This is a genomic window from Sporocytophaga myxococcoides, from assembly GCF_000775915.1.
Lineage (GTDB): Bacteria > Bacteroidota > Bacteroidia > Cytophagales > Cytophagaceae > Sporocytophaga > Sporocytophaga myxococcoides_A.
The window spans coordinates 230,686-316,794 of record NZ_BBLT01000007.1; the positions used below are offsets into that span (position 1 = coordinate 230,686).

Genomic DNA, 86,109 nt, shown 5'->3' on the forward strand with positions numbered 1-86,109 from the left:
ATTTATTATCTGCTGCATTATAGTTCAGTTCCGCGCTCACCGACTTAGCAAAAATATGGTTACCCACCGAAAACAATGATTTCATAACAGACATATGATTTATCAACAAATAAATATCCTTATGGAAGATTCAAAACTACCGTGTACAATCGTGCACCCAGCTTTCCATCGTCAGCAAGGAGTCGCATTGTAAGAGCATTGTTATTTATACTTTCGAATGCAATGCTTTCGATCCGCTTATAAGCAAATGCTGGTGCTAGATCAGGTAAAGGGAATATCTTATCGGCCTTCCATTGCAGATCGTTTATCTTAGAATCAAAATCACTGATCCACCCGATAAAAGATTCCGTCTCCAGTCCTGATACCTTTCTTATGGCAGTAAATAATAACAATTTCTTTTGCGGTACATAAGTAAACCCGGTAATAGCAAGCGCATCTGTACCCTCGTATAAAGGAAACTTTCGGATGCGTATATCTGAGATATTCGGCCCTAGCAGGTCCTGCTGTTTATAAAAATCAACCCCAGTAAGAATAATGTAATTGTCCTTGTGAGCCCCATAAGCGGGAGCATTGGCGAGTACCAGTATCTTGCCTGCCGAAGTGGCAGCCTGAATATTCAGCTTCCGGAACTGCCCCTTGCTGTTGCGGAGTACCTTCTTGAAAAATTTCCTGGTGCTGATAATTTCCTTTCCTTTGGTAAGATCATCAAGATCTCTTACAATAGCCTTGCGATGTGAACCACTTTTTCCCGAGCCAAGCAGAATAATCTTTCTCCCCCCGTTCATTCCCTCGATTCTAGCTGTCGCCGAAGCAGTAATGTTAAATTTTCTTTTGGTATCCAGCTTATATACATTCCATCCGTTAGGCTCCTCTTTGCCGAGTATGGCCGGTTTGTCGAATACTACATAAGCAGTATTGGTTGATACCTCCACCGTATAAGGATATAAACTGCGGTGGCCAATTCGGGTGTCATTTTTAATTTGTAGCGTCTGCGCTGAAGCCTTCGTCAGCAATAAATTAAAAGCCAGAAAAAGTGATTTGTACATATAAGCAAAGTGTTAAAAGGTACTTGTTTTATTTTTCCTTTTTGTCATCCGTTTAGAAGCAATAAAGTGTCCTGAGGGTTACTGTAGCTAACGTTCAGTGTATGAACCGTATGGTTTATGACATATTGTTACCCTGCGTTATTATTAATGACACTATTGAAAAAACACTTTCTTAACCGAAATACCAGTACTTGTCGCTACCCTTACAAAGTACAATCCTTTAGCTTCTATACTAAAATGGATAGAAGTATTTGTACCATCAACATCTTTTGTTTTAATTATTTGTCCATTAACATTTGTTATTACTACATTTTCTATATTTTTTCCTTCAATAGTAAGCATACCATTTGTTGAAATTAAATTCCACTCCGGTTGTAACACTTTTTTATGTGTTTCAGTGATTATGCCTGAATATTCAAACGCACCCAAGTCGGGTGCATTCCCGGCAAAGGGCAACCCGATATCCTCCCCTTTGTCAATTGCGCGGCTCGCTGCCGTCAGCTTCAAAAAATCTACATCGGGCAAACTGCCGTCAGCCATACGCGGGCCTAACGCCCCCGCTATCATCGAGAGGTCTACACCCGTAATAGTCATGCTCGGGTCATCGACACTCAAGAAATCCGATTCAGTCAAATCCAAATTCAAGTTCCAGGTATTGTTTTCGCCACTGGCGTTTTCGCCACCGATACGAGAAAGCTTGTTCGGGTAGGCAATGTTGTTTTTCAACACATGGACATTGTCGCCCGTCAACACGGCGACTGGGGCTGTTTCTCTACCCTGAGAATCATAGGTTGTAGACGCCATATTAAAGGAACGATCTCCATTATTGTAGGAGGTATTGTTTAACCATTTGCTACCAACGCTGGTATAGTTTGCATAAAAACCTGAGGCCGTATTTTTCCAAGCGACGCAATACTTGATGGCATGGCGCCCCTTGCCTGTCTTGCTTTCCCCCATCTTAAAGCCGTAGCCGTTTCCGCTTGGCGGCGTTTGGGTTCCATAATCGCTGTAGCCATTTCCCATGGCATAACTGTTCTCCACAACTACGGGAAATTCCTGGTTAATAAAATCAAAACCATCATCGCTGTTCCACCAGGCACGACATCCATAGAACTTGGTGGTATCACCACTCTCTTGGTAATGCACGCCAAAACCGTCGGCATTTTCACCATCGCCCTGGCGACCATAAGGGTCATAGTTGTCATGGGCGTCGCAGTTCAAAAAGTAATGACCGCCGCCGTTAGCACGTCCGTCGTTGACGAAGAATCCTGGACCACTGTTGTGGTGACTATCAATTTGTTCCAGGAAGATATGCTTGCTATAAAGAATATAAATACCAGAATTTGAATTATGCTTCATGGGAACGCCCCGAACCTCGAACCCTTTCAGGTGCAGGTATTTTGCTTCGACCACGATTGGCGAGGTGTACTGTACACTTTCGATTGTACCATCGTAATGGTCGTAACCCTCCCCAACCAAGAGGTTTGTTCCGTCAAAAATCGGCCGTTCTCCAGGATACGCAAGGTAATGGATGCGCTTGTCATCGCTTTCGCCACTCGCAGTCAAGTGAATGCCCGCCGATATGTTGTAAGTCTTGACATAAATCGTATCGCGGAGGTTATAGACGCCGCCACGAATCCATACGGTATCGCCCGCATTCACGGCAGCGTTTGCCTTATTGAGTGTCGCGAAGGGCTTTTCCTTTGAGCCCACATTGCCGTCATTGCCGTTAACATCCACATAATAGACATTGGTTTGTGCAAACAATCCAGCCGTTCCAACCAACAATGCACTTAATACGGAATAAAATATCTTCATCTAATTTAAAATTACAGTTTATACTATTTCTACTTTAACAGATTTATTGTTTTGCAGGGTAACGATATGGGTATAAGCAGGCGGGTGTTTGCCTCACAGTTTCGTATTCGCCGTGTTTTAAGTTTGCTTATTGAGTTACTTTTTCTACTCCTACCATCCGCCCGCTTGCTTATACCTAATGTTATAGGTAGTATCATGTTATTCTATTTCGAACGGAATATTCTCACTGTTGATAAATTCTTTTACTTCCTTTTTAGTCATTCCTTCAATTATGCTTTTTGGTATGACCACCCCCATTGGATGTCCAAAATTTAAATATTCTACTTTATAAATTCTTCCTAATTTATCAATTACAATATCTCCTGAATCCCATTCATATCCAGTAAGATCACTGTCTCCTAATAATCTATTTGCATTTTCAATTAACAAATAACCAGAAGGAAGTTTTGGATTAATGATAAGTATAGGAAAAACTGGAGCTGGAGTTTTTATTGTTATTCGCCAACTTTCCAAGTACTTATTATGAGTCTTTACTAATTTATTAAAATCCCTCTTGCTGTAAATACCTAAAAGATCCTCAAACAATTCTAATTGTATTTCTTCGTATTTACTTAAATCTTGTTCTTTTAGATCAATAGAAATCTTTTCTAATCCAGTGATAGGAGACTTTAAAATATCGAAAGGAACTTTTCTTTTAATAATACCTTCTTTTAGTTCAATCCACCAATAGGCAACTCTTTTTAACCTTTGAACTAAGTAATAATTTTCTAACTGCCCAGAAAGGAAGCTTTGCAACCAATTTCTTTCATAAGTAATTGGTTGCCGTACATTAACCGCATTATTTGAAATCTGTAGTACCAAGTTTTTCAATATTACCTATAACTTGTTTATATCCGCACTCAGGGACGTATATCATTCCAAATTAATAGGATATACGCACCTTTCCAAAAAGGGTAAATAAAAGATCAATTGCTAGGTTCCGGGATTTATAAAAAACAGAGCCGTTAACCCTAATGGCTAACTGCTCTGATCTTTTTATTCAGTAGGTTGAATGATGAGCAGATTCGGCAAGGATATTACCGTGACTCTTGATCCCAGTTCAAAACCGAGGCTCTGTAACCAGCCACCACACAGTTTGATTTCCGGAACGTCTTTCTGATTGTACTTGTTAAATCTTGTCTTTGGTAGGATTTTCAGGCTACGCACATTGGGCTTCCTGAGTGTTTTTCGTTTGTCGTTTCGAATGACTTATTTGTTTTAAAAAGTTGTCTGGCGGTGCTGCGAAACGACAAACAAGGTTTGTAGATACGGGACTTGCACCCGTTCTTGGTATTCCTTTATAAACCGATTACAGAAAATATTTTGGTTAAGCTGTGATTGAAAGATTCCGTCCTGAGGAGACATAGGCCGGGGTGCAGATATGAAAGTTTTGAGGAGTATTATCAAAATGTAAGTTCCATATTTAACGAACCGCTATATATATGATCTGGTATGAGAGGCGCACCTCACCTGAGAAGTCAGGCGAGGCCGTCTACTCGATTAGCAGCAGTGCGTACCTATTTATATTTTTTTGTTTCCATAACAAGTTTTAATAAAAACCTTATTGGCATAGCAGGATTTGCCATTTGGTTAAGGTCGCCGACAAAATGCAGATCTTTGTGCGGATAAAAAAAAGCAAATGAACCTGTAGAACCAGAGTGTCCAAGCAATTCGCCTTTGCCTATAAACATTGTCATAAGTCCACCTACGTTGAATTTCATATAACCACCACCGTATGAAATTGGACCTTTTGAGAATTGTAGTTTATGATAAATGGAAAGCTCATTAAAAAGTTTTTTGTCAAATAATTTTCCACTCCAAAATGATTTGCTAAAAATCATTAAGTCTTTCGGTGTCGTGATGCAACCACCACTTGCACCACACGATGAAATTAATTTTGGTCGTTCTATTTTTTGGTTTTTATAATAAATATGTGGTACAAAATCATTTTCATTTGTTGGTAAATAAGTATTATTCATTTTCAATTGTCCAAAAACAAATTGCTTGTAAACTTCTGCCAAAGGTAGCTCTGTGACCTTTTCTATGATTTTTCCCAATAAATCAAAGTTAATATTCGAGTAGTATGCCTTTCTTCCATTGGGTGCAAAATGAGGCTTTAACTTCTTTGTGTTTGTAACTATTTCATCAAAAGTTAATTCTATATCTTTTTCTAAAAATGTTTTCAATGTTTTCGAATTGTTAGAACTCTCAAACTCGTCAGGCAAACCACTTGTTTGAAAAAGTAAATTGGATATTGTCAAGTCAGATGAATAATCACGACCTTTGAAAATGTGAAGTTTGTTTAATATTTCTTTGTCAAAATAATTGCTGATTTTATCACTTAACGACAATTTTCCTAGTTCATAAAGTTTCAAAATGCAAGCGGTAGTAAACATTTTTGTTATACTTGCTGCTATCATAGGCGAATTAATATCTCTGCCACCATAACCATAATTTTCGGAAAAATCCCCCAGCGAGTTTTCTATATACAAAACCGCTTCGTGTATTTTGGGTGATGAAATCGTTTTATTAAATACTTTTTCCATTTTATATTATATCGTATTTTTTGTCGGGTTTGTGCTACTACTTACCAGGTGTGTATATCATTCCAAATTAATTGGATATACCAACCTTTCCAAAAAGGTATTAAAAATATAAGATCAATTATCAAATGGCTGTTCTTATGGATTACTAACAAATTTGGATAAACTCCCCTGATTATATGGGGTTTATTGATGCCTCGCTCTAAGCGAAGGCATCAATCTCCAGGTTCCGGGATTTATAAAAGATCTGAGCCGTTAACCTAATGGCTAACGGCTCAGATCTTTTTATTCGGTAGGCTTTATGATGAGCAGATTCGGCAATCCTTTACCGACTCAATTGGGCGAAGTCTTCATTATGTCATTATAGAATCTTATGACTTCATTTAACATTTCTATTTTAAATTTATATAAATTTTTTAGTTTCTGATCCTTTGTGTTGTTCCAAAAATAATATTGAGCAAAGTCTTTTTTAATGGCTTCTTCATCATATTTAAATTGTGGGTCATCTTGAGGATCCAATCCCATAAATATTCGCCTGCCATTTCTTGGTTTATTTATTACAGTAGAAATTCTATTAAGATAAGCTTTTATTGCATATGCTTTTCCATTCCTAGTTCCATCATTAGAAATCAAAAGCTTATATAATTCATCACCTGTCTTTTCCTGGATTTCAGCCTCCAATTCAGAAATAACTTGTAATAAAAACTGCTTATATTTTATCACTTCTTTAATTGAATCTCCATTAATTCCAGCATTTAAGATTTGATTTTCAATTTGGGTCTGGCCTTCCAAGGAATCAGCAGTACTTTTCAAAGTGAGTATTTCCATATCTTCTTCAGTCTTTTTTAAACTGCAAGAAACAAGGATTGATAAAAAAAGGATAAATAGGTATTTTAGGTTCATAATAAGATTTCGTACAACTTGTTTTATGCGAACTAAGGGAGGTATATCATTTCAAATTAGTAAGATATATGCCCCTTCCCCAAAAAGGTAAAATAAAGGATCAATTCCCGAATGATAGAGCTTTTTATGGATTTCTAACAGATCTAGATAAACTTCCCTGTCCCAGAATTTAATTGATGCCTTCGCTCCAAGCGAAGGCATCAATCGCTAGGTTCCGTGATGTATCTTATTATCTGGAAGGGGTTAGTGGAAGTATAAGTGTGGCCTATCAGGGGGGCACGGACGAGTGTTTTTTTACTCTTCCTTACCCACTTGAAAATTTATTATGCTTCCTTCTTGAAGTTGTTCTCTTCCTTTTAGTACCTGTCCATTTGAGCTTATTGATATAACAATAGGAAAATTATTTATAATCGTGTCAATTTTGCCAATGAGGAATCCAGCATTTTTAATAATTTGAATTCCATCTTTTGCTGGTTGGTCAATTACATTGGGTATAGAAATTAACCTGGAAGTTTTTCTATTATAGGTAATCGATATAGTTCTATTAGGTTTTACTTCCGAACTTGGCATAGGAAATTGACTCACTATAATCCCTCTTTGTAAATTTTTATCATAAATAGAATCAGTAATTTTAAAGTTCAATTGTTCTATGTGGGGAATTTTATCAACCGGTATTCCAATGAGGTTTGGAACTACTATATGTTCATTTCTTAAAGTATATAAATTCAAAAATTTAAATGTGCCAATGAATACTATAATTGCTGTAAGAGTAATAATTAATAAATTGGGGACAATTAATTTCATGTTTTTATGTTTTACACAACTTGATTATATACGACTTAGATGCTTTACTTAATAAATTGGGCGAAGTCTTCATTATGTCATTATAGAATCTTATGACTTCATTTAACATTTCTATTTTAAATTTATATAAATTTTTTAGTTTCTGATCCTTTGTGTTGTTCCAAAAATAATATTGAGCAAAGTCTTTTTTAATGGCTTCTTCATCATATTTAAATTGTGGGTCATCTTGAGGATCCAATCCCATAAATATTCGCCTGCCATTTCTTGGTTTATTTATTACAGTAGAAATTCTATTAAGATAAGCTTTTATTGCATATGCTTTTCCATTCCTAGTTCCATCATTAGAAATCAAAAGCTTATATAATTCATCACCTGTCTTTTCCTGGATTTCAGCCTCCAATTCAGAAATAACTTGTAATAAAAACTGCTTATATTTTATCACTTCTTTAATTGAATCTCCATTAATTCCGGCATTTAAGATTTGATTTTCAATTTTGGTCTGGACTATTTCCAAGGAATCAGCAGTACTTTTCAAAGTGAGTATTTCCATATCTTCTTCAGTCTTTTTTAAACTGCAAGAAACAAGGATTGATAAAAATAGGATAAATAGGTATTTTAGGTTCATAATAAGATTTCGTACAACTTGTTTTATGCGCACTAAGGGAGGTATATCATTTCAAATTAGTAAGATATACGCACCTTCCCCAAAAAGGTAAAATAAAGGATCAATTCCCGAATGATAGAGCTTTTTATGGATTTCTAACAGATCTAGATAAACTTCCCTGTCCCAGAATTTAATTGATGCCTTCGCTCCAAGCGAAGGCAATCAATTGCCAGGGCAATGGAGCAGACTGGTGGTGCCTCTTAATTCATTTCATATTCACAATCGCCCAATAAACACCTTTTACCACTTCGGCCATTTTATCATAGTCTAATGTTTCAGGAGTATCCGTTGGTTCATGATAGTTCTTATTTCTATAAAAGGAAGTATTGGTAATCATTAAGGCAGGAAGATTATTATTCCAATAATTCAAATGATCAGAAAAATCAATTCCCACCATTGACTTGGGGGCATTTATGGATTCTACATTTATGGAGGAACCTTCAATCATTGACTTTTTTACATTCTTAACCAGGCTTTTTCTCCAATCCTTCCTACCACTGCAATAAAATTTCCTGTAGATGGATAAATAGTTTTTAAAATCCCAACAGGATATTCTTGCGATTTAGGTTTCTCAGAAAAATATCCGATCATCTCAAGGCAGATCATTGCTTTGAAAGGAATGTTGTTCTCAATGATATACTTAGAATGGATAGCACTTCCCATATTTGCTGTTCTGAAATATGGTGGTTCTTCCAATGTGTAAGCAACAAGATCAACTCTGTATTTTAATGTCGGTTTCAAAGAATCCAGAAGCCTCCCGATTTCTAAAAGACCTGCAACACCACTTGCATTATCATCTGCCCCTGCATGATCCAAGCATACATCGTAATGAGCACCAATAATCATTCTCGGTGCATCTAAAGGCCCGTAAGTGCTAATGATATTTTTATATTCATTGCCATCTGCTGTATATTTTTGTTCTTGAGGATTTAATCCATTTTTCCGGAACTCATTAAAAATATAAGCGGCAGCTTCATTTAAAGCATTAATATTTTTATAGTTTCTGGGCTTGCTAGTAGTACATAATACCTTCACATCATTTTTTAATCTTTCAGAAGAAACAGGAATAGGTACTATACCTGGTTTAGCAAATCCCAATAGTGGAGTGGTTAAAAAATAGAATAAAGCACTAATAAGAAAAATAATGCTTCCTAAGAATAAAAGTGTTTTCATTTTAAATTTATTTATTTAATTCATTTTTATAACATGTTAGCGCACGTTCATATATTTCTATTTAAGTATTATTGCATATCCGACAAATATAAAAAGCCCCGAAAATTCGGGGCTTTAACTATATAATTCAATAAACTATTACTTTTGAATCACTTGTATAATCTTTACTGGACATAGCTCAGCCGCCTTTTTATTCGCATCCAGTTCTACTTCCGAAACGTCTACAGCGTGAAAACCTTTTTTATCTTTTGATCCGATGAGTACACTCTTGCCATCTTTCTTAGACATCGCCCAGCGATCAGGGGCCACTTCAACACAATAATTGCAGCCGATGCACTTTTCTCTCTGCTGAATGATCTTAATCATTGGCCGGAACTACTTTATAGATTTTATCGCTGCTACGAATCGTTTCTTCAAGAGGTATGGAAAATGAAATACCCTTTCCAACTTCCTCTACCTGTTTGTCATCCACTCTGATTTCAGTGATGGTGGTTTCTACAACCCCTGTTGTAGGCCCGATGATCAGCACCTCGTCTCCAATCTTAAGTTTATGCGTTTCCAGAATAAATTCTGCCACTTTTACTTTAGGGAAGTAGCGTACTCCTTTACCAAGGAATATCTTACGGGTAGTAGCGGAAGAACCATGTTTGTTAGTCCATTCACCAAGTTTTTGTCCCAGATAATAGCCGCTCCAGAAGCCTCTGTTATAAACAGTTTCAAGTCTGTTCATCCAGTCCTGAAGTTTTTCATCTGTAAAGGTATCATCCAGATAAGCGTCAACAGCTTCTCTGTAGCATTTGGTAACTGTTTTTACATATTCCGGTGCACGGCCTCTGCCTTCCAGTTTTAATACTGTCACACCGCTTGCTATGACTTCATCAAGGAAGTTGATCGTACATAAATCTTTAGGAGACATGATGTATTCATTGTCTATCTCCAGTTCATGTCCATCTTCAAGATCTATTACTTTGTAAGTACGTCTGCAGTTCTGCTGACAAGCACCGCGATTAGCCGAAGAGTTGGCAGTGTGCAGGCTCAGATAACATTTACCAGATACCGCCATACACAGTGCACCGTGAGCGAAAATTTCAATACGAACCAGTTCGCCTTTCGGACCTCTTACATCTTCTCGTCTGATACCATCAGTAATGTCTTTGATTTGCTTTAAGCTTAATTCTCTTGAAAGCACAATGACATCAGAGAACATTGCATAAAACTTAACAGTCTCAAGGTTGGTAACATTCACCTGAGTAGAAAGATGTACTTCCACACCTTTGGTAAAAGCGTATTGAATGGCTGCGTGGTCAGCAGCTATAATGGCAGTAAGTCCGTTTTCTTTTATAGAGTCGATGATACGCTTCATGATGCTCATATCATGATCGTAAAGGATAGTATTGAGCGTTACATAAGTTTTTACATTATGTTCTCTTGCAATACGGCCTATTTCGGGTAAATCCTCCAAAAGGAAGTTATTGGCAGCACGAGCTCTCATGTTCAACTGATCTACTCCAAAATATATCGAGTCAGCTCCACCCTGAATTGCGGCCATGAAGGCTTCAAAAGAGCCTGCCGGTGCCATTACTTCAATCTTATCTCTCATTGTTGTGTATTCCGTCTAAAAGAAGTTACAAAATTACGTTAAAATGCCTGAATATTTGCTTTTATATCGAAGTTTTTGAATGAATGCCTGATCCGCTTTTTGATTTTCAGTGAATTAAGAAACCTAGTTGATTTCTATGACATCGTTCAGATCTGGCAGAGAGACACTTATTCCGAATTTTGCTTTTATTTTTTCTGCTAAAGCCTGGCTTGCATCTTTTTCTCCGTGGATGAGAATGATTTCTTTTGGCTTGAATCTGAAACCGGCAATCCAATTAAGGAGTTCCTCCTGATCCGCATGGCCTGATATATTTTCAAGGCGAGCTATTTCTGCTTTTACCTGATAAAATTTCCCCATTATTTTAATTTCCGCTTCTCCGTCCAGCAGTGCCCTTCCTCTGGTACCTTCTGCCTGATAGCCAGGTAGTATTACGAGATTGTTCACGTCTTCAATTTCTGCTTTCAGATAATGTAGAATTCTTCCGCCAGTGATCATGCCACTTCCCGCAATGACTATCTTTGTTTTTTTGCGGTCAATAATGCTAAAGGTTTCCTCGATCGCTCTTACAAAATAGACTTCCTTATTCAGATCGATAAGGGCGGTTTTGTTAAGTTTATGCCAATCAGGAAATCTGGAGGTAACCTCAATTGCCTCAGTACCCATTGGAGAATCAAAAACAACAGGAATAGGAGGGATTTTATTTTCTTTTTTCAAAGCATCAATGAGCAACATTATTTCAAGTGCTCTTCCGACAGCAAAACAAGGAATTAATACATCGCCACCTCTTTGGATGGTTTTATTTATAAGATCTTCTAACTGATCCTTGGGAGATGTTTCAGGATGTATCCTGTTGCCATAGGTGGATTCAAGTAACAGGATATCTGCTTGTTCAGGAATTGAAGGGGAAGGCAGGTAAAGTGATTCGGGTCTCCCGACATCACCGGAAAAAATCATTTTTTTATCAGAGATATCAATTTCCAGATAGGAAGAACCAAGAATGTGCCCATTTCTTTTAAACCTGAATTTTATGTCTTTAGCAAGTGAAATCCATTCATTTTCCTCACAGTCAAGAATGTAATTCAATGTTTGTTCAACATCATCTAAAGTATACAGGGGCAAGGCTGGTTGATGTTTGGAATAGTTACCGCGGTTGGCAGCATCTGCTTCCTCCATTTGAATTTTTGCACTGTCTCTCAGTATTATTTCAGTAAGAGCCTGGGTGGGGGCAGTCATAAATACAGGTCCTTTATAACCGTTTTTTACAAGTGCTGGTAAATACCCTGTGTGATCCAGGTGAGCATGTGTTATCAGAACAGCCGAAAGTTTGCTGTAGTCCAGGGGAAGAGGTATTCTGTTCAGCAGTCTTAAAGACTTTTTCCCTTGAAAAAGACCGCAATCGATAAGGATTTGATGCTTTGCAGTTTCCAATAAAAATTTAGAACCAGTAACTGTTCCTGTCCCTCCCCAAAAATGAATTTTTGCTTTCATAGATTCTTTATTCAAACAATAGATCGATTGTAAAGGTAATATGAATACTAATCTCCTGGAATTTTCATGAAAAGAATCACCGCTTTATTTGCAACAGACTTTTCTTCGAGTGCAGAAAATGCATTGAATTATTTTATCAATTTTGCAAGACCATTTGAGGTAAAGCTCTTTGTGCTGCATGTTGTTGAGGTGCCATTAATACCTACAGAAGTGCCTTATGAAAGGATGTTTGAGAAACAGGTTTCAGACAAAATAGAGCTTGGTGTAAAGCTGATGAAAACAACTACTCGCATATTGGAGCTTTGCAATAATATTGAGGTAAATCATATCCTTGCAGAAGGGGACCCACAAGAAGAAATTAACAAAGCTTCTGATAAATATAATGTAGACCTGATTATCATGGGAAATAAGAAAGGTGGATTTTTTACAAGAATTTTTAGTGGAGATACTGTAGCCGGAATGATTGAAAATGGTAGCCGTAAAATTTTGGCGATATCTGAAGATGTTCATTTCAGGCCTTTAAAAACAATAGTTTATGCATGTGCCATTTCAGTCAGAGATCATAATAATATTAATGAATTAAGTGAATATGCAAAAGAATTTGATGCTGAAATTATTATCCTGAATGTTAGGGATAAACTGGAGCAGGAATATCCTGAGATTGCCGCTGTGATGCTTGATGAAATTATGGATCATGTTCATTATAAAAATATTAAACTGATTACCAAAACCGGGACAAACGTATCGGCAATTATAAAGAAGTTTATAGATGAGATTGACACTGATTTAGTTGTAATGGCTACCCATCATAGAAACTTTTTGGAAGCTATATTATCTGGTAGCACCACTGAAAAAGTATTAAATATATCAAGCCATCCTATGCTTATATTTCACCTTCAAGGTAATACAAAAGGGTGGTAATAAAATATTTTTTTTCTGCTTAGTATGTTAGTAAAAAAAAATCCCTGCAAATAAGCAGGGATTTTTTTTTCTATAATAAGTTTCAGGAAGGTTAATAATTAATACCATTCATCTTCTTCACTTTCAGATGAAGTTCTTTCACGTTTTTTCTTTTTAAAGATATTCTTAAACCAGTTAAGAGGTTCTTTGGATTCCTGACGACGATGCGATCTTTGGTTTTCAGATGGTCTTCTTAATTCATCCCCTTCGAATGCTTCATCGGTACCACTATTATTTACAGGATACCCATCCGGAGCTTTCTCTGAAAACGGAATACAGTCCATATTTTCAAATATTTCTTCCCTGAGTTCAGGCCATTGCTGGTAGACATATTTTTTTAACTTTTTATCTTTACCAAGCTTTCCCATAAATTTACCGAATATAGGCATTGCCATATGTGCACCCTGACCAAGATCTATAGACCTAAAATGTACCCTTCTGTCTTCAGCACCAACCCAGCATCCTGCAACTAGGGCAGGGGTATAGCCGATAAACCATCCGTCTGCATGCGATTGAGTTGTCCCTGTTTTTCCTGCAATCTGAGCATCAGGACCTACATAATTTGCCATACCAGCAGCTGTACCTTCCTGCACTACTTTTCGAAGCATATAGGTTATCATTTCAGCAGTTGAAGCACTGACGGTCTGCCGGAAATCCGGAGGATTGCTCTTGTAGATTGTTTTGCCAGCTTTGTCTTTAATCTTTAATAGGTAATTTGGACTTACACTTTTTCCACCATTTGCAAATGCACTGTATGCAGAAACCATTTCCATCAAAGAAACATCTGCAGTGCCAAGAGCCAGAGATGGTACTGGGTCCAGAGGGGAACTAATGCCAAGTTTTTCGGCAAAGTTTACAACTTTATTAACTCCTGCTTTCATGATCAGGCTTGCCGAAACAGTATTTACTGATTTGGTAAGAGCGCCTATCATGGAATAATATCCTCCATAGTTTCCATCAGCGTTTTTGGGTGACCAGTTATCATATTCCTCAATCACCTGCCTTTGGTTAGGGAAGTATTCGCAAGGACTGATTCCTGATTCTAAAGCAGCTGCATAAACGATAGGTTTGAAAGTTGAACCAACCTGTCTTTTGGAAGTAACATGATCATATTTGAAATATTTATGGTTGATACCGCCTACCCAGACTTTAACCTGACCGGTAAAAGGATCCATTGCAAAAAATCCAGCCTGAAGGAAATATAAGTAGTGCTTTATGGAATCCAGGGTTGAGAAATTCTTTTCTTTTTCTCCATCCCAGGTAAATACCTTCATTTCTGTTTTTTTATTGAGCTCCTTTTTGAAATTTGCCTCATCCAGGTCAAGGCTTTTTAAATATTGATATCTGTCAGACCTTTTGCATGCATCGGTCAATACCTGAGGAGATTTTTTCCAGGGAGTTGAGTTTTTCCAGTGGGAATAAAAACTAACCTGTAATTTAGACATGTGCTCAGTCATCGCTTTTTCAGCATGACGTTGCATTTTTGAATCAATGGAGGTGTATATTTTTAAACCATCAGTATACAGATTATAAGGAGTTCCATCCGGCTTATAATGAGTATTGCACCATTCATCCAATTCTTGTCTGAGGTATTCTCTGAAATATGTGGCTAATCCTGTATTATGTGAAAGGTAGTTGTATCTGATTTTTAGATCTTTTTTCTGGAATTTCTCGGCTTCTTCTTGCGTAATAAACTGATATTTTGCCATTTGTTGCAAAACAACGTTTCTTCGTTCCTTTGCTTTTTCAGGATTCTTTGCCGGATTATAAGACGTTGTAGCTTTAAGCATTCCAACCAAAGTCGCGGCTTGTTGAATATTCAGAGAATCTACTGCTGTATTAAAATACCTTCTGGCACCAGCAGCTATTCCATATGCATTTTCTCCATATGGCACAGTATTAAAGTATAGTGTTAGAATTTCATTTTTATTAAAAGTTTCATTTAATCTTGTAGCTACTATTGCTTCTCTTGTTTTATTGATTAGCATTGAGAAGAACCTGTATTTTTTTCTGGGAAAAAGGTTTTTAGCCAATTGCTGTTCAACAGTACTGCCACCACCAGAGCTTTCATCCTGCATTATTATAGATTTAAACAGCACTCTGAGCATTCCTCTCCGGTCAAATCCATTGTGCTTATAAAAGCGGATATCTTCCGTAGCCAGCAATGCATTGATTAAATGTTTGGGTAGTTTTTCAAAATTTATATCAGTACGATCCTGAATAAAATATTTTCCTATGAGAATACCATCTGAAGAATAAATTTCAGAAGCTGTAGCATTTCTGATGTTTTTCAGATCATCTCCATTGGGCAGTTTTTTGTAGACTTGATAGGTTATGTAAATAAAGATTGAAGCAAATAAAACCGCCAGGAATATCATTCCCGGTTTAATCCACTTTTTCCAGTTAAAATCTTTTAAGGAAAATCCCTGTTCCTGATTACTCATTTATGTCAACCTTTTATAATCTGTGAATACAAATAAAATAAAGTTCCGGTTCAATTTTAACAATTGGCATGATTACAAATAACTTTTGAAGGAAATTTTAATATAATTTCTTGAGACTCACATAAGAAACCTTTCTTTATATATTTATTTTTTTTCTTTCCTGAGTCTGACAATCTTATATGTTTTTTCACTTTCTGTCAGTTTCTTAAATTTTTCAAATGTAAAACAAATGAAATAGGAGATAGTTAAAATCAGTGAACAACCAAAAGGAATAGCTACAATGAAAAAAACTTTATTTTATCTGAATGGAATCATTCTTTCTTCACTGATGATTTTATCATGCAGCAAAAAGGAATCTGCGTTTTTTACAAACCATTATTCAACGGGATATACCAGTTTGAAAAAGGAAAATAAAGAGAGTGTTAAACCTGAAATTCAAACTCATATCGCCAGTGCCAATAAGGAGATTGTTACGGCTTTAGGTGAGCAGGTGATTTTTAAACCGGAGATAGGTGTTTCAAAAAATAATCCGGATGAAATTAAGGCGATTTTATCTGACGAGCCGCAAGCTAAAGGAAAGGAGGCCGCTGTACCTTCTAAAAAGGAAATTAAGAAAACTGTTAAAAAAGCAGTAAAAGAAAGCAAATCAAATGATAGTACTATTAGTAAATTATTGCTTGTGATTATCGCTATTATACTTCCTCCATTGGCAGTTGCTTTAGTTGATGGATTGAGCGGACCGTTCTGGTTAAGTATCTTGCTTACGATTCTGTTCTACCTTCCCGGACTTATATATGCTATTTACAGGATTTATAAAAATGATTAAGTTTTATAAATTCTGTAAAATAAAAAGTCCCTCGAAATTTGAGGGACTTTTTTATTATTCTGGAGAGTGAGCAGAAAATGTTCCGTCATCATAAAATATGACGATTTTTTGTACTTTTTTAGGTTTCTGAACTGCTTTTTTCTCTGCGGTAGGCTGAAATGGTGCTTCCTGAGTATTAAGTGTCAGATTTGAATTTGCTGAGTTTTCCACTTCTCTCATCGTTTCTGTGATCATAACAATCTCTTTGGCTTCTGTAATAGGTTGATTAATTGTTTGTTCTATATTTGGTTGTTCCGGCTGAATTTCCTTATTCTCCGGGGTTTGTACTTCTGCTAATAAGACTTCTTCTTCAGGTTCTTGGGGTGGAACTACTGGCGATTCCTTTTCCTGAATTTTTGTTATTTCATTTGTTGCCTCTGTGAATCCTAAATCACCTGTCCTTTCTGATTCGATAATTGCTTCATCCTCAGGGGATATTGTAATTTCTTCTGTTGTCAATTCTGTTTCAGAGTCAATTTCAGACTTAGAGGTTGACAACGTTTCGGGGTATTCTTCTTTCTCCGTTTCGGCAGATTTTTCTTCGATGTCTGTTTCTGACATTTCTTCGCTGATCGTTTTTATTTCAGAAATTTCTATAATTTCTTCGTGCTGTTCTTTGAAGAAATTGGGATTTTCGAAAATACTGTCGAAGTATGCATCAACAGAAGGCTCCGATTCAGGAGTGTAAAATGATTCTGTTTGGTTAGGAGAGGTGTTTTCAGAAAACAGTAAACCTGAAACGATTTCTGCAGAGACTTCTGCTTTCGCCAGAATTTCTTCTTTTTTTTCTAATTCTTTGCGTATTAATTTCTTCTCTTCTTCCGGGTCTGCTTTCTGCGGTTCTCCAAATAAGTTGAGCTGTTTCATAGGGCCTTTTCCAGTTAAGAGCCAATCTGATTGTATGTCCGGAAATGTAATAAGAATTTTATGAATCACATCCAGACTGGGTTTGTTTCTACCAGAGAGGATGTGTGACATGCTTGACCTTTGGATACCTATTGTATCAGCAAAGGACGAAGGAGTCAATTCTTTGTATTCCAGTATTGCCAGTATTCTTTCTGTTATTAAATTCATTTTTGTGAATATAACTTTACAAATGTACACAACCGCAAGTTTACATGGTTGTATTTTGTAAACTAGTTTTGCACATTCCTAAAAAAACTCGGAGTTTACATTTGTAATTTACAAATGTGTATCACACTTAGTCAGGATATGAAAAAATGAAAAAAAGAAACCATGAAGGAAATTTTTCTCGTTTTATTATAGATTAAGGCAAAAATAAAACTAAATTAGCGCCATATTTCTGAAATTTTATAATATACATTACTATGCAAACACTTGGAGTTATATTAATGGTCGTAGGATTTATCATGGGAGTTTTCGGTGGAATGTTCCTTGCAATACCTGCGGTTGTAACAGATGAAAAAGGCGGTTTGAGCCAGGAAAAAATGATCAAAGTTTCTGTATTAATTTTTGTCGGTTCTGTAATGATTCTAATTGGACAATATTTGTTTGCAGGATTAAACCACTAAAAAAGTAAGATTTTAAAGATACGTTAAATCCGTTTTTCTCTTAATAGAAGGGAAAAACGGATTTTTTTTGTTTTTTTTTGAGAGTTTTTTTGAAAAAAGAGTGAATAGGTCTGATGATAGAACTTCTGAAGATATTTATTCCAAAGAAGTAAAAAAACTATTCCCAACCATTCAGTGGATGAATTATTGAATTAAAAGTGTTTGTAGTGCGATACTTAATAATTTATAAGTTTTTATTAAGTTGCACTTGGCTTTGAACAGAGTTTTATTTTTATCGCCAAAATTTTTCATACTAAAATAAAGAGGCTGAACTTTAAAATTAATCCTAAGCTTTTGATTGTATAGAGTAAGAAAAATGGCGGCAAAATTTAGTAATAACCGACCTTTTAAATTTCGAAACCCCGGAAAGTCGTCTGAGTTGGAAGACAAGGGTCGAAGATTTGTAAAAGAGGATGAAGTCTATTATTTCTGGAATACATCTTTCAATTATGAATCTAATAAGATTAATAATTTACCTGAATCTAAAAGTAAAAAGGAAGCTTGACTTTGGAAACTAAAAAGGCGCTTGAAATAGTCTTTTAAATGTCTTTAATAATTATTTGTCAAGGTCCAAAGAAAATGTTCAAAGAGCCTCATTATAAATGACAAAAGGAACTGATTGGGTCAGCTCCTTTTTGTCTGATAAAACAACTCTAAACTAAACTAAATTTTATTTCTTATTATTCTTTTTAACTGTCATTAATTCAGTTACATCTTTGGAAAAACATGCCACTGCGAAGATTTCTCCGGCATCGTTACGTAATGGTGCATAGTTGGATGCGTAGTAGGAGATTTTACTTTCCTGGGGATATTCAGTTATGATTTCAAAGTTTTCACCTTTAAATGCTCTTTGGTAAACTTCGATCTGGTTTTGTTTTGCTTTTTCATCCTGAAATAGATTCATTAAGTCAAAACCTTTAAGATCTGTGATACCTGCAGCTTCAAGACCTTCTGCAAATGATTTATTCCAATCAATTATACAATAATTTTTATCTACTGTAAATATGCTGTCTTTGGGAACATTTATCAGTTCTTTTAAATATTGCTCTTTTCGCCGAACGTCCTCTAGGATACGTTGCATTTCTTCCTGGGTTGCAGAAAGCTCCTCCATATTTTGACGAAGTTCTTCTTCCTGAGCTAAAAGTTCCTTGGATTTAAGTTCACTTTCTCCCAGTAATTTTTCTGACTGTTTCTGTGCTGCTATTAATTTCGTAATGTCTTTCCCAAAGCTTGCTACTGCAAAAATTTTGTTGTTTTTATCATGCAATGGGGCAAGGTTTGTTGTGATGTAGATCACCCCACCATTATTATCATCGTATTCATTCGTAATTTCAAAGTTTTCCCCGTTAAAAGCTCTTTCATATAAAGCAATTTGTTTCTGCTTTTCAGCTTCTGATGGGAATAAATCAAGGAATGGAAAGCCTTTTAGATCTACATTACCAGTAAATGCTTCAAGGGCCATTGAAAAAGATTTATTATAGCTAAGTACTCTATAGTCTCTGTCTACCGTGAATATTGTATCCTTTGGCACATTAATCAGTTCAGTAAGGTAACTTTCTTTTTCTCTTACCTCATTCAGAATTCTCTCCATTTCTTCCTGAGTGGTTGAAAGCTCTTCCATATTTTGACGAAGCTCTTCTTCCTGTGCCAAAAGTTCCTCTGATTTCTGACGTGATTCGCTTAGCAACTGTTCAGTCTGCTTTTGAGCACTCATAAGGGCTGTCACATCTTTCCCAAAGCATGCCACAGCTATGATTTCTCCTTCTTTACTATAAATAGGAGCTAGGTTCATGGTATAATAGGATTTCACTCCATTGGCATCATATTCATTGGTCTCTTCAAAATTCTCGCCTGCGAATGCTCTTTCAAACAGAGTTTTTTGCTTCAGCTTCTCATTCTGATCAGGAAATAATGAAAGGTAATCAAAACCTTTAAAATCCATCTTTCCTGTCATAGCTTCTAAACCTGCCGAAAAAGCTCTGTTGTAACTAATAATTTTAAAATTCTTATCAACTGTAATGATGCTATCCTTAGGTACATTGATTAATTCATTCAAATAACTTTCTTTTTCCTGAGCTTGATTTAGAACTCGCTTCATTTCTTCCTGAGTTGCAGAAAGTTCTTCCATGTTTTGTCTCACTTCCTCTTCCTGCTCCCTTAGTTGCTGTGTTTGTGCTTGTGTATCCTGAAGGAGCTTATTGGTGCGTTGATTGATTTTAACAGCTTTCACAGTTGAAGCAATACTTTCTCCAAGCCTTTCAACAAACTCAATCTGATATTTTTTAAATATGGAAAATGAGGCGATTTCAAGCACGCCAAGTACCTGATCGTCTAATTTTAATGGAACAATCAAAAGATTTCTCGCAGAACCTTCTCCTAATCCAGAGGTAATTCTCAAATAACTGTCAGGTATTTCTGTCATGTAAATAGTTTCCTTTTCCATCACAGCCTGTCCCGCAAGACCTTCACCTATATTTATTCTTTGATTAATGTACTTTTTTCTTTCAAAGGCATAACAAGCTTTTATTTCTAAATAAATGTCCTGAGCATCATTGTCGTCGATAATATATAATGCACCCTGATTGGCTCCCAGATATTTAATCAGATTTCTGATTATATCATCTGTTAGCTCGTTCATGTCATTGTTTTTAGACCTCAGGATGTCAATGAACCTTGCCAGCCCTTCTGTAACCCAGTTTCTTTCCTTTTCTTCAACAGCATAGTTCTTTAACTGATTTCTGAGACTTATAAGCGAAGCACTCAGAGCGTTGCCTGTGTCTGATTCTTCATTGTACTTATAATCGACATTAAGATTTCCTTTTTCTATTTCTTTTACAAATTCTGAAGCTGCTATAATTTGTGCTTCTAGTGTAGTTACTCTCTCTTCGAGTTCTTTTGTTTTAGAATTGCTGGTTTTACTGAAAACTGGAATATTCATCTGGTGATAAAATAAATATTAATAATTTAAAGAAAAAGTACCTTCTTAATACATTCTTGATTTGAATCAAATTGCATTGAAGAAGTTTGTATTTAATTGTAAACCTTTATACGCTAAATCTGAAAATTGTTTTCTGGTTGTATAGAATATTACATTAACCGCCAATTTTTAATATTAAGTACTGGAATTTCAAAATGGACATTTATACCTCATATTATGGTGTTTTTTGTATTTTTTTATTCATTTTATTTATACTTTTACACTAATATTATCGTATATTACCAATGATATTGAACCTTGTTAGTGAATAAAAGGTTAAATATTCCGATAACATGTATTTCAAAAGATTTATAAATATTGTTCTTGTATTTGCACTTCTTATCTCTGTGATAGGCGTGACGACAACCAGTGCGATCTGTAAATACAGAACCGGAAATAATGTAGTGTGCAAAAGTGCCGAAAAGAATTGTTGCAAGCATACTAAAGAAAGTAACAATTGTTGTGAGGTAAAATCAGAACTTAAAAAGCTTGATGCAGATCTTTTAAGACAAGGGAATTTTGATTATATTCCAGATATAATTTTGTTTGCTGCAGCTTACTTTTATATAGCATTTGAATTTTTGCAGGTAAAGGACTCTCATGTCCGATTATATAATTACAGTCCACCTCTTATTTCTTTGGATCTATCGGTCCTTCATCAGGTATTTAGAATTTAGGAATTGAGTTTTTATGAAGTACGCATAATTAAGTATTGCTTATTGCTACTTAATGAATAGGATATCTTCTGATACTGGTTAGGTATTGTTCAGATTTTATTTACAATGCGGATTTTTGCTTTACAAGCAACTTTTAATAAAAAAATCAATTAAATACTTTAAATTTAAAATCAAGATGAAAAATCATATTTTAATTGCACTTATAGGTTTCTTCCTTTCTTTTGCCAATCAATCATTAGCAAGCACTCTCACTGATGATAAACCTGAATGTTGTAAAAAGAAAATGGAATGTTGCAAGAAAGAAAAGGAATGCTGCAAAAAGGCAGAAAGTAAGGCTTGCTGCGCAACTGCAGAAGCCTGCAAAGACGGATCTTGCTGTAAAGACGGGGTTTGTACTAAGGGTGATGTAAAATGCTGCAAAGAAAAATCTGAAGCTTGCTGCAAACATGAAGGCAAAAAAAAGAAAAAAGATAAGTGTTGTAAGTAAATGATTATAAAGCCCCCGACATGTCGGGGGCTTTTTTTTACCTCTTAATAAAAACTCAATTAGGAATTCCTTTAACTTTGATTTTATATAGTTTAAAATTGAAGTTTTAGAATGTCAATAAAAAATCACAAAAATGAGAATCTGTTCCTGGTTGGCTTAGTTATTAGTATGTTTTGCTGGGGGGTAAGCTGGACATCGGGAAAGATTATGGTCAGTTATGGAAATGCACTGAATATAACGCTTTACCGGTTCTTTGTAACATTTATTTCATTATTTATAATAGTTGGGTTTACCGGAGAGAAGCTTAGAATTCTCAAAAAGGGTTTGCCAGATCTTATTTGTGCTGCCTTATTAATAGCTCTTTATACATACTTGTTTTTTAAAGGTCTTTCTCTTGGAAAGGCAGGAGCAGGGGGAGTATTGGTTACTACATTAAACCCGATCATTTCATATGGTATAATGCTTGTTTATGCCAAAAGGAAACCTGGGAAATATGAAGTAATCGGACTTGCAATTGGTCTGGTTGCAGGAGCTTTCTTGCTTCAGGTTTGGAATAACTGGCATAAAATCTGGAATGCCGGGAATAGTTATTTTGTTATGGCTACTTTTACATGGGCCTTCTTAAGCCTATTTACAGCAAGATCAGGACGTTATGGTTCGCCGATAGCTTTTAGTCTTTGGATGTATGGTATATGCACTGTTATCATAGCTTTGATTTCTGACTATCAGGAAAGTATTGAAGTGTTTAACAGGATTGATCTTGTTTTCTGGATAAATCTTTTTTTCAGTGCTACTATCACAACTGCTCTGGCTACAACGTTTTTCTTTGTTGCTACTTCTAGATTAGGTGCAGGCAAAGCCAGCACATTTATTTTCCTGGTTCCGTTTTCTGCCGCTTTAGGATCCTGGATTTTTTTAAAGGAAGTTCCGGAAATTCATACCATCATTGGGGGACTTCTTGGAATATTTGCTGTCTATATGATAAACAGAAAATAGAAATGATTCATTTAAAAAAGGATTAACAAAGATGTAAAAATAAAAAAGCTCCCAACAAAAGGAGCTTTTCTATTAAGTATTAATAATACTGGTAAATTACCTCATCAATATTTTCACTCAGAGGGTAGTAGATTTTAAAAGCATTTGAACTGGAGTTTTTTACCCTTTTAGGAGTGGGGATATCACTTCCTGTATATCTGTATCCTGCTTCAATATCTATTGTCTCAGGACCTGTGTTCAGGGCAAGCTTTATATCCGTTTTAATACATGAATGACCGCTCACAAGTATATAGGGACCGGCTTTTGTATCACCATAACTTTTCCATAAGTAATCCTCTTTCATGAAGATTATATAATCGTTGTATCCTATTAGGGTTTTACTTGATTCAATTACGTTTTTAACAGAAGAACCTTTGAATACAGGCTCAGATATTCCTGACAACCTCATAGACATTCCAATCCAGCCACCAGTAGATTTCCAGGTCCTTTTTTGAAAGTAACTTTTCTCTCTTACTTCTCCGCTAGTATGTTTGATTGAAAGTTTTCCTGTAAGAGTGGTTTGGGCAGAGTCTTTATATAAGGCTGTTCCGATAGGTTGAGCTGTTTGCCAGTAATAGCCTCCAGAAACATTCGTGAGTGTTACAGTTCCGTTTATAGAGATTGTTTGTTCTGTGTTTGTAATTTTTACATTGAAATCCTTAAATGTAACGCTACATTCAGCATCCTTTTCTCCATAACTATTTCCTTTTTTCAGTTGAATTGAAACATATCCTTTTTTTACCTTTTTATTGCAGATAATTTTATCATCATAAAAGAGATTATAGATTTTTTTATTATTACTGTTAACGGTTGCCGAATCAACTCTAAGAATACCGCAGGGCAATATATATGAACTCTCATTTTTCCCTATCTTATAGCCAATAAAATCTGTTATATCCAATATTATCTGATTAGTCTCGTCAGATGCAGATCGGTCATCTTGTTTAAGCTGAGAGGGTATTGACTTTGCTGGTCCTGTTTCTTCTTTTGTACATGAAAACATACTTGGAAGAAAGAAAAGTAAATATAAGAAACTGAAGTAATTTGACTTTTTCATAAATGGTTTATCAAAACCGGTTTTCATAAGGTACGTTACTTTACCTTAAAAGTTTGCAATATAAATATGTTGTGGCTGAAAAATAAAAGGGCCTTCCTGTGACTGGAAGGCCCTTTCGATAATTAGCTATAGTTAGTTAATATAATTGATATTGTTCTGACTTTAGATATGAGCCAAATTCAATGGAAATTTTATAGGCATTTGCCTCACAAAGATTGGCATCTGTAGTTGAGGTAGCTGTCATATTTGATGTGTTATATTTATAACCTGCCTCTACATCGAAATATGCAGGAGTAATAGCAGGAATATTAACATTCGCTCTGGCTTTTCCTTTCACAAGTACATATGGTCCTGCCCACGTGGTACCGCAGTTTGACCAAAGAAAGTTTTCTCCAAGATTTGATACATAATCAAAATTTCCATCTAGAGTTTTTCCTGTTTCATATACATTGGAATATGAATTCACCCCTAGTGTTGTTGTTGTATCTCCTGCAATTGTTAACCTTAAGCCAGCCCAACCAGAAGTAGAAGACCAGGTTCTTTTCTGAAAGTAGTTTCTTTCACGCACAGCTCCATTAGCATGAGTTACCATGAATTTACCTCTTACACTATGGGTTACAGCATCTTTATGTAGTGTGTTATCAGAAGGTATTATCACTTGCCAAACATAACCTCCGGTAAGGTTGGTTACCGTTATTGTTCCGTTTATAGTAACACTCTGGCCTGTAGCATTAGATTCTACTGTGTAATTATAAAATGTAATAGTGAACCTTGCATGCATCTCATTAAAATGAGAGCCGCTTTCCAGTTTAAATGAAACATCTCCGCTTTTCTTTTTGTAACCGCATTTATTCTGGTCTCCGAATTTTAATGAATAAGTTTTTTTACCTGAAGATTCTGTAGAATCAAATTTAACTACACCGCATGGCAAATCATATGCAGCAATTCTTGCATTTTGTGCTCCACCTCCGATTTGATTGCTGATTACATCATTTACATTAGAAATAGCTTCGTCAACTTCAGTTGAGCCTGTATTATCGTTTTGTTTCAGATTAGTAGGGACGGAGGTCGTCTGAGGATCGGTTTCATCTTTTTTACATCCTGAAAGGACTGAAAAAGAGAGTAACGTCAAAAAGAATAAGGAACGAATGTTTTTTTTCATAGAGTTGTGTTTCAAACAATTAGATTATGTACGAAAGACAATATGTTATAGTTGGTTTTATTTCAATTATTTAAACTGAATTTTCGATACATTTCCTGTGTGAAAATAGTAATTTGTTATCATACAGTCTCTTTATGAATATGGATACCAAATTTACTTATTTGCAACTTAAGTAATTTCAAAAGATATTCGTGGTCTGATTTATTTGACTAAATGGATACTATATTCGATCTATCTAATATTGCTGCTGGAATAATATTGGCAACCTCTACTTTGATGAAAGTTAAAAGTATTGCCGAAAGTATTTTAAAGCTTAGTAATTGGCTTACAGGATTCAAAGTGATTATTGGGTTTGTATGTCTTATTTTAGGATTGATTTTTTTGTTTCGACCTGGATGTTCTTTATATGATTTAACAGGAATTTTGGCTGGTCTTGTCCTTTTAACCGATACGCTTACCGGTATTCCAGGGATTGGAGAATCATTGACCAAGCTTTCCAGATCTCTTTTACCATTTACAACTGTAATTGGAGTTGCATCACTTGTTGTTGGAATCCTTGGACTTCTCGATTTAAACTTTTTGTGTTAATTTTTAAAATTCTGCCCATTTTCATCCATGATAGATTTTATTTTTCAGTTGTGGAAATCATTCTTTTACAGTCATGTCGTAGTTTGAAATGTGTCTAGCATTTTGTTAGCTCATTAAAATGATCTAATAGTCATAGCAATGCTACAGAAATACAATGAAAAACTACTTGATCATTTTTTTTATTTATTCTGGTTTTTGGGGGAGCAAAAAGTTGTAGCAGAGCTTTTATCGTCCTTTATAATATTAGTCTTACCGAATGCTTATATTAACTACTTACTTGCCAATGGTCTTCAGAGTCAGAAGAAGGCGGTTCTTGTAAGAAAAATAGGTCTTTTGCCGCCTGTAGGTGCAAGGCTAGTTGCCTTATTATTCATTGCAGATCTTGACCACGGGAAAGGTCCGTTATTTAGTTTAATTTCAACAGGAGGGTTAAAGCATTCTGTTCTGGGTAAGATTTGATACTGCTACATAGTTCTGATAGTTCATCTTATTGTGATTGGTGTAATGCTTGTAATGGAAGTTCTGGTGTTCATGTTGAAAAAGATACATTTACTTCTCAATGGCATTTGCTGGCATTATTGAAGTCTTGAATTCTAAAAGTAAATGAGCAAGGCAGAGTGATAACAGAAAAAGGTATTAAGGGAATAAACTTACGGAGAAAAAGGAATTTGCATTAAAGAGGTAATTTAAAAAGGGATGGGTAATCCACTGATTTTTTGTTTTTTACCATTTTGTTCCTTTATAAAATAAATACAATGGTAATATGTTGTTATACAGGAGTTTGTTTTTGGATTTGTGTGATTCCTATCAGGGAAAATACATACCAGGCTTTATGCTTAAAATGAAATAAACCTATTTAAAATTGGATTTATTTTATTAATTTTAGCATCTTAAATATAAGTCAAAAGTCAATCTGTTAAATATTTTTCTATTTAATAATTAGAGTTAGCAATGGATTATAAAAAGTTGGTTCCCATCATTCTGCTAGTATTAATTACTATTTCAGGTAATTCCCAAACAATCAAGACTGAACTAAAAGATAAAAAAGACAGATTAATTCAAAAAAACAGAGTTAACTTTTATGGTAAGTTAGAGAATGACCTGAGCGGGATAGCGACTATTAAATATGAATATGATCGGAAGGGAAAGTTGGTAAAGAAATCTTATTTTAATAAAGATGGACAGATGATAAAGCCAGATACCACTTCTGATAATCTGGAATATCCTTCATATACTTTATATAAATATAACGAGGAAGGTTTAATTTCGGAGATCAGTAATCATTATGTTGATGGTTCTTATCTTGATCTTGCTAATAAACCTGCAGTTAAAAGATTCAAATATAAAAACAATCAGCTCACAGATGAATTCAATTTTGATAAAAGAGGAAAGTTGAGAGGAGTTGGAAACCTGGAAAAAGCTGTGGTTAAATATACTTATGCTGGCAGACAACTAATTGAAGTCAGAAGTTATGACAAGGATAAAAAAATTCTTGATTTCGGATTGAATATTGAGAGACATACTTATGACAGCCTTGGAAGGAGAGCAAGAACTACCTATCATTTTGCTAATTCTGAGATTTTTCTCACAGATAGATATTTTTACAATAACAAGGGACAGTTAATTAAAAAAGAAAGTTATAAGAAAAATGGCCAGCTTGATTACTCTGTTAAATATACATATGCAAGTAATGATCAGATAGTTAAGAGAGAGTATCAATATTCTAACAGAAAAACAGAGATTGAAAAGCAGGGATTCGAGGTTAGTATTCCGGGTTGGAAAGTCACTAATTTACCCTCTCTTGATGCAATTAAAGATATAGATGGAATAGGTGCATTTTATTTTACTTTGGATCAAGCAGGAAATATAAAAGAACTGAGAAGGTCTCATGGCAAGGATCCATTGATGTATGCAGTGATACCCTATATCTTGCAGATTAAGTTTGAAAAAGATGATAAAAACCCTGTTAATAATATGAAAGGAGAAATTAAGGTTGGGGTTTTGAATAAGGACATTGAGGTGGAGGAGTTTTAAAAGTTGTTGAGGCTTTTTGAATTAATAGGAGGTTGTTTATTGAGTTTTTTATTTTATGCCTCGATTTACTAAAATAGATTTTCAAAAAATAAGTGCATTTCAGGAATTCAATTAAAAAAAAGGCCATTTGACTATTCAAATGGCCTTTTTTTAATCAATAAAATTTAGATTACAGGTATAAAAACACACCTAATTGAACATTTGCAAGGTCAAAGTTAAAGTCTACATTATTATTCTTGCTTTTATAACCATCATATTTTATGACTGAGTGGGTATATCCGATTCTTCCAACAAGTAGTTCAATGCCTACTTTTGAATAAGGGAAGAATACTATACCCGGTCTTATATTTGGACTAAAATAACTTGTCTTATTCTCGGTAGTTTCAACTCTATTAAAGAAACTATTATATGATTCATTTTTATTTTTACCAAATCTGAAATCAATAGCTGCCTGACCAAAAATGGCGAAGTTATCTCCAAATTTTTTATAATATCTTCCGAAAGGGCCAACTAAGAAATAAGGATTTTTGTCTTTCAATTCCGGAGTAGTACCATTTGCCGGGGTTTTTTCTGTATATCCTCCGAAACCGATATTTAATCCTAATGCAAAATTTTCTGCTATGAAATATCCTATTGCAGGAGTTACGAAATAAGAAGTAGTTTTTACACCATCTACAGTAGTTCCTCCATTTACAGTGTTGGGTCTAGCTGATGATATTCCGATACGGCCTCCTACAAGAAAATTACCTTGTTCCAATTGAGCAAAAGAAGTAAGTGATGCCAGTAAAAAGGCAATTGATAATAATTGTTTTTTCATTGTAACTAGTTAGTTGGTTAGTTAAAGTTATTAATTAAATAAATCCAATAGTAAAACCTGATCAGGTGAATGATCCTTTCTTTTCCATTAGATTCAATCGAAGGTTAAATATAATTTTTTGAAAATTGTTTAAAAATTTTTTTAATAAAAATGTACAACACCAATGAATATTTCCGATCCTCAAATGTCTGCTTAAAAAGTTATGATATTTTCTCTATTGCATTCGAAGACTGTTAAGGATTTCTTTCAATTCCGGATCAGAAGCATATTTGATATAAATTTTTTCCAGTTTTCCTTCAGACTCAATTGGATTATAGCCAGCCAGAAGTAAAGATTGTGCAGTTATTTGAAAAATATAAGTAATTCCTGCATAACCATGATCATATTTATCAAATTCTGAAATGGTCCGATTGTGAAGATTTACGAATATTCTGCAATATTCCGCAAACTCATGTTTACTCATTGTTTCAACCTCTTTCAGTTTCTGAATTCTTTCAATTTCACTTTTGGAAAAGAAAGCATAACCGAACTTAAGAGCTGTATCCTTTTCGAGTGTTCTGATAAGGGATTTATTTCCTTTCATAGCAGTATCATTTCCATTCCACGCCATATGAAAACTTTTGCCGGGAACAAAATTCAGAAGGGTAGAAGCATGCACCAATTCATTCCCCTTCTTGCTTTTTGATATGACATATACCCGTTTCTTTTTGTAAGCGATTTTTTCATATTTATACTTATCCGCTGGTAAATCTTTGGGATATAGGTCAAAGAATAACTGTCTTGAAATTATTGAATCTTTAGTAATACTCGTCTGGATGATGCCATTTCTGTTAATAAAATACCAATCTCCTATAAGTGATTTTTTTTGAGAAAATGCTGATAAACAGTATAATAAAAATAGAAATGTTAATTTTATAATTCTCATTTAAGTGAGTTATGTTTTTTATGAAAATAGCCAGAAATTCGAATCGTGATTCTTTAATTCAATCCTATTTAATAAAGCAAAATCAAATCTTTATGTTTAGTATGAGAATTATTTGAAGTTTTTTAAATGCAACGAGATGAGTAAAAATTAGTTATATTAATTTAAACTTCCCATTAGTTTATTGTTGCTTGTTAAGCAGTAATATACTTTTTATTGGTAACAAGTCCAATAAAAAATGCATTGAAGATTAATTCGGAAATATCGGTATAGAAAGATGTTGGTACATGTAAATAGTATATTAGTCTTGATTATTTTGTTTTTAATCTAAAAGTTTGGCATCATATAAAAATATTATCTACTTTTGGACTTCCATAGCTGGTTGAAAGATCCCGGAGATCAATATACTCCCCGTATATCCTCCGGGATTATTTTTTTATAGCCTTTTAGAAATATACCTCTGGCAGATTTTGGTTTGATATAAATATTATTTAATCTTTAAACATTTTCCGTTTATTTAAGTCTACTTATATTTTTAGGTACAATATAAATTCATTGATTTAGTGAATTGCAACATGGTGTATTTTTAATTATATTTTAATACTATGGATATCGTAAAATTTTGGGACATAATTGAGCAATCGAAAAAAAATACAAATGAAGATATCTATTTGCAACTAGACAATCTTCGAGAGGAATTGCAGCATTTGAATAAAGACGAAATAGTAAAAGCTCAGGAAATATTTTTGGATTTAATGGATCAGGCTTATAAATGGGATTTGTGGGCAGCGGCATATACAATTCAAGGGGGATGTTCAGATGATGGATTTATTGATTTCAGAGCGTGGTTGATTGGAAGGGGAAAGGAAATATATTATGCTGCTCTTGAAAATTCTGATTCTCTTTCCTTAATGTCACAGGAGGCACTTAAAGAGAGTGAAGCCGGGGAAGAGTATAACTACCTATTTGCTGAAGCATACGAAGAACTTACGGATGAGGAAATGCCGGAGATTGCAAGGACTTTTAAAACCAATCCTGATGGCAAGGAATGGGATGAAGAAAATATTAATGAATTTAGGCGGATTAACCCTAACCTTTTTGAAAAATTTAAAGAGGAATGGGAAATTGATGATTAACATTAGTAATTTAATCTTATAGCTGTTTTTTTATAATTTTTCCGGACTTATTTTATTCCATTATTCATGGAAAAGGCTGTTGGTCATAATAGAATACCTCATGATTCTTCAAGGAAACTTACGAAGTTATATATTCTTGCATTATCTGCATTAGCATTTTTAATCCTTCTTGGACAAATCCTAATTCAAAGAGCATTATCTAATCAGACAAAAGATTCATACATTGTGAATATGTCTGGCCGACAAAGAATGTTAAGTCAGAAGATTTGTAAGTTATGTCTGTCAATAGAACGGAGTCCGGATTCATTATATAGGGCTGAAACAGCCCAAAAGCTCAGAGCTGCTTTAGCTATATGGAGCAAGTTTCACCAAGGACTGAGATGGGGTGATACATCAGTAAATCTTCCTGTAAATACAAATCATGCGGTTGAATTATTATTTGAGGAAGCAGATACCTATTTTAATGAAATGTACAACAAAGCAAGAAATATCTCTTCAGTTGTGACAAACCGACAATGGAATTCGAATCTGATCCATGAGGATATAGAAACGATACTTTTGAATGAGACTTCTTACCTGTACCTTATGGATTCGATTGTGAAGGAATTTGAAAAGGAAGCACGACTAAAAGTATTATTTCTGAAAAAGATAGAAATGATTTTGTTTGTCATTACTTTTTTGGTATTGGTACTTGAAGGTTTATTTATTTTCAGACCAGCAGTTCAAAAAATCAGTGAGGTAATTGCAGACCTTACCAATAAGGAAATGCAACTAACAACCTTGAATAGTCAGTTGGAGATAAAAATAAATGAAAGGACCAAAGAATTGTTTGAGAAGAATCAGGAGTTGGAAATGAAGAATAAGCAGCTGGATAAAATAAATAAAGACCTTGATAATTTTGTATATACAGCTTCTCATGACTTGAAAGCACCTATTAAAAATATAGAAGCTCTTTTTAATTTGTTGAAAGGACAGGTTCCGGAAACTCAATCAAAAGCTAATGAGATAACAGAGATGATGGATGAATCTATTGATAAGTTTAAGGATGTATTGAGTGAACTTGGATACATTGGAAAGGCACAGGGAGAGATTGAAACAGGAACAGAAAAAGTAGCTTTTAAAGACGTAATGGAGGAAATTAAATTAACGATTAAAGATCAGGTACAAAGTTCCGGAGCCTTAATTACCGAAGATTTTAAGGCTGCTCCAGAGATAAGTTTTTCTCTTAAGAATTTAAGAAGTATTTTATTTAACCTGCTGTCTAATGCAATAAAATATAGAGATCCCCAAAGACCTCCAATGATAAATATTTCAACCAAGAAGATAAAAGATTATATTGTTTTACAGGTGACTGATAATGGAATGGGAATAAAGGAAAATGAAATATCAGAAATCTTTAATATGTACAAACGATTGCATAATCATGTTGAAGGCTCAGGAGTTGGGATGTCTATAGTAAAAAGGATTTTGGATAATAATGGAGGAAAAATTGAAGTTAAAAGTAAAGTAGGTGTGGGGTCTACTTTTAATGTTTATTTCAGGTGTTAAAAAAAATAAAATAAAAACGCGGCTGTGTGTGTTTCATAGCCACGTTTTATTAAATCTTTACTTGTTGAAAAGTAGTTTTTAATGCTTCAGTTTGGATAATTTATCTGAGTTAACAATAGTTATTCTACTGCCTGCAATCTGAATAAAGCCTTCCTCTTTGAAATCAGTGAGGGTACGTATTACAGTTTCTTTGGATGCTCCTACAATACCGGATAAATCATCTCTGGATATGGCCATAGTAAATTCCTTACTATCGGTACTTTGATATTTTTTCTGTAGCATCAGCAAGGCTTCTGCAACCCTTTTTCTAACTGAACCATAAGCAAGTTTAAGAAGTCTTTCCTCTTTCTCAATTACATTATCAGAAAGTAGTTTTATAAATTTGTTGGCAACGTCTCTGTTGTTATATAGCAAAGCAAAAAAATCTTCTTTCAATATAGAGCAGATCTTTGAATCCTCCAACGCTACGGCACTTTCTGTATATACTGAGTTTTCCAGTAAATCGGTATAACCAAAGAAATCTCCTTCTTTATACAAGCCTGTGATAAATTCATTTCCCAGTTTATCAGATCTGGACGTCTTTATTTTGCCACTACTTACAAAATATAAAAAGTTGGGGTAGCTGCCTTGAGAAAATATGGAATGTTTTTTAGGAACGGAAATAATTCTCTGATCATTATGGGATAGGTTTTCCAATTCTTTTATTCCTCTTACTTTGCTGATAAATTCGTCCAGCCCTTCAGTCGTTTTCTTAAATTCCTCCTTAATAAGGTCATTTTTCTTTAGCCTTGTTTCAACTGCATCCAAAAGTTCCACATCATCAAAAGGCTTTGTCAGATAGTCATCTGCGCCAAGTTTCATTCCTTTGCGCATATCATCTTTTTCTGCTTTCGCCGTGAGGAATATGAATGGAATACTGGCTGTTGCTGAATTTTTACTCAATACATGCAATACCCCGAAGCCATCAAGTTCTGGCATCATTACATCGCAGATGATTAGATCCGGATTTTCTATTTTGGCTAATTCAACACCAATCTTACCATTTTCTGCTGTAACTACTTTGTAATTTGATAACTCAAGAATCTCTGCAGTATTCTCTCTTACTTCCTGGTTATCTTCTATCAGTAAAATTTTTTTCATACTAAGTAATTATAAAAAAAGCCTATCTATTCAGAACTGGTATATTAACTTTAAAAGTCGTACCTATACCAAGCCTACTTTCTACTGAGATATTTCCTTCCAACAATTCTACATAACGTTTTACGATATTAAGCCCAAGTCCTGTACCTTGGATATTTCCTGCATTATGTGCTCTGAAAAATCTGGTGAACAAGAACGGAATATCACTTTCCGGTATTCCAATGCCTTCATCTTTGACTGTTATATTTATTTCTTTCTGACTTACAGATATTTCGATAATAATAGTGCCTTCGTCAGAATATTTAGAAGCATTAGATAATAAGTTTAACAGAATATTTTTTAATATATTTTTATCAAGATAAACATCCTCCAGACCATTATGCCTGCATAAAATAGTTTGATTATTCTTTAATGCAGGGGTTAGTTCGTCATTAATTTCAATGGCAAGGGAATGTAAGTTGAACTGTGATGGATTGTTTGAAATAATACCTTCTTCCAGCTTACTTAAAGATAAAAAATCATTCAGTATTCCCGTCAGGTTTGAAACAGAGGATTTTATTCTCAGGATATGCTTATCTATTTTTTCTTTTTCTCCCATTTCATTGTATTTGGAAATAAGAGAAACGGAAGAAAGGATAGTGCTAAGTGGAGTTCTGAATTCATGAGAAGCAATGGTTACAAATCTTGATTTAAGCTCGTTGAGCTCCTTTTCTTTCTCAAGTGCTTTTCTTACCTCAGCTTCTGCTTGCCTTTGCTTATTATTTGTTTCTTTAAGTTGTTTAATTGCGTCAAAAAGCTCTGATGTCCTTTGTTGAACACGTTCTTCCAGTTCGATATTTAGCTTTTTATATGCATTTTCAGCTTCCTTAAGCTTTGTAATATCATGTATGACTCCAGTATAAATGATTTTATTCTGAAGGAAAACCTCACTTACGCTGAGACGGAAAGGGAATACGGTCCCACTCTTTTTTTTCCCAAGTACTTCACGACCAATTCCGATTATCTTTTTTTCACCTGTGCGCTGGTAGTTTTCAATGTATTCATCATGTTTGCTTTTATCAGGTTCAGGCATTAGAATTTTAATATTCTGACCAATAACCTCATGAGGAGCATATTCAAAAATTTTAGCGGCGGCAGGGTTTATCGTTTCAATAATCCCTCTTTGATCTATTGTAATAATGCCATCAATTGCTGTTTCTATAATAGCCCTCAGGCGGGATTCGTTATCCAACGGATTTTTGTCCTGTTCGTTTAATGTCAACTTCTCTTTTTATTCTAAGGTTAAAAATATATTTAACAAAGTTCATTTTTTGATTTGTTTCCAGATTGCCAGCAATCAATGTTGTAGATAGTTGTATCTGAAATATTTTTTAAAGCATTATCAGTCAGAAATGCCTGGTGACCGGTTATTATTACATTTTTGAATGTCAGCAATCTTGCAAATACATCGTCTTTCATAATATCTGCTGAATGGTTATAGAAGAATAAACCTTTTTCTTTCTCATAAACATCCAGCCCCAAATAGCCTATTTTCCCTGACTTAAGAGCATCAATAGCATCAATTGTATTGATCAGACCTCCTCTTCCTGTATTCACAATCATCACTCTATCTTTCATTTTACTGATACTTTCTTTGTTTATCATAAATTTTGTATGCTCATTAAGAGGAGCGTGTAAAGAAATAATATCAGCCTTTTGATACATCTCATCAAGGGATACATATTGAAGGTTATATTTCTCAGTGTAATCTTTGTTTTCTTTAATGTCAAACCCCAACACTTTGCAACCGAATCCATTCATTATCTTTGCTAATATCCCCCCAATTTTTCCTACACCAATAATACCGACTGTTCTGCCATTAAGGTCAAAACCAATAAGTTCATCAAGCAGAAAATTGTAATCTTTAACTTTGTGGTCTGCCTGAACTACTTTCCTGTTTAATGCAAGGATCAGCATTGCTGTGTGTTCGGCTATTGAATAAGGGGAGTAGTCAGGAACATTGGCGACTTTGAAGGAGAGTTCTGTGGCTTTTTTGAGATCTACATTGTCATATCCAGCTGCACGAACAGCAATAGAACGGATGTTAAGTTTTTTTATAATTTCCAGCACTTCTGCCGATGCGTCATCATTGGTGAAAATTGAAATTGCATCACACCCATTTGCTCTATAGACTGTTTCTGAAGATAGTGCCTCTTCAAAAAAACATAACTCATGTTTCCCCTTATTGGCGCTTTCAAGATATTTTCTTTCGTAAGGTTTGGTGCTGTAGATTGCTAATTTCATGCTGTTATTGACTTGTTATTGTTTTTTATTATATGTTTTATAAACTAAAATGAATATTACTTGAAATCAATTAATTTGCTTTAAATGTAAGCCAGAAAATTCCACCGAGCCAATGGAGGCCCTTATGCTGATGACTAGATAAGGCTTTATATCTGCATGGATATCTTCTGCATACTTTACAATTCCATTATATTCTGTTAAATCTTCTCGAAAATACTTTCACAATTTTTCAACTGAAACCGGTTGATATAATCTCTTAACCTGCTTTGGATTATATTATGATCTGATTCATAACTGATCAAGGGATTAATATATAATAAATGAATTTTAAAATCAAATATTTCCTGTGATGCTTTTAGTTTACTTATGAATTCAGGAGAATCATCTTGAATGTTAGTGGCAAGCACAACATTTCTGATTAGAATATTCTTGTTTTTCCTTTTTACTGATAAAACCATACAGTCAGCTCTGGTTAGAAAGTAATATATCTGGAAAAATGTTTGCCTGGATCTCCAACTTTTATCTTAGTTACAAATCTAACTCCTGCATATCTTACATTACAGAATAGTATGGATTTTAGTTTTTGCAATCTCTATACACTTCAGCACATACACTTACCCCATTTTATCAGGCATGAATATCTCGCCAGTTTCACTGATGGAGGTTCTTTGAATGTAAAATCAGAACAGGAATGTTGAATTTTTTTAAAACACTTTTGATTACACTTTTATGAAATAATTCGTCTAACCAGTTCCTTTCATTATAAATAAGTGCCAGTAAATCTGCTTTGTCTTCATTTACACTTTTGTATAAGCCTTCTTCAACTATATCGGACAGGACAGTTTTATATTTAATATGATCATAGTTTGTTACTTTTTTTACTGAATTTAAGACCTTAGATACTGTTTCGGATTCACTGATTTTTTCATATTCCTGAAAGGATCTGGCATAGTGTTCTATATGTAACAGTGTTATTTCAGCATTATATAAATCAGCCAGCTCAATGATGTTTTTTACAGAATAAATTTTTTCGGATAGCTCTTCTATAGCAAAGTCTATTTTGCTGAAAGGTTTGACAGGAGTGTCTTCATGAATTACAAGTATTGGCACATTGGTATTACCTATGATATTCTGAACTGTGCTGCCTAATATATTCTGAAGTCCTGCTGGATTGTTTGTTCCCATAACAATGAGATCAACATGGTGGCTGACTGCAAGCTCTTTTATTTCCTCTTCCGGAATATTGTATTGAAGGATGTATTGTGCATTTATTGTCTTGCCCGAGTCAGTTTTAAAAGATGATATATATGCACATACAGAATCAAGCTGCGATTTTAAATATTCCTTGGTTTCTTCCAACACATTGTCAAATACTACAGGAAAAGGCTCATCATTAATAGAAGTGAGCGTATAGGCATGTGCAACAATGATTTTTGCATCAGCTTTTTTTGCTATTTCTATGGCAAATTCCAATGCTTTCTGAGAGGCTTTTGAAAAGTTAGTCGGAAGGAGGATTGTTTTCATTTTTTTAAATTTTATAATGTAAAAGTCAGATTATGAGGGGCTATTAAAAATGAGCTTAATTAGTAAAAAAAGTGATATTCATCAGATTTGTATAGAATTACCTAATGTTATTGCATATAGTTTTGACTTTTAATTGTTTGTTAATTTTATGTTACTTTTTTGGTTTTTAGACCGATCAGTCTTATTTTTGTACGGTGGAATCAAAAGCTGAAAAGACAAAGGCGTTAATTATTGAAAGAGCTGCTCATGCTTTTAATAAGAAGGGATATCATGGTACTTCCATGAGTGATATACTGGAATTGACCGGCTTGGCGAAAGGAGGGGTATACGGTCATTTTAAAAGTAAAGAAGAAATCATAGAAGCTGCTTTTGAATATTCTTTTGCGAAAGTAATGAATGAACTGGTTTTGCGAATAAAGGCCTGTGATAATGCCATTGATAAATTATTTGCCATCACCGATTATTATTACAATTATACTTTATATTCACCCATAGAAGGCGGATGTCCGATTCTCAATTATAGCAGTTTTGCCGATGAGAGCTTGCCTGGATTAAAGCTTCTTCTCAATAAAGCTTCTAAACAAATGCTATTAAGCCTTGTTCAGATTATTGAAAAAGGACAAAAATACGAACAGATAAAACAATCTGTTCAGGCAAATCTTGCTGCCGATATTCTCTATAGTCGGATAGAAGGTGCTATTATGCTTTCCAAAGCTACTGGAGACCCTTTGAAACTTAATAGATTGCTTGATGAACTGAAATCATATATTACAATTACTTTAAAAGCTTAATTATTTTAACCTAAAAAAGACCGAATGGTCTATTTGATATGATAAAAGAACCTAGCTCCGTTTATACCGTCCGTTTCCAGGATTGCGATCCAATGGGACATTTGAACAATAGCCGTTACATTGATTACATCATTAATGCACGGGAAGACCACCTGGATCAGTATTATAATTTAAAGTTGAGTGACTTTATAGCTGCCGGTTATTGCTGGGTGGTTACCAATCACGAGATCTACTACATCAAGCCATCTTTGTATAATGAAAAAGTGAAAATTCAAACTTCGGTTATTGAAGTAGACAATTCTTCACTACTTGTTGAAGGGCTCATGATGAGTGAAGATGAAAGTCAGTTTAAGAGTCTTCTTTGGACAAAATATTTTTATGTTAATGTTAAAACTGGTAAAAGAGAAAATCACGCACCGGAACAGATGGATTTTTTCAATAGCCTTAAAAACGAACATCTTAGCAATTATAAAGAAAGCAGAAATCGCTTAAAGACTATATTAGACCTGCAGAAAAGGTAATGTAGTAAAGCTGTAGTTGGATAATTTATATCAATAATAGGGCTTAATTATTGGGGAACATCGAAGTCTTGTATCTTTTGTTTAGATATGTAGGTTAATTATTTGAGCTATTCTTGTTCCTATGAACCATCATTTTTCTTAGAAAGTGAAGTTATGATTAATCTCATTTTGACCTTTACGAGATTAATTATAACAATTTATTTAGCTGATTTTAAACATTTCAGTTTGAGAAATGAATGTGAGAGTTTTTAATAATAACCTTACACATTTAAACATTTGCTTTTTGACTTCCTTTATGTCCAGAATAACTGGTATTTACTTTTTTAAAAAGATTTTGGTTTACCTTTTTATTTTCAGTGTGTAGCTGTCTTAATTCAATCTATCCTGAAATGAATGCTGATTTTTAGTTCATGATTTGATTATGAATAATTAAATATAGCAGGAAGTTGATTTAAAAGCTGATTTAAAAGCTGATTTTAAATCTGAAAATTATAAAACACATTTACTATCAATCAAATATTCTAAAGAAGATGCGCTTATTCTCCAAAAAGATTTTAGCTGTTTCAAAACTGGCCAGTTTATTATTAATGTTTTGCATAAGCATTGAAGGTATGGCACAAATTCCATCAACCTACCAGGTTGGCAGGTGGTATAAGTTCAAAACAGCAGCAGTGACATATACTTGGGATGATAATACTTCCAATCAGCTGCCGGTAGCTATTCCTCTTTTTAATCAGTATAATTTTAAAACAACCATGTTTGTGGTGACCAATTGGGGACCAAACTGGTCTCAGTTAAATACCGCTGCCGGTAATGGTCATGAAATTGCTAGTCATACTGTTTCGCATGCTACATTGAATTCTATAGGCATATCTCAACAGGAGACAGAATATCGAAACTCTCAAAACACTATTAATTCCAATGTACCAAATGGGAAATGTTTAACAATAGCGTATCCAAATTGTAATACAGGAGATGTATCTACTTTACAAAAGTACTTCATAGCTGGTAGAACCTGTAGCGGTCAGATTAATTCAAGTTCACCTACAGACTTTTATAATCTTAGCTCTATCATATGCGGAAATACAGGTGTTAATACTGCTAATGATTTGAACAACAGAATCAACAATGCTAAAAATTCTAATGGCTGGTGCGTTTTACTTTTTCACGGTATTGATAATGATGGAGGATATTCTCCTATAGCATCCAGCGTACTTTCCAGCCATTTATCTTATGTAAACAGTAATTCTGCGGATTACTGGGTGGGAACATTCTCGAATGTTGTAAAATATATTAAAGAACGTAACGCTCTGAATATCTCTGAAACTGCTGTAAATAATGATTCATTGAGATTAACTGCAACAGATAATCTTGATAATTCTATTTATGACGCAGCGGTTACCGTGCGCCGTCAATTACCAAGCGGTTGGACAGAAGCAAAAGTATATTTAGGAAACACCTTGCAAACATCTACTATTGTGACAGTAAATAATGTCAAGTATATAGAGTTTGATGTAGTTCCGGACAAAGGTACTTATGCTCTTGCAAATAAAACTTCTACTTCAACTTGTGCCACAGTTGCACCGACAGTTGTATCTCCGATAACTTATGCAAAAGGCGCTACTGCATCTGCATTAACTGCAACAGGTACTTCTTTAAAATGGTATACTGAATCTGCCGGAGGAACAGCTTCAACTACCGCACCGGTTCCAAGTACTGCTACGACAGGTACTAAAATATACTATGTATCACAGACTTTGAACAACTGCGAAGGTCCAAGAGCTGCAATTACTGTAAATGTTACGGAAGGTTCTACAGGAGGAGGATGCAACGAAACGGGAGAAGGTGCTTATTTCACAGGAGTATACAGAAATATGTTCAAAGAACTTTTGAACAAAAGTGACACAGAAATCAATACCAAGATCAACAATGCCTTTCAGCAAATATTTTACGGAAGTGCCAATCAGAAATTATATTATGAAGTAGGTCAGGACCAGGCTTATATTCTGGATGTAGCCAATAATGATGTTCGTTCTGAAGGGATGTCTTACGGATTGATGATTTGTGTACAGCTCAACAAACAAGCAGAGTTTAATAAGTTATGGAGATGGACCAAAAACTATATGCACCATACTTCAGGGAATTTGGATGGATTTTTTAAATGGTCACTAAATACAGATGGGAGTGCGAAAGACAATAATCCAGCACCAGATGGAGAAGCATATTTTGCAACAGCTTTATTCTTTGCTGCCAATCGTTGGGGTAATGGCACGGGAATATTTAATTATGAGTCTGAAGCACAATCTATTTTAAGTAAAGTACAGAGCAAAACAGGTGCAGGTGGCATCAATAATTTGTTCAATACAAATTCAAAGTTAATAACATTCGGACCTAATCAGGGGTCGTACGACTTTACGGACCCTTCTTATAACTTACCTGCATTTTGGGAATTGTGGGCTCGTTGGTCAACATCGAATAAAGCTTTTTGGGCTCAGACACCAGCAGCAGCAAGAAAGTTGCTTCGTGATGCATCTCACTCTAGTTCTGGCTTAACAACAGACTACTCAAATTTTGACGGAACACCTAAATCTACATCTTTTAATTCTGATAGTCATAGATTTATGTATGATGCATGGAGAAGTATTATGAACATTGGGATGGACTATCATTGGTTCAAAGCAGATGCCCTGCAGCCTGCCATTGCTGAGCGTTATTTGACATTTTTCAAGAATCAGGGATCAGGATATAAAAACCATTATGACTGGAATGGCTCTAATGCCGGAGGTGATCATTCAACCGGTCTCGTTGCATGTAATGCAGTAGCCTCTCTGGCCACAACAAACACGACTCTTTCAACACCTTTTGTACAGGAGTTTTGGAACATAGCAGTTCCCACCGGCACTTACAGATACTATGATGGTATGTTGTATATGCTTGCCATATTAAATGTATCCGGTAATTTTAAAGTATATAAACCTGCATGTGGAGATCCTTGTGAGACTCCTGCTCCGAAAGTAACAGCTGCTGTATCATATGAACTTGGTGATGTTGCTAGTGCATTGACAGCAGCAGGTACCAGTCTGAAGTGGTATACCGTAGAGACTGGCGGAACTGCTTTAGCTTCAGCACCTGTTCCAAATACTTCAGCTCCTGGGAGTGTGACTTATTATGTTTCTCAAACATTGAATGGTTGTGAAGGGCCGAGAGCTGCTATCACTGTTAAAGTTACTTATACTTATAAAATTTATAATACAAGCATTCCTCCGACAATAGATGGATTAGTGGATGAACTGTGGAATGACCCTCTTATCACCCCAATCACTCCTACAAAAACTCTTGTGGGAACAATATCTAACAGCAATGATTTGAGTGGTTCAGCTAAAATTATGTGGGACAATACAAATGTGTATGTCTTGGCTGTTATAACCGACAATGTAAAGACCAACGACAGTCCCAATAGCTATGAAGATGATGCTGTAGAATTTTACTTTGATATCAATAACGATAAAGCAACTACTTATGGATCTAACGATGTTCAATATACTTTTGGATGGAACGATGGCGCTGTAGTAGGTGTATTACCATCCGGAAGATCTACTGCAGGAATTACCTATAGCAGTGTTAGCACTACTGATGGTTATATCATAGAAGCCAGCATACCATGGACTACCTTACAAGGAACGCCTTCCAAAGACCAAAGTATTGGTATTGATTTTATGATCAATGACGACGACGACGGTAGTGGCAGAGATAAAAAACTGTCATGGAACGCATCTGAAGATAATGCATGGCAAGATCCTTCTCTTTTGGGAACAGCAGTACTTGCAGAAAGGATTATTACCAGTATCGGAAAGAACAACCAACTTAACATTGAGATATATCCGAATCCTGCTCAAGAATTTGTCAAGGTACAAGGAGTGCAAGGGAATTTTGAATACCATATTTGGGATAATTCGGGTAGACTGATTGAGCAAGGTAAAAGTGATGGCCAAATTGAAACTGGCAATCTAAAGTCAGGCATTTATGCTCTGATGATCCAGCAAGAAACCCTGAATAGTGTGGTGAAGATAGTAATTAAATAACATTCGGGAGGATCACCAACTTCTTACTTTATAATAGCAATTGAAAGAGGCTGCCTTTATTAATAAGGGCAGCCTCCTTTTTTGTAAACAGGAATAGTGCCCAAACAAAACTGTATTCCAGTAAACGGAATGGGAAGTAAATTTCTATAAATGATTCCGGTTCTCCATTTTGGAACCTTGCCTGCTACCTTTCTCACAGGCGTCGAGTAATAATAGTTAGAGATACTTCAGATGGACTTTAAGTTCATGTTCCTGTAAGACTTTCTGCACTATAAGCAGTGATTGCAGCCCGAGATATGTTGATACAGAGTAACTACCTTTTTCTTAAGCCTTTATTTATCATTTGTATAAGGATGTAGAATGTTATCTAAACCATTCAGTAATATTTACTGAGGAGTGGGGGACTTTTAATTTTTTTTAAATAGAACTAAAACTTAATTTGCGCATCCTTAAGCAAATTTGACATGAATCCATATAAAGAGATTGAAAACGAAATATTAAATGCCTCACATATACTTATTACAGCACATAAATCTCCAGACGGAGATTCAGTAGGAAGCTCATTGGGTTTATTACATTTTATTGAAAGATTAGGTAAAAAGGCTGTGATTGGTCACCCGGATCCTGCACCGGAGTTTTTGCAATGGCTGGAAGGAATTGATTCAATTTTATATATGGAAAGAGATGGAGAGGTATTGAAAAATCATTTTCAGAAAGCTGATCTTATTTTTTGTCTGGATTATAATGCCACGGATCGGGTAGGACCGGAAATGCAGCAGCTTTTGAAATCGACTTCTGCTAAAAAAATCATGATAGATCACCACCTCAATCCGGAAAACTTTGTGGATATAACTGTCTCTGCAACAGAAGTTTGTTCAACTGCTCAACTTATTTATGAGCTCATTGAACAATCAGGACATGCAGATTTATTAAGCGAAAAAATCGGAACAGCTTTGTATTTAGGAATATTAACAGATACCGGATCTTTCCGCTTTCCTTCGGTGCAGCCAAGAACACATGAAATATTAGGGAAATTGCTTGGTGCTGGAGTTTCACATCATCTTATACATGAGCAGTTGAATGACAATAATACAGTGGCACGCTTACAGTTGCAGGGATATGCAATGAGCGAAAAGCTGGAAATTCTTGACAGCTGCCATGCTGCAATTATTTCACTGACCGAAGCTGAACTTACACGGTTCAAGGCTCAAAAAGGAGATACTGATGGTCTGGCTAATTTGGCGCTATCGATTAAAGGAATCAGAATAGCTGTTTGCCTTTATGAAAAAGAAGGAAAAATCAAGATGTCATTCAGATCTAAAGGACAAGAAAATCCTGTTAACATTCTGGCTGAAGAACATTTCGACGGAGGAGGACATGCCAATGCTTCAGGAGGTATCAGTGAATTAGGTATGGATGCTACATTAAAAAAGCTAAAAACTTTACTACCGGTTTATTATAAATCGGATAAGTAAGAAGAACTAATTGTTTCTTCTACTGATATGATGTTGATGAATTTCAGAAGGTCTGTTTGAAGCCTTTTCCGGCTCAAATGGACCTTAATTTTTTGAAAGAAGTGCTATTTTTTATGGTCAATTAATTGCATATCAATGGGTTTTTGCTATTCTTTGCTGGATATTTTAGTTTGAATCTTTAATCATCTATGACAAAACTCAGCTATTTCTTCTTCTTCTTTTTATTGGTTTTAAATTCTACATTCAATGCCCGTGCCTATGCGAAAGAACCATCATGTAATGGGCAGAAAACAGTTCTTTTGGATCAAAATTGGGAATTTAGACAAGTAGGTAAGGAGAAATGGTCTAAGGCTTCAGTACCTGGTTGTGTCCATCAGGATTTAATTGAGAATGGCACTATTCAGGATCCTTTTTTCAGATTGAATGAATTTGATGTACAGTGGATAGAAAATGAGGATTGGGAATACAGAACAACTTTTTATGCTTCCAAGGAAATAATCAATCAAGAAATTAAAGAGCTATATTTTAAAGGACTAGATACTTATGCAGATGTTTACCTGAATGATTTGCTGATCTTGTCTGCTGATAATATGTTCAGGTCATGGAGCATAGGTTGCAGTAATCTCAAAGAAGGAAACAACCAACTAAGAATAGTTTTCAAGTCACCTGTTAAAATCGGCCAGGAAAAACTGGATAAGGTTGGATTTCTGATTCCAGTGCAAAATGAACAAGCTCCAAAGGGAAAACAGAACTCTGTAATGACCAGAAAAGCAGCATATCACTATGGCTGGGATTGGGGGCCAAGACTAGTAACATCCGGAATATGGCAACCGATTTACCTGCATGCCTGGTCAAAAGGTAAAATACAAGACGTTTTTTTTCAACAGAAGAACCAGAACTCCAACATTGCCAATTACTCAGCAGCCATAGAAGTTATTACGACAAAAGATGGAGTAGGACGAATAGATGTATTAGCTGATGGAAAAGCTCTTAATTCTTTAAAGGTTAAGCTAAAAAAAGGTTTGAATACATTTAATCTGGACCTTGCTATTAAAAATCCGGAGCTTTGGTGGAGTGTAGGTTTGGGCAAGCAAAAACTATACAACGTTAAAACAGTCCTCCAGATAGAAGGTGCTGAAACAGATATAAGAGAATCAAAGCTTGGTATTCGAACATTGAAGGTCATTCAGAATAAGGACGCACTCGGAAAATCATTTTATGTTGAGTTGAATGGAGTTCCTGTATTTATGAAGGGAGCTGACTATATCCCGGGAGATAACCTTATCACGAGAGTTGGACAGGATAAATACAACAGAGTAATCAATGAAGCACTGGATGCAAATATGAATGTTCTAAGAGTATGGGGTGGTGCTGTATATGAAACGGATCAATTTTATGATCTCTGTGCAGAAAAAGGATTGATCATTTATCAGGATTTTATGTTTGCCTGCAGTATGTATCCAGGAGATGATACATTTGCGGAAAATATAAGACATGAAGCCGAAGAACAGGTTAAACGATTAAGAAACTATCCTAATATTATGCTATGGGCCGGGAATAACGAAATTCTGAATGGCTGGCATGAATGGAACTATCAGGAACGTTTTGGTTATAACAATCAGCAGAAAGACACGCTTTGGAAATATTATACTAATATATTCTATAAAGTACTCCCTGAGACTGTGAAAAAGTATGATCCGGATAAACTATATTGGGCCTGCTCTCCGCAATCTGAGGAAGATAAACTACAAACACCGCTTTCAGGAGATCAGCACTCTTGGGCAGTATGGTTTGGTGAGCAGCCATTTTCAAGCTTTGAAGAACAACCCGGACGTTTCATCAGTGAATATGGATTCCAATCATATCCTTGTATCAATACTCTTAAGAAAATTGCTTTACCGGAAGATATGCATTGGGAATCGGAAGTATTGCTGAAAAGGCAGAGAAGTCCTATGGAGTGGATTGGAAAGGGGATGAATGGCAACCACATGATAGATAGATATATGAAAAAAGAGTTTAAAACTCCGAAAGATTTTGAATCATATGTTTATATAAGCCAGCTGTTGCACGGACAGGCAATAAAGACTGCAGCAGAAGCACATAGGCGAAATATGCCTTATACGATGGGCTCATTGTATTGGCAAATCAATGATTGCTGGCCAACTGTTTCATGGTCTACAGTTGATTACTTCGGAAATTGGAAGGCCAGTCATTATAGAGCAAGAAGTGCTTATCAGGATTTAATTGTTAGTTTTGCTCAACGCAATGATACAGTCAAAGTATTTGTTGTTTCAGATAGATTAAAAGACACTAATGCTGACCTCCGTATCAGTGTTTATGACTTTTCCGGTAATCTTATAGGAACAATTTCACAGAAGGTCACGGTTCCCGGCAATACAAGCAAAGTTTATATGAAGAACAAGTTATCTGAATTGTTGAAGGGAAAGAGTAATAAAGATGTTTATTTAAAAGGTGAATTGTCAGAAAATGGAAATGTAATAACAGAGAATAATTTTTTCCTCTCGCCTTATAAAACCTTGTCTTTGCCTAAGCCAGATGTGATTGTTAAATTATCCCAAACAGAAGATAATTACTCAGTACAAGTGCAGTCTGATAAATTTGCAAAAGATGTTTATTTGTATTTTGAAGGGATTGATTGTAATCTGAGTGATAACTTTTTTGACCTTGATGCGAACAAAATCAGAACACTGACTTTTAAAATTAAAGGAAATCCTTCAATAGAAGAGTTGCAAAAAAAGTTGAGAGTATTAACAGTAGCAGATAGCTATTAATTATTGAGTATAAGTCTCTCTTTTATAAAACTCATAAGGCTTCAAATTCCGATTAAAGGCCTTATGAGTTTTATAAATAATTTATATTTATTTATTCTTATACATCCTGATCATCTCTCCATAGCCGAGCCCCATGGCAAGCCCATTAACAGACATTGCAATTCTTTTGGTCTTGGTAGATTCTGTTTTAGCAGATTCAATCCAGTCGGAAAAATATCTCTGGTGAGATTTAGGTAAGGACTGAAAGAATTTTAACGCATTAGGCTCATCTTCCAGGCAAGTCATAAAGTCTTCAGACAATCTTTTTTCTTCTGTATCAATAGTCAATTCGACTACAAGCATCGCACCTTTATTTTTCTTTATTGCTTTCCTCACTGATGCATTTAAAGCCATAATATAATTGCCATCTCCCATTGGCAGAAGACTTATGCCTTTAAACTCATAGGTATCTAATTTTCCTTTTACCTTAAAGGATTTTTTGCCGGATGGTTGCAGTTGCAGAGATACGTCTTTAGGAATCTCTATATAGCTCCAGCCTGTTTTCTCTCCTTTTTCTTCGAACTGGAGAATAATAGTATTAAATTTTATCAATTAAGTTCGTAGGTTTTTCAGAACTCAAGATAAAAAATATAAAGGTATAATGGGACAGGTTAAAAAATAAAATTATAGATCTCTTACAGGTAAGGATTACTGCAGCCAATCACAATCTTCTTTAATTTGTCAAGGTTGACAGTGTCGGTAACATCAGCAGAGAACCCGAGAATATTGGTCTTTCCTGTAATAGGGTTAAGGAAAGGAACCTTATGTGTTTTGAAAATATAGGTTCTCCCATTGGACAAAGAAAAGTTTTGATTAGGAAGTTCAATGCTTTTATTTTCATTTAAGACCTCTTTGTCTGACTTTCTAATAACTTCTATCTGTTCTTGATCCTGAATAAAGTGTGCGTCTTCTTTTCCTATAATTTGTGATTCATCCAGACCAAACAACTGTGCTTCTAGTTTATTAATTAAGAGGTATTTCCCTTGTTCATCTTTTAGGAATACAGGAAAGGGCAGGCCTTCAATTATTATTTTAAGAAAATCGTAAGTTTTTTCTTCTTGCGCTGGCATTACAATAGTAGAGTTTTCGATCAGAGATTTAAGCACAGACTGCTCATATTCATCTGTATGACTTACTAATAAACTTTTGGCTTTTTCAGTATTGCCTTTTATGATGCATTCAATAGTTGAGATAATGCTATTAACTTTATTCTCAAGGAAAGAAATTCGATCTTCGGGAGACATTGACTTGGTAATTTCGTTGGTCATAATTCAAATATTTTAGTGATTTAATTCCCTCAGATAAGTGAATATCCTTTTAGTAGTTATTCACGTATAATTGTTCCCCGTCATTAAACAATTGTCAATAGATTGATTATTCTATTTGTTAAATTGTATTTTTCCTTGTTAAAAGCTTTTTACGATTTAGTTAATTAGTGGTTTTGTTATATTTAAAAATAACCAGTTAAAGTTTAAATAGTTATACCTTTGCTTGTGTCTACTTATGTATTGCTGGAATTGTGTTAAGTGATATTTTAATGAATTGAATTTATTTGTCAAAAAGTTATATTTTTTAAATAAATAAATATTTGTATAAAACAAATATAGGGCTTAGGCGTAAAAATCCCTCCAAGCTATTAAAATCACAATTACTATGGAACAGGATGTATTTTTATTATTGAAGGACTACTATTCGCTTAAGTCAGAGAGGCAAAAGATACTTGCGCAGTACTGTACTAACAGCAAAAAAAACAGACCCAGTGAACTGGATGAGATTGAGCAAAAAATGCAATCATTATTTGAAATAATAAAAAAGGATTGTAGAAACTCTTATTACTAACTTTTTATATCAGATTTGACAGGTTTTTAGTTAAATCAAATTAAAGGCCTGTGCAAATTTGGTCAGCTCATATTGATTTTGAATTTGTAATTTATTTCTGATATTCTTGCGGTGAGTACTAATGGTTTTTTCTGAAATATGAAGCATTTTGGCTATTTCAGAAGACTGCTGGCCAATAGCCATTTGTTTAAGAATCTCTCTTTCCCTGTTGGTTAACTTTGAAAATAGTTTATGATTCTCCCTAAGGAATTTATTTTCATCTAACAGTCTGTCTACTTTAGCATTTACAGCATTTTGAGGATCAATCGGACATGCAGTCACTATAATATGAGTAGGAGTTCCATTTTCATCTGCATGAAATATTTTCAAGGTACTGAGATACCACGTCCAATTGTGGTTTTTACTTTTTCTTACTTGTTGAAAAAATGAGATCAGTTCATTTTCATTTTTGGATTCTAAAAGCTTTATTATTTTAGGGGAATAGTCTTGCCAGTCTTCAACATTAAAATACCTATCGTTGTATTCAGCGTTTTCAATACTTTTAATCTCTTCAAGATTTACACCAAGTATATTCAAGCCACGAGGAGACATGTATTCAATTTTTAAATCGAAGAGATTTTGTATGATGATTACACCGGGAACTAGGTCTGATGTTGCAGCTATGCGCTCCAGTTTTTGATTAAAAGTAAGACTCATAATAAATTATACGCTCTTCTTGTAAAAAAATAATCTCAAAAATATTATTTTCAATTTGTTTCAGCAAAAGTATTCTGGGGATTTAAACGCCTAATAAGAATACCTTGGTTTTCGGAAATATTATTAAGTTTGAAGTTAAATATTATTTTACAGATGCTTATATATGAAATAGAAATATTTAAATCCAGGATAAAGCTTTCGGAGCCTTTCAAGATTTCTTTGGGTATAATGGATTATGCTGAGAATATAATTGTCAAAATTATATCCGATAATGGACTTGTAGGTTTCGGAGAATGTAGTCCGTTCAGGACTATAAATGGCGAAAGTATGGATACCGGCTTTATAGTAGGGCAATATATTGGTAAAGTACTTATTGGAAAAAGTCCAATTGAAATGGAAGAGTGTGTCAATCTGATGAATAAAGTCATATTTGGCAACTCCAGTATTAAAAGCGCTTTTGATATGGCTCTGTTTGATATTGCCTCCCAGCATGCTAAGTTACCATTGTACAAATTTATTGGAGGAAACAATTCCAAACAGATTATAACAGACTATACTGTAAGTTTAGACAGTCCCGAAAAAATGGCTAATGATGCAGTTAAAATAAAGAACAAAGGTTTTGGTATCATTAAAGTTAAACTTGGTGGAAGCAGGGAAGAAGATCTGGAGAGGATTAAACAAATCCGCACTCAAATAGGATATGACATTCCTTTGAGAATTGATGCGAATCAGGGGTGGGATTGTCAGACAGCAGTTGAGATACTTAAAGATCTCGAATCTTATAATATTCAACATTGTGAAGAACCTATCCCGAGGTGGGATTTCATGAACCTTCCTTTTATAAAGAAAAATAGCCTTATGCCGATCATGGCAGATGAATCATGTTGTGATCATCATGATGCAGCAAGGCTGATTGGATTAGATGCATGTCATCGGTTTAATATAAAACTGGGAAAATCTTCAGGAATATTTAATGCTTTAAAAATTATAAGACTTGCAGAGCATGCTGATATACCTGTTCAGATAGGAGGTTTTCTTGAATCCAGGCTGGGTTTTACTGCTTCTGCACATGTGAGTCTTTCCAATGACATTATAAAATATTTTGATTTTGATACACCTTTGATGTTTGAGGAAGATCCTGTTACAGGTGGTATTTCTTATGGGGAAAACGGTCTTATTACTTTGCCGGATACTATTGGCCTTGGTGCCTCTTTTGATGAAAGCTATCTTCAGAATTTACCTCGAGTGTCCATACATTAATAGAATTTTAAAGTATGTCTTGGTAGCTTTTTTTTATTAAAATTGTTTAAGAGGATCAACTTTCTTTTGATAATATTTTTCAATTTGTTTAAGAATAAGAATAGATAATACCAGCCAGATATAACCGATAGCAAAACCAGCCAATACATCACTTGCATAATGTACGCCAAGATATACTCTGCTCAGACCAATAAGATGGATAATAAAGAGCAGGATAATTGTAAATATCCATCTCAATACTTTTTGGGGAACTTCCTTCCATATAAAATAAATAAGCAAACCATAAAAGGAAAAAGCAGTCATAGAGTGTCCACTTGGAAAGCTTAAACCTGAAGCCTCGGAGAGTTTTTCTACGAGGGGTCTTGGCCTGTTAAATAAAAATTTTAACAATAGGTTTAGTAACAAACATCCTACTACTACCACTGGAACTTTTAAGCTATACCAGTGATGCTTCCTTATAAATAGAAAATACAGGAGTAAAAGAACAAACATCACTGGTATGAATTCTCTTGAAGCAAGAAAACTCATTATTTTCATAAAAGTAGTTAATGCCGGTGAGGTAAATTGGTGAACCCACTGATATACGAAATGATCGAATTGTTCCTGTTTGTCATAAAACAATTCTTTCACTATTAATCCAAACAGCAAGATAGAAGCGAAGAAAAGTATTCCTGTTATTAAAAACTCAATGGAAAAAAGTGCAATAATGGCAATGGTCTTTCTGTAAACCTTTTTGATCATATTGATTAAACTGGTGTAATTCTTCTTTGTTTAAGGGAAGTAAATATATGGTATTATTTTAAAAGGCTATTTCAGGCATAGCAACGATAGTCTTAACTAATTAATAATCTTTGTAAATTAATATAAAGTTTTATTAGATAAATAGCCTTTTAGAAAGCAAAGTATCGACCAGTAGATTCATAAACTATGTCATATTTCATGAGTATTTTATTTATGGTTATATAATGTATTGTTAAGACGGACAGCTTAATTAGATGTAATAGTATTAGTCAATGGAAGGTTATGAAGAGAAGATGGTTAGATTTGGTAGGAGAAAAATGAGTGGGATTAAAATATAGATGACATATTTTTTGCTATAATGTATTTTTTTGTCATTGGTTTAAGTGCAATTCATGCGGAAGTTGTGCAGCTTGACAAATTCTTGACCTTAATTTTAAAATTGGTGAAATAAAAAGAATTAATGTCATTAAAAACTTAAAAACTTTGATGTTAATAACTTTATTGTTAAAATAAGTTAAAAATATTACATCTGAATAATGTTGGTTTTTATTTGTTAACTGTTTTAAGTATTTGATTTATAGTTTTAATTGGTTTTTATTTTTTTGTTTTTGTGGCTTTTTGTGACGCTTGTAATTATTGAAGATCATTAGATTAAACTTTTTCATAAAAAAAATTTGTTTTAGTTTTGAATCATAATTTTTGACGAATTTATTATTTGAAAGCTTTTTAGTTTGGACTTGCGATTTTTTAGAAGGGGATTATAAAACAGAATATTTAGCTTTTCGAATTCGGGGACTACTGGATAATACAGTGAAAGGGATGTAATTTTTGGCCCTTTTGCGCGGATATATTTTGCTTAAATAAATAATTGTTTACATGCTTCATCCATTAAAGCTTTTTATTTGGGTGGCCTTGGGTATTGTTTTTTTCTCTTGTGAAAAAAAGAATCCTGCTAAAGTGGCGATGCAGGAAGTTTCCTTTAATTCCGAAGTCAGAATAATAGACAGTACTAAATGGCACACGTCTGCAGCTCTTACTATTCCTGAGTACCAGAACTGGCTCAGGAAACAGCAGGGAATTACATATGACATAATGAAAAATGCTGCATTTGATGCAGTGATATGGTATCAGCCTATTGCCCTGGATGCAGCGATGAGTGTGGCAGAAAATGGAGATATTTCTTTAGATTCATATGAAGATTATGTAAAAACTAAAAGTGGTTATCACTACATCAGTATTGAAATTTTATATAAAGACCCCTCGGTTAATAGAGTTTTCAATAAAGAGGATTTTTTTAGTTCATTGAAGAAAAATCTATTTTTTGTAAAAGATAAAACGGATACCCTTCATAATTCCATAGTTGAAATATTTCCATCGACATTAATAGGGCAACCACATCATTTATCAGTTTTAATTCCAGCAGGTACTTCCTTTACAAGCCTTACTGCGGGTGTGAAAGGAGCAATTCTGGGATTCAAGAGAGACTTAAGAATTGATCTTTCGGAAAAGCAATATAAATCATTACCTGAAATAAAATTATAGCGACAATGCTGGCTTCAATAAGAAAATACAAACGTCCGATTTCGATATTTTTCCTGTTCAATTTTTTAACAGGAGCCTTGCCATATAGAGCTTTGGCCTTAACATCAGGACCTTCACAACCGGAGACACAGCAGTTTGCTCCGGCTGGTATGGACAACATGGTTGATCCGTTTACCGGAGACTTCAGTTATAATATTCCATTAATGGATGTAGGAGGATATCCGATTAATTTGAATTATGCAGCAGGTATTACTCCAGATGCTGAAGCAAGCTGGGTAGGACTTGGTTGGAATGTAAATGTTGGTGCAATAAATAGAAATGTAAGAGGCTTGCCGGATGATTTTGCAGGAGATGAGATTGAAACAGTTTATAACGTAAAACCAAATCAAACTTTCGGACTGAACTTTTCATTTAATCCTGCAAAGCTCGAAGCATGGGGGTTTAAAGTCGGACTTACTCAGTCTATGAACTTGTTTTATAATAACTATAATGGATTTGGTTTTGGGATGGGTATAAGGCCTTCGATAGATTTACCATTAAGTAGCAAATCTAATTACAAAGTTGGCCTAGGAGTTGATTTTAATATGAGTTCAGAAGATGGTGCAGGAATAACTCCTAGTGTAGGAATAGGACCAAGGCAGGACAAAGCAAAGAGCGAGACAGGTTTTGGAGCGAATCTGAGTTTTCCTTACAGTACAAGAGAAGGTTTAAAAGGAATGTCCTTGTCAACTTCTTATTCTTACATAGGAAAAGATAAAGCAGGTGATGCAACAGGTAGATCAGGAGGGCACAATTCCTTTATGGGATTTGCTTTCCCTACCTATACTCCTTCTGTTAGTCATGATCTTATAAATACTAATGCTACACTTAACCTCAGTTTTGAGTTGAGTAATGAAGCTGTTGAACAGGGATTGCTCGGCATTGGGGGATATTATTCTGGTCAGTTTTTAAAGAGTACATCAAAGAAGAACCCGGCTTATGGATACATGTATTCTGGTCTAGATGGTCAAAGCGATGAAGCAATGCATGATTTCAACAGAGAAAAAGATGGCGGAGGATTTAATGATGCAACTAAAAATCTTGCATTGACCAATTATACTTATGATATATTCAGTGTATCCGGACAGGGTGTGGGTGGTTCTTACAGATTGTTCCGTGGAGATGTTGGAAATGTAGGAGACCCGATTAATATAGAGGAAAATCATGTAGGGGAGCTTGGTTTAGGTTTTGGATCGGGCTCTACTCCTTCAATGAAGGTGAATGTGGATGTTAAATACAGTCATCTTGGAACTGTGAGCTCTCGCTGGTCAAATAGTCAGTTTCAAAATTTTAGCGATCCTACTGCTGATTACAATACTGCCAGAGAAATGGTTTATTTTAAAAAAATAGGTGAGACGGCTCCGGAAACAGATGGTGACTTTTTGAATAATGTCCAGAAAGGATCTAGTACATTAGGATATAACCTAATTTCAAACGATGGAATGTTGGATGGTAGTATGTTTGATAAGAAGAAACCAAATATTGGAAATGCATCTTTAGGACAAAGCAATAAAAGACAAGTAAGACGTAAACGTAATAATCAGTTTACATATATTACAGCAGTGGAAGCATTCAATAAATATTCATTGATGCCTATCCGAAATCATCATCTTAATAAGTTTGATGTAAATATTAACACATCTTCAACTAATTATTCCAGAAAAGATAATACCATTACTTATAGTGGTGATAATCTAGACAGGATTGATCAATACAGGAAGGGGCATCATATAACAGAGATCAGAGTTACTGATAATTCCGGTTCAAGGTACTGTTATGGTATCCCTGTTTACAATAATTATCAGGAAGAAGTTACATTCGCTGTGGATGCTACGACTAAATCTGAATCAAAATCAACGGCCATAAGAAAAAATCTGGTAGAATATACTTCAACGGAGGCAAGCTCTGGTAATACAAGTGGTATCGACAGAAGTTTCAATAAAGTTACAACTGGAGCACACGCTACATCTTATTTGTTGACTTGTATTCTTTCTAGTGATTATGTGGATAGCGACAATATCCCAGGTCCTTCAGACGGAGATCTTGGCAATTATACTAAATTTAATTATGTAAGAACTTCCCAGAATTTCCAGTGGAGAACACCGTATCAGGAGAATATGGCTTCTTTTACTGACGGGCTTGAAATTAAAGATAATGATGATAAAGCAAATTATCTTTATGGTAAGAAAGAAGTATGGTATCTCCATTCTATAGAAACCAGAACCCATGTTGCAGAATTTCATTTGTCTCCTAGAAAAGACGGAAGGGGAGTAAAGTCATCAAGAGGAGGATTAAGCACATCTACAGAAAATACACTTTACAAGCTTGACAAAATAAACTTATACTCTAAAGCAGATAAGCTCAACGGCTCTAAAGAACCAATCAAGACTGTTCATTTTAAGTATGATTATTCGCTTTGTCCTAAGACACCCAATAGTTCTGCAACATTAGAAGAGGGAGAAGGTAAACTTACATTGAGAAAAGTTTGGTTTACTTATGGATTTTCAGGGAAAGGAGTTTTGAATCCATATGCGTTTGATTATTCAGACTTTAATCCTGACTACAATCTGAAAGAGTATGACAGATGGGGTAATTATAAAGGGCAAAGTGAAGTCGCTGGACCCCTTGGTAATGAAGCTTTTCCTTATACTGATCAGGATAAAACACTTCAAGACAGACAATGCGAGGCTTATTCTCTTACTAAAATATATACACCTACTGGAGGAACAATCCAAGTGCATTATGAAAGTGATGACTATGCATACGTTCAGGATAAACGTGCCATGAGGATGTATAAAATTATTGGCTTCAGCAGAACAAATTCATCAGCACCCAATAACACTCTTTTTGATATAACAGATGGAGGACTTGCAGGCAAGATGTTTTTGCATGTGGATCTGGGAGAAGGGTTTACTGCTAGAGATGGAAATCATGCCAATGAAATCCTTCGAAAGGAATATCTGGAGGGTATTGATCTAATGTATTACAAGGCAAAACTTAACGTAATCAATGACCCTAATCCTCAGGTGCAGGACAAATTCGAATACGTTCCGGGGTATACGGAAATAAATACTTCTGGCTGTATAGCAAAAAAAGCTTTAGATAGTGAAAAGTATACAACTGCTATCATTCAATTAAATCCTGATAAGACTAAAGGTGTAAACCCTAGGAATATTAATCCGATAGTCAGAAATGGATGGATGTTTGCCAAGATGAATCTTGGAAGAGAATTGAAAGGGCTTGGTGATGCAGAAACAAATGGTGTTCTGCAGATTATTAAAACAATGATTGCTCAGGCAGACAATATCCTTTCCTTCTTTGCAGGATTTGCATCCGTTATGGAAGCGAAGGGTAACAGTAATACAATTGAATCAAGCAAATCCTTTGTGAGACTTAATGATGTTGACAAGAAAAAACTAGGTGGTGGCCATAGGGTAAAAGCAATTATTATGTCTGACAACTGGAATATGATGGGAGCCTTTAAAGAAACTTCAATAAATGGGAATAAAGAAGTTGCTTATTATGGTCAAAAGTATGACTATGTAACCAGGGAATTGTCCAATGTGTTGAATGATAATGGGAAGCCAACAGAGAGGATCATTAGTTCTGGAGTAGCTTCTTATGAACCTATGGTCGGAAATGATGAAAACCCATTCAGACTTCCAGTATTCAGTATACAAAAACTTCCTTTAGCTCCCTCCAGAGAGTTTTTCTTAGAAGAACCTTTCGGAGAAATGTTTTTTCCGTCTCCAGCTGTCGGTTACTCCAAGGTTGTAACTACTCCAGTTAAAGTTCTGTCAAGTAATTATAACGTAGATGAATTGAAAGGAAATGGAACCGGATTTGTAGAACAGGAATTCTATACAGCAAAAGATTTTCCTACCATTACTGAACGAACAGAGCTTAAGCATAAGAGAGACAAACCTAATCTGATTCTTAACTTCCTTAAAGTAGGAGCAACTGATATTGTCACATGTAGCCAGGGATATAAAGTCGAATTGAATGATATGCACGGCAAAGAGAAGTCCAAAAAGGTAATGCCGGAAGTTGTTGGTAATAGTAAGGATGTTCAGCCAATATCGTATGTGGAGTACAGATATAAAAGAAATGCAAATGGAAGTTTAAGTAACTCTGTTCGATATATAAATCCTGACAATCTTGCTATAGAAGGAGAGTCAATAAATACGCAATTAGGTGTGGATGTTGATATTGTTCATGATACTAAATATTACAAGTCAGTAACTGCTGGAGGCGGGCTTGATTTTAATGTGAAAGGTATATTCCCGGTAATACCGATAGTTGGAGTAATTCCAATGCCTACATGGAATCTTGAATCTACAGAATTCAAGTCAGTGGTAACTACAAAAGTTGTCAATAGAATTGGTATCCTGGAAAAAACATTAGCTATGGATAATGGTCAGACTATTACGACAGAAAATCTTGCATGGGATAAAGAAACTGGAGAGGTTTTACTGACTAAGGTAGACAATGAATTCCATGATCCTATATGGACTTTCAATTATCCCGGATATTGGGCTTATGATGAAATGAAGCTGGCTTATAACAATGAAGGAATCATCTATAAAAATGGAGGAAGCTTTACATTGGACAACTTTAAAACTGCCTTTCTGGAAGATGGGGACGAACTTCTTTGCGAAACGTCTGCTGGGTATAAACTTGGGTATTATGACAATAACAGATATGTTCAAAATGGTAATAGAACTATCATAGACAAAGAAGGTAATGAGATCACAGGGATAACGAGATTGAAAATTATCAGATCGGGTATGCGAAACGTTGCTATGACTCCTATTGGTTCAATATCCTGCATGGATGATCCACTGGCAAATAATGTCCGCCTTCAGTTCAGCAGAGTGATTAATGCAGGCGCATCGGAATTTAAGTTTATCTGGAAAGCGTTTTGTAATTGCCTGGATGATAAACAGGTAAAAGAAGGGAATCCTTTTGTTCTCGGTAAACGTGGCAGTCTCCGACCTTTTAAATCCTGGACATATCTTACTGAAAGATACCAGGCGAATATTAATAATAATGTCGATATCAAACAAGATGGATACTTTTCAGACTCCTTCATTCCATTCTGGACATATGCGGATGGAAAGTTTGATAAAATACAGCATCCTAAGACCACTAAATGGCAGTATGTCACTCAGATCGAAAACTATAACCAGATAGGAATGGAGATAGAGAATATGGATGCATTGGAAAGATATTCTATGGCTCAGTTCGGATACGGAAGAAATTTGCCAACAGCTACATCCAATAATTCAAGGTATCAGGAGAGTGCATTTGACGGATTTGAAGACTATGATTATGGCGATTGTAATGATGATCATTTCAGCTGGAGATCCCAGAATCCTGTGATAACCCATACCGAATCTCATACAGGACGCTCTTCAATTAAAGTAGCGCCAAAATCTTCAAAGAAGATTAACAAAATCATAGATCCTTGTAGTCTAATCTCAGGTGAGTAATGTCTGATATTTATATTACATACAGATAAAAACTAATGCAATACTGATATATGTTGCTTTTATGAAAAAAATTATTCCATTTTTATTGTTGTTGTTTTGTTCCAGCGTATTTGCACAGGGAGGATTGGAACATAATGAGGTTAAGGTTGCTTCAACCAGAGATTATCCTTTTGAACAATATGTAATAAGCACTAAGCTTAGCGTGAGTATGAAATATAACATTGATCTATACAAAGATTATGTTCTGAAACTTACTATACCTCATGAATTCTGCTTTCCTGGTACGGATGGATTTAGCACCAATATAACAGCCGGTACAGAGCAAATAAGAATGACAAAGGTTTCGGATATACAATCCGGAAATAATCACGAGATCATATTTAACGTAGAATTATTGACAATAACCACAGGATGGAGTTCTATAAATATTCCAATATTTAATATCAGAAATAATTATCTGAACGAAGATTGCTCAACTTCTTTAACCAAAGAAATTCTTTATGATCTGAAGGCAAAATTAATAACACCTGCCAACAGTCCATTTGAAGATGCTCCGCAAGCAAAAACGATTGTGACTATTCCCAAAGGAACAACAGGTGATCGTCAGCCTTCTATAGGATTGTCACACAATCCAGGAAGTGTAGATAAACCGTTTTACTATGACCTGACAGTAAGTAATGTTTATTTCGTGAATAAGATACGATTTGCTATGTACTATGATAAAACAGATTTTGATTTTATCACAGTCAGAAGATATTATGACCAGTCTTTAATTTCAGATATTTATGGTTATCAGCACGGTGAACTGGTGGCTGCGAATGTTGTAGGCGACAGTCTTATTTTTGAAATAGACAATACTGGAGGAGGAAATTATTATCGCTTCATGATTTATCTGAGGCCTCATAATAATGCTACATTGGATGCAGCTCATCAGGTTGTGGTTAACATTAGAGAAAATGATCCATTAAAGGAACTACAGGAGCAAACCAGTTGTGGCCTTATCAAACGATTTGCTTCAAAAATATATGACACCTATGGACAAATTACTTATAGTCCAGGTACATACAAACAATCCTTGAACCATTACTTCGGACGTATAGATTATAGTACCTGTAAAGATTATTGCTCAAAAAGTGCTGGTAACCATATAGTAATAGAGACTAATGGTACTTACCTTACATCTGCTTCCTCCAGGAGCATAAGGGTTAATATGAGGAAAAATACAAGGGTTACACATATTGATTTCTTTAACCAATATTCAACACCAATACCGTCAAGCTTTGTAGTGAAATATAAGGTGTGTGGTCAGTCGGTGGAAAGTTCGACACTGTATAGTACTATTAATTCCAATAACAGAATCTTAAATCTTAACCAAAGTCTCGAATATATAATAGTGGAAGGAATGCCTTTGGCAGCACAGGCAGCTAATGACTTTGTGGTGTATTATGAAGATGATGACCTCCCTGCTTCCTGTGGATTTGACAATAAATTTGAAATAGGGTATACAGATCAACCTTTAGCTCCTATTTCTTCAAGCGTAACTATAGCAACAGGATGTTCCCTTTCAAAATGGATATCTGATTCTTATCTTGCTGATCCTGTTTTTAATTCAGGGGAAGAAGGGTATGTTAGAATTGGCTTATATGCAGCCGACGGAAATTTACCAGGTACATATCATTTCAATAATATTACCTATTCACTGAATTCTAAAATGTCTTTTACCAATGAAGCTCTTAAATTCTATATTGGAACAAACAGTAACCCTTCAATATCCGAGTTTAAGCCATATTCAAACTGGGCAAATAGTACTTTAGTCGGACAAGGTTTTGTTGTGAGTAAAGCACCATTACCATTGAATAAAAAGGATCTGGTGATTCACAATGTAAAGATTAACAATACCTGTGGTACAACAGTGTACTTTTATATTCTTGCAAAGGTGAAGGCACAAGCTAAACTGCCAAGACAGGATGCAGGCTATCAGTCATCTGTAAAAGAGGAGGACCCTAATCTTGTTCCCTCTCTGCAAACTTGGAATAATGCTGGATCTTTCGTGTTGAAAGGAGGAGCATTCTTGGCTTGTGGAGGGCAAAATAATGGTAATTCTTCAGTGAGACTTGGTGAAAACATAATGGTAAATTATGTCATTGAAAATGCAGGTCCGGAGAAGATGAATCAATTTACACTCATCATAGATAAGCTTTCCATTGGTGCATTGGATTTGATTCCTGACGCAACCGGAGTTCTTTATAAGATAGATGATAATAATGTAAGAACTCTTGTCAACAATTCAATTACTGTCTCTGGTAATCAGGTTAGCATTAATTCGGAATTGTTAGGTTATAATAAACTTGAACTTGGATTATTTTATAAAATTCCTAATGGTAGTCAATATGCAAATCAGGTTGCAGTTACCAATTTTTCCGTCGAAGGAAAAGGTGCAGATGGTACACCATCCAATGTTGTTAAGTCAAATGATCTTCAATTAACAATCTCTAAAAGCTATTCATCCTGTACTCCTGTATCCTGTTCGGAATGTATAACTTCCTTTTCTCCTTTACCAGATCAGAAATATTTATTATCTGCCTGGGTAAAAGAACCTTTAACAGATGTAACGAATACTTTTCTTAACACAGGAATAAAGATTACATTTAATAATGGAGAAGTTGATGAACTACCGCTATTCCGCCCATCTGGCCCCATTATAGATGGATGGCAAAGAATTGAGAAATCATTTATTGTGCCTTCTGATGCTAAAAATATTCAGATTGAATTGGTGAACGAAAGTGAAGGGAATAATGCTTTTTTTGATGACATACGGGTGCATCCCTTTAAAAGTAATATGAAGTCTTTTGTCTATGACCCTTCCACTCAGAAATTGGTAGCAGAGCTTGATGAAAATAATTATGCTACATTTTATGAGTATGATGATGAAGGGATACTTATAAGGGTCAAAAAGGAAACTGAAAGAGGCGTTATGACCATTAAAGAGTCCAGAAATAACCAGAGTAAAATTTTTAAAAATAAATAAAATTATTTTATGATCAGGATAATTATTTATCTAGCATTTTTATTATCGATCAATATAGCATTCGCCAAGGAATTTGTGGATAAAACAGATTATCCCAAATCGGATATGAATGTGTCGCCCACAAATAATTTGGGAGAAGAATATCAGAATTTTACTCTCGTTCAAAGTACGATTTCTGATCCGGCAAGCAGGACATTTTTCGTAAACAAGACTTTTGGTGTTGTTCAGTTATATTATCCTCTAACTGCCAATACTGTTCCTACTGATGGAACTGCAGAAGTTACTGTTGATCTTACTTATACAGTAGAAGAAAATAATGTACTTGTTGACCGTCATAAAATTGCTGTTCTGAAAATAGATATGAGCGCAGCTCATTATGCACCTATTGCTTTGGTAAGGCTGGAAAATGCGTTAAAAATTTCAGGCCGTATTACCAATATTAACATACCAGCTACAGGCTTTGATGATATTAAACTGCAATTCAGAGTTGAAACAGAAGTGTTTGAAAAAATGCTATATGCTCAGGAGGTGACAGGAATTTTAAAAGATGATCAGTTCGTCAATACTGAGGGTAGCCTTCTTGTTTCATGGGACGCATTAAATAATGCAGAAAGTTATGAACTAGAATGGACATATATTTCAAATCAGGATCCGGAAAATATAAATAATACCTTATCTCTTGCTCAAATTCAATTAAGAGATAATCTTCTTTTCAGAACAAATAGTTCCAGAGTGGAATTAAAATCAAATTCATTTAAAATTCCATTAATATATGAGAAAGGTTTGATTTTTTACAGAGTCAGACCTGTAGGAAGAAACATTGCAAATGGTGGATTGGTAACGGTAAAAGGTAAATGGTCTTTAGAAGAGAATTCAACAAGTGTTGCGGGAATTTCTACTAATCATTATTACGAATTCACGGGGCTTGAACAAAGTATGAACTGGCAGTCATCGTTAAGTTTTGCTGAAGAAGGAAAAAGTAAAGTTGTATTAAGTTATCACGACGGTTCTTCAAGAAACAGACAGGCTGTTACCCGTATCAATACTGATGAAAGGGCAATTGTCGGAGAAACATTCTACGACTACAACGGGAGACCTGTTATTCAGATATTGCCGGTTCCTGACAAGGGAGCTAATAATTTATATTATCATCCTCAATTCAACAAAATTGAAGATGAAAACGGTAATCCTTTACCCATAACGAAAACAAGTTATGATATTGCGACAGAAGGATCCGGCTGTAATGTTGATTCTCCCACGCTTGACGAAGGTTCAGGGGCTTCACATTACTATTCACCTTCTAACTCATTTGAAACCAATGGTAATAAGGGGATCAACATTATTAATAAGAGTCTGATTCCAGATGCAAAAAAATATCCCTATACGCAAACTAAGTATACCAATGACAATACAGGAAGAATTGCAGCGCAATCTGGTGTAGGGGATGCTCATCAGATTAAGTCCGGACATGAGACCAAATATTTGTATGGCACACCTGATCAGGAAGAATTAACCAGACTTTTTGGAACTCAGGTAGGAAACAATGCCCACTATAAGAAAAATGTAGTTGTTGATCCTAATGGTCAGGTAAGTGTGTCTTATCTGGATATGGACGGAAAAGTTATTGCTACAGCACTTGCTGGAGGAAGCCCTGAAAGTGTGAAAGGTTTGGAAGGTCCAAAGGGAAGACATATTAATTCTCAACTTCTTTCAACCATTTCAAATATTCTGTCAGAAGATAAAAGGTCCAAAAGTTATCTTAAAAAGCTTGTTGTAAGCGAGAACAATACCAGTTATGTTTTCTCCTATAACTTCTCTGCAAAACCATATATTATCAAATGTACAAATAAAGCAGAAAATGCCGTAAAAGATATAAATCTTTCGGCGGTACTTGATGCTGAAATAGAACTCCAAAGTTGTGGAGAAAGAATATTCCTTCAGCCTTTGTCAAGTACTTACCAATTTGGTAATGGAACAGTTCAGACTGGAAATACCACTGTTACAAAAGTGCTTAATGCAGGTGAATATACACTGACGAAAAAGATCAAGATCAATGAAGCCAAATTAAATGATTATCTGAGCCAGTATTTAAGCAATTCTGCATATACATGCGTAATTCCGGTTGGTGATTATATTAAAGACTCCATAGATATTGCAGATCTTTCAGGTTGTGGATATTCATGCGAAACATGTCAAAACAATGTAGAGTCATTAATTACCAATCTTGATTCCAGAAGAGACGGCATTACAACTCCAAAACTTACTGAATCGGAAAAAGAAGGAATGAGGTCTAATTGTTATGATCTTTGTCGAAGCAATATTGCCTGTGTATCTGCTCTTAACGGAATGCTTGCAGATCTTTCAATCGGTGGACAATATGCTGAAATCAGAGAGAAAAATCTTGAATCCCCTAAAATTCCAAGTATTCAATCAGACGACTTCATTAATAAAGGAGATATTACAGAATCTGAGTATGATGTGCCATTAAACAATGATCCGGAGGGGAACATGATGGGAACACCTATAACAGATATTAATGTATCCAAATTTAAACTGTCTGTTTTCAATCCTGAAAATATTCTTTCTGTTGTTCCTATAACCTTAAAAAATGGAACCAAGATTTCAAGAGCAGATTGGCACAAACCTATAAGGATTATAATTGATGGATATCCGAACGCTGAAACAGATTACAATCAATCTATTTTTAAAGATGAAATTAATTTGAATACAGCTGAATATGAAGAGACTAATTATTATGGAACAGACGGCAAGCTGGTTTATGCTAAGGTAATCAAATCCGGAAGTACTTATTTTCCTGAATTTATTCCTGATGGTGCATCTGCTCTTGTAACAGTAAATGAAGAAATAGGAGAGTATAAAATTCCTGTAAAATATCTTAAAGATGTTGCCATTTTCGAAAATTACTGGAAACCTCATTTCGCCAATTATCTGGTAGTATACCATCCGGAATACAAATACTTTGTAGAATGCACTGGGCAACACACTATTAATGAGTTTGAATACAAACTGGTTACTACTGAAAATATTTCCGATGATACGGATCACAAGTTTGTGAATACTGATGGAACTGTCAGCATAGTTGACAATGATCCTTTATTCGCAGGTAATTCAATTCTGAAAAAGCGTTTCAAATTATTGTTCAACAATTATAAAGTAGTCGGAGGTAATACATCCCTTACAATGGTCCAGGTTGCAAACCTTGGCGTGGGATGCCCTGTTTCATCTGTTACCTGCTCTGGCCCTACCTGTCCATCCAATCTGATGACTACAGGAGCAGCATGGAATATGTTTAAGTCTTTATATCTTACAGAACGTCAGAAAATATTAAGAAGTATTGCTACTGCCAAAGCTATTGAAGGTGGATATTATAATGGCTGTATTGGTGATCCGGATTTTACATCTACAGACGAGGCTTCCCCGTTTTTTCAATTCAGACAATACACTTCCAGTCGCATAGAAACGCAAAGGAACTGCAGTGGCTGGTGGGTATGGCGCAGTTGTACAGAGAGCCAGGTGGAAGTAAAAGATACTTATTATTCCATACCTTATTTTGATAGTAAACAAACCTGCTTTGTGTGGAGATCCAGATTCTATGGAGACAAAGTGAGAAAATTCTATCAGAAAGTATACCCTCTTGGAGCAGAATTGCAACAAGGTAGATGTATCAGAAAGGTTCATGATCCTGAAACAAATACTGATGTAGATATGGTAGTAAATTGCCAGGAAGATGAGGAGCTTTACATTAATCAAATTAATGACGCAGTTGCAAGACAACGTTATGAAGACTGTGGATTGTGCCCAATTGCTTCGGATATCCAGGATTTTGTCATACAGGCGCAAAGAAAGAAGATATTAAAAAATACTGCCCCTATAGTAGTTGCATGTCCTCCGTCTACAAGCTTGTTAATGCTCGGAGGTACACTTATAAGAGAATTTAAGATCGGATCCACCATTCCTGCAATCAGATGGACAGGGACGTATGATGAGGCTACAAGAATTTTGACAGGAGAACTATCTTCTTCTGCTGACAATACTTTTACGCCACCGACTAAGACAATTAAGATTACTCTTAACTTCAGCACATTACCTGCAGGAATGGAAGTCGATTTTAACAAACTTAAAATCTGCTGTCTAAATCCGATAGATGCAACACATTTCAAGATGACTGTATACTATACCGGTTATTACAAAACTTCCGATAATTCTTTACTTGCAAGTATTGATAGAGTTGCTCCTGAATTACAAAGCGGTTATCAGAAAGCATCTTTTGAGGTTAACGGAGAGCTTGAAAATACCACATTAACGCCATGTACAATTGCTCCAAACTGCCAGGTTACAGGAGCTAGTAAAAACATAGTCGGATTCCTTAATATGCTGAATAAGCAGGTTATTAATGATAAAACGGCCCAGCTGATATCTTCAACTGAAGTTAATTTGTCAAGCAGTGCAATGATAAAGTATTATGAATATCCTTTAAGAAAGTTGCTTAACATTAATGCACTTGATGTAAACGGAGATCCCGCTATAACATTAACTTCAATTGCACCCAAATGGACAAGTTCGGTAAATGTCAATGGTGTGCTAATGGGGGAGTTGACTTATTCAACAAGCAGTACGGTGAACATTAATATCAGAAAAACAGGTAGCACTTCTGCAACCTTAGATTTTAATACGGTAAGTTATTTTACCAACATACAGCCGGTTACAGATGCGTCTGCTTGCAATGGCAACGAATGTTCATTGAATCTCTTCACAGCTGACGCAGTGACTGTTGATTCAAATAATAATAAAATATATACAAAGGTAGAGATTGAAGTACCTAACTATACAATGACAGTTTGTAAAAAAGCTGTACAAGGATCTAATTAAGAATATAATTTTTAGAGATGAAAAGCTTAAGAATACTTTTGGGACTACTTTTTGCGAGTTTAGCGGCTTACTCACAAAATTGTAACATAACAATAGTACCTACGGGGAGCACCTGTTTTGGAGGCATGGATGGCAAAGCAGAAATTCATAAAGATGGTAAGCTGGTTGTGCTGGATAATGGTGGAACATGTGTAACGCCTGAAATATCGTCTTACTCATGCGGGACTCCGGTTTCAGGGGCTATCGTAAGTAATGCAACGAGCGGATTGGTCGAAATTCCGGATGGTAAAACGTTGTATCTGACCTCTCCGTCCTTTAACGGCAGTGTAAGGTTCTTAGGAACAAATACCCTTGTTGTTTGCGGAGGAGCGACGATCACAAATTTTGAAATGAATAATAATTCCAAGCCGATTACAATAATTATAAATGGACAGGCAACATTGACGAGTCAGAATATAAATCTTGACTATCAGAGTGTGCTTAAGAATTATGGAAACCTTTCTATTACCAATACCATTGGATTTAATGGAAAGCTTTTTAATCATGGTTTTCTTGCAGCAACTCAGACGCTTAATATCAATGCTAATACAGGTCAATTTTATAATGCAGGAAGAGTTCAGGTAGGTGGATCATTCAACAATTACAATACTGCAACTAACGGAGGTACAATGGAAATATCCGGCGACTTTAATAACAATGGTGGCTCCGGATTTATAAATCTTTGCAATATAAATGTAGGAAACAGCTTTTCGAATTCTACTACTATCGAAAATTATGGTAAAATTACTGTAGGTAACCTTACCAATATCACCGGCGGAAAATTGTATAAAGGCTTCTCAAATAGTTTGCTTGCGACAAAAGATATTACTATAGATGGAATTGTTGAGGGTGTTGGATCTTCATGCTCAGCTGTTAAAGTTTCTAGAACTACAACGATCAATGGATCAGGTATTGTGAAAGGAGCAGCTGACCTTTGTGATGCAAACGGCATTGAAACGATCAGCTCTGGTTCCATACAAGGAGGTGCAACAACAAATTGCAGCTGTAATGCAACAGGAGCAGGTTCCGGTGTTTCAGGAACGATTACATGGAGTTCCGGAACTCCTACATTAGGTGGTAGCACAGTAACAGGACTTTCTGCAAATACTTATAATGTTTCTGTTAATCTTCAGGGCTGTAGTGCAGTTAATCAGCAATTTACTATTCCTACTCCAAACAAAATAATGGCTACTGTTTCTGTTAATGGAGGGACAGCTACAGTGAGCACCCCAACAGGAGGTAATCCGGGGCAATTCTATTATGACTGGAGGCTGGTTTCCTCAACCGAGATTACAACTACGACGACTGGAAGCAAAAATTTTTCTACTCCTGGTAACTATACTGTAACAGTCAGAGACAACAAAGGATGTACTGGAGATCCACTACCTTTTACAATTGTAGGTCAAGGTAATACTTGTAATTTTACTGTAGTAACAACTCCTGTAACTTGTAATGGTGGCAATGATGGAAAAGTGGTTGTTTATAAAGATGGTGTGCCTCTTGAAGTTCCTTCAAATCCAGGAGGAGGAAGCGGAGGTAGCTCCGATATTCCAACAGGAAATCCGGGAAGCTGTATGTCCCAGGCTGTATCCTCCTATTCATGTTCTTCAATTCCATCAGGTGCGGTCAATTATAGTCAAAATTCCGGAACTGTATCAATAACTGCAGGACAGACAGTCTATATTACTTCACCTTCTTTTACCGGAGACCTTTCTGTGGCAGGAGGAACATTGATTGTATGTGGAAATGCTACCATTCAGAATTTTAACTATTCCGGAACTCCGGGAACGTTCACTCTTATCGTTAATGGAACAGCAAAGCTAAATGCTCCTAACCTTAATTTGCTTGCTAACAGTACTGTAAAGAACTATGGTATTCTTACTACCAGCAGCATTGGCTTCAATGGCGCTCTAGAGAACCATGGTACATTAACTGTTAATGGTGACCTTAGCTTTAATACATCTGCCAATTCCTATCTTAATACAGGAACGATTACTGTAACAGGGAATTTTAATAATAAATTTACTACTATCAATGGAGGTACATTTAATGTTAAAGGAATCTTTAATAATAATGAACCAACATCTCTGTTCAGGAACTATTGCAAATTGTTTGTTGATGGAAGTCTTAATAATAACAAAGATATAGAAAATAAAGGATATATCGTTGTTGCTACTTCTACCGCTACATTTAACAGTAATTCTGTCTATAAAGGTTATGCAGGAAGTGTGCTGTATGCATTGAATTTTATAAATAATGGTTTAATAGATGGATTGGAAAGTTGTGCATCTATAAGAGTAAAGCAGAACACAAATCTTACCGGCAGCTCTATCATAAAAGGAAATACATTTCTTTGCGATGCCAATGGTGTCGAAACGGGATCTGGTCAGATACTTTTACCGGCAGCTTTAAACTGTAGCTGTGGAGGAACTTCAACAACAACGTCTTCCAGTCCTGTTGTATGGACAGGATATCCGAATGCTTCCGGAAATACCAACAGCAACCTTACTGCAGGAACAAATACTGTAGTTATCAACTGGCCTGGCTGTAGTCAGACAACTCTTACCTATACCATCACTCAGCCATCAACAGCAATCACTGCAACTGTTTCAGTAAGCGGTGGTACTGCTGCTGTATCCACTCCGACAGGAGGAAACGGAGGTCAATACAAATACAAATGGTCAGATGGTACAATTACTAACGTAGGGTCTCGTAACTACACTACAAAAGGAAATTATAGTGTAAGGGTATTGGATTCCAAAAACTGTGAAGGTCCTGAATTACCGTTCTCTATTAACAACATAGTAGAAACTGAATGTAATATTATAGTTAGCTATCAGGTGAATGAAAAAGTTCTGATCAAAATAGAATGTCCTGATACGTCATGTAAATATAGAATAAAGACAAGCGACGGAAATCTTTTGCCATATTCCAGTCTTATTAACCGTCCATGTAAAGATTCGGTGATCACTTCTGTGAATTGTAATGGGGATATCATTCAGACTGGGATTAAAGGAAGTGGAAGATGTGTACCTTTCTGTAATCCTGCAACGGATCCGAATTGCCCTTGTAATCTTGCAACTGATCCCGGATGTAATCCACAGTGTAATCCGACAGTTGATCCTGACTGCCCATGTTTGGCAGGCCTTGATCCAAACTGCCAGGGATGTGATCTGACAGATCCACTTAATTGCCCTTGCGATCCAAATTCTGCAAACTGTCCTCCATGCGATCCTTCTAAGGATGCAGGATGTCCTACTTTGGGTGCTACTTATCAGGCATATCCTGAAAAATGTGGTACCAAACCTTATGTTGTGCTCACTATTACTGGCGGAAGCGGTAATTATACAGTAGTCAATAAGAATAATAAAGATTCGAGAGGTAGTGGCTCTTCTCCAATTACCATGTATAACATGGCAGAAGGAAAGTCTAAGCTGATCATCACTGATAACGTTAGCAAAGTTTCAAGAGAAATTATCGTAAAGGTTGATCCTGCTCCTAAAAGCACTATGAGTGTAACAACCACAGCAAACGCAGGAAGTGAATGTAAAAATCAGCTATCTATAAATATAACAAATGCTGTATCCGGTCCTTATAGGTTGGATCTGGGATGTTGTATCCCTAGCTCCCTTGAGAATCTGACAGCAACGTCAGGTAATCTTCAGCTTGGGCCATATACCATCCCTAATAATATAGGTGATGGACCTTTTATGGTTAAAATAACGGATTCATATTGTAATACTTACAGTGACCTTGTAACTCCATGCAACATTGTGTGTAATACTCCAGAATCGAATAACTATCAGCCTCAGTTTACTAAAGTAAAACCAAGTTACAAAGGAAAAACTGATGGAAGTATAACACTTAACAATCTTCCTGCACATGTTACTGCTTACTGGACAGGTACAAATATTTACAGTCCTGTACAAGGAACAACGCTTTCATATATCGGTGAAGGTAGTTATTCTTTACTTTTGGTGAATAATGTAACCAAGTGTACATATTACTACAGTCCTGTTGATGAAAAACTTGAGGATGGTCCAAGCAATAGTGTCAGATTTACATTGGTAGCTGGGTGTAATTACGAAGCAAAATTGAGCAAGGTAAATGATGACGGAAGCGCAAACGCTACACCTGTTGCAGAACCTGTTTCTTATACCTGGTATAACCCGGCCAATAACAGTCCTGTTGGTTTTGGCAAACAGATCAATATTTCCGCAATTGCTACCTCCCTGTCTCTGGATAATCTTAATCTGGTGACTATAGACGGACAAGGGAATACTACTTCTTTTCCATTTGAAATTCCCAATAGTTGTAAGCCTCCGACAGTTTGTAATGCGGAGATCAAGTACAAATTTACAGATCCTCTTTGTTATGATGGAACAACAGGCAGCATTACAATTAATTCTATTCCAGCGAACTATAATATTGTCTGGGCAGATCCTGCTCTTCAGGCTACAGGTGCCAATGCATCAACTAAAACTGGGTTAAAAGGTGGCAGATACAGTCTGTCTGTAATACCGAATAGTTCTACCTGTAAAACAGAAACTGTTGATATCATCCTGGATAATCCTCCATCTCTTGAGATATCTAAAGAGGATTTATCGACAGGTGGAGTTAAGATAATTGTGTCTAAAGGTAAAAAAGATTACCATATTGTCTGGACGGACAACAATCAGGATATTGCTGAAAGAACTGACCTTGTTCCTGGTACCAGCTATACAGTAAATGTAACAGATGCCAATAACTGTCCAGGAACGTTTACATTTGTATACAATCCTTGTGCAGTGAGTAAACCTGAGCCTTTCGTAGTGTTAAAAGGAACTACAGCTACGGTGGTAAACAGTTCGGGAATGGCTCCTTTTACTTATAACTGGAAGGGTGGAGACATTTTTGACAGAAGTTTGAAAAGTCAGGATAAACTTCTCTCAGGAATATATGAAGTGGTTGTGACAGACAAAAGAGGATGTAAAGACAGTGTAGAATTCAATTCCAATAAATGTGGACAAACGATCAATGTATCTGTTACTACTCAGGATACCAGATCGGACCTTTGTAACGGTCAGGCAGCTTTAAGCCTTTCCGGAATTACAAATTATGATGGATATGTTATCTTATGGGATAAAACTCCGCTGGATGACTATTTAAAATATCAGAATCTTGATGTTCTTAAGAATCAAAGTACAGTTAAATTCCAGAATGCCTGTGCGGGCAAACATACTGTTGCAGTTGTAACGCCAGAAGGCTGTGCAGTGGAGAGTCCGTTTGAAGTGAAATATACGACTGTCCCTCCAACGGACTGTTCAACAAATCCTCTTGCCATTACCAATCTTAATGGTACAAGCTTTACCAGAGCATGTTATTCAGAGTCATTTAATGTGAAGTTTTACGTTAGCGGAGGTACTCAAAAGTATACATACGACTGGTCAGTTGTGGGAGCCGGAGGAACGACGAGAACTTTCTCTTCTCAGAACCCTGGTCTTGATAACCCTGATCCGGGAACTTATACAGTGAAAGTTACAGATAAGAACCTTTGCACCGTAACAGGAACATACACCGTAACAGGTCCTTCAAATGAGTTGACCTTTACCCAACAGTCTCAATCGCCTGTTTGTGCCGGATCCAATGGTACATTGACCCTGAACATTTCCGGAGGAGTTCCTCCTTACAAGGTTACCTGGGCAGATGCTACAATTACCAATACCTCTACAGGTATAGTAAATAAACAGCTTGTAGCAGGTGTGTTACAATCGTTTACCGTTTCTGACAGTAAAAACTGCACCAAACCCGGTGATGTTTTTATCAATGATACACCCTTTGAAGGAAAAATCTATTACAACAGACTTGAGTTCTGCCCGGGAAAAGACCCTGTATCTCTGACGGCGGCAAACATTTCTGCCTATACATTCCAGTGGGCGGGTGCAGGTATTAATGCCAATAATCAATACGAATCACAGGTAAAAGTGAAAACAGCAGGTGTTGTAAACCTTGTGTATACTCCTAAGCAGGGAAGCGCATGTACTTTACCATTTACCAAATCAGTAACAATTTCTGAAAGATCAGCTGAAGACTGTAAGCCTTCCAATATCATGTGCGATGTGGTGGATATTGAAGTTCCCGGGATCATAACAGTGAATCAGTGTAATGTTACTATTAAAAATGTAGATACTTCCAATGTTGAAGCTGCCTACTATGCTTATATTCAGGAAGCTAAAAAGAAATTTGTCAATGACTATATAGCCTCTGTTATGGACGGTCTGCAGGAAGAGCTTACCATAGATTATAGCGACAGTGAACAGCATTATACACTTTATTATTACGATCAGGCCGGAAACCTTGTCAGAACAGTTCCTCCGGCTGGGGTAAAACCTTTGAGCGAAAGTGCAACTGCAGGTATCATCTCGGATCTTAAAGACAATAAAGTGCCGAATGTATACACAGACCATACGCTGGCTACTACCTATAAATACAACAGTCTGAACCAGCTGGTCACTCAGGATATGCCGGATCACAGCCGTCAGGATCTGTGGGAGACAAATCCGTCGCTTACCCTGCCAAACGGTTATACTGTGGGTGCGGTGGATTATGTGACCGCACAAAAAGGACTTCTTTTTGCCAATTCCTCTTCGGAAACAAAATTATACAAGACGACCGATACCGGTAAGGAGTGGACTGCCAATCTGGGATTGGAATTCGGAGATATTCTGGATATCAATACCGTCACAGGAGCTTCACCTGCCTATTTTGCAGTCGGTAAGAATGGTCTGTTTATCAAAGGCACCAACAACGGAAGCGAATGGACATTGTTCTCTTCACCGACTTCACTTGACCTTATAGATGTATACTTTACGACGTCCACGGCCGGAAGAATCATGGCTGGTGACGGTACTATATGGACAACAACAGACGGCGGAGTAAGCTGGTCTTCTCCGAACATTGCTCTGAAAAATACCAATATCGTAACGATTACAGATGTCTGGAACGACAATAACCAGATCCTGGTGACAGGAACAAAAGGTGGTGTATCCGTACTTTACATGAGTGCAGACGGAGGGGGTACCTTCAATATACAGGAATTCGGTGCAGGTCCGTACAGCGCGATAGCACTCGAAGGCCAGAATATCTACATTACCGGAGCCAATGGGATAATACTGAAGGTAGCTGATGGAAAGTTCACTGTGTGGAACAGCAGTAATGTTCAGAAACAATTCAAGCAGCTTATCATGAAATCGGGCAACTATACCGCCCTGATGACAGATGCGGGCAATCCGCAAGGAAATGTTTATACCAGTACCGATGGAAAATCGTGGACAGCAGTAACCTCCGGTAATGACATCCTCAGGATTTCAGACCTGAACGGCACTATGGTATCTGCAGTATCCAATTCGGGTAACTACGGAAACAGCAACAACTGGAGCAGTTTTGGAACTGTTACAGTGACTAACAATATCGCCTCTCCGGGTACAACTCAGTTAAATAACATTACCAGATCAGTATATGTGGCAGGAACCCTCTTTACCAACAACAATTCACCGGTAAGTGACAGAGAGGTCATTCTTGCATCCTCTTTAGCGTACAGAACAGGAACCAACAGCTGGCAGAAAATCGATATAACAGGTTATTCAGGTTATACGACCAGATCACTGATCGTCAATGCAACCCATGACTGGTTATTGCTTGATGGCAATAACAATCTGTACAGAACTAAACTGAATACCGGTACGGTTCCTAATAACACGCTTATACTGACCAACAGCAACAACGCTGTTCTGACCAATGTTTATGAGATATACAAAACCAGTGACGGTATTTATGCCCTGAAGACTGATAATACAATAGTAAAACTGACTCTAAACAGCGATGGAACGGTTACGGCTGTTTATCAGTTTACCCTTCCTTCCGGAGTGAATGTTTATATGCTTTCAGATATGAGCATAACTGTGGCTTCAACAGGCGGAGTCGATGCACTGGCTACCTTCACTGACGGGTCCACCTATCAGAGACTGGCAGGCGGCAGCTGGGTGAACAAAGCCTATGCAGTTCAGCCGACGAACCTTCTTACATCAACATCATCAGGAAACCTGACGATGTATACAGGCGGGGACAACAGCGAACTGTTTAAGAAAGCCAGTCAGGATAATAATAACTTCCAGTGGAGTTATCAGAAAGTGATCAGCAGCACCCCTGTGAAGATCAAAGATTCTTACCTTGATGCAGGAACGCTTCGCCTTGCAACAGACGCAGGGATGAAGACCTACAATGCTGCTACCTTTGCCCTTACCAGTGAAAGCGGAGTGAGCGGAACGATCAACGAGGCATACAACAATGTTGCAGTAACAGAAAGCGGCAGCATCTATGTGAGGAATGGCAGCGGTACATGGCAGGGAAGCAATCCTGATCCATTAAATGCACCGATCAGAGAGGTGTCTGTAAACCTGGCAGCAGGAACGAAAAACATTTATTACTATCAGGGCGGAGGCTGGAGCAAGGCCCTTCCGATAAAAGTACAGCCGATAACAGCCATGGCTCAGGGGAATAAACTGATAGCTGTAGGCAATCAGGGAACGGTGCTGGTCTCTTCGGATCTTGGAGAAACCTGGCAGCCAAAACCAGTCGGATCTACGCAGAACCTGAGTGCGGTAGCTGCTTCAGGAGAAAAGGCAGTGGCAGGTTCTGTTAACGGAAGCATCTTCTACAGCACAAACGCAGGAAATACCTGGACGCCGGTTTCAAATCCTCCTGGCACGGGAGAAGTACGCTCCATCGTGATAACAGGCACAAAAGTGTGGATGATCAAAGGAAAGAGCCTGCTGTACAGCAACGATATGAGCAATTACAGCATTGCCCTTACAGCCACCGAAGAATTATACGGAGTACATGTGGATGCTGACGGATACGGTTATGTTGCAGGAAACGCAGGAACGGCTTACAGATTACAGCCAGTGGGAACATATACCACTGACCAGAAAACTCAGGCAAGCTGCAGCACACCGGCAACGGAGCCTTCCAATTTGCTTGCCGGAAGCCTTTCTTATCTGAAAATCTGTAACGATGCAGATATTACCGATGACAAGGGAACCGGAATGCCTGGCAGATCATTGCGCAGCGTAAGCTTTACAGACAGGCTTACAGGATACATAACAGGTACATTTGGACTTGTTATGAAAACTGTTGACGGCGGTTACAGATGGATGCCTGAAGGTACAGGCTCCGGGACTCAGACACCGATCGTAGCGCTTGCAGATGCTCAGAACGGAACGGTTGTCAATGGAAACGGAGAAGTAACCATGCTGAGAGACCGCGCACAGCAGTTAGGGTCAAGGTTCTGGTATGATGAACTGGGCAGACTGGTATTAAGCCAGAACAGCAAACAGTACAACATAGAAAATTATCTGAGTGAAAAACAATATGAAGGTGTTGCTCAGACATTAAGTACGATGACATCCTCTGATGAGAAAACCAGAGCGTACAGCTATACCCTGTATGACAAGATAGGCCGTATTGTAGAGGTAGGAGAGTTGATCACCAAAGCAACCTTCAGCACTCCTAAACATGAGTCTCAGGTTGAATACAACGCAATTGAATTGACTTTCCTTACAAGCGGAGTGAAGCAGCAGATCACTTCTACCTATTATGATGAGGTGGTATATGAAAATATCCTTAAAGGTTTTGAGCAGCAGAACCTGAGACCGAGAGTAGCTTCTGTTACATACTCGGATAGGGATGTTACTGATGAGAATGGTCTGAGAGTATATGACAGGGCAACGCATTATTCCTATGATGTTCATGGCAATGTCAAGGCTCTCGTGCAGGAGATAAAATCAGGAGGTACGCTGGTAGCCAAACGTATGGATTATGAGTATGATCTTGTATCCGGAAAGGTAAACTATGTATATTATCAGAAAGCCCAGAATGATCAGCTGATTCATAAGTATGAATATGACGGGGATAATAGAATTACTCAGGTCTCGACCAGCACAGACGGTGTAAACTGGGTAAAAGAAGTAGAGTATGACTATTATGCCCATGGCCCTCTTGCTCTGGCAAAGATCGGAAAGGACAATGTAGAAACCCAGACATATGCCTACACGCTTCAAGGCTGGATCAAAGGTGTGAAAGGGGATCAGTTCAGCTATGCGCTTGGTTACTATGATCAGAACGGCAAGAAGGATTATTCCGCCATTGGCGGGGGAGATCAGGGTTTGCAGGCAACTCCTGTAGCCTTAAATGATCAGGGTAAAAATACGAGCTTGTACAATGGTAATATAGCCACCTGGACAAGTCTGAACAAGGAAGTGAATTATTCAACTGTGAGCGGGCAGCGCGTTTACCAGGCCTGGACCCAGCAGTTTGAATACGATCAGCTGAACAGGATTAAGTCCGGTAAGACTCCTGGAAATGATGCTTATAAAAACACTTACGCTTATGATGCCAACGGCAATATAACAAACCTGAACAGGTACAATGAAAGTGGCGTTCAGTTTGATCAGCTGAGCTATAACTATGAAAACAAAAAAGCAGGTTACCTTGCCAATACCAATAAACTGAGATCGGTCTCTGATCTGCCTTCGATGACTGGTATTCACACCTCTGATATTGATAACCAGGGAACCGATAACTATGAGTATGATGAGATCGGTAACCTGAATAAAGATGTCCAGGAGCAGATCAAAAACATAGAATGGACGGTTTATGGTAAAATCAAATCTGTAACAAGGGAAACAGGAAGCTCGAAGTCGAATCTGAGCTTTGAATACGATGCATCCGGGAACCGGACCGTGAAAATTGTGACGGACAATGCTGGCAATGTTACAAAAACTTTCTATATTCGTGACGCTCAGGGAAATGTCATGAGTACTTATGAAATCCCTTCAGCAGGTTCTTTAACATTAGATGAACAATATATTTATGGCAGTGCAAGGCTGGGTGTGCTGCGTAATGAAAAGCGTTCTTATGAGTTGACAGATCATTTGGGTAACGTAAGGTCTGTAGTCGGAGAGCTGAGGGATGTCAATAATCAGGTAGAAGTAATTTCTGCTACGGATTACTATCCATTCGGGATGATAGCCAAAACTTACAACTCCAACAACTATCGCTATGGGTTTAGTGGAAAAGAGAAAGATGACGAGGTAAAAGGTGGAGGAAATAGCTATGATTATGGAGCACGTATGTATGATCCAAGAGTTATACGTTGGCAATCGTTAGATCCGAGAATTTATTTATTTGATTACCAATCTGGATATATTTCAATGTCTAATAATCCTATAAATAGAATTGACCCTTCAGGTATGGGCGATTATTACAGCAAGGAAGGAAAACATTTAGGAAATGACGGTAAAGAAGATGATAAAGCTTATGTAACTAGTCCTGAAGAAGTCAATAAAAACACTAAGAACAAAGTTACAAACTGGGAAAATGTAGCTCAAAGCAAAGTGACTACACTTCTGTCCGTTACCAATACTACATTAAAAAATTTCGCTGCTACAGTATATGCCGAAAGTGGCGGCCCAAAAGAAGAATCTTTCGCTATAGCAAGTGCAACTGTTAACTATGGAAATTCTTCTGGTAAAACTATTTCGTCTCTTGTAGATAGTAAAAATTCATATTCGTATGGAGCCAAATTATATGAATATGATGATTTGGACGCAGATCCTGCTAAACAAAGATATGGTATGATGGCAGCAATTAACGCTCTTACAGGAGGACATGATTATTCAAATGGTGCTATTTATTGGGATGGTAGAGATGTTCTTTTAAAGGGATTATCTCATTACAGATATCAAAAAGAAACATTTGGAGATAGAAAGGGGATTTTTGTTCCTTCCAATCTGATGAATAAACTTTTAAAGCTAGAATTAAATATTATGACTGAATATGCTAATAAAGGAAATACATATAAAGAAAAAGGGAAAAGTAAACTATTTAACGCAAATTGGACAATTGTAGGGAAGTTATATGATAATCAAATGTCACAATTAACTAATACGAATAAATCGGGTTCATTATGGGGAGTGACGGCCATTCATGGAAATAGTATATTCTATTCAGAGATTCCAGCATCTGTCAAGGACGAAACGACCAAACAAACAAATGCAATAGATAATGCCGAACTTCAAAAAGTACTTGATGCTCTACACTAAAAAAATAATTTAAGTTATGCGAAAAGCTTTGTTTATAGTATTTATTTTGTCAGTTGGATTTGGATGTCATTCACAAAACACAAAGGTTAATAGACAAGCTGAATACATTCTTGATAAAATTGGTGCAAATGACAGTATTTATAGATCCGATACATGTATTGCGTATATAGGAAATTATTTTGGTGCAAAAAGTATAGTTATACTATATAAACAATCTCGGAATGTTGCTAATTTGGTAGTACTGTCAATTGACAAGAAAGAAGATTGGAATAAGATTTTAGAAGTTCCGATCAATATTGGTTTGACAGTAATAGTAGATATTGTAGATTATGATTCAGATGGCTTAAAAGATATATTTATAAAGACAGGTGAAAATAAAGAGTATGGATATTTATTTATAAATAAATATAATAAAGAATTGATATTAACTTCAATTTGTGTATTAAATGACTCTACTGAGGTTACAGCGGATTAAATTTCTTTTCAAGCACCGCAACTCCCACAATCTTTCCGTAAATAAGACTTCGATACAACGAAGTTGATGAAAATGAAAAGGTTGAGGGTAGTAGATAAGTGAGTTCGAAAGGCGGTTCTTTTTAAGAAGGAATTTTAAAAAGTATAAGAAGAAAAAGTATCTGAAAGAAGTATTTTAATACTTCGGACAGGTACTTTTTCTGTTTTGTTCGAGTCTTATGGCTTTGGCTTGTCTGATTTGTTCTGAAAAGTCCGTATCAGGAAGCTCCCGGGTACAAATTTTTATGGGAGTACATTATCACCTTCTCATAGACTTAAAGATATGTTCCATAACAGGTACCATTTCTTTTGTGACCAAAGCATCGCTGATCATTAGTTTACCTTTATAAGGAGCAATAATATCGGTCATTTCTTTTAGATAGCCGTAGTCTTTATGAATAATCAAAGTAAATCCCTTATCCCTGTGCTTTTTAAAATTATCTTCATTCATAAGAAGGCTTAAATGCTTTAAAACAATTTGTTTGTTGAGCCCTAATTCAGCACCTGTAGAAAATATAACTTTGGAATAAACATCAACAGATGCAAACCAATAAGCTTCGCCTTCTCCGGTGGGGATATTTACAGGAAAGAAGCATACATATTCTAAAGGTCGGGAAGTAGTCATAAATAATTTTCTGTTGGTATAGTTAGAACTGAGTTATTAGAAATTGTAATGAATTAAAGTTGGGGGTGGCGGGATTTGAACCTACGCCCCCTGAAATCTTGTATTGGAGCTAGGCCCGCAATTTAGCTATTAATCGAATAGGCTTGTTTTAATGAAAATAAAAGCAAGCCGAACAGAAAGCCAGCAGACAAAGTATAACCAGCATAAATTGAGGGCAAAAGCAATAAACTTTAATGGTTTTGCAAATCCCGATAGAGAGATGAAAATGCATAAAAGCAATAAAATACACAAATGATAGATTGGATTAATGTCAAATCCTTTAAACAGGCGAAGATATCCAATGAATAATAGAGCAATAAAAGAGATAGCAATTGTTGTATAAAGGAAACACAAATAAGGTGTTATTAATGGAGAGAATATGCTATCACCTTTAATCTGAATAATATTATTGTTAAATAAGAAGTCTTTACATTGAGTACCCAAGTTGAAACAAAACGTAATAAGAGCTGCACAGTAAGCAAAGAAAGTTATAGTATCTTTAAAAAAAATGTTAGTCATGTTAGAAATAATTTAATAGATGAGATGAATAGAATGTGTTTTTTTGAATATCGACCATTCTTTTCATAATTGACTAATAAAGTTTTACTGAATGTTTTTTTTAAAAACATTCAATAAATAAAATAATCTTTAATCGTAGTAGATCAATAATAATAAAGCCATCAATTTGATATAAATTGACGGCTTTAAATTTTAATCTTCATCCAGTCGGATAATGAGTAATTTATTCATAGTTGTAACTGTGATACGCTGTTCTGGAGTAAATCCCAGTTTATTCAGCCATATACCACTAAGTCTGATTACGGGAACTGTTGTCCTACACCAGCGGTTAAATCTGATACCTGGCTGGATTTTTAAGCGCCTGACCTCTGGTCGTTTGCTTGTTTTCTTCTTTTCGGGTGCACGCATAGCTTTTTGAAGATTTTAAATAAGTAGCCCGACAGTGCTGCGTACACCCAAGAAGACTTGAAATGTGCAGGACTTTCACCTGCTCTCTGTCAGGCATATTTTTAAATACTAAAGTTTTCATTGAAATTTTCTTTTTGAGTTTGTACGCAATGCAAATATAAAATTATTTTTCAACCTCTTATCAGTTAAAAAAGATTTTTGTCTTCTTACTGTAGGCTCCTCCACAAACCAAACAATGTATGGTGCGCGAAGCAATGGAGATCTGTTTAAGAGGAATCAGTAAGGATGAGAGTGTAGGGCTTGCAGTTCAAGATACAATACGGATTTCAACATCTGAAAGCTTTAGAACAAGAAGAAACGCATCAAAAGAAAAGCACAAATAAAAAATTTTAGAATATAGGAGGAAGTTCCTCTTGCACAAGGGATGGCAGCGGTTACCCCACAGCAGGGTGGGTCTGGTGCGTTAGGGCGAGGAGTAAAAGCGTACAGCCCGGTCCCGGCTTAGAGTGGGTTAAAGGGTTGGCAAGCCGGGATGTGCCCAAAAATTCAGACAATTAAACAGCAATGGAACGGTTACCGCTGTTTATCAGTTTACCCTTCCTTCAGGAGTCAATGTTTATATGCTTTCAGATATGAGCATTACTGCGGCTTCTACAGGCGGAGTTGATGCACTGGCTACCTTTACTGACGGATCTACCTATCAGAGACTGGCAGGGGGCGGCTGGGTGAACAAGGCCTATGCAGTTCAGCCGACGAACCTTCTTACTTCAACATCATCAGGAAACCTGACAATGTATACGGGCGGAGACAACAGCGAACTGTTTAAGAAAGCAAGTCAGGATAATAATAACTTCCAGTGGACTTATCAGAAAGTGATCAGTGCTACCACAGTGAAGATCAAAGATTCCTACCTTGATGCAGGAACGCTTCGCCTTGCAACAGACGGAGGCATGAAAACCTACAATGCTTCTACCTTTGCCCTTACCAATGAAAGCGGAGTGAGCGGAACGATCAACGAGGCATACAACAATGTTGCAGTAACGGAAAACGGGAGCATCTACATGAGGAATGGCAGCGGTACATGGCAAGGAAGCAATCCTGATCCTTTAAATGCGCCAATCAGAGAGGTATCAGTAAACCTGGCAGCAGGAACAAAAAACATCTATTACTATCAGGGCGGAGGCTGGAGCAAGGCCCTTCCGATAAAAGTACAGCCGATAACAGCCATGGCTCAGGGGAATAAACTGATAGCTGTAGGCAATCAGGGAACGGTGCTGGTCTCTTCGGATCTTGGAGAAACCTGGCAGCCAAAACCAGTCGGATCTACGCAGAACCTGAGTGCAGTGGCTTCATCAGGAGACAAGGCAGTGGCCGGTTCTGTTAACGGAAGCATCTTCTACAGCACGAACGCAGGAAATACCTGGACGCCGGTTTCAAATCCTCCTGGCACGGGAGAAGTACGCTCCATCGTGATAACAGGCACAAAAGTGTGGATGATCAAAGGAAAGAGCCTGCTGTACAGCAACGATATGAGCAATTACAGCATTGCCCTTACAGCCACCGAAGAATTATACGGAGTACATGTGGATGCTGACGGATACGGTTATGTTGCAGGAAATGCAGGAACGGCTTACAGATTACAGCCAGTGGGAACATTTACCACTGACCAGAAAACTCAGGCAAGCTGCAGCACACCGGCAACGGAGCCTTCCAATTTGCTTGCAGGAAGCCTTTCTTACCTGAAAATCTGTAACGATGCAGATATTACCGATGACAAGGGAACCGGAATGCCGGGCAGATCATTGCGCAGTGTAAGCTTTACAGACAGGCTTACAGGATACATAACAGGTACATTTGGACTTGTTCTGAAAACGGTTGACGGCGGTTACAGATGGATGCCTGAAGGTACAGGATCCGGCTCTCAGACGCCGATCGTCGCACTGGCAGATGCACAGAACGGAACGCTGGTGAATGGTAACGGAGAAGTAAAGAGTCTGAGAGACCGGGCTCAGCAGCTGGGATCAAGATTCTGGTATGATGAGCTGGGCAGACTGGTACTAAGCCAGAACAGTAAACAGTATAATATTGAAAATTACCTGAATGAAAAACAATATGAAGGTGTTACTGAAGCTTTAAATGCCATTTCCTCTTCAACAGAAAAGGCCAGAGCATATAGCTATACTCTTTATGATAAGATAGGCCGGGGTGTGGAGGTTGGAGAGTTGATCACAAAAGCAACCTTCAGCACGCCTAAGCATGAGTCTCAGGTTGAGTACAATGCTATAGAATTGACCTTCCTTACAAGCGGAGTGAAGCAACAGATCACTTCTACTTATTATGATGAGGTAGCATTCGAAGACATCCTTCAGGGTTTTGAGCAAATGAACCTGAGACCGAGAGTAGCTTCTGTTACTTATGCAGATAAGGATCTTATAGATGAAAACGGTATAAGAATATATGACAGGGCAACCCATTATTCCTATGATATTCATGGGGATGTAAAAACTCTTGTTCAGGAGATAAAGTCAGGAGGTAATCTGGTAACCAAACGCATGGATTATGATTATGATCTTGTATCAGGAAAGGTAAACTATGTATACTATCAGAAAGGCCAGAGCGATCAGCTGGTTCATAAGTATGAATATGATGGAGATAACAGGATCACTCAGGTATCTACCAGTACAGACGGTGTGAACTGGGTAAAAGAAGCCGAATATGATTATTATGCCCATGGGCCTCTTGCTCAGGCAAAGATTGGAAGGGACAATGTTGAGACTCAGACTTATGCCTATACGCTTCAGGGCTGGATCAAAGGTATGAAAGGAGATCAGTTCAGCTATGCCCTTGGTTACTATGATCAGAATGGCAAGAAAGATTATGCTGCTATCGGAGGAGGTGTTCAGGGCTTGCAGTCAACCCCTGTAGTCTTAAATGACCAGGGTAAAAATACCAGCTTGTACAATGGTAATATTGCCACCTGGACAAGTCTGAACAAGGAAGTAAATTATTCAACTGTGGGAGGGCAGCGTGTTTATCAGGCCTGGACACAGCAGTTCGAATATGACCAGCTGAACAGGATTAAATCCGGTAAGAGTCTTGGAAGCGATGCTTATAAAAATACTTACGCTTATGATGCCAATGGCAACATAACAAGCCTGAACAGATATAATGAAAGTGGTGTTCAGTTTGATCAACTAAGTTATAACTATGAAAACAAAAAAGCAGGTTATCTGACCAATACCAATAAACTGAGATCCGTATCAGATCTGCCATCAATAGCTAGTATTCATACTTCTGATATTGACAACCAGGGAACGGATAACTATGAATATGATGAGATAGGAAACCTGAATAAAGACGTTCAGGAACAGATTAAAAACATAGAATGGACAGTTTATGGTAAAATAAAAGCAGTAACAAGGGAAGGTGGAAGCTCGAAATCGAAACTGAGCTTTGAATATGATGCTTCAGGAAACAGAACTGTGAAAATTGTAACAGATAAGGATGGCAATATTACGAAAACTTTCTATATTCGTGACAATCAGGGAAATGTCATGAGTACTTATGAAATTCCTTTAGCTGGTTCTTTAACATTAGATGAACAGTATATCTACGGTAGTTCAAGGTTAGGAGTATTGAGAAACGAGGTGAGATCTTATGAGTTGACGGATCATTTGGGTAACGTAAGATCTGTAATAGGTGAGCTAAGGGATGTTAATAATCAGATAGAAGTTATTTCCGCTACGGATTATTATCCATTCGGCATGATCGCGAAATCTTACAACTCCAATAAATATAGGTATGGGTTTAATGGTAAAGAGAATGACGGCGAAACAGAAACTCAGGATTATGGAATGAGGATCTATAATTCTAGTTTAGCAAGGTTCTTAAGTATTGATCCGATGTCCAAAAACTTTCCATGGTTTACTCCATATCAATTTGCAGGCAATAATCCTATCGTTGCAATAGATTTAGATGGCTTAGAGCAACTTGATTATAATAAATTTAGAGAGGGGATGTTAAAAGGAGAAATTACACTGCGACATGCCCCATTCCCCAAAAATTTAAAGAAAATTGGCACTTGGCATAATCCGGCTGATTACACTAATAATAAATTTTGGAAAACGGCAAATGCCAAATCCGGTAAAGTAGAGCTTAAGGATAGATATCTTGAAATGAGAGAAGGTGTTTTGCCATCTGATGCTTTAACACATATTGTTGAAAATCCCAAATTGTATCCAATGGATTGTGGTCAATATGTTCAAGTTCTAAAGTTATATGGAATGCTTGAAAGCATGGGACCAAAAGATTTTAACGAATATATCAAATTACAGCCTGAGAATTTTACTCTTAGGAACCATAATTCTACAGGATTACAGAATAATATTACTTATGATGTGTTCAATGGAGATGTGTTATTGAAAGGTAGGAAGATTGGAACTGCCGATCAGGTAATTGATGAATCAGAAATAGGAACTAGAATAACATTAAATTCTCCATTCTTAGTAGGAACGACGCTTCATAATGAAAATATAGTTAAGGTTGGCGACGATAAGTATATTGCGCAAGGTCTGGGAAAAGGAGAGCTTTCAATGAAACAGATCAAAAAAGCTTTGCTGAGGGAAGCTGCCGCTATGGGTAAAATTGGAAAAGCAAAAGACATATCTGTGTCTGAGATTGAAGTTTTTAAAGGTGATGTTAAAAAATAGCTAAATATGAATTTAGGAATAGTTCTTTTTATTAGTTCGTTTTTTTTTACGAATTCTGATAGTCTTTATCTTGATGGATTTAATGTAAAAAATAGAAGAATAGAAATAAATTTTTTTAATGAAAAAATTCATGATCCCTATTCTCAGGTATATTTGATATCAAGAAATGATATTGGCGAGTTTTTTATTTTTAATGATAAAAAGTATTATATAAATACAATTAATGATTTGGATTCTACTACACAAAAGGAAATTATTGATTATTTTAACGAAAAAATTACTTTAAATTGTTATACACCTATTGTACCAAAAGTAATTCTGAGTTTACTTTTAGATGAAAATGGAAAAGTAGTTCTTGGTGGAGGGTATATTAATTATGGGTGCGAACGTAATTTTTTAGAGGTTCATAATTTTATTGATTTACATAAAGTTAAATTTTCCCCTAGTCGGATCAAGTTTAAGAATGTACCGAGTATACTTAATATCGTTTTGCCATTGAATGAGGCTAAATCTGCTAGTGAATGAAATGGGGGTAATGTTACAGATTATCTGTTTTGCTAAAATAAATAAGTAATTAACTCATCT

At 36.1% G+C, this 86,109-nt stretch carries 56 protein-coding genes; 25 read left to right on the top strand and 31 right to left on the bottom strand.

From position 1 onward, the window contains the following. Positions 1–119 precede the first annotated feature (119 nt). From MYP_RS17215 to MYP_RS17270, 13 genes are all read right to left on the bottom strand, one after another. Entirely contained in the window at positions 120–1,046 is a 927-nt protein-coding gene (locus MYP_RS17215; protein ID WP_045466040.1) for a DUF6910 family protein, read from the bottom strand. 153 nt (positions 1,047–1,199) lie between these two features. Then, complete coding sequence (locus MYP_RS17220; RefSeq protein WP_052430300.1) at positions 1,200–2,864, bottom strand: right-handed parallel beta-helix repeat-containing protein; 1,665 nt, start codon at positions 2,862–2,864, stop codon at positions 1,200–1,202. Positions 2,865–3,062: 198 nt separating this feature from the next. Then, complete coding sequence (locus MYP_RS17225; RefSeq protein WP_045466043.1) at positions 3,063–3,734, bottom strand: hypothetical protein; 672 nt, start codon at positions 3,732–3,734, stop codon at positions 3,063–3,065. A gap of 165 nt (positions 3,735–3,899) precedes the next feature. Next, positions 3,900–4,070 (bottom strand): SymE family type I addiction module toxin, encoded by a 171-nt coding sequence (locus MYP_RS26955; RefSeq protein ID WP_197060112.1) that lies wholly within the window; start codon positions 4,068–4,070, stop codon positions 3,900–3,902. A gap of 350 nt (positions 4,071–4,420) precedes the next feature. Then, positions 4,421–5,449, bottom strand: a complete 1,029-nt coding sequence (locus MYP_RS17230; protein ID WP_045466045.1) for a serine hydrolase domain-containing protein — start codon at positions 5,447–5,449, stop codon at positions 4,421–4,423. A gap of 330 nt (positions 5,450–5,779) precedes the next feature. After that, a complete protein-coding gene (locus tag MYP_RS17235) occupies positions 5,780–6,274 on the bottom strand; it encodes a hypothetical protein (RefSeq protein ID WP_156140699.1) in 495 nt (164 codons plus the stop codon). Positions 6,275–6,643: 369 nt separating this feature from the next. Next, complete coding sequence (locus tag MYP_RS17240; RefSeq protein WP_045466050.1) at positions 6,644–7,153, bottom strand: PASTA domain-containing protein; 510 nt, start codon at positions 7,151–7,153, stop codon at positions 6,644–6,646. A gap of 4 nt (positions 7,154–7,157) precedes the next feature. Beyond that, a complete protein-coding gene (locus MYP_RS17245) occupies positions 7,158–7,703 on the bottom strand; it encodes a hypothetical protein (RefSeq protein ID WP_156140700.1) in 546 nt (181 codons plus the stop codon). Between the two features lie 319 nt (positions 7,704–8,022). Then, a complete protein-coding gene (locus MYP_RS26790) occupies positions 8,023–8,265 on the bottom strand; it encodes a M28 family peptidase (RefSeq protein ID WP_197060113.1) in 243 nt (80 codons plus the stop codon). Positions 8,266–8,273: 8 nt separating this feature from the next. Next, a complete protein-coding gene (locus tag MYP_RS26795) occupies positions 8,274–8,990 on the bottom strand; it encodes a M28 family peptidase (protein WP_045466056.1) in 717 nt (238 codons plus the stop codon). A 138-nt stretch (positions 8,991–9,128) separates the two neighbouring features. Next, a complete protein-coding gene (locus tag MYP_RS17260; RefSeq protein WP_045466059.1) occupies positions 9,129–9,356 on the bottom strand; it encodes a ferredoxin in 228 nt (75 codons plus the stop codon). Beyond that, the gene (locus MYP_RS17265) at positions 9,349–10,590 is read right to left on the bottom strand and encodes a peptidase U32 family protein (RefSeq protein ID WP_045466062.1); all 1,242 of its coding nucleotides are present in this window, start codon (positions 10,588–10,590) and stop codon (positions 9,349–9,351) included. Before MYP_RS17265 ends, MYP_RS17260 begins: the two co-directional genes overlap by 8 nt. A gap of 123 nt (positions 10,591–10,713) precedes the next feature. Continuing rightward, complete coding sequence (locus tag MYP_RS17270; RefSeq protein WP_045466065.1) at positions 10,714–12,078, bottom strand: MBL fold metallo-hydrolase RNA specificity domain-containing protein; 1,365 nt, start codon at positions 12,076–12,078, stop codon at positions 10,714–10,716. A 66-nt stretch (positions 12,079–12,144) separates the two neighbouring features. Here MYP_RS17270 and MYP_RS17275 point away from each other — a divergent pair, with 66 nt between their 5' ends. Beyond that, positions 12,145–12,999, top strand: coding sequence for a universal stress protein (locus MYP_RS17275; RefSeq protein ID WP_045466068.1), 855 nt, complete (start codon positions 12,145–12,147; stop codon positions 12,997–12,999). A gap of 98 nt (positions 13,000–13,097) precedes the next feature. Here MYP_RS17275 and MYP_RS17280 read toward each other — a convergent pair whose 3' ends face one another. After that, positions 13,098–15,482, bottom strand: coding sequence for a penicillin-binding protein 1A (locus MYP_RS17280; protein WP_045466071.1), 2,385 nt, complete (start codon positions 15,480–15,482; stop codon positions 13,098–13,100). Positions 15,483–15,762: 280 nt separating this feature from the next. Here MYP_RS17280 and MYP_RS26800 point away from each other — a divergent pair, with 280 nt between their 5' ends. Then, on the top strand, positions 15,763–16,308 hold the full coding sequence (locus MYP_RS26800; RefSeq protein WP_052430301.1) for a YqaE/Pmp3 family membrane protein: 546 nt from the start codon (positions 15,763–15,765) through the stop codon (positions 16,306–16,308). Positions 16,309–16,362: 54 nt separating this feature from the next. Here the strand turns inward: MYP_RS26800 and MYP_RS25310 are convergent, their stop codons facing one another. Beyond that, positions 16,363–17,421: a helix-turn-helix domain-containing protein gene (locus MYP_RS25310; RefSeq protein WP_052430302.1), complete on the bottom strand. Its 1,059-nt coding sequence runs from the start codon at positions 17,419–17,421 to the stop codon at positions 16,363–16,365. Positions 17,422–17,675: 254 nt separating this feature from the next. Between MYP_RS25310 and MYP_RS17295 the strand changes: the two genes are divergently transcribed. Further along, entirely contained in the window at positions 17,676–17,879 is a 204-nt protein-coding gene (locus MYP_RS17295; RefSeq protein WP_045466074.1) for a hypothetical protein, read from the top strand. Positions 17,880–18,588: 709 nt separating this feature from the next. Here MYP_RS17295 and MYP_RS25315 read toward each other — a convergent pair. Then, the gene (locus MYP_RS25315) at positions 18,589–20,856 is read right to left on the bottom strand and encodes a PAS domain-containing protein (protein ID WP_052430303.1); all 2,268 of its coding nucleotides are present in this window, start codon (positions 20,854–20,856) and stop codon (positions 18,589–18,591) included. Between the two features lie 332 nt (positions 20,857–21,188). Here MYP_RS25315 and MYP_RS17310 point away from each other — a divergent pair, with 332 nt between their 5' ends. The 3 genes from MYP_RS17310 to MYP_RS17320 all read left to right on the top strand — a co-directional run bounded on the left by MYP_RS17310 (position 21,189) and on the right by MYP_RS17320 (position 23,055). Continuing rightward, positions 21,189–21,572: an HYC_CC_PP family protein gene (locus MYP_RS17310; RefSeq protein ID WP_045466080.1), complete on the top strand. Its 384-nt coding sequence runs from the start codon at positions 21,189–21,191 to the stop codon at positions 21,570–21,572. Between the two features lie 175 nt (positions 21,573–21,747). Next, positions 21,748–22,059 (top strand): hypothetical protein, encoded by a 312-nt coding sequence (locus MYP_RS17315; protein WP_156140701.1) that lies wholly within the window; start codon positions 21,748–21,750, stop codon positions 22,057–22,059. Positions 22,060–22,170: 111 nt separating this feature from the next. After that, complete coding sequence (locus MYP_RS17320) at positions 22,171–23,055, top strand: DMT family transporter (protein WP_045466083.1); 885 nt, start codon at positions 22,171–22,173, stop codon at positions 23,053–23,055. Positions 23,056–23,134: 79 nt separating this feature from the next. On the opposite strand, the gene MYP_RS17325 is transcribed toward MYP_RS17320, so the two are convergent. Further along, positions 23,135–24,178 (bottom strand): hypothetical protein, encoded by a 1,044-nt coding sequence (locus tag MYP_RS17325; protein ID WP_045466087.1) that lies wholly within the window; start codon positions 24,176–24,178, stop codon positions 23,135–23,137. A 109-nt stretch (positions 24,179–24,287) separates the two neighbouring features. Next, the gene (locus MYP_RS17330) at positions 24,288–25,313 is read right to left on the bottom strand and encodes a hypothetical protein (protein WP_045466090.1); all 1,026 of its coding nucleotides are present in this window, start codon (positions 25,311–25,313) and stop codon (positions 24,288–24,290) included. 213 nt (positions 25,314–25,526) lie between these two features. Between MYP_RS17330 and MYP_RS17335 the strand changes: the two genes are divergently transcribed. The 3 genes from MYP_RS17335 (at position 25,527) to MYP_RS17345 (ending at position 27,935) form a co-directional block, all read left to right on the top strand. Next, entirely contained in the window at positions 25,527–25,901 is a 375-nt protein-coding gene (locus MYP_RS17335) for a hypothetical protein (RefSeq protein ID WP_045466093.1), read from the top strand. Positions 25,902–26,039: 138 nt separating this feature from the next. Next, positions 26,040–26,360 carry a hypothetical protein gene (locus MYP_RS17340; RefSeq protein ID WP_045466096.1) on the top strand — a complete coding sequence of 107 codons (321 nt, stop codon included), beginning with the start codon at positions 26,040–26,042 and terminating at the stop codon, positions 26,358–26,360. A gap of 492 nt (positions 26,361–26,852) precedes the next feature. After that, positions 26,853–27,935, top strand: a complete 1,083-nt coding sequence (locus tag MYP_RS17345; protein WP_045466099.1) for a hypothetical protein — start codon at positions 26,853–26,855, stop codon at positions 27,933–27,935. Between the two features lie 169 nt (positions 27,936–28,104). On the opposite strand, the gene MYP_RS17350 is transcribed toward MYP_RS17345, so the two are convergent. Both MYP_RS17350 and MYP_RS17355 read right to left on the bottom strand, forming a co-directional pair. Next, positions 28,105–28,752 (bottom strand): outer membrane beta-barrel protein, encoded by a 648-nt coding sequence (locus MYP_RS17350; RefSeq protein ID WP_045466101.1) that lies wholly within the window; start codon positions 28,750–28,752, stop codon positions 28,105–28,107. A 214-nt stretch (positions 28,753–28,966) separates the two neighbouring features. Further along, a complete protein-coding gene (locus MYP_RS17355) occupies positions 28,967–29,677 on the bottom strand; it encodes a hypothetical protein (RefSeq protein ID WP_045466104.1) in 711 nt (236 codons plus the stop codon). A 602-nt stretch (positions 29,678–30,279) separates the two neighbouring features. On the opposite strand from MYP_RS17355, the gene MYP_RS17360 reads away from it, so the two are divergent. Together MYP_RS17360 and MYP_RS25320 are read left to right on the top strand one after the other, a co-directional pair. Next, entirely contained in the window at positions 30,280–30,810 is a 531-nt protein-coding gene (locus MYP_RS17360) for a DUF4240 domain-containing protein (protein WP_045466108.1), read from the top strand. A gap of 66 nt (positions 30,811–30,876) precedes the next feature. Continuing rightward, positions 30,877–32,358, top strand: a complete 1,482-nt coding sequence (locus tag MYP_RS25320; protein ID WP_052430305.1) for an ATP-binding protein — start codon at positions 30,877–30,879, stop codon at positions 32,356–32,358. 78 nt (positions 32,359–32,436) lie between these two features. Here the strand turns inward: MYP_RS25320 and MYP_RS17370 are convergent, their stop codons facing one another. The 5 genes from MYP_RS17370 to MYP_RS17390 all read right to left on the bottom strand — a co-directional run bounded on the left by MYP_RS17370 (position 32,437) and on the right by MYP_RS17390 (position 37,305). Next, positions 32,437–33,498, bottom strand: a complete 1,062-nt coding sequence (locus MYP_RS17370; protein WP_045466111.1) for a response regulator — start codon at positions 33,496–33,498, stop codon at positions 32,437–32,439. A 22-nt stretch (positions 33,499–33,520) separates the two neighbouring features. After that, on the bottom strand, positions 33,521–34,759 hold the full coding sequence (locus MYP_RS17375) for a PAS domain-containing sensor histidine kinase (protein ID WP_231570067.1): 1,239 nt from the start codon (positions 34,757–34,759) through the stop codon (positions 33,521–33,523). Between the two features lie 32 nt (positions 34,760–34,791). Then, the gene (locus tag MYP_RS17380; protein ID WP_045466114.1) at positions 34,792–35,781 is read right to left on the bottom strand and encodes a 2-hydroxyacid dehydrogenase; all 990 of its coding nucleotides are present in this window, start codon (positions 35,779–35,781) and stop codon (positions 34,792–34,794) included. Positions 35,782–35,978: 197 nt separating this feature from the next. After that, positions 35,979–36,239: a hypothetical protein gene (locus MYP_RS17385; RefSeq protein ID WP_045466117.1), complete on the bottom strand. Its 261-nt coding sequence runs from the start codon at positions 36,237–36,239 to the stop codon at positions 35,979–35,981. Between the two features lie 193 nt (positions 36,240–36,432). Then, positions 36,433–37,305, bottom strand: a complete 873-nt coding sequence (locus MYP_RS17390; RefSeq protein WP_045466121.1) for a universal stress protein — start codon at positions 37,303–37,305, stop codon at positions 36,433–36,435. A 194-nt stretch (positions 37,306–37,499) separates the two neighbouring features. Between MYP_RS17390 and MYP_RS17395 the strand changes: the two genes are divergently transcribed. The 5 genes from MYP_RS17395 to MYP_RS17415 all read left to right on the top strand — a co-directional run bounded on the left by MYP_RS17395 (position 37,500) and on the right by MYP_RS17415 (position 46,966). Continuing rightward, positions 37,500–38,096 (top strand): TetR/AcrR family transcriptional regulator, encoded by a 597-nt coding sequence (locus MYP_RS17395; RefSeq protein ID WP_045466124.1) that lies wholly within the window; start codon positions 37,500–37,502, stop codon positions 38,094–38,096. Positions 38,097–38,134: 38 nt separating this feature from the next. After that, positions 38,135–38,617 (top strand): acyl-CoA thioesterase, encoded by a 483-nt coding sequence (locus MYP_RS17400; RefSeq protein WP_045466127.1) that lies wholly within the window; start codon positions 38,135–38,137, stop codon positions 38,615–38,617. Between the two features lie 611 nt (positions 38,618–39,228). Further along, positions 39,229–42,699, top strand: coding sequence for a glycosyl hydrolase family 8 (locus tag MYP_RS25325; RefSeq protein ID WP_197060114.1), 3,471 nt, complete (start codon positions 39,229–39,231; stop codon positions 42,697–42,699). A gap of 464 nt (positions 42,700–43,163) precedes the next feature. After that, positions 43,164–44,174, top strand: a complete 1,011-nt coding sequence (locus tag MYP_RS17410) for a DHH family phosphoesterase (RefSeq protein WP_045466130.1) — start codon at positions 43,164–43,166, stop codon at positions 44,172–44,174. 188 nt (positions 44,175–44,362) lie between these two features. After that, positions 44,363–46,966, top strand: a complete 2,604-nt coding sequence (locus tag MYP_RS17415) for a beta-mannosidase (RefSeq protein ID WP_052430307.1) — start codon at positions 44,363–44,365, stop codon at positions 46,964–46,966. Positions 46,967–47,053: 87 nt separating this feature from the next. Here the strand turns inward: MYP_RS17415 and MYP_RS17420 are convergent, their stop codons facing one another. The 3 genes from MYP_RS17420 to MYP_RS17435 form a co-directional block, all read right to left on the bottom strand. Then, entirely contained in the window at positions 47,054–47,557 is a 504-nt protein-coding gene (locus MYP_RS17420; protein ID WP_045466132.1) for a YdeI/OmpD-associated family protein, read from the bottom strand. Between the two features lie 83 nt (positions 47,558–47,640). Beyond that, entirely contained in the window at positions 47,641–48,273 is a 633-nt protein-coding gene (locus MYP_RS17425; RefSeq protein ID WP_045466134.1) for a PAS domain-containing protein, read from the bottom strand. Positions 48,274–48,874: 601 nt separating this feature from the next. Then, positions 48,875–49,540, bottom strand: a complete 666-nt coding sequence (locus MYP_RS17435; protein WP_045466141.1) for a LuxR C-terminal-related transcriptional regulator — start codon at positions 49,538–49,540, stop codon at positions 48,875–48,877. A gap of 153 nt (positions 49,541–49,693) precedes the next feature. Between MYP_RS17435 and MYP_RS17440 the strand changes: the two genes are divergently transcribed. Further along, positions 49,694–50,800, top strand: a complete 1,107-nt coding sequence (locus MYP_RS17440; protein ID WP_045466144.1) for a mandelate racemase/muconate lactonizing enzyme family protein — start codon at positions 49,694–49,696, stop codon at positions 50,798–50,800. 36 nt (positions 50,801–50,836) lie between these two features. Here the strand turns inward: MYP_RS17440 and MYP_RS17445 are convergent, their stop codons facing one another. Then, complete coding sequence (locus tag MYP_RS17445) at positions 50,837–51,541, bottom strand: phosphatase PAP2 family protein (RefSeq protein ID WP_045466148.1); 705 nt, start codon at positions 51,539–51,541, stop codon at positions 50,837–50,839. Positions 51,542–52,417: 876 nt separating this feature from the next. On the opposite strand from MYP_RS17445, the gene MYP_RS17450 reads away from it, so the two are divergent. The 6 genes from MYP_RS17450 (at position 52,418) to MYP_RS17475 (ending at position 79,186) form a co-directional block, all read left to right on the top strand. Continuing rightward, positions 52,418–53,083 (top strand): hypothetical protein, encoded by a 666-nt coding sequence (locus tag MYP_RS17450; RefSeq protein WP_045466151.1) that lies wholly within the window; start codon positions 52,418–52,420, stop codon positions 53,081–53,083. A 5-nt stretch (positions 53,084–53,088) separates the two neighbouring features. Beyond that, positions 53,089–58,614: a hypothetical protein gene (locus MYP_RS17455; RefSeq protein WP_045466153.1), complete on the top strand. Its 5,526-nt coding sequence runs from the start codon at positions 53,089–53,091 to the stop codon at positions 58,612–58,614. A 61-nt stretch (positions 58,615–58,675) separates the two neighbouring features. Next, positions 58,676–61,642: a hypothetical protein gene (locus MYP_RS17460; protein WP_156140702.1), complete on the top strand. Its 2,967-nt coding sequence runs from the start codon at positions 58,676–58,678 to the stop codon at positions 61,640–61,642. A gap of 9 nt (positions 61,643–61,651) precedes the next feature. Further along, positions 61,652–66,532 (top strand): hypothetical protein, encoded by a 4,881-nt coding sequence (locus MYP_RS17465; protein ID WP_045466158.1) that lies wholly within the window; start codon positions 61,652–61,654, stop codon positions 66,530–66,532. Positions 66,533–66,549: 17 nt separating this feature from the next. Further along, positions 66,550–78,711: an RHS repeat-associated core domain-containing protein gene (locus MYP_RS17470; RefSeq protein WP_156140703.1), complete on the top strand. Its 12,162-nt coding sequence runs from the start codon at positions 66,550–66,552 to the stop codon at positions 78,709–78,711. Positions 78,712–78,727: 16 nt separating this feature from the next. Continuing rightward, positions 78,728–79,186: a hypothetical protein gene (locus MYP_RS17475; RefSeq protein ID WP_045466164.1), complete on the top strand. Its 459-nt coding sequence runs from the start codon at positions 78,728–78,730 to the stop codon at positions 79,184–79,186. Between the two features lie 297 nt (positions 79,187–79,483). Here MYP_RS17475 and MYP_RS17480 read toward each other — a convergent pair whose 3' ends face one another. Together MYP_RS17480 and MYP_RS25830 are read right to left on the bottom strand one after the other, a co-directional pair. Continuing rightward, positions 79,484–79,849 carry a hypothetical protein gene (locus tag MYP_RS17480; protein WP_045466168.1) on the bottom strand — a complete coding sequence of 122 codons (366 nt, stop codon included), beginning with the start codon at positions 79,847–79,849 and terminating at the stop codon, positions 79,484–79,486. Between the two features lie 750 nt (positions 79,850–80,599). Then, complete coding sequence (locus tag MYP_RS25830) at positions 80,600–80,815, bottom strand: SymE family type I addiction module toxin (protein ID WP_081990566.1); 216 nt, start codon at positions 80,813–80,815, stop codon at positions 80,600–80,602. A gap of 632 nt (positions 80,816–81,447) precedes the next feature. Here MYP_RS25830 and MYP_RS17490 point away from each other — a divergent pair. Both MYP_RS17490 and MYP_RS17495 read left to right on the top strand, forming a co-directional pair. Next, positions 81,448–85,524 (top strand): RHS repeat-associated core domain-containing protein, encoded by a 4,077-nt coding sequence (locus tag MYP_RS17490; protein ID WP_197060115.1) that lies wholly within the window; start codon positions 81,448–81,450, stop codon positions 85,522–85,524. Between the two features lie 6 nt (positions 85,525–85,530). Further along, a complete protein-coding gene (locus MYP_RS17495; RefSeq protein WP_045466177.1) occupies positions 85,531–86,049 on the top strand; it encodes a hypothetical protein in 519 nt (172 codons plus the stop codon). Positions 86,050–86,109: the final 60 nt, after the last annotated feature.

Bases quoted from the DNA above. Each gene is read 5' to 3' on its own strand.
- MYP_RS17215 (WP_045466040.1), bottom strand. From the start codon at position 1,046: ATGTACAAATCACTTTTTCTGGCTTTTAATTTATTGCTGACGAAGGCT.
- MYP_RS17220 (WP_052430300.1), bottom strand. From the start codon at position 2,864: ATGAAGATATTTTATTCCGTATTAAGTGCATTGTTGGTTGGAACGGCT.
- MYP_RS17230 (WP_045466045.1), bottom strand. From the start codon at position 5,449: ATGGAAAAAGTATTTAATAAAACGATTTCATCACCCAAAATACACGAA.
- MYP_RS17235 (WP_156140699.1), bottom strand. From the start codon at position 6,274: ATGGAAATACTCACTTTGAAAAGTACTGCTGATTCCTTGGAAGGCCAG.
- MYP_RS17240 (WP_045466050.1), bottom strand. From the start codon at position 7,153: ATGAAATTAATTGTCCCCAATTTATTAATTATTACTCTTACAGCAATT.
- MYP_RS17245 (WP_156140700.1), bottom strand. From the start codon at position 7,703: ATGGAAATACTCACTTTGAAAAGTACTGCTGATTCCTTGGAAATAGTC.
- MYP_RS26790 (WP_197060113.1), bottom strand. From the start codon at position 8,265: ATGATTGAAGGTTCCTCCATAAATGTAGAATCCATAAATGCCCCCAAG.
- MYP_RS26795 (WP_045466056.1), bottom strand. From the start codon at position 8,990: ATGAAAACACTTTTATTCTTAGGAAGCATTATTTTTCTTATTAGTGCT.
- MYP_RS17260 (WP_045466059.1), bottom strand. From the start codon at position 9,356: ATGATTAAGATCATTCAGCAGAGAGAAAAGTGCATCGGCTGCAATTAT.
- MYP_RS17265 (WP_045466062.1), bottom strand. From the start codon at position 10,590: ATGAGAGATAAGATTGAAGTAATGGCACCGGCAGGCTCTTTTGAAGCC.
- MYP_RS17270 (WP_045466065.1), bottom strand. From the start codon at position 12,078: ATGAAAGCAAAAATTCATTTTTGGGGAGGGACAGGAACAGTTACTGGT.
- MYP_RS17275 (WP_045466068.1), top strand. From the start codon at position 12,145: ATGAAAAGAATCACCGCTTTATTTGCAACAGACTTTTCTTCGAGTGCA.
- MYP_RS17280 (WP_045466071.1), bottom strand. From the start codon at position 15,482: ATGAGTAATCAGGAACAGGGATTTTCCTTAAAAGATTTTAACTGGAAA.
- MYP_RS26800 (WP_052430301.1), top strand. From the start codon at position 15,763: ATGAAAAAAACTTTATTTTATCTGAATGGAATCATTCTTTCTTCACTG.
- MYP_RS25310 (WP_052430302.1), bottom strand. From the start codon at position 17,421: ATGAATTTAATAACAGAAAGAATACTGGCAATACTGGAATACAAAGAA.
- MYP_RS17295 (WP_045466074.1), top strand. From the start codon at position 17,676: ATGCAAACACTTGGAGTTATATTAATGGTCGTAGGATTTATCATGGGA.
- MYP_RS25315 (WP_052430303.1), bottom strand. From the start codon at position 20,856: ATGAATATTCCAGTTTTCAGTAAAACCAGCAATTCTAAAACAAAAGAA.
- MYP_RS17310 (WP_045466080.1), top strand. From the start codon at position 21,189: ATGTATTTCAAAAGATTTATAAATATTGTTCTTGTATTTGCACTTCTT.
- MYP_RS17315 (WP_156140701.1), top strand. From the start codon at position 21,748: ATGAAAAATCATATTTTAATTGCACTTATAGGTTTCTTCCTTTCTTTT.
- MYP_RS17320 (WP_045466083.1), top strand. From the start codon at position 22,171: ATGTCAATAAAAAATCACAAAAATGAGAATCTGTTCCTGGTTGGCTTA.
- MYP_RS17325 (WP_045466087.1), bottom strand. From the start codon at position 24,178: ATGAAAACCGGTTTTGATAAACCATTTATGAAAAAGTCAAATTACTTC.
- MYP_RS17330 (WP_045466090.1), bottom strand. From the start codon at position 25,313: ATGAAAAAAAACATTCGTTCCTTATTCTTTTTGACGTTACTCTCTTTT.
- MYP_RS17335 (WP_045466093.1), top strand. From the start codon at position 25,527: ATGGATACTATATTCGATCTATCTAATATTGCTGCTGGAATAATATTG.
- MYP_RS17340 (WP_045466096.1), top strand. From the start codon at position 26,040: ATGCTACAGAAATACAATGAAAAACTACTTGATCATTTTTTTTATTTA.
- MYP_RS17345 (WP_045466099.1), top strand. From the start codon at position 26,853: ATGGATTATAAAAAGTTGGTTCCCATCATTCTGCTAGTATTAATTACT.
- MYP_RS17350 (WP_045466101.1), bottom strand. From the start codon at position 28,752: ATGAAAAAACAATTATTATCAATTGCCTTTTTACTGGCATCACTTACT.
- MYP_RS17355 (WP_045466104.1), bottom strand. From the start codon at position 29,677: ATGAGAATTATAAAATTAACATTTCTATTTTTATTATACTGTTTATCA.
- MYP_RS17360 (WP_045466108.1), top strand. From the start codon at position 30,280: ATGGATATCGTAAAATTTTGGGACATAATTGAGCAATCGAAAAAAAAT.
- MYP_RS25320 (WP_052430305.1), top strand. From the start codon at position 30,877: ATGGAAAAGGCTGTTGGTCATAATAGAATACCTCATGATTCTTCAAGG.
- MYP_RS17370 (WP_045466111.1), bottom strand. From the start codon at position 33,498: ATGAAAAAAATTTTACTGATAGAAGATAACCAGGAAGTAAGAGAGAAT.
- MYP_RS17380 (WP_045466114.1), bottom strand. From the start codon at position 35,781: ATGAAATTAGCAATCTACAGCACCAAACCTTACGAAAGAAAATATCTT.
- MYP_RS17385 (WP_045466117.1), bottom strand. From the start codon at position 36,239: ATGGTTTTATCAGTAAAAAGGAAAAACAAGAATATTCTAATCAGAAAT.
- MYP_RS17390 (WP_045466121.1), bottom strand. From the start codon at position 37,305: ATGAAAACAATCCTCCTTCCGACTAACTTTTCAAAAGCCTCTCAGAAA.
- MYP_RS17400 (WP_045466127.1), top strand. From the start codon at position 38,135: ATGATAAAAGAACCTAGCTCCGTTTATACCGTCCGTTTCCAGGATTGC.
- MYP_RS25325 (WP_197060114.1), top strand. From the start codon at position 39,229: ATGGCACAAATTCCATCAACCTACCAGGTTGGCAGGTGGTATAAGTTC.
- MYP_RS17410 (WP_045466130.1), top strand. From the start codon at position 43,164: ATGAATCCATATAAAGAGATTGAAAACGAAATATTAAATGCCTCACAT.
- MYP_RS17415 (WP_052430307.1), top strand. From the start codon at position 44,363: ATGACAAAACTCAGCTATTTCTTCTTCTTCTTTTTATTGGTTTTAAAT.
- MYP_RS17425 (WP_045466134.1), bottom strand. From the start codon at position 48,273: ATGACCAACGAAATTACCAAGTCAATGTCTCCCGAAGATCGAATTTCT.
- MYP_RS17435 (WP_045466141.1), bottom strand. From the start codon at position 49,540: ATGAGTCTTACTTTTAATCAAAAACTGGAGCGCATAGCTGCAACATCA.
- MYP_RS17440 (WP_045466144.1), top strand. From the start codon at position 49,694: ATGCTTATATATGAAATAGAAATATTTAAATCCAGGATAAAGCTTTCG.
- MYP_RS17445 (WP_045466148.1), bottom strand. From the start codon at position 51,541: ATGATCAAAAAGGTTTACAGAAAGACCATTGCCATTATTGCACTTTTT.
- MYP_RS17450 (WP_045466151.1), top strand. From the start codon at position 52,418: ATGCTTCATCCATTAAAGCTTTTTATTTGGGTGGCCTTGGGTATTGTT.
- MYP_RS17455 (WP_045466153.1), top strand. From the start codon at position 53,089: ATGCTGGCTTCAATAAGAAAATACAAACGTCCGATTTCGATATTTTTC.
- MYP_RS17460 (WP_156140702.1), top strand. From the start codon at position 58,676: ATGAAAAAAATTATTCCATTTTTATTGTTGTTGTTTTGTTCCAGCGTA.
- MYP_RS17465 (WP_045466158.1), top strand. From the start codon at position 61,652: ATGATCAGGATAATTATTTATCTAGCATTTTTATTATCGATCAATATA.
- MYP_RS17470 (WP_156140703.1), top strand. From the start codon at position 66,550: ATGAAAAGCTTAAGAATACTTTTGGGACTACTTTTTGCGAGTTTAGCG.
- MYP_RS17475 (WP_045466164.1), top strand. From the start codon at position 78,728: ATGCGAAAAGCTTTGTTTATAGTATTTATTTTGTCAGTTGGATTTGGA.
- MYP_RS17480 (WP_045466168.1), bottom strand. From the start codon at position 79,849: ATGACTACTTCCCGACCTTTAGAATATGTATGCTTCTTTCCTGTAAAT.
- MYP_RS25830 (WP_081990566.1), bottom strand. From the start codon at position 80,815: ATGCGTGCACCCGAAAAGAAGAAAACAAGCAAACGACCAGAGGTCAGG.
- MYP_RS17490 (WP_197060115.1), top strand. From the start codon at position 81,448: ATGAGCATTACTGCGGCTTCTACAGGCGGAGTTGATGCACTGGCTACC.
- MYP_RS17495 (WP_045466177.1), top strand. From the start codon at position 85,531: ATGAATTTAGGAATAGTTCTTTTTATTAGTTCGTTTTTTTTTACGAAT.